The organism is Micromonospora sp. PTRAS2 (assembly GCF_054052245.1).
Genome location: NZ_JBSWBU010000013.1, coordinates 55,629 through 139,910, shown reverse-complemented (window position 1 = coordinate 139,910; position 84,282 = coordinate 55,629). Strand labels below are relative to the sequence as shown.

Annotated in this window: 52 protein-coding genes and 2 pseudogenes (1 of these 54 cut by a window edge); 21 read left to right on the top strand and 33 right to left on the bottom strand. The window is 68.0% G+C overall.

Annotated elements, in window-relative coordinates:
- Positions 1 to 150: 150 nt before the first annotated feature.
- Positions 151 to 1,281, top strand: a complete 1,131-nt coding sequence (locus tag ACVMYR_RS28505) for an FAD-dependent oxidoreductase (protein ID WP_457123251.1) — start codon at positions 151 to 153, stop codon at positions 1,279 to 1,281.
- Between the two features lie 137 nt (positions 1,282 to 1,418).
- Here ACVMYR_RS28505 and ACVMYR_RS28500 read toward each other — a convergent pair whose 3' ends face one another.
- Complete coding sequence (locus ACVMYR_RS28500) at positions 1,419 to 4,598, bottom strand: BTAD domain-containing putative transcriptional regulator (RefSeq protein ID WP_043968197.1); 3,180 nt, start codon at positions 4,596 to 4,598, stop codon at positions 1,419 to 1,421.
- Between the two features lie 121 nt (positions 4,599 to 4,719).
- Between ACVMYR_RS28500 and ACVMYR_RS28495 the strand changes: the two genes are divergently transcribed.
- Both ACVMYR_RS28495 and ACVMYR_RS28490 read left to right on the top strand, forming a co-directional pair.
- The gene (locus ACVMYR_RS28495; RefSeq protein WP_199486143.1) at positions 4,720 to 5,364 is read left to right on the top strand and encodes a DUF998 domain-containing protein; all 645 of its coding nucleotides are present in this window, start codon (positions 4,720 to 4,722) and stop codon (positions 5,362 to 5,364) included.
- Positions 5,365 to 5,479: 115 nt separating this feature from the next.
- Positions 5,480 to 5,923 carry an ester cyclase gene (locus ACVMYR_RS28490; protein ID WP_457123250.1) on the top strand — a complete coding sequence of 148 codons (444 nt, stop codon included), beginning with the start codon at positions 5,480 to 5,482 and terminating at the stop codon, positions 5,921 to 5,923.
- Between the two features lie 96 nt (positions 5,924 to 6,019).
- On the opposite strand, the gene ACVMYR_RS28485 is transcribed toward ACVMYR_RS28490, so the two are convergent.
- Both ACVMYR_RS28485 and ACVMYR_RS28480 read right to left on the bottom strand, forming a co-directional pair.
- On the bottom strand, positions 6,020 to 8,722 hold the full coding sequence (locus tag ACVMYR_RS28485; RefSeq protein WP_457123249.1) for an AAA family ATPase: 2,703 nt from the start codon (positions 8,720 to 8,722) through the stop codon (positions 6,020 to 6,022).
- Positions 8,723 to 8,879: 157 nt separating this feature from the next.
- Positions 8,880 to 9,521 (bottom strand): DJ-1/PfpI family protein, encoded by a 642-nt coding sequence (locus ACVMYR_RS28480; RefSeq protein WP_387164993.1) that lies wholly within the window; start codon positions 9,519 to 9,521, stop codon positions 8,880 to 8,882.
- 213 nt (positions 9,522 to 9,734) lie between these two features.
- On the opposite strand from ACVMYR_RS28480, the gene ACVMYR_RS28475 reads away from it, so the two are divergent.
- Both ACVMYR_RS28475 and ACVMYR_RS28470 read left to right on the top strand, forming a co-directional pair.
- The gene (locus ACVMYR_RS28475) at positions 9,735 to 10,175 is read left to right on the top strand and encodes a hypothetical protein (RefSeq protein ID WP_043968191.1); all 441 of its coding nucleotides are present in this window, start codon (positions 9,735 to 9,737) and stop codon (positions 10,173 to 10,175) included.
- A gap of 16 nt (positions 10,176 to 10,191) precedes the next feature.
- On the top strand, positions 10,192 to 11,229 hold the full coding sequence (locus ACVMYR_RS28470) for a medium chain dehydrogenase/reductase family protein (protein ID WP_457123248.1): 1,038 nt from the start codon (positions 10,192 to 10,194) through the stop codon (positions 11,227 to 11,229).
- On the opposite strand, the gene ACVMYR_RS28465 is transcribed toward ACVMYR_RS28470, so the two are convergent.
- Together ACVMYR_RS28465 and ACVMYR_RS28460 are read right to left on the bottom strand one after the other, a co-directional pair.
- Positions 11,230 to 12,732: a multicopper oxidase family protein gene (locus tag ACVMYR_RS28465; RefSeq protein ID WP_387164990.1), complete on the bottom strand. Its 1,503-nt coding sequence runs from the start codon at positions 12,730 to 12,732 to the stop codon at positions 11,230 to 11,232.
- Positions 12,733 to 12,858: 126 nt separating this feature from the next.
- Positions 12,859 to 13,326 carry a VOC family protein gene (locus tag ACVMYR_RS28460; RefSeq protein ID WP_082106658.1) on the bottom strand — a complete coding sequence of 156 codons (468 nt, stop codon included), beginning with the start codon at positions 13,324 to 13,326 and terminating at the stop codon, positions 12,859 to 12,861.
- A gap of 82 nt (positions 13,327 to 13,408) precedes the next feature.
- On the opposite strand from ACVMYR_RS28460, the gene ACVMYR_RS28455 reads away from it, so the two are divergent.
- On the top strand, positions 13,409 to 14,227 hold the full coding sequence (locus ACVMYR_RS28455; RefSeq protein ID WP_457123247.1) for a helix-turn-helix transcriptional regulator: 819 nt from the start codon (positions 13,409 to 13,411) through the stop codon (positions 14,225 to 14,227).
- A 152-nt stretch (positions 14,228 to 14,379) separates the two neighbouring features.
- Positions 14,380 to 14,608 (top strand): annotated as a pseudogene (locus tag ACVMYR_RS28450) (NF041680 family putative transposase); the annotation flags it as partial.
- A gap of 13 nt (positions 14,609 to 14,621) precedes the next feature.
- On the opposite strand, the gene ACVMYR_RS28445 reads toward ACVMYR_RS28450, so the two are convergent.
- The 3 genes and pseudogenes from ACVMYR_RS28445 to ACVMYR_RS28435 all read right to left on the bottom strand — a co-directional run bounded on the left by ACVMYR_RS28445 (position 14,622) and on the right by ACVMYR_RS28435 (position 19,626).
- A complete protein-coding gene (locus tag ACVMYR_RS28445; protein ID WP_457123246.1) occupies positions 14,622 to 18,995 on the bottom strand; it encodes a glycoside hydrolase family 9 protein in 4,374 nt (1,457 codons plus the stop codon).
- A gap of 94 nt (positions 18,996 to 19,089) precedes the next feature.
- Positions 19,090 to 19,396, bottom strand: a pseudogene (locus ACVMYR_RS28440) (IS5/IS1182 family transposase); the annotation flags it as partial.
- Between the two features lie 14 nt (positions 19,397 to 19,410).
- Positions 19,411 to 19,626, bottom strand: a complete 216-nt coding sequence (locus ACVMYR_RS28435; protein ID WP_457123245.1) for a hypothetical protein — start codon at positions 19,624 to 19,626, stop codon at positions 19,411 to 19,413.
- A gap of 159 nt (positions 19,627 to 19,785) precedes the next feature.
- Here ACVMYR_RS28435 and ACVMYR_RS28430 point away from each other — a divergent pair, with 159 nt between their 5' ends.
- Complete coding sequence (locus ACVMYR_RS28430; RefSeq protein WP_457123244.1) at positions 19,786 to 20,262, top strand: RICIN domain-containing protein; 477 nt, start codon at positions 19,786 to 19,788, stop codon at positions 20,260 to 20,262.
- A gap of 596 nt (positions 20,263 to 20,858) precedes the next feature.
- Here ACVMYR_RS28430 and ACVMYR_RS28425 read toward each other — a convergent pair.
- A complete protein-coding gene (locus ACVMYR_RS28425) occupies positions 20,859 to 21,335 on the bottom strand; it encodes a hypothetical protein (protein WP_457123243.1) in 477 nt (158 codons plus the stop codon).
- A gap of 375 nt (positions 21,336 to 21,710) precedes the next feature.
- Here ACVMYR_RS28425 and ACVMYR_RS28420 point away from each other — a divergent pair, with 375 nt between their 5' ends.
- From ACVMYR_RS28420 to ACVMYR_RS28405, 4 genes are all read left to right on the top strand, one after another.
- Complete coding sequence (locus ACVMYR_RS28420; protein ID WP_457123242.1) at positions 21,711 to 22,964, top strand: DUF6880 family protein; 1,254 nt, start codon at positions 21,711 to 21,713, stop codon at positions 22,962 to 22,964.
- A 539-nt stretch (positions 22,965 to 23,503) separates the two neighbouring features.
- The gene (locus ACVMYR_RS28415; protein WP_457123241.1) at positions 23,504 to 23,728 is read left to right on the top strand and encodes a hypothetical protein; all 225 of its coding nucleotides are present in this window, start codon (positions 23,504 to 23,506) and stop codon (positions 23,726 to 23,728) included.
- Positions 23,729 to 23,814: 86 nt separating this feature from the next.
- A complete protein-coding gene (locus ACVMYR_RS28410) occupies positions 23,815 to 25,935 on the top strand; it encodes an N-6 DNA methylase (protein ID WP_457123240.1) in 2,121 nt (706 codons plus the stop codon).
- Positions 25,932 to 26,129, top strand: a complete 198-nt coding sequence (locus tag ACVMYR_RS28405) for a hypothetical protein (protein ID WP_387109264.1) — start codon at positions 25,932 to 25,934, stop codon at positions 26,127 to 26,129. The genes ACVMYR_RS28410 and ACVMYR_RS28405 overlap by 4 nt, the downstream gene beginning before the upstream one ends.
- A gap of 952 nt (positions 26,130 to 27,081) precedes the next feature.
- Here the strand turns inward: ACVMYR_RS28405 and ACVMYR_RS28400 are convergent.
- The 4 genes from ACVMYR_RS28400 to ACVMYR_RS28385 form a co-directional block, all read right to left on the bottom strand.
- The gene (locus ACVMYR_RS28400; RefSeq protein WP_457123239.1) at positions 27,082 to 27,780 is read right to left on the bottom strand and encodes a hypothetical protein; all 699 of its coding nucleotides are present in this window, start codon (positions 27,778 to 27,780) and stop codon (positions 27,082 to 27,084) included.
- Positions 27,781 to 27,864: 84 nt separating this feature from the next.
- Entirely contained in the window at positions 27,865 to 33,957 is a 6,093-nt protein-coding gene (locus tag ACVMYR_RS28395) for an RHS repeat-associated core domain-containing protein (protein ID WP_457123238.1), read from the bottom strand.
- Between the two features lie 376 nt (positions 33,958 to 34,333).
- The gene (locus ACVMYR_RS28390) at positions 34,334 to 37,957 is read right to left on the bottom strand and encodes a LamG-like jellyroll fold domain-containing protein (protein WP_457123237.1); all 3,624 of its coding nucleotides are present in this window, start codon (positions 37,955 to 37,957) and stop codon (positions 34,334 to 34,336) included.
- Positions 37,957 to 41,094, bottom strand: coding sequence for a hypothetical protein (locus ACVMYR_RS28385; protein WP_457123257.1), 3,138 nt, complete (start codon positions 41,092 to 41,094; stop codon positions 37,957 to 37,959). Before ACVMYR_RS28385 ends, ACVMYR_RS28390 begins: the two co-directional genes overlap by 1 nt.
- 392 nt (positions 41,095 to 41,486) lie before the next feature.
- On the opposite strand from ACVMYR_RS28385, the gene ACVMYR_RS28380 reads away from it, so the two are divergent.
- A complete protein-coding gene (locus tag ACVMYR_RS28380) occupies positions 41,487 to 42,956 on the top strand; it encodes a hypothetical protein (protein WP_457123236.1) in 1,470 nt (489 codons plus the stop codon).
- Between the two features lie 833 nt (positions 42,957 to 43,789).
- On the opposite strand, the gene ACVMYR_RS28375 is transcribed toward ACVMYR_RS28380, so the two are convergent.
- Positions 43,790 to 45,076, bottom strand: a complete 1,287-nt coding sequence (locus ACVMYR_RS28375; RefSeq protein WP_457123235.1) for a hypothetical protein — start codon at positions 45,074 to 45,076, stop codon at positions 43,790 to 43,792.
- Positions 45,077 to 46,090: 1,014 nt separating this feature from the next.
- On the bottom strand, positions 46,091 to 48,625 hold the full coding sequence (locus ACVMYR_RS28370) for a hypothetical protein (protein WP_457123234.1): 2,535 nt from the start codon (positions 48,623 to 48,625) through the stop codon (positions 46,091 to 46,093).
- A 217-nt stretch (positions 48,626 to 48,842) separates the two neighbouring features.
- Here ACVMYR_RS28370 and ACVMYR_RS28365 point away from each other — a divergent pair, with 217 nt between their 5' ends.
- Together ACVMYR_RS28365 and ACVMYR_RS28360 are read left to right on the top strand one after the other, a co-directional pair.
- The gene (locus ACVMYR_RS28365) at positions 48,843 to 49,631 is read left to right on the top strand and encodes a hypothetical protein (RefSeq protein ID WP_457123233.1); all 789 of its coding nucleotides are present in this window, start codon (positions 48,843 to 48,845) and stop codon (positions 49,629 to 49,631) included.
- A complete protein-coding gene (locus ACVMYR_RS28360) occupies positions 49,613 to 50,362 on the top strand; it encodes a hypothetical protein (protein ID WP_350672792.1) in 750 nt (249 codons plus the stop codon). The genes ACVMYR_RS28365 and ACVMYR_RS28360 overlap by 19 nt, the downstream gene beginning before the upstream one ends.
- A 110-nt stretch (positions 50,363 to 50,472) precedes the next feature.
- Here ACVMYR_RS28360 and ACVMYR_RS28355 read toward each other — a convergent pair whose 3' ends face one another.
- The 14 genes from ACVMYR_RS28355 to ACVMYR_RS28290 form a co-directional block, all read right to left on the bottom strand.
- Entirely contained in the window at positions 50,473 to 51,690 is a 1,218-nt protein-coding gene (locus ACVMYR_RS28355) for an McrC family protein (RefSeq protein ID WP_457123232.1), read from the bottom strand.
- The gene (locus ACVMYR_RS28350; RefSeq protein WP_457123231.1) at positions 51,687 to 53,927 is read right to left on the bottom strand and encodes an McrB family protein; all 2,241 of its coding nucleotides are present in this window, start codon (positions 53,925 to 53,927) and stop codon (positions 51,687 to 51,689) included. Before ACVMYR_RS28350 ends, ACVMYR_RS28355 begins: the two co-directional genes overlap by 4 nt.
- A 2-nt stretch (positions 53,928 to 53,929) precedes the next feature.
- On the bottom strand, positions 53,930 to 58,054 hold the full coding sequence (locus ACVMYR_RS28345) for an Eco57I restriction-modification methylase domain-containing protein (protein ID WP_457123230.1): 4,125 nt from the start codon (positions 58,052 to 58,054) through the stop codon (positions 53,930 to 53,932).
- On the bottom strand, positions 58,051 to 60,954 hold the full coding sequence (locus ACVMYR_RS28340; RefSeq protein WP_457123229.1) for a helicase-related protein: 2,904 nt from the start codon (positions 60,952 to 60,954) through the stop codon (positions 58,051 to 58,053). The genes ACVMYR_RS28345 and ACVMYR_RS28340 overlap by 4 nt, the downstream gene beginning before the upstream one ends.
- On the bottom strand, positions 60,951 to 66,101 hold the full coding sequence (locus ACVMYR_RS28335; protein WP_457123228.1) for a DEAD/DEAH box helicase: 5,151 nt from the start codon (positions 66,099 to 66,101) through the stop codon (positions 60,951 to 60,953). Before ACVMYR_RS28335 ends, ACVMYR_RS28340 begins: the two co-directional genes overlap by 4 nt.
- Positions 66,102 to 66,611: 510 nt before the next feature.
- Entirely contained in the window at positions 66,612 to 68,399 is a 1,788-nt protein-coding gene (locus ACVMYR_RS28330; RefSeq protein ID WP_457123227.1) for a S9 family peptidase, read from the bottom strand.
- Between the two features lie 421 nt (positions 68,400 to 68,820).
- Entirely contained in the window at positions 68,821 to 69,174 is a 354-nt protein-coding gene (gene speD / locus ACVMYR_RS28325; protein WP_457123226.1) for an adenosylmethionine decarboxylase, read from the bottom strand.
- Between the two features lie 12 nt (positions 69,175 to 69,186).
- The gene (locus tag ACVMYR_RS28320) at positions 69,187 to 70,311 is read right to left on the bottom strand and encodes a hypothetical protein (RefSeq protein WP_457123225.1); all 1,125 of its coding nucleotides are present in this window, start codon (positions 70,309 to 70,311) and stop codon (positions 69,187 to 69,189) included.
- Entirely contained in the window at positions 70,308 to 70,985 is a 678-nt protein-coding gene (locus tag ACVMYR_RS28315) for a methyltransferase domain-containing protein (protein WP_457123224.1), read from the bottom strand. The genes ACVMYR_RS28320 and ACVMYR_RS28315 overlap by 4 nt, the downstream gene beginning before the upstream one ends.
- Complete coding sequence (locus ACVMYR_RS28310) at positions 70,982 to 71,728, bottom strand: class I SAM-dependent methyltransferase (protein WP_457123223.1); 747 nt, start codon at positions 71,726 to 71,728, stop codon at positions 70,982 to 70,984. Before ACVMYR_RS28310 ends, ACVMYR_RS28315 begins: the two co-directional genes overlap by 4 nt.
- On the bottom strand, positions 71,725 to 72,831 hold the full coding sequence (locus tag ACVMYR_RS28305) for an NAD(P)-dependent oxidoreductase (RefSeq protein WP_457123222.1): 1,107 nt from the start codon (positions 72,829 to 72,831) through the stop codon (positions 71,725 to 71,727). The genes ACVMYR_RS28310 and ACVMYR_RS28305 overlap by 4 nt, the downstream gene beginning before the upstream one ends.
- Before the next feature lie 138 nt (positions 72,832 to 72,969).
- Entirely contained in the window at positions 72,970 to 74,154 is a 1,185-nt protein-coding gene (locus ACVMYR_RS28300) for a M20 family metallopeptidase (RefSeq protein ID WP_457123221.1), read from the bottom strand.
- Positions 74,155 to 74,156: 2 nt separating this feature from the next.
- Positions 74,157 to 74,864: an XRE family transcriptional regulator gene (locus ACVMYR_RS28295; protein WP_457123220.1), complete on the bottom strand. Its 708-nt coding sequence runs from the start codon at positions 74,862 to 74,864 to the stop codon at positions 74,157 to 74,159.
- A 104-nt stretch (positions 74,865 to 74,968) separates the two neighbouring features.
- Entirely contained in the window at positions 74,969 to 75,493 is a 525-nt protein-coding gene (locus ACVMYR_RS28290) for a hypothetical protein (protein ID WP_457123256.1), read from the bottom strand.
- Positions 75,494 to 76,210: 717 nt separating this feature from the next.
- Between ACVMYR_RS28290 and ACVMYR_RS28285 the strand changes: the two genes are divergently transcribed.
- From ACVMYR_RS28285 to ACVMYR_RS28275, 3 genes are all read left to right on the top strand, one after another.
- Entirely contained in the window at positions 76,211 to 76,819 is a 609-nt protein-coding gene (locus ACVMYR_RS28285; RefSeq protein ID WP_457123219.1) for an HNH endonuclease, read from the top strand.
- Positions 76,819 to 77,799: a hypothetical protein gene (locus ACVMYR_RS28280; protein ID WP_457123218.1), complete on the top strand. Its 981-nt coding sequence runs from the start codon at positions 76,819 to 76,821 to the stop codon at positions 77,797 to 77,799. Before ACVMYR_RS28285 ends, ACVMYR_RS28280 begins: the two co-directional genes overlap by 1 nt.
- A 95-nt stretch (positions 77,800 to 77,894) precedes the next feature.
- On the top strand, positions 77,895 to 78,860 hold the full coding sequence (locus ACVMYR_RS28275; RefSeq protein WP_457123217.1) for a YaaC family protein: 966 nt from the start codon (positions 77,895 to 77,897) through the stop codon (positions 78,858 to 78,860).
- 23 nt (positions 78,861 to 78,883) lie between these two features.
- Here ACVMYR_RS28275 and ACVMYR_RS28270 read toward each other — a convergent pair whose 3' ends face one another.
- On the bottom strand, positions 78,884 to 79,189 hold the full coding sequence (locus ACVMYR_RS28270) for a hypothetical protein (protein ID WP_457123216.1): 306 nt from the start codon (positions 79,187 to 79,189) through the stop codon (positions 78,884 to 78,886).
- Positions 79,190 to 79,380: 191 nt separating this feature from the next.
- Between ACVMYR_RS28270 and ACVMYR_RS28265 the strand changes: the two genes are divergently transcribed.
- Both ACVMYR_RS28265 and ACVMYR_RS28260 read left to right on the top strand, forming a co-directional pair.
- A complete protein-coding gene (locus ACVMYR_RS28265) occupies positions 79,381 to 79,731 on the top strand; it encodes a hypothetical protein (RefSeq protein WP_457123215.1) in 351 nt (116 codons plus the stop codon).
- A gap of 81 nt (positions 79,732 to 79,812) precedes the next feature.
- Positions 79,813 to 80,358: a hypothetical protein gene (locus ACVMYR_RS28260; protein WP_457123214.1), complete on the top strand. Its 546-nt coding sequence runs from the start codon at positions 79,813 to 79,815 to the stop codon at positions 80,356 to 80,358.
- A 901-nt stretch (positions 80,359 to 81,259) separates the two neighbouring features.
- Here ACVMYR_RS28260 and ACVMYR_RS28255 read toward each other — a convergent pair.
- The 3 genes from ACVMYR_RS28255 to ACVMYR_RS28245 form a co-directional block, all read right to left on the bottom strand.
- A complete protein-coding gene (locus tag ACVMYR_RS28255; RefSeq protein ID WP_457123213.1) occupies positions 81,260 to 81,529 on the bottom strand; it encodes a hypothetical protein in 270 nt (89 codons plus the stop codon).
- A gap of 85 nt (positions 81,530 to 81,614) precedes the next feature.
- Positions 81,615 to 82,229 (bottom strand): hypothetical protein, encoded by a 615-nt coding sequence (locus ACVMYR_RS28250; protein WP_457123212.1) that lies wholly within the window; start codon positions 82,227 to 82,229, stop codon positions 81,615 to 81,617.
- Positions 82,230 to 82,352: 123 nt separating this feature from the next.
- On the bottom strand, positions 82,353 to 82,886 hold the full coding sequence (locus tag ACVMYR_RS28245) for an excalibur calcium-binding domain-containing protein (protein WP_457123211.1): 534 nt from the start codon (positions 82,884 to 82,886) through the stop codon (positions 82,353 to 82,355).
- A 413-nt stretch (positions 82,887 to 83,299) separates the two neighbouring features.
- Here ACVMYR_RS28245 and ACVMYR_RS28240 point away from each other — a divergent pair, with 413 nt between their 5' ends.
- A protein-coding gene (locus ACVMYR_RS28240; RefSeq protein ID WP_457123210.1) for a DEAD/DEAH box helicase family protein crosses the window boundary here: on the top strand, positions 83,300 to 84,282 show its 5' portion. 877 nt of this gene lie beyond the right edge of the window; the window shows 983 of its 1,860 coding nt (coding positions 1-983); its start codon is at positions 83,300 to 83,302; the stop codon falls past the right edge of the window.

Genomic DNA, 84,282 nt, shown 5'->3' with positions numbered 1-84,282 from the left:
CACGTCCTAGTCGTTTCGCCCGGCGGCCGAGCGGAACGGTCCGGTGACCGCAGGACGGCTGGTGGTGCGCCGTGTCCGCGCCGTGAGAGCCAGACGTCAGCGGCGGTGGCGACTGTTGGCGAGCAGCGATCCGCGCACCGGGAGGGCATCATGAACAACCCAGTCACCATCATCGGCGCCGGGCTCGGCGGTCTCGTCCTGGCCCGAGTCCTGTCCGGGCACGGCATGCCGGTGGAGGTCTACGAAGCCGAGGCCACGGCCGCGGCACGGTCGCAGGGCGGAATGCTCGACATCCATGACTACAACGGTCAACTCGCCATCGAGGCCGCCGGGCTGACCGACGAGTTCCGCCGCATCGTCCTGCCGGGCCGCCAGGCGATGCGGTTCCTCGGCACGGACGGCACGGTGCTGTTCGAGAAGGGCGACGACGGCTCCGGCGGACGCCCCGAGGTACAGCGCGGCGACCTGAGGCGAATCCTGCTCGACTCGCTCCCGACCGGCACGGTCCGCTGGGCGGCCAAGGCCAGGACCGTACGCGGTCTCGGCCACGGTCGCCACGCGGTCACCTTCGCCGACGGCTCGACCGTGGAGACGGAACTCCTGGTCGGTGCGGACGGCGCCTGGTCACGGATCCGGCCGCTGCTGTCCGACGCCGTTCCGGAGTACACCGGTGAGTCGTACGTCGAGACCTACCTGTACGACGCCACCACCCGGCACCCGAGAGTGGCGAAGATGGTCGGCGAGGGATCGATGTACGCACCGTCGGCCACCGAAGGGATCGTCGCCCACCGGGAGAGCGGCGACACCCTGCACGCCTACGTCTCCCTCACCCGCCCGCTGGACTGGTTCGACGACATCGACTTCACCGACCGCGCCACGGCCGCCGCCCGGATCGTTCAGGAGTTCCAGGGCTGGGCACCCGAACTCACCGCGCTGATCACCGACGCCGACGGCGGACCGGTCCTGCGCCCGTTGCACGCACTGCCGCTCGGCCACCGATGGGATCACGTCCCGGGCGTCACGCTGCTCGGTGACGCCGCGCACCTGGTCGCCCCCAACGGCGAGGGCGCGAACCTCGCCATGCTGGACGGCGCCGAACTCGGCAAGGCTCTCGCCGCCCGCCCCGGCGACATCGAGGCCGCCATCGCGGAGTACGAACAGGCCATGTTCCCGCGTACCGCCGAGGTCCCGCAGGACGAGGAGCTGATGGCCAGCATCTTCGGCGACACGCCACCCGCCAGCGTGCTCGCGCTTCTGGCCGAGGAAGGTGAGCGCCCGTGAGCCGGTCCTTCCGAACGTAAGGCTTACCCGTCGACAGCAGGTCCGGCCCGTCCGCGACGGCGTGACGCGCCGCGCGACCGGTCGCTGTCGGTCACGGTGCAGGTGGCAGCCGCCACCTGCACCGTGGTCTGCTGCGCTCAGCGAAGACCCGCCGCGTACGCCGCGTCGAAACGGTCCTCATCCAGCGCAGCCTTTCCCCTGCGGGTCAGCTCCCTGACCTGCGGGTCGGTGTGGTCGTGCGCGCCGCGCAGGCGGGCGGCGACACCGAGGAGCACGGCCGATTCGTGATGTCTTCCCCGCCGGTCGGCAACCGCGGCCATCTGTACCGTCACCTGGGCGAGGACCGGCAGCTCCCGGGTGGCCCGGGCCGCCTCGTGCGCTACCGCCAGCGCCTCGTCCGCGCCGGACAGGTCGCCCAGTTCCAGAAGGAGCGCCGCCCTGGTGCTACTCACCAGCGCGCGGGCGTGATCGGCCGGGTAGGCCGGGACGACGGACAGCCCCCGCTCGGCGGCGTCGATCAGATCACCCGCACGGTCCAGGTCGCCGAGCCGCACCCTCAGGGCCGCCTCGTGCACGTCGATGAGGACCAGCATCTCCGTCGAGGACGCGCGCCGCGCGCGCGCTCGTGCGGCGTCGAGCAGGTCTGCCGCCAGATCGGTGTCACCGCGGCGCAGGTGCAGGTCGATCCAGCGCAGGTCGCTGTGGAACTGGTCGCTGACGCCGAGCGCACCGAATCGGCCGGTCAACGTCCGGGCCTCGGTGAGGTCGGACAGGGCGCCGTCGACGTCGTCGTACCGCCGCAGGGCCGCACGCATCGGTAGCACGGCAGCCGTGGCCCACTGGTCACCGATGCGCCGTAAGTGGTCCAGCGCCACCTCGACGTGACGGCGCATCCGGTAGAGCGCCCCTTCCTTCTCAGCGATCTCGGCCTGGAACATGTGCGCCAGCCCGGCCGACCACCGGTCGTCGCCGTCGCTGAAACGCGTGAAGGTCGCGAGCGCGGCCGGCTCGTCCTGGAGAAACAGAAGGATCGAACCCAGCAGGCGGAAGTGGCCCGGCAGGTGCGGATGGGCGAGCAGCCGACCGGCCAGCTCCCGCACCGTCGTTCGTTCGTCGACCTCATACCGCGCGGAGACGCCGGCGGTGATGTCCGCTCGGTTGAGCAGATAGGCGGCACGGGCGCAGTCGCGTGCGACGGTCCATTCGCCATTCGCCACCGCCAGCGCCTCCCCCAGCCAATGGATGCCGTCGGCATGGCGGCCACGCATCTGCCAATACCACGTGAGGTCGAGAGCGAGAGCGATCGCACCCGTGGCGTCCCCGGCGGCGCACAGATGGTCGAGGGCGGCAAGGATGTTGTCGTACTCTGCGTCGACGATCCCGATCGCGGCCAGTTGGCCGGGTCCACGCAGCCGGGGATCCTGCTCGGCGATCAGCGCGGCGAAGTGGGCCGCGGCCAGGTCACGGGCCCGCCCGAGCGCGCCAGCCTCGGCCAGCCGCTCCCTGCCGTACTCCCTGATTGTTTCCAGCATGCGGTAGCGGCCGGTGGTCGGATCAAGCTGGAGCAACGACCGGTCGACGAGTGCGGCAAGCACATCCGGGACATCGGCGCTCCCCTCGCAGACCGCGGTGGCGGAGCTGGCCGTGGCGCCGCCGGGCAGGATGGCGACGTGTTCCGCGACGGTCCGCTCGCCGGCGTCGAGCAGTTCCCAACTCCACGCGATCACCGCGCGCAGGGTGCGGTGCCGCAGCGGTGCGGTGCGGCTGCCCCTGCCGAGCAGGTGGAACCGGTCGGCCAGCCCTTCCGCGAGGTCGAGCAGCGACAGCGTCCGAAGCCGGGCGGCGGCCAATTCCAACGCGAGAGGCATGCCGTCAAGGCCACGCACGAGGCGCACGACGTTGGGCAGCGTCGTCTCGTCGACATCGAAGCCCGGGCGTACGGCGGCAGCGCGAGCGGTGAACAGGCGTACCGACGCGGTCTGCCGCGCCTGCGCGACGCCGGCATCCGGGCCGGGCAGTTCGAGCGGAGCCAGTGGGACGAGCCCCTCGCCGTCGACCGCGAGGGGTTCACGGCTGGTGGCGAGCACCCGCAGGCCGGGACAGCGGGGCAGCAGCGAGGAGACAACGCGCGCCACGGCGTCGATCAGGTGCTCGCAGTTGTCCAGCAGGAGGAGGATCTCCCGGCCGCTGAGTTCGGTGAGGAGGACGTCGGACTCGTCGTCGCCGGTCCGCCCGAGCGGGCCGCCGGTCCGCGGACCGATCGCGGCGAGCAGAGCCGATATGATCTTGGTGGAGTCGGTGACGGATGCGAGGTCGACCAGCCGTACACCGTCGTGGTAGTCGTGACGGTGGCGTCGGCCGGCTTCCAGCGCGAGGCGGGTCTTTCCGGCGCCGCCCGGTCCGACGACGGTGACCAGCCGGCCGGCCGTGAACAGGGCGGAGATCCGGGCAAGGTCGTCATCGCGGCCGACAAAGCTGGTCAGAGGCACGGGCAGGTCAGCATTCGGCCGCCCGGCCCCGAGGCTCCCGGCCGGGAGCCCGGGCACGACCGGGTCGGCCGTCGGGGCGTCGGGCGCCGGTCCGGGCGGCTCGGGTCGCAGCAGCCGCAGATGACGCTCACGCAGGGCGGTACCGGGATCGGCGCCCAGCACGTCGGCCAACGCCTCGCGGACCCGCTCGTAGACGGCGAGAGCCTCCGCCTGTCGCCCCAGACCGGCGAGCGCGTCCATCAACAGGGCGGCCGCCCGCTCATGTCCCGGCTGCTCCCGTAACAGCACGGACAGCCGGGCAGTCGCGGCTTCGGCCCGTCCGGAGGACAGTTCAGCACCGGCGAGGTCGGCGACCACCTCGATCGAGGTCTGCACCAGGCGGGTCGCGACGGTGGGCGCGACCGCCGCGATGACTGCGGGCTCGACGCCGGGCCGGTCGCCCCACAGCGCCACCGCCTCGGCGAATGCCGCCTCTCGGCCGGTCGCGGCGAGTTCCTCGAACCGCACGGCGTCGACATCGGATGCCTCCACCGCCAGCCGGTATCCACCCGCGACCTGCCGGACCACGGCGGGATCCGGGGCGTCCGGGGAGAGCGCGCGGCGTAACCGGGAGACGAGTCGCTGGAGCGCCTGCGTGGGGTCGGACGGCAGGTCCTCCCCCCAGATCGCGTCGACCAGCACGGCCGGTGCGACCGGCCGGCCGCCAGCGAGCGCCAGCCGGACGAGCAGATTCCGCAGGCGCGTTCCGGGTACGGCCAGGGTGGTGTCACCACGGGCGACCCGGAAGGCGCCGAGCAGCGTGATCCGTAGCCGTTCACCTCCGTCCATCCCCCGATCCTCCCGCGCTCAGCTGTCCGGTCCGGCGGCGGGGCGGTGTCCGCGCGATGTGTGCCGCGTGTCAGCGCCGCGCCGCAGGCTGACGCCACTGATTCACCAACAGGAGGACGTCGTGACCGACATCAGGCAGCGCACCGCGGCCGCAGCGGCACTCATGGCCAGCGGAATCATCTACTTCACCGGCGAGTTCGTCGCCGCCGCGGCGTGGACGGATCCGCCCTACAGCTACACCCACCACTTCATCAGCAACCTCGGAGTCCACGGGCCGCTCACCGCGTTCGGTCAGTACATGTACTCCCCGCTGGCCCCGGTGATGAACACCGGACTCGGGCTGACCGGCCTGGCCGCGCTGGCCGGAGTCGCCATGCTGAAGGGCCTGCCGGGTGGGCGGCGGGCGGCGACGGTCATCTCGGCGGTCGTGCTGGCGGTCGGCATGGTCCTGGTGGGGCTGTTCCCGGGAGACGGCGGCACCGAGGGCACCGACTACCACGGGATCGGCGCGATCCTGGCCTTCGTCGCCGGCAACGTGCTCGTCATCCTGCTCGGTCGAGCGTATCGACTGCTCGGAATGTCGTCCGGGCTGGGCCGTCTGTTGACCATGTCCGGGACGTTCGGCCTGCTCTCGCTCGTGGGTTTCGGGACCATGGTGGCCTCGGGTGCGGGCGTACTCATCGGTCTCTTCGAACGCGGGATCATCTATCCGTTCCTGATCGGCTTCATCCTCGCGGGAGCGGCGCTGCGCAGACGCCGAGCGTAGCCGCCGGAACATTCCGGCATACGTAGGTTCTGCCGACGCGGACGCGCAGTCGCCAGGGCACGGTGATCCCGTGCGGACCGCGGCGCGGTTTGGCCACGAGAGACATGGAGATGCCATGAGTGACGACATCACCCGCCTGGTCGGTGCCTGGAAAGCGTTGTGGAACGGAGACTTCGGCGACGTCGATGAATTGATCGCACCCGACGTGCGGGTGCACGCGGCGCTGGCCGACGGCGGCGACGGCAGCGCGATCGACGACGCCAAGGCCATGACCGGTTGGGTGGCACAGCTTCGCGGTCCCCTACCCGACCTGGTGTTCGACATCGAGGTCGGTCCGATCGTCCAAGACGACCTGCTGGCCCTGCGCTGGCGTGCCACGGGCACCTACGGCGGAGGGCTTCCCGGCGCCGGCGCACCGGTCGGCACGCCTGTCGACTTCACCGGCGTCGACCTCCTGCGCGTCCGCGACGGTCAGATCGTCGAGTACTGGCTCAACTCCGACATGCTGCTGCTCCTCACCCAACTGTGCGTGCAGCCGACCGAGCCCTCCGCCATCTGACTTTCTTCCCACCCCCGGCTGGACCGGCCAGCGGCAATCAGCCGCCGGCCGGTCCAGCGATTACCGGGTTGAGGCCACCGAGCCGGGCCGGCACCGTCACGCGCCGAGATCGGAGCGGTGCCGGAGTTGCCGGCGGGAGTTGATGCCGAGCTTGCGGAAAATGTTGCGCAGGTGGGTGTCGACGGTGCGCGGGCTGATGAACAGCTGCGCAGCCACCTCGCTTGACGTCGCACCGGCGGCGACCAGCCGGGCGATGTGCAGTTCCTGGATCGTCAACTGGTCGAACGTGTGCGGCGACCGTTGGCGTGGCCGTTCCCCGGTGGCGCGCAGCTCGACGGCAGCCCGTCGGGCGAACGCGTCGAACCCCGCCTCGGACAGCAGGCGGTGTGCCGTGCGCAGGTGCATTCGGCAGTCCCGCCGGCGGCCCTCGCGTCGCAGCCATTCCCCGTACACGAGGTGGGCTCTGGCCCGATAGGTCGACAACGGGCTTTCCTCCAGGTGCGCGACGGCGGTCCGATACTGCTCCTCGGACCCGGTAACCAGCCCTCGGGCGTACGCCGCGATGCCCAGACCGGTGGCGGTTCCGCTGGCATCGGCGCGTTCCACGAGTGATTCCAGCGCCGAACCCGCGGTGTCGGAGTCACCGCAGCGGACCGCCGCTTCGACCAGTTCGGGCAGGGAGAAACTGGCGAGGAAGAGGGTGCCGTCCGCGACGGCCCGACGAGCGGCCACCAGTGCGGCCGGATAGTCGGCGAGGCCGTTGTGCAGCACCGCCGACGCCCAGTCGATGTTGCCGGTCAGGAGACCACTGCCGCTGGTGGTCGCCGCGACCGTGGCCCTGTCGAACAACGCGAGAGCCTCGGCGCGGCGACCACGCATGGCCGCCAGATGGATCCGGTGGTAGTGCATCGGCGGCCCGCCGATCGCGTCGGCGATCGCCTCCTCCTCGGCGATCGAGGCCATCGCCAGGCCAGGGTCGGCGGTGAGCGCGCCGTACGACCCCGCCTGCGCGAGCCCGAGACGCAGCAACAGCGGCGAACCGGACTCGCGGCCGGTCCGCACCAGCCACTCGACGATCGCCGCATACCGATCGGGATCCCAGATCTCCGCCGCGAGCATGAGGGCGAGCGCGGGGTGCTCGATCCAGCCGGGCCTGCCGGAACCGTGGCGGCCGTCGAGAACCCGCCGGATCAGCGGTATCGCGCTGCGATGGCCCGCCGAATTCAGCAGGCCCAGCGCATCCAGCACGTCCGGCGGACGCGACGCGGTCGCCGGCACCGACCGCACGGCGGCCAGCGCCAGGTCCAGCACGCCGCTGGCCCGGCCGACGAGCAGACTCGTCTCGATCGCGTCCAGGAAGCACCTGCGGGCCCGTTCCGGATCCAACCCGGCCAACCGCCTACCCGCGCGGATCATGAACTCCGGGCCGTTCTCGTCCCGATGGCTCTGGAAGGCGACCTGTCCCCGCACCAGGTCGGCGTGGGCGAGCTGGAACTCGTCGAGCCCGGTGTGCTCGACGGCCCTGACCAACATGGCGGCCCGGTCGGGACGGCCCGCGACGAGGGCGGCCTGCGCCGCCGCCAACGTTCGTTCGACCCGGCCGGCGGGGTCCAGGGAAAGCTCGGCCGCCCGTTCCAGGAAGGCCGCCGCGGCCACCACGCCCCCGCGAGACCGGGCACGGGTGGCCGATCGGACGAGTTCCGCGGCGACGTCGTCGTCGGGGCCGACGGTGGCCTGGGCGCGGTGCCAGGCCCGCCGGTCCGGGTCGGTGCCGGCGTTGGTCGCCTCGGCCAGTGCCCGGTGGGCCCGCTGTCGTTCCCGCGCCGACGCGGCCCGGTAGACCGCGGACCGGGCCAGCGGGTGGCAGAAGCGAATGTCGGCGGCGAACTCGACAAGCCCCGTCGCGGCCACGCCGGCGCTGGCGGTCGGCACGTCGATGCCCAGCAGTCGCGCGGCCGGCCACACCAGGGCGGCATCGCCCGTCGGGTCGGCGCTCGCCGCGGTCAGCAGGAGACGGGCGTCGTCCGACAGTGCCGACAGCCGGGCTTGGAAGCTGCGCTCGATCCTAGTCGACACCGGGGAGGTGTCCGGCGGCCCGAAGCCGCCCGCCTCGGGCAGTTCGAGCAACGCCAACGGGTTACCCCGGGCCTCGGCGAGCAGTCGGCTGAGCACCTGCTCGTCGAGGACGAGGTGCCGTCGGGCCGCGAGCACCGTCCGCGCCTCGGCGTCGGTCAACCCGGTGAGGTCGAGGCCGGGCAGTTCGTGCAGCTCGTCCGAGGCGGGCAGCCGCAGCGCGAACACCAAGGCGATCGGCTCGGTGGCCACCCGCCGGCCGACGAACGTCAACGCCCTCGCCGACGCCGCGTCCAACCAGTGGGCGTCGTCGACCACGCACAGCAGCGGACGTACCCGCGCCGCGGCAGCCAGCAGACCCAGCGTCGCCACACCGATGTGGAAGAGGTCGGGCGTGCCCGCCGCCAGCCCGAACGCAACCCGGAGCGCGTCGGCGTGCCGGGTGGGCAGGTCCGCGAGGTGACCCAGCACCGGCACACACAGTTGATGCAGCGCGCTGTAGGGCAGCTCCCGCTCGAACTCCGCCCCGGCCACGTGGATCACACGTACGCCGGACGCCGCGTCGCGGGCGTGTGCCAGCAGCGTGCTCTTGCCGATGCCGGCCTCGCCGCGCACCACCAGCGCACCGCCCCGCCCCGCCCGCACCTCCCCGGTCAGTTCGTGGAGGACCTTGAGCTCGACCGACCTGCCGACCAGTGAGCCCCGGGAGCCAGCCGCGGTTCGCACGCCGGCCAGGCTACCTCCTGCCCGATCCGGAGGTAGCAGCCGGGAAGTCACGCTGTTCGCCTCCTGCAGTGAGCCGGACGGTTGCCGCTTCCCGCTGATGGGGGACCGAGTCGGCGGCCGGGTGACCGACCGCTGACGATCGAGCGGACGACGCGGGTCATGAGGCCCAGACGGCGCCCCGGGGCTCGTACTCCAGGATCCGCGCCACCAGATCGGCTGCATCCGCGCCGAACTCACGGCGCACCAGGTGCAGTCCCAGATCGAGCCCGGAGGTGACGCCGCCGCAGGTGACCAGGTCACCGTCGTCGACCACGCGGGCCTCGGTGACGAGGCCGCCGAACGCCGCGAGTTTGTCCTTGACCATCTGATGGGTGATGCAGCGCCGACCACGAGTCAGTCCCGCCGCGCCGAGCAGCAACGCGCCGGTGCAGACCGAGGCGACGACCAGGCCGGGGCGCGGTGCCGCGGCGAGTGTCCCCGGTAGGTCACCCTTCGCGATCTCCAGTTCGACACCGGGCCGGGTCGGGCCGGTCAAGCCGCTGCCCGGCACGACCAGAAGATCCGCGTCCCACGGCGACCAACCCGTACCGACCTCGACCCGGGTGCCGCCACCGGCGGTGATCGTCCGCGGGGCGTCGGCGGTGACGTAGTCGATGGTCAGCGACGCACGGGCGGCACTGCGGGCGATGCTGAAGACCTCGTACGGCCCGACGAAGTCCTGCTCCTCGACGCCGTCGTACAGGAGAACCTGCACGCGCAGCGGACCGGTTGCCGCGTCGGGCCGGTGGTGAGTTGTCATGCCACGGTAGTCGTCCCCATCGAGGCTCGGGTTCCGGCTCGATCACGTGTCGTCGACATGCCGCCTCTGGCCCGGGCGAGCCACCCGACGTCACCCGAAGCATCCGCGACGACCGGAACGGTTACGCAATTCCCACCGACGCGACGCCGCTCTCCGATGACGGATGGTCTCCCTGTCCACGCGCACGAAGTGATTGAGCAGACAGGAAATCTCATGACAGTCCGCACCCATGTCGTCGCGGAAGCACCAGCCGCGGCACCGACACGCTGGCAGGATCGGACCGGCCGCATCCTGATGGCGATCACGGCCGCCGCCACGCTGGTGCCGTTCGTCGAGGGCGTCTCCCGCCTCGGTGGTCTCTCCGACGACCTGATCCTGACCGAGTACTGGCGCACCTGCGCCTACATCGTCTTCGCCGGGATGTGGGCCATGCTGGCGATCGCACCCCGCAAGCAGCGCGGCATGTGGGAACTCCTGCTGTTCCACAAGCTCGCGGTCACCGTCCAGGCCGCCTTCATCCTCGACGTCTCGCACGCGCTGCGGACCCTGTTCGCCGACGGGTTCGTCTCGGCGACCACCATCGCCGCCTACGTGCTGTGCCGTGGCTGGCACACCTGGCGCCGCGGGGCACTGGGCCCCGACGACAACCGCTGACCGGAGGAACGCCGTCATGACCAACCCCGTCACCACGAGCACGACCGAGATAGTTCTACCGGGCGTGGTCGACCCGAGCGGACTGGCGGTACGCGCCCGTGAGCTGCCCGCGCCGGTTGCGGGACAGGTCGTCCTGCGGATGGAGGCGACCGGTGTGTCGTTCGCCGAGCAGCAGATGCGCCGGGGCAAGTACTACGATCAGCCGCCGTTCCCCTTCGTACCCGGATATGACCTGGTCGGCACCGTCGCGGCCGTCGGGCCCGGCGGGGACACCGACCTGGTCGGACGCCGGTTCGCCGCCGTCACCAAGATCGGCGCGTGGGCCACCCATGTGCTGGTCGAGGCCGCCGACCTGGTTCCGGTGCCGGACGGGGTGTCCCCCGCCGCCGCCGAGACCGTGGTCGTCAACGGCATCACCGCCTGGCAGATGCTGCACCGGCTGGCCAAGGTCCGCTCCGGGGACGTCGTCGTCGTGCTCGGGGCGAACGGCGGGGTCGGCTCCACGCTCGTCCAGCTGGCCCGGCACGCCGGCGTCCGCGTGATCGGCACCGCCTCGTCGCGCCACCACGACGCGGTACGCGCGCTGGGCGCCACCCCTGTCGACTACCGCGAGCCCGGCATGTACCACCGGATCAGGGCGTTGGCCCCGGACGGTGTGGACGCGGTGTTCGACCACGTGGGCGGCCCCGGCGTGGAACGGTCCTGGCAGTTGCTGCGCAGGGGCGGCACGCTGGTGTCCTACGGCACGGCGGCGACGAAGGACGAGGAGGGCAACTCGCGGCTGCCGGTGCTGAAGCTCTTCGCGCAGCTGAAGCTCTGGCACACCCTGCCCAACCACCGAAGCGCCTACTTCTACAACTTCTGGGCGGGCCACCGTGATCGGGCGGCCTTCCGGCGCAGCCTGGCCGAGGACCTGACCCAGGTGTTCCGGCTGCTCGCCGACGGTGTGCTGGACCCGCAGATCGCCGCGGAGATCCCTCTGACCGAGGCCGCGTCGGCGCTGACGCTCGCCGAGTCCCGCACCGTCGCCGGCAAAATCATCCTGGTGCCCTGATCACGGATGCCGGTGGTGACCCGGCGGGACGCCGACCTGCTCGCCCTCGCCCAGGACGACGAACTGACCCATCATCCCGTCGTCCTCGTGGGCGAGCAGGTGGCAGTGGTACATGTACGGCGTGTTCGGATCGGTGTGGCCCCGGAAGCGCAGCGCCAGCCGGTAGCGCTTCCCCTGGACCAGCAGGACGGTGTCCTTCCAGCCGCGCAACGGTGGTTCCGGCGTACCGCCGTCGACCGTCAGCACCTGGAACTGCACGTCGTGGATGTGGAAGTTGTGCAGATACCCGTTGTCGTTTGTCACCTCCCACACCTCCACGGTGCCCTCCCGGACACCGAAGTCGATCCGGTCCATGGCCATCGAGCGACCGTTGATCCGGTTCGACGCGAGCACGAAGGAGCGTTCCTGGGCAACCGTGCGGCCCGCGAGGTCCGGTGCGGCGGCGAGCACGGCGGGCACAGCGGCGGTGGCGGACAGCGAACCCGCGGCCCGGAACTGGCAGATGTCGAAGCGGTCGTCGAAGCCGTCGAGCCGTCCCAGCACCCCGCCGTGCGCCGCCGGGTAGGAACGCAGCTCCACCCGCTCCCCCGGTTCGAAGGCCACCACGATCTCCGCGCGTTCCCCCGGCGAAAGGTAGAGCCGGTCGGTCTCCCACGGCGCGGCGAGCAGACCACCGTCCGTGGCGACGAGCGAGAAGCGCCGATCGTCGGAGAACCCGAAGTGGTACAGGCGCGCGTTGGAGCCGTTCAGCATCCGCAGCCGCACGAGCCGGGTCGTGACGTCGAAGTACGGCCCGATCGTGCCGTTGACGAGGATCTCGTCGCCGATCACCCCCAGCGAGCCAGCCAGCGGTTCCCGCTGCACGAACTGCTGGTCCCCGTCGAACGCCCGGTCCTGCACGATCATCGGGACGTCGTCGACGCCGTACTCCGACGGCAGGTTCAGCGCCTCGACCCGCTCGTCGTCGACGAGGAACAGCCCGGCCACGCCCCGGTACATGTGGTCGGCTGTCGCGCCGTGCACGTGCGGGTGGTACCAGAGCGTCGCGGCGGCCTGGTCGATCGTCCACCGCGGCGCCCAGGTGTCTCCGGCCGCGATCGTCTGGTGCGGGCCGCCGTCCATCACCGCCGGCAGGTGCATGCCGTGCCAGTGCAGCGACGTCGCCTCGTCCAAGCCGTTGTGCACCGCGAACTCGACCCGCTCGCCGCGCCGAGCCCGGATCGTCGGGCCCAGGTACGTGCCGTTCACACCCCAGGTGCGGGTGGCCTTCCCGTCCTTGAACAGGGTCTCACCCGGCTGGATGCCGAGCGTGAAGACACGGGCGCCCGAGGCGCCGCTCGTCGACCGGGCCAGGGCGGGAATCGACAACGCCGTGTCGAAGGCAAGTTTTCCCACGGTGTCCCGCTTCACGCTCAGGTAGTAGGCGCCGAAGCCACCGCCACCCAGGGCGACCGCGCCCCCGACTCCCCACCCGAATGCCTTCAACACCGTACGACGTCTCATGGCACAACCGTTTCGCAGCCGGCGATGCCATCGCGTCGGCGACAACTGCGTAGCCATGAGGGCAGCACCAGGGGCCATCCCTCCGGGTTCCAGCCGAAGATGCCGGAACCCGGAGGACGGTGGCTCCTAGGCAGGCAGTTCGAAGAGTTCCAGCTGGATACCGTCGGGATCGCGCAGGTAGAGGATCTTGGTGCCGGCCAACGCCCCCGCTTCGACACCGTCGCCGTCCTGGAGCACGACCGGATCGGCGTTGACGTGCACGCCCCGCTCCACCAGGTCCCGGTGCGCCGCATCGAGGTCGTCGACCTCGAAGCACAGGTGCATCACCCCGACGTCGCAGTTGCGTCCGGTGAAGGGCTTCGGCTGCGGGCTGTCGTACTGGATGAGTTCCAGGAGGAGGTTGTCGCCGGCCAGCGCGAACGATGCCCGCATCGACGCGTTGTCGACCTCGACGACCGCACCGATCGCCGGGTTCGTGGCGGAGATCGTCACGCCGCTCGGCGCGATGCCGAGGACGTCCTCGTACCACGTCACCGATCGGGCCAGATCGCTGACCGGCACGCCAATATGGTTCATTCTCGTCACTCTGCTCATGAACCCATCCTGGCGAGCGAGCCACGGTGGTGGAAGGCACGGATCTTCCGCGTACCGCTGATACCACCCAGTCCCCTGACCGATGGCGGATCATGTGGTCATGAATGACCTCGGCGCTGCGCTGCGGGCCTGGCGGGAGCGTACGGACCCGGATGCGGTCGGTCTCCCGAACGCATCACCTCGCCGCGTCGCCGGGCTTCGACGCGGCGAGCTGGCGACGCTGGCCGGCATCTCCCCCGAATACGTGGCACGCCTCGAACAGGGCCGGGCCGGCACGCCGTCGGCGCAGGTATGCGCCGCCCTGGCCTGCGCGTTACGACTCTCCGACGACGAGGAGGCGCACCTGATGCGCCTTGCCGGCTTCGCCACGGCGCCGGACCGGATACCCTGCCGGATCCCCGGCAGCCTGCACCGCGTCATCGACCACCTGGGCGACGTCCCGGCGGCCGTCTACGACGCCGCGTGGCGACTTCTGCACTGGAACCGGCTGTTCGCGGCCGTCTTCGGCGATCCCGCAGACGCGTCCGCCGACGACCGCAACGCGCTGATCGTCCAGTTCGAATCCCGTAATCCCCGCGTCCGCCAGACCGACACCGAGCGCGCCTACTTCGAACAGTCGCTGGTGGCCGACCTGCGCGCCACCAGCGCCCGCTACCCGAATGATCCCGACGTGGCGGCGCTGGTCACGCGCATGGCGGGCAACGACCGGTTCCGCCGCCTCTGGGCCCTCGGCGCGGTAGCCCTGCACGAGAGCGCGCACAAGACCGCCGTACATCCGGACGTGGGCCCAATCCCGCTGGACTCCAACGTCCTGACCACTCGGAACACCGACCTTCGCCTCGTCGTCCTCACACCCCGACCCGACACCACCGCCCGCGAAAAGCTGGACCGACTGGGTTGACGAGGGCCGGTTCCGCGGCAAGTCGGGCTAACTCGATCTTTAACGTCGGCGGTTCGGGTGATGGCCCCGGTCGATCGTGACGACAGCCCTTGGTTGATCATTCTTCTTGTCTAGGGAGGAGATCAACAACCAAGGGCTGTCCAGTTGTCAGTGTGCATGATCCGGTTTGGGGGCAAGGCGTTCGGGGAGCTGCGGCGGTTTCGCCAAGAGTTCCACTCCTGCCTGATCTCGCGGGCTGACGCCATGTTCGAGCTGACCGACGCGGCCCTGTGCGCCGACGGTCCCGTCCGGTCGCTGGCCGAGCTTTCACTGGTTGGTGAGCACCGCCGTGGGCACGGCTCGTCGTACGCGGCGGTGGTCGACGGCCGGATCGACGTCGAACTTGACAGTCCCGTCATCCTCGACGGCCAGCCACATCGGCCGCGAACGCGGCCACCCAGGTAAGTGCGGAGTTCCAATTGATGGTGATCTCGTTGACCGACCAGGCTTCGAGATTGTCGACGTAGCAGAGCTGTGGGGCGCACCCGTATAGCCAACTCGCCGAGAGCGGGTCTTGGAGGCTGGAGTTGGGGCCACCGGCGACCGACCCGACGGGCGGGTTCGGCAGTCGGGCGTCGAACGATTTCGCGTACCACCGGCTGTGCTGGTTCTTCGCGTCGTTGCTGCCGTAGCCGGTGATGTACGACTGCCCGAGGGCGTTGCGGCCCAGCAGGTAGTCGAGGCCCTCGAAGACGGCGTCGGCGTACCTGGCGTTGCCGGTGAGGTCGTAGGCGGTGGCGAGAACGACCTGGTTGTTCAGCATGGACGCGTTCGAGCCCCAGTCGTAGCGTCCCGTGGTGGGAGTGTAGGTCTGCCCGAAGCGCTCGGCCTTCTGGAAGGAGATCAACCGGTCCGCGGCGGCGACCACCCACCCTTTGATCTGCTCACGGTCATTCAGCTCGGTGCCGAACCGCGCCAGGTCGAGTTGGGCCAACGCGGCCACCGAACCCCAGTAGAAGCCGTTCTGGCTGAACGCCGTACCGGCGGTGTGGAACCGGCTGACCCGGACGGCGGTGAGGTAGGTGGCGTCCCTGGTGGTCAGGTACAGCTCGGCGGCGGCCCAGTAGAACTCGTCGGAGATGTCCCCGTCGTTGTAGGGACCGCCGCCACTGCGGTCCTCGTACGGTGCGAAGAGCGCCGGGTTGGCCCGGGCCGCAGCGTACGCGCGTTCGGCCGCCGCGCGCAGCCGGGCGGCGAAGCCGGCGTCGTACGGCTGGTAGATCCTCGCTGCCTGGGCGGCGACGGCGGCCAGGTTCAGGGTGGCCGCGGTCGACGGCCGGTGCAGTTCCCGGGGCTTCTTGTCCTGGTGCGGCAGCATCGGCGGCCCGGTCCAGGTCTCGTCGTGCACCTTGTGGTGGACCATGCCGGCCAGCGGGAGACCGTCGGGCACCTGCATCTTCAGCATGAAGTCGAGGTTCCAGCGGGCCTCGTCGAGGATGTCCGGAACCCCGTTGCCGCGTTCGGGCACGGCCAGGGTGCCGTCGCCGAGCGCCGCCGGCCGGTTGCGTTCCCACGTCGACAGGAGCTGGTACGTGGCGATGCCACCGTTGACGACGTACTTGCCGTGGTCACCGGCGTCGTACCAGCCGCCGGTGACGTCCAGCCGGTAGGAGCAGGTCCAGTTGTTCAGGAACGACTTCGGCTTCTGGCAGGGCACCTGGGTGTCGCCACCGTTCGGTGAGTCGGCGACGTGCCCGGCCGGGCGGGCGTACGCGGCCCCGGCGATGCCCCCGTCGATCGCGATCCCACTACGGTTGGTGTAGAAGAACCGGGTCGCGTCGGTGCGCAGCCGGTCATACAGGTCCGCCCGGATGTCGAACGCGTGACTGGGCCGGTCGACCCAGCCGTCGTACACCAACTCGAACCGGCCGGTGGTCGTGACGTGGCTGAAGTCGATGACGTGGGTGATGGCGCTGGCCGACGCGTCGAAGCCGGTCGGGGTGGTGCGGCCCGTCGCCACCGTCGCGCCGCCGCCGGCCCGGCGCAGCGTCCACGGCACCGCCTGGGACGCGCCGTACAGCAACGTCGCCCGTTTGGGCCCGTTGGGTAGGTAGCCGTGTTGGTTCACCTTGATGTCCGGCCCGGCGTCGGCCCGGTACGCGTACTCGGCGCCGGTGAGCGTCACGTCGTCCATGCAGAACTCGTACGGCGCGGTGGACTTGCCGAGGCGGAACTGGAGCTGGGCCAACCGGTACGGCTCCGGGTAGGTCGTGGTGATGCTGTACTCGTACTCCTTCCAGGCGGTGCCGGTGGTGAAGCCCTTGTTCAGGTACGTGACGTTCGTCGGGTTGTCGAAGGGCGCGAGGTAGATCAGCGGGTTCGCCGCCGTGTTGGTGCGGGCGCGGAACCGCAGCGTGTACGTGGCGCCGCCGGGCAGGTAGATGCTGTTGTGGCCCACCAGGACGTCCCACGGGTTGGTGGACGCGGGCGCGGTCACGCAGAAGGTCCCGCCCTCCAGTTTCGGCGTCATCCCCGCGTTGGTCCACCACGGCTTGTCCGTGCCGGTGAACGTGCTGTTCTGCAACAGCCGGCCGTCGAGCTGCGGTCGCGGTGGCCCACCCCCGTACGCCGGCAGCGTTCCGGCCGGCAGGTCCTGCCCGCCGCTCTGGCCGGGCTGTCCCGGGCCGGGATCAGCGCTGCCGTAGCGGGGCAGCAGCCAACCGTCGAGACCACCCGAGACGGCGTTGACCAGGACGAAGTCGCCGATCAGGTCGGCATCGAGGTCGGCGAACAGGCCGGTGGTGCCGGCGAACGGGCCATCGTCACGGATCGGGCCCAGCGACCGCCAGCCGGTCGTCGCGCTCCACGGTGCGCCGATGTTCTCCCAGGCCAGCACTTTGCCGCTGGGGTAGTCGACGCGCAGCACGTCGGCCCGGCGGTCACCGGTGACATCCGAGAACGAGGTCTGGTAGTAGCTGTCGGCGGGGGTCGCGAAGCCGCTGACCGAGTGCCAGTCTCCCGGCACCGGCATCCGGCCCGGGGACCGGTTCTCCCAGAGGCTGGCGTTGCTCAGCCGATCCGAGTTGATCAGGTCGTCGTCTCCGTCGCCGTCGATGTCGACGAAGCGCGGGTTCTCGTAGAGCAGGTTGTTGGCCACGATGGTGGGTGCTCCCCATCGAATCTGCGCGGCGTCGGACTCGTTGCGGGACACCCGTATGGCCCGGATCCCGGTAGGCGACTCGTCAGCGGCCAGCAAGCGGATGTAGTCGTCCCGGTCGTCGCCGTCGAGGTCGCCGAAGTGCACCGTAGTGGGCAGACCCCGGTCCGGCGGGCTGATGTCACCGAGGGCGGTCCAGGTGGATCGGGGGCCGTTGTTGCGCCACGCGGGTATCCGACCGTCGGGCTGAACGATGACGTGGTCGGCGTCGCCGTCGCCGTCGAGGTCGGGGAAGTGGGTCTCCGAGCCGGCCGGGGTGGCGTCCCGGAACTCCCCGATCGGGTCCCAGCGCGGGCCGATGCCGTTGCGGGGCTCCGGTCGCCACTGGTAGAAGGACTGCGCGACCATCAGCCGCGATCCGAGAGCGTCTGCGGAGGGTTGCAGGGAGCCGCTGAGCCCGGGCGTGAAGATCTGCCCGTCCTTGAACTGCCACCGCGAAACCTCCGCCTGCTCCGAGCAAAGGGTGCTGCCGGTGCTCCGGGAGTTCGTGTCCCAGGTCAGGCACCGCTCGGTCGCCGGGTCGGCCTGCGGCCAGGCAAGCTGGTACTGGCCTCCAGTCGTGCTGAAGCGCACCTGAATGGCCTCGTCGAGGCTGCCGCGCGGCGTCCTGACGTGCGGTCCGATGTCGACGCCGTCATTCGTCTTCAACGCGATCACCGCGTTCTCCATGTGACGGGCGAAGAAGCGGTACGTGTCGCCGGGGACCGGGGCGTAGCAGTCCCGGTCGGCGGTCGTCCGGGGCGCGAGGCCCCCGCCGGAGCCACAGCCGGCGTTCCCCACGTAACGGACGTACGCGTGGTCGGAGTTGCCGCCGCGAACCTCGGCGTTGATGGTGTTGTTGTTTTCGTTGCTGGCATAGGCGAAGTCCAGCTCATGGCCGCCCTGGTGGGTGGGCTGATTCGCCGCGACTATGTGGTTCTGTAGCGCGGCCGGCATCCGTGCCGGATTCTGGTTGAAGTCGGCGAGCACCATCCATCCGCCGGTGGGGCGGCGAGCCATGAACTGCCGCGCCGTCTCGATGATGTCGGCGGCGTCGTTGGCGCTGTTCTCACCGTTGGACAGCGCGTGGGCGGTGAAATACCAGTCGGTGCCGATCTGGACGCCCATCATCGGCCGCGAGTTGAACCGCCCGCCCACCGGCAGGATCACGGCGTCGCTCACCGTCTCCCGGGTGACGATAGCCAGGCCGTTGCGTTGCTGACCGGGGTCGGCCCAGTAGATCTGCACCAGGTCCGGGCGGCTTTCCGAGCCGATGTTGTACAGATGCTCGGTGATGCCGGCATCGGCGAACCGACGATCGGTCCACACCGCCCGTTCGGGCGGTGTGCTGCCCGCCTCCTGGAGTGCGGCGACCTGCACCCCTTCCTGGTTGAGCATCTGCTGCACACCGGTCAGCCACCGCGACTCCGGAGGCCCCCCGGTCCCGTCGCTCTGGCCCTGCATGTTCCAGGACGCGGTGACCCGGTCCTGCGGGGCCGCCACCGCCGGTGTCATCGGTTCGACTGCGGACAACAGCGTCGCCGCCGTCGTCGCCGCGATGATCGTGGCCAACCGTTTGCGTGCAAAGCCCACGTCAGATCCTCCAGAACTCGGACACAGAGACCATGCGGTAGCGGGGCTCGACATCGCATCGGTAGGAATTACCTAGAGGGACCGGCAGTAGGTGTCACCTGAGTCGGCGGGTGGTGGGCCGGGTGCCCCCAGCGGTAGAGGGTTCGTGCCCGGTGGATGAGTTGACGGACGGTGACGATGGCGGCGGCCAGGTACAGGTAGAAGTCGGTGACTGTGGCGTCGCGGTCGGTGCACCGGCGGATCTTGCCGAACCCGTTCATCCACGAGGTCGTCCGCTCGACCACACACCGCCTGCCGACCTGGATCGGTGCGGGCACGCCTGTGCGGGCGATCTCGGCGTCGACGCCGATCTCGTCGAGCAACTCTCGGGTGCCACGGCTGTCGCATCCGCGGTCCAGATTTGTTTCGCCCCGGGTTAGATGGACACCTCCTGCAACGCCAGGACCTGGATCGTCGGGTCATCAAGGATCCCCTGCACGATGGTCTGCCAACGGAACTCCGGCGGACCTTCGCCACCCTGGCTCTTCCCCTGCACATTCCATTGCCCGGTTGCCTGACCATCCTGCAGCACGGCGAGCGCCGGGGCAGCGGGGAAGAGCCCGACCAGAACGGACGCGGCGATCGTGAGCACGGTAAACAAGGCAATTTTCTCGCACTCTGCCGACGATAGAGGTCGTGGTGAGAGGGCCGTTCACCTGACTTTCCGTGGCACCACCTACGTAGTTGTCACCGACGCGGAGCCGAACGGCGCCAACGTACCTTCACGTCAAGCACTCGCATCGGAGGTACTGTGAAGAACCTGCTCACCCGCAGCCTGCTCCGCGTCACCATGACCATCGGCTTGGTGGCGTCCGGTCTCGTGGTCGCCGCCCAGCCGGCACTGGCCGCCGACACCACGGCCCTCAGGAACTACGCCACGAAGCGATGCCTAGACAGCTCTGGCAACTCGGTCTACACGCTTCCCTGCTATCCGAACGTCCACAATCAGCACTGGATCCTCAACGTGGTGAACGGGGGGTACACCTTCGTGAACCGGGCCTCCGGCTTGTGCCTGGACAGCAATCTCAACGGCGCCGTGTACGCCCTGCCGTGCAACGGTGGCAACTACCAGATCTGGGACATGATCGGCAGTGATCACCAGATCTCCTCATACCTATGGGGCAACCGGGCGACGGGCCTGATCCTGGACAGCAACTTCGACGGCGCGGTCTACAGCGGGCAGTCCAATTGGGGACAACACCAGTGGTGGACACGACTCGGCGCATGATGCGGGATCGCAAGCGCTTGAACTGATCGCATCACTGGATGGGCGGCTCCACAGGCTTCGCCGAAGGCCGTGAACGCCGTTGCTGTTCGATGGCAAGTGGGTGGGGTTGGCCGGTAAGGGCGGCCAGCGCGGTCGCGACGGCGGACAGGTCGGCCTTGATGTAGGTGGTGGTGGCGTGTCCCCGGCGCTCAGTGTGTCCGGCGTAGGCGCGGGCCACCCCGTAGCCGAAGTGCCGCTCGACCCAGGTGAGCGTCGTGTGACGCAGCCAGTGGACGGAGATCCCCTGGGCGGCGACCCAAGCAACTGCCGGCCGATGCGGGCCCCCCGACAACGCAATGACCCTGCCTGTCGCATGAGGGCTTCGAGGTGACTGGCGCGCACCGCGTCGATGCGTCGATCGCCGAGGGCGGCGGCCATTCGTCGCCAGGAGCTGCCGTAGGTGCGTCGGGTGCCCGGGCTCGCCGCGGCGACAACAGTGGGCAGGTACTCGGCGATTGTCGGCACGGTAGGTGGGCTGTTGCCGGCGAGGTCGGCGGCGGTGAGGCCGAGGTGATCGAGGAGCGCTCGGACGGTGGCGACCCGGTCGGGATCCGTGGTCATGAGGGTTCTCCGAGGATGCGGGCGTGCAGGGCGGCCAGGACCGCGGTGATGGTGTGTGAGGGGTGCACGACGATGCGGTTCTGGCGGGGCAGTGCGGCCAGGAACACGGGTTCGCCGGTGGCGATGCCGCACAGGTGTCGGGCGGCGGCCGGCATCGGCAGTTCCTCGCGGGTGCCCACGACATGCGCACCGTCAGCGGCCGGGGTGATCAGGATGGCGCCGGTCACGACGTCGACGTGCAGCGCGAGGCCCGGTGCCCAGCCCAAGGCCCGCAGCAGCGCGCGAGCGGTGACGCGGCCGGCGGCGTCGGGGCGAGCTACGTCGAACAGCACCCCGTCGCCACTGCGGGCGGTGGGCGCGGGCAATGTCGGCAGGGGTGCCGACTCGGGCGAGGCGACCGGCAGTGGGGTGGGAATGAGCGCTTCGACGACCTGCTCGTCGGGCCAGCGGGGACGCGGGCGGTCGGGTCTCACCGAGGCCCCTGCCAGGGCGTACGCAGCGGTGTCAGCGCAGGGGAACGACACTCCTGACGTCCAGGTGCACAAATGAAACGTGGCGCTTCGCGTCTCCACGCGAGGGGAGTTGATCTCGCGTGGATGTCCACGAATAGTGGTGTCCGAGGATTGACACGAACCGATGCCCAACTTGGATTGGGCCTGGTTGGCGTCATCCCGCTCAGCTGAGCTCAGGCTACTGGACTGGAGCGGGGCTCGAGCCGTCGGCCCGAGCCCCGCCTCGAACCCAGGAAGGTCTTCTCGACGGTGATCGGTGGCAGGTCGGTTGGCGTCGCGGCCGTGTCGGGTCGCTCAGCCCATCGGGGTGGCCTGCGTGTCTGGTGTGATGTACCGGTGGTGCAGGGCGACAGCGAGTTGACGGTGCTGGTGGATCGGTTGCGGCGGGATCGTCGCCGGGATCCGTACTCGGGCCGGGACGCCTACTCGCGTACGGTGCGGGAGGTCGCCGACCGCTGCGAGGAGTTGATCGAGGTGGGTGAGGCGTCGGTCGCGGTGCCGATGCTGCGCAAGGCGGTCGACCGGATGACGAGTGCCCTGATGTACATGGACAGCTCCTCGGGCGTGCTCGGCAACGACCTCGCGTACCTGATGGAGGTCTACGCCCGGGCGTGTCGGGCCGCGCCGCCGCGGCCGGCAGGGTTGGCGGCGTGGCTGGTGAAGCTGGTGTGTGACGGCCCGGGCTGGCCGGATGTGGTGCTGAGCGAGTGGGCTCCGGCGCTGGGGCCGAAGGGCCTCGCCGAGGTCGCGCGGTTGGTCGACGAGCGTGCCGTCGCCGGGGCCGAGCCTGATGACTGGCATCGGCAATGGGCGGTGCGGTACCTGCGGGAGCAGATCGCTGAGGTCTCCGGCGACACCGACCGCTACGTACAGGTTCTGGCGGAGCATCTGGTCAGTGCCGCCCAGTACGGGCGGATCGTCACGGTGTTGGCGCAGGCGCAGCGCCCCGCCGAGGCGATCGACTGGGCCCGACGCGGACTCGCCGCTCACCCGTCGGGTCATCAGGCGGTGGCGCTACGGGGCCTGCTCGTCGGGCTGTTGATCGAGACCGGTGAACCGGAGGCGGCGGTGGCCGAGCGCCGGACGGCGTTCGACGTCCAACCGACGATCGACAACTTCCGGTCACTGCTGGCCACGGTGGCCGAGATCGACCGGGACGGCGCGCACACCGAGGCGGCGTTGACGGTGCTACGCGAGCGTGCCACAGGGCAGGCGGGATACCTGCCCCATTTGATCGACGTGCTGATTCTCGCCGGTCGTGACGACGAGGCCTGGCACACCGGGCTCGCGCGCTGGGACGAGGTTCCTGCCCGGCAGCGCGTCGAACTGGTGGAGTTGCGGCGGCGCACCCACCCGGCCGAGGTACGCGGGCCCTACCAGGCGCTCATCGACGCCCAACTGCTGGACTCCTACGACAAACGCCGCTACGACAGGGCGATCACGCTGCTGCGCAACCTGCGCGAGGCGTACGTGTCCACCGGTGAGGTCACCCGTTTCGAGGCGTACCTGGAGGCGTTGCGCGCAGAACACCGCCGCCGGCCGACGTTCCTGGCCAAGCTCGACGCCGCCCGCTTCCAGTCCGGCCGATAAGGCGCGGCTGCTGGCCGACGGCAACGTCGGTGAGTTGGAGTCCGCCAGGGGCGGTGTCCAGGCCTTGGTGCGCGACCACGACGCCACCTTCCAGCCCTGGGTGGGCATCGTCGACGGGATCTTCACCGGAGACTGCGACTGCGGGATCACCGAAGACGACCTGTGGGCACACGCCGTCGCGACAGCGGTGACCGCGTTCCACGCGGGCGCCACCTTCTCCGGTGCCGCTCCCGTCGTGCCCGAGCGTGCCCGCTACCCTTCGGGCCGTGCGGCGGCTGTCGCCCCGCCAACTGGCGGATCTGGTGGCGGGGCACGCGGTCCGGGCCGCCTCTTCGCCACTCTGCTGCTGGGCGAGGCTGGCATGCTCGACGCCGTCGACAACTCCGGCCTCGCCGACTTCCGCACCGCGGTCGAGGACGCGTCGACCGTGGCCGCCGGCAGTAGGTGGCAGATCTCCGACGTGGAAAGCGCCGGGCACCGTCTGGCCGCCGAAGTCGAGATCCGCTGCGCCCACCCCCGCGACCCCTGCCGCGCTCGACATGGTCGAGGAGGCCATCTTCGTCTGGGACGATCTGTCCGGTCATCTCCGCGACGCCTACCACATCACCCGCACCGAAGACGCGGCATCAGTTCAACTCGACCACCGGCCAGGTCAGAAGCGAGTCGGCGTATCCGTCGGAGGCGCGCCACTGGCCAAACTGCTCTCCGCGCGGTATGCGGTCGCGAAGGTGAGCCACCCGAGGAAGAACCCGCCGCCCCCGTGATGGGCGTCATGTGTTAACAGGCGCGCATGGGTGCACCTCAGAGTGCACACTCGACACTGCCGAACCGCCCGCTTAACCTCACCGGCGTGAGTGATTCAGCCACTACGGTTTCGCAGGCAGACGTCGCCAGGCTCGCGGGCGTCACACGAGCTGCGGTTTCGCTATGGCGCAAGCGGCACGCCGACTTCCCGATGCCCGTCGGCGGGACCGGAGACCAGTTCCTTCTCGGCGATGTGATCGGCTGGCTCGACAGACGGGCCGTCCCGATCAACCACAGGGATTCTGGTGAGGCCGTCGACGCCACCTACGGCGGCCGGGTCCGTCGGCGTCCACCGCGGCTCGTTGAGCGGTCCGACGTGCACCCGCTTCTCGGGTCACTCCAGTCGCTCGGCCCCGAGATCGGCGCTCACTCATCCCGATCCGACTACCTGTACCTGTTGGTCTGTCTGGCTTTTCTACGATCGTACGACCGGGACGGCTGGACGCGGTTGATACGGAGTGTCCCGGCCCACGGCGACTCGGCGCAGGCCAGAGGACTGCTGCGGCGGGTGGTGACGACAGTGGACGACTCGCTTGGCTGTCCGCACCTGTTCAGCGCATCGGAGGCTCCGCCGGCCCGACTGCGGCCCCGCGCATTCGAGCCGGTACGCAGGGTCTTCGAGCTGGCCGCGAAACTTCGGCCGGGTGACTTCGAGCGACTCCGTAACGCCTTTCTGCGCCAGGTTCGCCCATCCGACGCGATTCATACGCCGCCGAGTATTGCCGGGACCATGGCCGCCCTGCTGATCGGCCACGCCACGCAGGGTGAGGCCACGGTGTACGACCCCTTCGTCCGGTTCGGCGAGCTGCCGGCTGAGTTCGTCTCGCGGTACGCCCATTCGGCTGGTATGCGGGTGCGCATTGCACACACCAACCCGGTTGAGCTACGGCTCGCCGGCATGTGGCTGGTGGCATCGGGTGCGCCCGCCGAGCTGGAGGTGTCATCGTCCTCACCGTCCGGTAGAGCGACCTTCCTGCTGACCAACCCACCGTTCGGTGACCGGAAGGAGTCCGCGTGGCTGCGGGACTGCACTGCGTCGCTCACCGATGATGGACGCGCCGCCGTGCTCATGCCGTACAGCGCTGGGTTCGCCGCAGACAGGCGGGCGTACGGCATCCGCCAGGAACTGGTGGAGCAGGGGGCGGTACTCGCCGTCGTCGCGCTACCGGCAAAGATGTTCCCGGGCAGCTCGATCGGTGTCTGTGTCTGGCTGCTGCGGCACCCAACCGGACAACCCGCCCCGGTGCGACTGGTGGACGCGCGTCGGCTGGGCAGGCTCTCTGACGACCAAGCCTTGGACGTACACGTCCTCGACGTGGCGGACATCGCGAAGATCGTCACGACGGCTACGAAGACCGAGCACCGGGATGAACTCGGTGTCCTGGTCACGCTCGATGAGATCCGAGCCCACGGCTACTCGCTGCACCCGCCGGAGTACCAGGACCGTGCATCCATCCGGGCCCCGGCGGACAAGGCGCTCGCCGAGTTGGACGGGCTCCTTGCCGGTCCCGCCCTGCGCCAATACGCAGCGGGCGATGACGATGGCTGGCCCAGGCGCCGGCTGGGCGACCTCTGCACCATCAGCATGGGCATACCACACCGTCCGCTGAAGGAGTTGCTGTCCCGTGCGCGTACGACAGACACGCCGGTGCCCATCGTCCACCCGCGTCACCTGCGCCACGGCTTCATCGACGCTGATGGCGCACCCGAGACGGACGCCGCCATCGCGCCGCAGCGGCACCGACTGGCCGCCGGTGACGTGCTCCTGGTCCGGACCGGGGCCATGGGTCAGACCGCCCTCGTCCGAGACCACGAGGCGGGCTGGCTGCCGCACACCAACCTTCTCCGGCTGCGCATCCTCCGGCCAGACGAACTGGACCCTTCGTACCTGCTGATGTACCTGTCCCAGATGGCCGTGCAGGCCCGCATCCGGGACCGGTCCGTCCGATCGGTCACCACCTCACTCAGCATCGCCACACTCGGCGATTTCGAAATACCGCTGCCGCCGCCAGCCGATCAGCAACGCATCCTCGTCGCACTCCAGGCGCTCGACGATGAAACCGCGCAGATCGAACGGCGTCTCGCAGCCGCCCGCGCCGCCCGGACCGTTCTCGCCCGACACCTCACTGACGGAACTGTCGTCCTCGCTGGAAAGGAAATCCGTTGAATCGCACCAGCACGACCTACCTGTGGATCCTCGTCACGGGTCTCGCGTCGCTCGTCGTGGCGCTCGTGACGGCGATGCTCAAGATGAGCATCGGGGCATCAGGAGCCGAGGCCACACTCTCGGCCGGTGCCGCCTTCGCGGCTGCCTTTGGCCTGGGTCTCGGAATTCTTGGCGCGCTGGGCCGTAAGGCCTGACCCACGGTACGGCGTCGGCCTCTCATGAAGCAGCAGAACTTGTCCGTTGTCACGCTGACGATCGAGGCCATGGCAGCTGGCTTCACCGATTCGCAGAACACTGAACCGCCCCGAGTCCGGCAGAGAGGACTCCACCAGGCTTGGGCGGGGATACCGACACGGCCGACACCGGCGCCGCGCCAGGCAAGCAAATCGCCTCGAATCCTGCTCTGCGCCAACGGTGTAGTGAGTGGCCGAGTCCAACGAACCACCACATCGTTGTCCCTCCATATCGAGGGATGCCCGTAGGCCTCGGTGTGGGAGGTCCTGATGCAGTACACGCCGGAACTCGACGGCCCTGACCTGCTCGGCTGGTGGATGCGGCAGCCGAACCGGCGAAGCCGCCCTCGGACGCGGCGCCAGGCAACACCATAGCCGCTGGTTAGCACTCCAGCCGCACCTGGTGAAGTCGGAGTCTTCGCTGGTAGTGGGCTGTTCTGGCGCGGCACTGGTGTCGTCGTCGCCATCGTGACCATCGATGGATGTGGTCGAAGGGTCGGACGGTGGTGATCAGGTGCGCCAGGAGACGGCGGACCTCGCCGAGGGTGAGGGGGATGGGGCCGTCATCGGATTCGGTGCCCCCTTTTGGCGTGGGCGGCGGTGACGGCGAGGTAGGCGTGGGCGCACAGAACGAGAGGGTCACCCTCGGCAGTCACAGAACGGGTGAATCTAACTCGCGTGCTCGCAGCAACAGTGAAGGACCCATGACGCGACTGCCGCGTCCGACTTACTCACGACCTCACACGGACCAAGGAAGCACAGCGTCAGCGGGCGACCCGCACCGATTTTCAGCCCGGAACGGGCCGCCCGCAGAGGGCGACAGGGACTTACTCTGCGAACCGTCCTCCCCGGCAACTGGATGGCGGTTGCCATGGCGCAGGGGCGCGGCCGGCGAGCCGCACCCCTGCCTCCGTCATTGAGACTCGGCTCTGGCCGCGTACCGTCGTACCCAGTCGACGAAGGACGAGAAGTCGGGATCGTCCAAGCGACTCAACACACCATCCAACTCTGCGCTGGGTCCTTCATCGGCGAGAAGGACAGCGAGCGCTGCATCCCGGGGACAGTCACCTGGCAGCGTAGCGCCCGACCGGAGCCGGTCCTTGAGAATGCCGCGGTCCAGCAGCGGAGCGAACTCCGCGATCTTCTCCTCCAACAGGGTGCGCAGCGTCGCCCCCTTCTCGATTGCCGCCTCAGGGGAATCGATCAACCACAGAGAGTGATCGCCGGAGTCGATCCCCGCGGGCACCCGGCCACTGGTCAGGATGCGGAGCATCTCCTCACGCGGCAACGCCCAGAGCGAGTTCGGCTTGACCAACCGGGTTCGGACCAAGCCCTCCGTCACTTCCGGCAGTCCGGCGTCGGTCGCCGTCGAATCGCTTCGCATGTGAAGCAACCACGGATACGGCACGACAGCCACGTTGACGAAGAAGAGATACGCGTTCCTGGTCGACGAGGAGGAACGCTGGAACTCCACAACGAGAGCATCCCCGTCGTCTTCGACCCGGCGGTAGACGTGTCCCGCTCCGCTTACCAGGCGGTGCTCTGCCATAACCGGATCGACGAACTCCTGGAAAAGCATTCGGCTCAAATTGCGCGCCAGGTGCCCGGTCATCGCCCTCCCTCACTCTCGACGCACGGCGGGAGCCGCCGCGCCGCTTCTCTTCGAGCGGCGCGGCGACCCCTCTCCCAGGGAACCTTACGACGCGGCGAAAGAGACAGCGCCACCGACGGTGACGCCCGCCGTCCAGCCTGCCGCCGCAGGCCCGGCCACCACCACGCCGTATACGGCAGCCGGAACTGCCACTGCCGCGGCGACTGGAATCAGGACATAACCGTAACTGGTGACGCATTCGGCGGTGCCGCTGCATCCCTTCAGAGGGGAGCCGTAGGGCATGTCGGGCCCCCATGGCGTGGGGTAGGGGGTGGGCGCAGGCCCGGTGGTCGGCCGTGCCCCAGTGTCCGGTGCCCCGTATGGCTGCGGCTGCGGACCTGGCAGGGGAGCTGGCACGGGATGCCGAATCGGAATGGGTTCGGTGACCGGAGGTGAAACAGGTTTGTTGTAGCCCTCCATGACGTCGTAGAGCACCGCCCCGGACCTGGTGCCGTTGTACACGCGCAGCGCCTCGTTGGGGTGTGGGCTCGGGACGACCACGCCAGCTGGGGGGATGGCAAGGGCGAAACCGGCTCGCACCTTGTACCCTGTGTACGCCTTCTCAACGTATGGGCGGTACTTGTTGATGTCCTTGACAGCATCCTCGGTTCCGAGGGTGCCCTTCTTTACCTCCCAGACATAAACGATTCCGGCTTTGTCGTCGACATAGATGATATCGATGTTGCCGTCGTTGTTTGATCCCTTCTCCTTCGATCCACCCTTGACTCTCAACTCCGTCTGCACCTTGGTCGGATCCCCGCCCATAAGGGCAACCTGGACCCGGATGACGGCTGCAGCCCAATCACGTGCAGCGTTGTGTCGTCGGGTATGGTCCTGCGAGTGACGCCGCCAGTAGTCGTCGCGCAATATTTTCTTGAGGTTCTTGGCGATCTGGCCAAGCTTCGGCCATAGGCCGGTGGGGTCGCTGAGCGTGACGGGCGAGTTGTTGGCATAGGCGAAGGGATTCCACTGTTGGGGATCCGTGAGATCCTGGATCGGGTCGACGGAGATAAAGCGTCCGATAAGCGGATCATATTCGCGCGCTCCTAGATGGGTCAGGCCGGACATAGGGTCCTGCGGCCCGCCGAGGAAGCCCCGCTGGGACGGCCATGAGGTCGGGTTGTTTCCCCTGGGCCCGCCGTACGGAGTCGACCGTCGCCACGTGATTGCGCCGGTCGCCGCCGCCACGGACGCGACCGCGGTGCCGTGGTGGTCGGTGATCTGGAAGTGGATGCCGTTGAGCCCGCGAACCGCTACCGACGCTCCGTTGAAGCTGTAGAAGCGGGTGCCCGACACCTGCCTGGTCGTGTGATCGAGCCTGAGTTCCAAACCGGGTAAATAGACGGTGGTGGCGGCCGACTCCTTCCGTACCAGCCGGTTGCCGTTGCTGTCGTAAACGAAACTGGTGGTCTGACCGGCTGCGGTGACGGAGGCGAGGTGGCCCTCCGGATCCCAGGCGAGGGTCTCGCTGGCCGTGTTCGGTTCGCACCCGTTGCTCGCCGTCGTGTCCGGCCGGCAGATGGTGTTGCCGGCCTCGTCATACCTGTAGTTGAAGTGCTTGGTCCCCGCAGGGCCGCTCTCCTGCACCCCTTTGACAGCGTGCGGCTGGAACGTGCCGGCCTCGTTGTAGCTGTAGGCGCGGGTGACGGCGCCACCACCGTTCACGTCGTGGATCGTCTCAGTCTGCCGGTTGCCGACCTCATCGAAGGTCCATGACTGGTGGTAGGGCGCCGGTCCACCGTTGTTCGGACCGGTCGAGCATGGATCGACAGCGGTCGAGTCTGTCGTCCAGGCTTCGTCGAGACGACGCAGGTGGTCGTACGAGAAGCACTGGATATCCCGGAGTCCGCCCGCCGGCGTGTCGGCGATCGAGAGGATGTTGCCGGCGGGGTCGTAGGAGTAGGTGGCATCCCGGTCTGTCGGGGTGACGTCTTGGCGCTTCACCGTGTGGTTGGCGAGCCGGCTAGTGCCACGCTCGTGGTTCCAGGTTTGCCAGGTCTTCTTGCCAGCTCCGGCGAAGAGTTCCATGGCCATGAGTTCGCCCGTGCGGGCATAGCTGGTGGACGTCACGTAACTGCTGGCGCCTGTGAGCGCGGTGGGACGAAGCAGGTCGTCGTAGGAGGTGACCACGGCCTCCGCCGGCAGCCCGCCCGCTTGGGGCAGGCCGATGCTCTGCACGGAGTCGTCGAGGTTGTAGACCGTCGTGAACTGGTAGCTTCTCGCGAGTTCGGCGCCCGCGTCGGACGGGATGCTGTACGTGGTCGTGCCGGGCCGGTACAACTGGTCCAGGTCGGTGTAGGAGATGCCGTAGGCCTTGCCGTTGACATACCGGGCGGTCCAGTGAAGTTGCCCCTTGGCCAGACCGTCGTACGACCACTCGGACAGCTTCACGTCACCGGCCGGAAGTACCTGCCACGTCTGCGTCTTGCGTCCGATCTTGTCGTAGACGTTGCGGAGAGTCACGTTGCGACCGTCCGTCGAGGTCGTCACCTGCCCCAGGTCGTCGAACGTGTACGTGGTGGTCCCGGCGTCGGGATCCTTCGCACTGATCTTGCGGCCTCGCAGGTCGTACGTGTACTCCCAGACGTTGCCTGCGACGTCCGTGATCTTCGAGAGGAGCCCCGAGGGGGTATAGCCGAAGCGGGTGACGTCCGCAGCACCCGATGGCGAGTCTCCGTGATATTGATGGAGTTCGGTGCGATTGCCGCGCGCGTCACTGACCTCGGTGACGACTTCACCGCCGGTGGGCGGATCGACGTGGACGCGGTCACCGCCGTAACGGGTGGTCGTGCGCCACTTCTCGTCGCCCGCGACGGAGGTGATCTCGGCGGTAACCCGGCCGGCGCCGTCATAGAGGTAGGAGGTCTGACCGTTGGTCGAGCCCTCCGGCACTACGATCGGCTGCTCACCCGGCTGACCCAGCACGTGGTATGCCGAGTTGACCTTCGCCGTCTGGCCTGTGCCCGTGTGGAAAGTGTCGGTGATGAGCCAGCCGTTGTCCGGCCCCTGCGTCTGCGTCTGCCGGGGCCGGGTCAGGCTGTCATACAACTCATAGCTGGGGCGATACGTCCCGTCATTCTTGATTTTCTCGGTCTTGACGACGAGCGTCATGTCGGTCCGGACGGTGTACGTGTACCGCACGTTCGGAGTCTGAGCCGTTGTCCGGTTGGGCAGCCACACCTCGGTGAGGCGTCCCAATGCGTCGTACCGGCGCTCTGTGCGCTTGTTGTTGGGGTCGACCGTTGTCGTGGGTAGGCCGAAAGCCGGGTCGATGGTCGCTGTCGTCTCGAAGGTCATCGCGTCCACCGTGGTGGTCTGAGTATTCAGGCCGGCCGTGTCGACGTACGACGTTGTGGTCGTGTGCCCCAGGGCGTTCTTGTCGGTCAGCGTCCGGCCGTACCCGTCGACGGTCGTCTCCGAGGTGGTCAGGTAGCTGACCACCCCGTTGGTGTCCACGCTCTTGGCTTGCTCGACCGTCGTCGGCACTCCCTTGTTCGGAGGCGTGCCGTAGGGCTGGGAGTCGTACGACGTCCTGGTGTCCGCCACGAGATGCTTGGTTCTGTCAGGCGTCGTGCTGCAGTCGACCGAGACCGACTCGCTCCGCAGGACGTAGGTGTACATGTGTTTCGCGGGGTTGTCGATGTACCACGTCCGGGCGCAGCGGTCATCACCTTCCATTCCCGGCGCCGTGTCACCCCGGTCGTTTACCTGGGTGAGTCGCCCCCAGGTGGAGTCGTACGTGGAGATCGTTTCCGTTTTCCTCCAACGCGCGTTGCCCTGGGGATCGGGTTCGAGCGCGATGAGGTTGCGGGCCTTGGCCGTCCGGACGAAATACGACCGACGGGTGCCCCAGTCCTCGGTCTGGGTGTGCGTGTAGTGCAGCCAGGGCTCACTAATCGTCTTGGTCACGATCTCGGCGCCGGCCCAAGTGATGGTCTCCAGTCCCTGCCCCGCCCACTCGTCTTGGTCGGGGTAGGACACGCCCGTCGAGTCGGTCAGGCTGGATTCCCTGGTGCCGCCATCGGGCAGGGGACCGCCGTCCAGACCTCGGAAGAAGAAGTGCTCGGCCTTCGTCGGCATCGACTGGCCATCCCCGGTGCTGACCGTCACTTTTCGGTAGCCACGCCAGTCCGACCAGGTGAGGTCCGCCGACTTGGTGATTCCGTCCGGTTTGGCCTTGCGCCAGCCCGCCTCACCGTCGTAGGCGTACCGGGTCACCATGTCTGGATTGCCGCCTGTGCGGTCGGTGACGATGGTCTCCGCCACCACGTACTTGTGGAACCAGTCCGTGATGTCCTTGTCCTGCTCCAGAGGACTCCACCGCACAGGGAAGCAGCGCTTCTGCGACTCGCCGGGCTTGGGCAGGCTACCGGCGAAGCAGTCGACGGGCGCATAGTTGACGTCCACCTGACCGCCGGTCTCGGTGTAGATCGTTTTGAGTCGGTACCGGTTGAGCTCCGAGATCATGTCGTCGGCGACATCGATCCGGTTGGGCATCTGAATGCCCACGAACTCGACCGGCGGCATGGCGGTCTCGATGCCGCGCAGCCCGGTCTGCTTGACCTTGCTAAGCCAGAGGGTCCGGGAGGCGTCTCCGTTGTTGGTGAAGTCGTGGGTCAGCGACCACCTCTCCACCGGCGCCCACGTTCCCCCTGATCGGATCTGGGTCGTGATGGTCGTCAGGCGTTTGCGCGTCCAGAAGCTCGGCGACGCCTGGTCGATCGTGCAGTGCGTCGAGCTCGCGCAGTTGAGGTCGTACGGCACGTCCGGCCAGGACGACGCGGTGCTCTTGGTCAGGTCCTCGGGGCGGCAGGCAAAGGTCTCGGTCGGTAGACAGCGTTCCGCGACGTCGAACACGACGCGGGCCGGCGCTTCGGTTGTATAGACGGCCCCGTCGCGCTCGCCGTAATCGACACGCTTGAGGTATCCGGCGCGGTGGTAGGCGGTGCCGTCAGTGTCTGTCTTGCCGCCTCGGGCATAGTGGTTCGTCTCCCGCTCGTAGAAGTACGACACCACGTTGCCTCGTGGATCCTTGACGTAGTCGAGGTTCCAGCGCCACGCCTGGTCACAGTACGAGTCCGCGAACCCGCTGCTCTTGTGGCAGGGCTCGGTCGCGTCGTCACCAAAGACCGGCAAGGACCAGGTCGACCTGGTCTCCTCCTGGCCGGACGCTCCAGTCCACCCCGGTAGCCGGTTCAGACCGAAGTAGTACTCCGTGCCGTCGGCCGTCGTCAGCTTCCAGTGCTCGCCGTCTGCGTCGCCGTTCGTGGCCCCGGTGAGGCGCTGGATCTTGCTGCCGTCATCCTGCGTGAGCTTCCACGTTCCGTCGTCGACCTTGACGAGTTCCCCGGACTGCTCCCCGTTCAGCACGATCGTGGCGTTGTCACGGGCCCAGCAGACGTCGCCCACGTTGCTGTGCCCGTCGTCCTTGCAGGGCTTGTACCGGCGCTCGATGTAGCCCGGCTCGTAGGAGAACCCTTCGCCGATCCAGGAGCCCTGGTTGTTGGTCGAAGTCGTCCGGCCGTCAACGCTCTGCGAGGAGTATGCAATCGCAGTCTCCGGTACCAGACCTCCCGGAACCGGCGGTAGCCGAAGCGGATAGGACCACGAGAATCCGCCTGAGCTCAGGTTGACGTCCCAGGAAGCGGAAGGAGCGAGTTTCGTGGATCCGTAGTCGCCCTGAGTCGACGAATCACCTGCGGTAAGCGCCAGCAACATGCCGGCATCTGGTGCCTCGAGTCGTGCGGTGACCGTCCCGGCGTCCGTGTCATTCACGGAAGAGATCGGTACGCGGGTCCTGCACTGAGGCAACGAGGGGCTCGTCAGCGCGCAGTCGGGAAGACGGACAAGACGCAGGCGGGCGGCCCAGTCACCACCGTACAGTCCCGCCAACCCCCCGTAGTCGATGCTTACGTCCGCCTTGCCTATACCGACCTTGAAGGGGGCCAGCCGTATCAGTGGCCCCGTGGCACCGAGCGAATTCGAGACCGTGCGGTCGTAAACCTGCACCCTGACCGGCTGTGGAGTACGGGCCAGGGTTCGGGTCGCCGCTGCTTCGACGGCTCGCAGGGCGATGGGCAGCCCACCGACCTTTGTCAATGCCTGCGTCGATGCGCCACCCTGGCCGCTGATGTACACATCCGCTGTTCCGCCCGCAGGCCAGGACGGCTCCGCTGGCGGCTTCCGGGCTGCTTCCCAGGTGGGGTCGCTGGGACGGGGCTTGACGGTCCCTGCCTTACCCGTGACCAGTTTGCCGAGGCTGGGCTGGGGTGGGGGCCCTGGCTTCGCAGACTCGGCTGCAGCCGGGGGAACATGTGTAAAGCAGGCGACAAGAACGAGAGGGAGCGCTACGGCCACTCCTCGGTTGAGCAGGCTGGAAGGAAGCCGCGATGTCCGCTGCGGCCGGTACCTGGACATGCGTTAGCACCACCGTCATCTGAGAGGCGATTGAAGGACACGCCGGCAGCATCGGCCGGCGCTGCCGTTCATTGGCACCGGCCGGCTGCCGAAGGGACTAGAGTTCTGGCTGCTCGATCGTGTTGTTCAGCATCTGGATGGTGGACTGATCAAGGACGCCCTCGTATATGCGCACCTCGTCGATTACTCCGGCGAAGTTGCCGACCCAGGCGTCGTTCTGCTTCGCACGTCCGATCTGCAGACCGCCGTCCGCCTGCCAGGTGGTGTAGTGCGGTGCCCTGCCGGTAACGGCCAACTGACCGTCGACGTAGAGCCGCACCTCGTTCAGGAAGTCGTTGTAGGTCAGGGTGAGGTTCTCGCCGTCGGATCCGCCCTGGTCGACCGTGGCGAGTCGCTGGTCGTCGAAGACCAGCGTCTGCGCGGGAGTGCCGGCCGCATCGGCCTCCGACAGGACCAGTTCCCAGCGTGGGATGGCGCCGACGAGACGGCACCGCACGATGTATGGGCTGGTGTGCGAGCCAGCCTGTGACAGCACGACCATGTCGCGATTGCAGTCCGAGGCCAACTTGACACGTGCCGTCACCGAGTAGCTGCCCGTGGTCGTCACACCAGTCGGTACATCGGCGTGGTCATCGACCCCGTCAAGCTGCATGTGGCCGGCACCGACCAGTGCGGTCTCCAACGGCGGCGGGAAGGCGTCCGGGTCGTAGGTGAACAAGGATGCGCCATTGCGCAGGGTCATGTTCCGGGTTGCTTCGCCGCTGTGCTCGGGGCTGACGGCGTCCGAAGTCTCCGGAAGCCCGTCGACGTCCGTGGCGGTGTCGAAGGCCCAGTAGGAGAGGCGGCTGGGCTTCAGTGTGGCGAGTTGGACCACCTCGGTGGGCGTGACGAGTCGGTTGAAGACGGCGAGGTCGGCCACGCTCCCCTGGAAGTAGTCGGTGTGCCCAGACTTCGCGAGCCGCCGCCCGATCTGGATAGCGCCACGAGATTCCCAGGCGGAGCGACGCGCAGAGCTGACGGGTACCCCTCCGTTGGCGTACAGGGACAGGCTCTTCCTGAAGCTGTCGTACACCGCCACCAGGTGGACCCACTCGCCGACTTCCACCGTGGGTCCGGTTACCCGCCAGGTTCCCAGTGAGGTGACGTCCATGGCGGGCACCTCGAAGACCCACGCTTTTGAGCCGGCGTCATAGCCCAGGACGAAGCCCGGCTCACCGGAGCCGTCCTGGGAGACGACAGTGGCATCACGGATGTCGCTCTCGAGTTTCGTCCACACGCTGACGGCGAAGCTGCCGCCCGTGTCCACCAGCCCGGCCGTGCTGGTCGCCAGGTAGCTTGTCGTTCCGTCGAGGTGGACGGACCGGTCGGCAGCACCGCCCGGTCCGGGCTGGGCGAAACTGACGCCGAATGCCAGTGCGTCGTTCGTTCCGCGGCCGTCAGCAGCCGCTGGGGACCCGGCTTCGTCGGCGAGATCCCAGCCTCCCACGGCCGGGGCACCGGCGGCGATCTGGAGAGTGCACGCGGTGGTGTCACTCGTCTTTCCCGCCTGGTCCACGGCACGCACCTGAATGGTGTGTACGCCTTCGGTTTCCGGGAGCCACGTGACGGATACCGGTCCCCCGAGGCTGGTGGGAGTCAGCGTGTTCGCCGCCGAGGGGCTCGTGTCGAACCCGTACTCGTACTTCGCAACGTCGGTGGCGGCGGAGTCGAAGGTGAACGTACCGTAGCGCCCGACACCGTCGTGCCAGTTCGGGTCGTCGGGGCACGTAGGGGTGAACTCCGTCGCGTCGAGCGGCAGGTACTCGGGCGAGTCGACGTCCGGGCCGGCCGGCTTCTCCCTGTCGAGGATGAACTCGCATTTGATGGCACCATCGGAACTCCATGGTCCCCAACTCGTCCCGTCGTACGCCTGTACGTCCCAGGAGGCGACGAGGTTCTGCGGCAGCGTAGGCGTACCCGTGGAGGCGTCGCCTGTGTTGTACGAGAAAACGGAGCCCGAGTTTTTCTGCCCTGAGGTCCAGGTTTTCGTCTGCAGTGTTCCGTTTTCCGTCCAGGTGAGGCGGAACTTTGCCTGCAGCGGCTCCGCGTCTCCCGTGTCCGGGTCGGTCAGCGTGGCGTAGAGCACGGGCAGGCTCGACACGTATGGCCGGGAGGTTCCGGAGACGCACGCGCCGCCCGGGTTCATGGACAGCGCCGAGACCGACGGCTTGTTGGGCGCGCGGTTGTACGTCACCGACAGAGCCGCGTTGTTACAGAACCGCTTGACGTAGTAGATGCTCGACTCGCTGTCGGCCCGGATACCGAAGGTGGTCGTCGACCAGTTGTTCACGGCGGCGTCGACCACACCCGCCTTCGCGTCGAACTCCACGTTCTGGTTGGTCGCCGTGCACGAGCTCTTCGTGCCGGTCGGGGCGATGGTGTCCAGCAACTTTGTCCAGGCAGGCTGGTTACTCCAGTTCGTTGACGAGCTGATGCCTGCGCCCATCCGGTAGAGCGAGACGTTGCGGGCGCTGCCGTCGTAGGTGTGGACCATCGTCAACTTGAGCTTGGCGCTGATGATCGAGATGCGGTTGTCCTGGTACGGCGTTGGCAGCGCGTACAGCAGCCGTTTGACCTTTGAGTTGGCACCGCAGTTGCTGGGGCACAGACCGATCCGCTCGTCCGGCTCGCCGTCGAACTTCCAGTACTCCTCCGACGGGTAGCCGGAGTCGACCATCGCCCAGCCGCTGTTGGTGGTGCCGTTGACAAAGGGATCGATGTAGACCGGGTAGTTCGTCTCACGGTCGGCTAGCATCGCCGCATTCGGAGTGAGCCGGAGCTTGCCATCGCTCAGTCGGAGGCCGATTTCCGCACGGCGTGCGGACTCGTGGGCCACCCGGGCGGGGTCGGTGCCAGCCAGGGACCGCGCGGTGTCAGAAAGTGTTCCCGAGTCCCACATCACCGGGGTCGGTGCTTCGAACACGGTTCCGCCGGTCGCCGGATCGACAGCCTTGAGCCGTCCCTCGCCGTCGTCACGTAGGGTCAGGTTGCGGGTCTCGAATCCGAAGGCGAGGTCGCGCAGCTGCGGATTCTTCGCGGCCTGCCGGTCCTTCACCACCAGTAGCTGGGAGAACCCGGTGACCGACGCGCGTACCACGAGGTCCACTCCCGGCAACACGTTGGTGTAGGTACCCGAGTTACCGCTCAGGCGCGGAGCTGGTAGCGGTTCCGGCCAGGTGAGGCTCATCCGCCGGCCGGCGCGCTCGACGGTGGCGAATGGTCCCGCTCCGCCTCCGCTGAAGCTGATTCCGATCGCGGCGGCTCGGGGGCCGACGGTGCCGTCGCTGCGGCTGATCAGCGTCGAGTCGACCGGGATCCACTTCCCCTGCTGCGCGACTCGCACCGGCTGTTGGTGGGTGACCTGGGTGAACGTCCCGTCGGGGTTGGCGAAGGTCTCCTTCGCCTCGCCTCGCATGGCGCCGACCTCAACGCGTTGGCCGGTCGCCTTGGCTGCGGCCACCGCCTCGCCCTCGGTCTGGCGGATGGTTCCCTCGCTGGCAGCGGGCTGCATCGCTGACAGTGCCGCAAGGGGCGCTTCCGGCGCGGCTGTCGTCGCGTACGTTGCCAGTAGCCCGGCCAGCGATGCCGTCATTCCGACCCGCCGCATCCAGCCTCGACTACGTGTACGGCCTTCCACCGTCTGGCCCTTTCCCGTGCTTTTCTGCGACTTCATCTGGAGCATCACCCGATCACCGCACCGAAAGCGGTCTCGTCTGCCGGCATACCGCCATGGCCTGGCTTCCAGACCGCGGTCGGCACAGCGGAACCGGCCGCGAGACTCGCCCAGGTGAATCCGTAGACGGCGGGGTCGCCGTACGGGGTGCCGACGTAAAGCTGCTGCGACGTCGCACCGAGCGATGTGCCGATCAGCTCCTGCATGGTCGGCGTGCCGGGCAGGCTCGCCGCGCCGCGCTCGATCGTCACCGGGGTGCCGATCGGGGTGGCCAGCGCCGGGAAGACGCGGACCCGACCGGAGTCGCGGGCGCCCGTGCCAGCGTCCTCGCCTGGCACTCCGATCGCGAGGAACATCGTGGCCGTGGTTCCCTCGCTGGCGGGCGTGGTGTTCACCAGGACCACCTTCTCGCCGAGGTAGTCCCCGTCCTCGGAGGCGAAGGTTATGGCCGGCATTTCGCTGAACGTGTTGGTGGACTTCACGTGGAACCGCTGCACCATCCCGGCGTCAGGGGCCGGAGTGCTGGATTCCGCAATGGTGATGTCCTCGCCCGGCACACCGACGGCCAACAACGAGTCTGCCTGGCCGGCAGGTGCGCCGACCGCACGGTACGGCACGATCGAGATCGACTTCCCGAAGGTATCGTTGGCCCCCGCGACATTGGAAACGCCCGTCGTGTCCTGGTTCAGTTCGGCTGCGAGGGTAGGCAGGTTGTTGGTCAACGTGTGGCTGAGGACGTTGACTGCGCCAGCGAATACTTCGCTGCCGATCGCCTCACCCGGCGAGCTGACCGCCCAGTGGTGCGTCGACGCGGCGACCGCGTAGCCGGTGCGGTCGTCAGTCTCTGCCGCGCCGGGAAGTCCGCCGCCGCCCTGGCTCACCGCGATGTTGAGGGTGCCACGCAGGTAATGGACGATGCCGGTGTCGATCCCCGTGCCGATGTCCTCTCCGGGCGCGCCGATAACCAGGTACGCCTGACCCGCGCCGGTCCGGCTCCCGGCAACCGAGTAACCGAACCAGTCTCCTGCCTCGGCATCGTCCGGCACGTTGGTGACGTCCTGGTGGTAGACGAGCGAGGCCGGCCCCTGCGCCAGACCTGCCGGTGAACCGAGCAGCACATGCACCGCACCGGCGTCCGCCTGCCCGGCGACGTCCTGGTACGGAATGCCGACAGCAAGGTCGGTGCAGCCGTCGTTGTTGGCGTCATAGGCGGAAATCGAGGTACCAAAGCCGTCGCCGGCGCCCGGGGCGCCTCCCACCTGGTCGATACCCTCGTGCAGGGTCTTCACCGTGCCGATGCCCCCATAGCTGAGCCGGAGAAGGCCGGCCTTCTCCTGACCGTTGACAGTGGCCTCGGGGTCGGCAATCGCAACGTCGGTGACGCCGTCACCATTGAAGTCGCTCTCGACGCCGCTGGTACAGCCCTCGACGGGAGGCACGGTGACGTACACGGTCATCTCGCAGAAAGACGTCCAGACATCGCTTCCGGTAACCCCGTCGGAGGCCTTGACCCGCCACTTGTAGCTGCCCCCCTCGACGAAGGCGCCAACCGGAACGGTGGCCGTGGCGGTGGCCCCTGAGGCGACGCCGGTAAAGGCGGTCGAGCCGACGGCAGCGGACCCGTTGAGGGCCCACCATTCGAAGGTGACCGTCATGGCGGTTCCGTCGGCATCGGACACAGTGGCTTTGAGCTGCGGGGTGAGGGTGTTGACCAGTGGTCGCCCGGAGCCCGTCGCGCAGGTGGTGGCCGGGATGGTGGTTCGGGAGGTGACGGTCGGCCAGGAGTTGTAGGTGACTGTCGCCTTCGGGTCCTCGGCGGCGTTGGCGCCCTCCCGGGACCGGAACTGTTTGAAGCCCGCGGTGACGGTCTCGTTGGTGGCCCGGACACCCATCCCGGCCCGGGTCCTGTTGGCGGTGGCGGCACGCTGGAAGAAGGTCTTGCCGTCGATGGTGGCCCAGCCATCGCTGCAGGCCGTCCCGCCGAGGGTGGCAGTCGATGTCGCGTCCGGGCCGACCTCGTCCCACGCGGGCTGGTTGGTGAACGTGGTGGTATAGGTCGACGTACCCGTGGTCCAGATCTCCCACGAGGTCGCGGTGCACGTGTGCGACCAAAAGTTGAAGAAGGACACGGTGGCGGAGTTGATCTGCTTGCCCGCCAGGACCGTCGTATCCCAGGTGAGGAATGACCGGGTGAGGGTGGCCGGTGACGTCGCCAGCAGGCCGATCTGAAGGTCCGGCTGCTGGTTCTGGTCGGTGGTCACCGTCTCCCGCACGTACGTGTCGAACGTCGTGCCGAGAGGGTTCACGGTCGGATCGATGGTGACCGGGTAGACGGTCGCCGGGTCGGTCAGCCAGGCACGGTCGGGGAGCAGTTTGACCTCGACGGCGGTCCCGCGCTTCGTCACCGCGGTGCTGACGGGCTTCCGTGCGGTGGGAGCACCGGTGATGCGGTCTTTCCTCGCGTCCCACATCAGGGGCGCGGGGATGTGTGCCGTCTGCTTACCGGTGTGGTCGGTGATCGCGATCGAGCCGTCCTTCCTGCGGCTACCCGACGTGACACCAGGGCCGGTGAACGGGAAGGTGACCGACTCAGCCTGCGCCGCAGCAGCAGGGTTCTTCACCACCAGGAACTGCTCGAAGCCGGTCCGGGTGGCTTCGATGACTAGATCCACACCCGGGCGGGCATCAACGTAGATGGCTCGGTTGCCCTTGAGGACCGGGGCGGGCAGGGGGCCCGACCAATCCATGGCAATGCGCTGGGCACCGACACCGACAGCGGCCAACTCGTGCCTGCCCTCAGCCCGAGCACCGCTGATCCGCAGGTCATTCGGGTGGGCCACCGGGGCGACCGACCCGTCCGGGGCGACCGTGAGGGTCAGGTCGACCCGAACCCACTCGCCGTCCCGGCGAAACCGCTGCACGCCGGTCGCGATCTTCGCTCGAAACTGCCCATCTGGCAGGGCAAACACTTCCGTCGTCTCCGACGTGAGGCTCCGGACCTGGACCTCCCTGCCCGTGCTACGCGCCGCTCGCAGAGACACTGCCTCGTCCGAGTTGTTCTCGACGCCACCGGTAACACCATCTGGGCCAGCGGCCACATACACCGCAGGCTCGCCCGATATTCCAAAGAGTGCGACCGCCGTCATCACGGCAACGCCTGCCGCAAGACATGAACGAGCGGTGGCAGTCTTTCGACGTGCCACGAACCCTCCCCCGTGGATCTCCAGTTGTCAGGTGCAGAGGGACTGTAGAGAGCACCGAACGCTCTGCGCAAGAGCAATTACAAGGAGTTAGAGCGAGAAGCAAGAACTGGAACCTCGAGACCCCTCTGCTGACTGAGCGGAGTACTGGCCCGCCCGACAGCACGCGGCCGAGGCCGCACCGGCACCGGCACCGGTATTCGCCACCGCCTGAGTCCCCCGCTCTGGTGGAGCGGGGTCTACCGCGCTCCCCGGGAGGCCAACCGATCCGGGGCAGTGCCGCCTGCGATGGACATGCGAGACTGCTGAGAATCGACGGCTTCGGGAAAGGGCGGCCGGTGGCTGATGACGCGCCGACGCCAGTCCACCTGCCGACGGTACTGGACGGTCTTGCCGAGAACCCCGCGCTGCCCGCCAGCATGGCCCGCCGCCTGGTGCGCTACCGGCGCGGCTTCGGTCACGTCGCCATGCGCGCCGACCTCACCCTGGACGTGATCGAGGACATTCTCGCCTCGGGTCATCACTGGCTGTTGCACTCGCTCGCGCTCAACCCTCAGTTGCCGCACACTGTCCGGATGCGATTGGCCGCGCACGTCGATCCGGCCGTCCGGGCTGCCCTGGCCGCCCACGCCTCTGACGCACCCCGCGATCTGTACGAGCAACTCATAGACGATCCGGACACACGAGTGCGCAGTAACCTTGCCGAACGCGACGACGTACCGGCCGATCTCCTGGCCCGGCTCGCCAGCGACCCTGACCCGCAGGTCCGGGCCACACTCGCACGATGGTGGACGCAAGCACCCGGGGCGGTCCGACGAGTCCTACTCACCGACCCCGTCGACGAGGTACGCGCAGCCGCATGCGCGACCTACTACGCGCGGTTACCGCATCCGGTGCCGCCCTCCGACCTCGTGACGGGACTGCTCGCCGACCCGGTCACCCGCGCCGGAGCGGTACGCCACGCGATCCTGACCCCGCAACTGGCCGCACAACTGGCCGGCGACCCCGACCACCAGGTCCGCCGCCAACTCGCCGAACACCCACAACTCCCCCCACCAGTACGCGACCTACTCACCGACGATCCCAGCGCGAACGTACGCGTCGGCATCTTCGGCCGCCGGGACACACCCGAACCAGCACGCCACCGCATCTACCAGGACATCCAGCAAGGCGAGCGCCCACTGACCGACCTGCTCAACGACGACCTCGACGACGATGCCCTGCTGCAGCAATTCGAAGACCACATGGCCGTCGCCGAGCTGCGCCATCTGCGGCTCGACTGGGTCACCGCAGACCCACTGCCACACCTCTCCTCGCCATACATCTGCTTCCGCCGCTCCGCAGCACGCAGCCGGACGCTGCCCCCCGACGCGGTCACCCGGCTACTCAACGACAACGACAGCGGCGTACGCACGACCATGGCCACCCACGCCCCGCACCTGGTCGATCCCGCTACGGCCGAGCGCATCGACCGCGAATTCCAGCCAGACAAGAAGACGAACTGGCGTCCGGCCGACAACTTCACGTTCCCGCCGCAGACCCTGCGCCGGCTGGCCACCGACCCGGACCCACGGATGCGAAGCCTGGCACCCCGAGACCTGGACCTACCCGTCGAGCTGGCCGAACGTCTGGCCACCGACCCCGACAGCATGGTTCGCCACGCCGTCGCCAGGCACCCGAACCTCCCAGTCCACATACGCCGCGCCCTGCTCGCAGATCCAAACGAGCGGGTAGCGCACGCCACCGCCACAGCACCCACCCTGCCAACGGCCGAAATGGATTGGCTCCTCACCCTCGCAGGCATCTGACCGGACGCCCCAGCGCACCGAGACGACTTGAACCTGTCGGGCTGACCGGACCGTCCCCCGCAGCGCGGTCAGCGCGTTGGCGAACTCGTGGATCTGGCCGAGGGCGGAAGCGGCCCGCGACGCGACCAGACGGACGAGCGAGCCTGCGAACGCCGAGCCGGAGCGGTCGCCGCCCAGAGCGAGGCACCCGAGGCGGAGAACTTGTCCCCGTGCTGCGGCGAGAAGCCGCCCGGGCGTGCTGGGCAGCCGCTGGTTCCCGCGCGCATGCTCTGCCGGAACTCCCCGACCTACTACCGCAGGAACGAACCTCGACCGGGAAGCGACCCGGGCCTGACGCCCGGACCGCGCCGTCGCTCACGGCCGCTGTAGTCGAGAAGCAGCGGCACGTCGTAGACGGACGGGTCCGCCCGTGGGCGCAGATAGCGGACGGTGTGCCGCCTGCGGTGTAGTACGCGGTGTCGACGTCGATCTCCGCGACCACGATGGCCTCCACCTGGTGGTAGTGCAGCGGCTCGGGTCCGTCGCGTTGCCCTGACCAGATCGCCGGGAGCGGCTGCGGCCCCGGATGCGCGCTCGGCGCGCCTCTGCGTTCCGCAGGCCGGAGCCGGGACAGCAGCGCGGCGAGTTCCTGCCGCTGCGGTGCCCTCAGCGGGTGGGTGCGCCGGGTGCACTCTTGCGCTACTTCGCCGAGCGTGCGCTACCTGGCAGCACCACAAACGGGCTTGCAGCCGGCGCAAGCCGGGATGAGTGACACACCCTCTTGAGCATCCTAGGACGTGAACTCACACTCACGCATAGGGCTGACCTGCTCGCAGCCGCACATAACTTCCTCATTAGCGCGGGATGAGCATCAACACGGCTCCGTCGTCGGAGACAGCGGTGACGTCGTCGCTGGGCTCGCGCCTCGCGGCATCACCCTCCTGGGCTCGCCGCCCGGCTACCCGCCTCTGAGCCTCGATCACCCTGTCCGCGTCGCGGTCGGCAAGCGCTTCGTCCACCTCCGCGGCCAAGCCGAACACCACCTCAAGCTCTCCGCCCGGCAGGGTAATCAGATTGCGGACGCCCACGACATCCAGCCCGCCGCGGGTCCGGCGCTCGACCCTCTGTGGTCGCGCCTGCGCATCTCGATCCAGGTTGGCCCGAAACACTGGAGGTGCCCACCTCTGGAACGCATAGTCGTTGCCGGCGAAATCGGCGAGGCTGGCCCAAGAGGCCTGCGTCCCCGCCCGCACCAGGTTCTCCGCCGACAGCGGCACTTGCTCGTCGATGTCGACGTGAACGGTCCGCTCGAACGTCTCACGCTCGACGTGCACCTCCGCAAAGTCCTCGAACGGATCCGGCAGTTCCACCGCGCTTGTTGCCGGCTCGTGGCGCCGGCGGTGTCCGGGGTACAGCTCGAGCGCCCGACAACGCACCCTGTCGTCCGCGAGGACGGTACCGACGGCGAGCCCTGGAGGTTGGCGACTCGCGACAGCCACACCGCGCAACTGCACACAAGCCGATGCCATTTGATCCAGGCCATACCTCCAAGCCTTGGTGCCTTTACATTCGACCACCGCGTAGTGGAACCCGTCTTCGCTGCCCGGGCTCTCCGCGATCAGCAGATAGTCCGGGCGTCGGCCCCCGCGCTGCACGACGGATGAGGTGACACCATCGGTCCTGATGACGCCGCTGGACAACGCAACATCGATATCGATGACACCGGTAACCGTGGCACCAGGCCAACGCGCCGCCACCCATTCCTGCGCCCGGTGCACGGCGAAGCCGATGCCCAGTTCCTCCGAGGTGACCCTTCGCTGGCTCCCGACGATCCGCCGGCCTGCGGACGACAGGCACAGCTGTCCATCCGGGTCCGCATCGAACAGACCCAGGTACCGCAGCAGTGACCAGTGTCGGTGCGCCTCGTACAGATCCGTCTGATACTGCGGCTTCGTCGCCACCGCCAGCCGGAGCAGCACATCCAACGGCCGCACCGTCGCCTCACCATCGAGCGCGGGCACGTCCCGCACGCCCAGTTCATCAGTGGTGTACGCCTGCACGTCAGCGCAGAGCTGGGCATCGCTCACGCCGAAGTACGTCCAAGGCTGGGCAACGATGTCGAGCGCTCGCCGTAGATCCACCCTTGGAATTCTGCCCACCCCCGGCAACCGCCGGTGTCCCCCGCCCTTCCCGACGGCTCCGCGCGGGCCCTACCGCCGCCTCGACATCTCGTGATTGCGAAGATGGGTGCAGCGTTGGGGTTCGAGTCGCCTCAAAGGCCGAACGCCTCGAAACTGGCCTTGACCTGGAGTGTTGGGCTTGGGCTTCTGTCGGGATTGACACGAACCGATGCCCAACTTGGATTGGGCCTGGTCGGCGTCATCCCGCTCAGCTGAGCTCAGGCTACTGGACTGGAGCGGGGCTCGAGCCGGTCGGCCCGAGCCCCGCCTCGAAACCAGGAAGGTCTTCTCGACGGCGATCGCTGGCAGGTCGGTTGACCTCGCGGCTGTGTCGGGTCGCTCAGCCCATCGGGGTCGCCTGCGTGTCTGGTGTTGTGTGCCGGTGGAGTGCAGGGCTACAGCGAGTTGACGGTGCTGGTGAGCGCGTTCCGGCACCTACCGGTACGGCCAGCCAGGCGGCGGCGGGTCGTGAGGGTCCGTACCCGAGTACATGTGCTGCTTCCCCCGATTGAAGCAGTCCAAGCACACCTTCCGGCCCGAGGCGGCACGGTACCCGCCCTTGGTACGAATGACTTCCTCTCCCAAAGACGACATGGCGGCGCATTCCCTCGTCTTGTGGGTGACACCGCTGTAGGTGTAGGTTGCGGTTCCGGTCGGCCGAGGCGCGTCGGCGGGGCCGCATACAGGGCACAACGTCATGCCGATGATCTTAAAGACCATCCACTGCGTCGTCGTGGCCGAGATGCTCGACGACGTAGCCAAACAGGCCCTCACGGACCGCGTGCGTCCCACAACTAACGGTTGAGCAGCTATTGCATCCGGTCTGGGGTCGCGTCACCGGCAGCCTCCGCAAGCGTCAGCCATTCTTCGCCGCCAACGGCGGGGTCTGCCGCACCGCCGGGTAGCTGCGGGCTGCCGACACGGCTCCGCACACCCGTGGCGATGCGCACGCCCCGTTCTCGTGCCTGTTCGGGGCTACTGCGGCCAAGGAGTGGTTGTTCCGGTCTGGGCGTCTACGGCGAAGTCGGTGACCTTCGGCGTTCCCAGGCCGGCGACCAGTCTTCCCCGAGGGACGACGCGCTTCCAAGGATGCTCGCTCAACTCCTTGGCGAGCGCGGCAACGACCCCGGGAGGCCATGCGGGCGCGGCGGTCGCGAGGAGGATCTGGTCGGCTTGCAACTGCTCGGCCATGCGGGCACGCTTGACCATGGCGGCGGAGGGATTCTTGCCGAGGTCGGCTGGTCGCTTGGCTTCGGCGGTGATGACTTGTCCGTCGGCGTGTGCGAGAAGGTCGAGTTCGGCGGTGGCTTTGCCCGCTTCATCGAGGAGTTCGAGTTCGGCGACGTCTGCGTAGTTTCGGGCCGCAGATCGCAGGTAGTGCGAAAGCATCAGTGGGACATCGCCGTTTTGCGATACGAGGCCCCGCGCAGCAGCGTGCAGGTCGTAGTACCAGGTGGGCTCGTTCCAGGGTTTGCGCCATCGGGCCTGATCGAGGTCGTTGGGCGACAGGCACCGGGGGCATCGGTTCACTTGGCTGACTTCATCGATGGCAAAGAAGGCGAGTGTGGAGCAGCGGGCGCATCCGAGTGCGAGGCCGCGCCGCAGGATTCGTCGGCGGAGAAAACCATCGATGTCGTGACGGAGCCGTTCGATGGGCAGGCTGTCCCCCGCTGCAGCGATGATCCCGTCGAATGTCAGGTAGGGCTCGAACAGTTCGTCGCCTGCGCCGGTACGCATGGCGACACCGTCGGTCTCGGCGAGTTCGAGTTGTTGCCTAGTCTTGGCCGGGCGGAATCGGCGAAGCACAGCCGCGATGGGGCCGGAAAAGTCGGTCGCCAGTGCTGCACGATCGCCCCATAGTTCGCGGACCAACTCCACCTGACGGCCCGCCGCCGAGAACGTCATCATGTTGCTGTGCTGATTCGCCATCAGGTTTGCCCAGTTCGCGAGGCCCGGCATGCGTAGCCTTGGGCGGGTGAGTCTCGCCCCGGGTGGCATCCCCGCCATGAGCAGGCCGAGCCGTTCGGACTCGAAAGTGGCCCCGTCCCGGCCGCTACGGACGCGTTCACCGAACGGCGACGACCCCGATGCCAGCAAGGATGATCCGTCGAGACCACGGCCGTGTGGTGTTTCACTCGGATCGAACTCGACGTCAACCTGCCACCGAAGCCGAGCAGCGCCATTGCGGTCGAGCCTGGTCGCGAGGTCGGCCAACATGCCGTCGGTGACAAGCGGGGGCGGGAACGGCGTGACCATCTCGACGTCGCCGTTCACGTCCGCGTTGACCGGTGCGGCGAAGTCACGCCCGAAGTCTCCGGCTATCGCGAAGTAGAGCACAGCCTTCTTCGGCCAAGACGCCGACTCGCTCTTGATCCTGTCAGCCAGTCCCTCCGGTTGCCCGTCGCGGTCGCGGTACATGGTTGGATCGCGAAACCGGTCACACAGTTCGTCCAACTCAGCGGCGGACAACGTCGATGAGGTGATCCGGATTTCTCGCCCCTGCCTCGCCTGCCAGTACACGGACGAGCGCAACAGCGTGAAGACCCTCGTCGAGGTGTTGAGGACTCCGTCGTTCCATAACCAATCCGGGGGTAGCCACAACCCCTGCCCGTACATGCGACGGTGGGCGAACGCGAGGGCGAAGTCAACCGCCGAGTCGCCGATACACACCAACGACTGCCCCGGATAGTCGAAGTCACGGGCAATCGGCACGGTCCCCGTGGTGGTGAAGTCGAAGACGGTCAGCAGCCTGGCTGGATCATGATTAAGCGCGACACCCGGATGCCACACCATCTGCTGAACCGGCTTCGCAAAGCTTGCCCTCGACAGATCCGATGGCAGGCCGTTGCCTACGAGCCACGAAGCAACTGACTTGAAATCGTCGCTCGAGAGCACTGGATCGACGCCGACCTGCGGGAGGTCCACGACACCGCACGCTGCCGCAACGGCGACACCCAACGTTCCGCCCCAGTCGGCCGGGCCCGCCAAGCAAGACTCCCGCGGGTACGGGATCCCTTCTACCGCAAGGTCGTAGGCACTTTCGGCAAACACGGATGCGCTTGTGAGATGCTCGAACTGCCCGTCTGCCGTGCAAGACGTCACGCCCTCCATCCATTCCCGGCCTCCGGCAGCACGACCTGCCCCCGGCCTACGCCGGTAAGAGGCGCACGCCTCCACGACTGCCAGCCTTGCTTTCTCGTCAGCAGGATGCTCGATCGGCTCGTCAAGTCGCTCCGCGACGAACTTCGTCCGTTCGTCCCCGTCGAGCTCTCGGGTCTCATCGAATCGGATTCGGATCGAACCAGGACGCACCGCCTCCATGGTTCCATATGTACGTTCCAGGGTGACGACATAGTCGGGGTCGTAGGTGCGGACCGCTCGCAGCATCTCCGGACCAACCTGGCCATCCTGGTGAGGAATCAGGATGAATCCCCTGCCGCCCCAAACTCGCGAGCACGCCCGCAACGCCACGCGCACCCAGTAGTGCCAGTCCGGACCGCCGTCGAACATTACTGCGACTCGTGGGGGCCGCAAGGTTGTTCGCAGGGTTGCGTAGCTCAGGCCGCCAAGCGTCATGATCGTTCTCCGAACGTCGGTACTGCCAGGAAGGGGTGGCCGCCGGAAGCTACCAGGAGTGACGATGTGTCGTTCGGTTCGCCTCTAAACAGAGGATCAGCGCCGTTGGACGGCGCCCGCCGCACGCCCGGGACGCGGTAACTCAGATGATTTGGCGGAGCACCTGCCGTGCTACGTGATCCGTTTCGCGAAGAAAAACATGTTTGCGGCGTTGTGGAACGCTCTGATGGTGACCAGTACACCGGCACGTGAGTACTCCTACCAGGAGTTCAGCGACTTCGTGCGGCGCTTTAACCAAGAAGCACTGCTGTTCGCTGTAGCCCAGCGCGCCCTGTTGCTGCCCTCGCATCTCGACGGCGGGCGCAGCGACCGGGCGTACATCGCAACACCCCCGTGGGCGCTTGCGGCTGTGGCCAAGGCGGTGATCTGTTACGGCAACGCCCACCGTCGACCGCTGCCATCTGAGCGTGATCTGCTGATGGCGTGCCACATGCACAACAACCTGGTCGCCGAGGAACTTGAGCACCCTAAGCTGAACTCGCCTTTCGCCATCCTGGCCCGCATCGCCTATGAGCAGTTCCCGTACCAGGAATCGATCCTCGCACAAGCGCTCGTACGTGCCCACACCCACCTGCGCGTCGTAACCGTACGGGAGGAGGCATGGGTCGCCGAGCTCGACGGGAACAGTCTGCCGCTTGACTGGCGGTCACACATACCAGCACACCATTCGTTCCGGGCAGCGAAATGGCCCACGGTAGCAACCGCAGCCGTCACACTCGCCGCGTCTCTCGGGCTCGGTATGACCTGCCAAGACTGGATGATCGACTACGACGGGCCCGTGTTCACCGACATCAACCCCGGCGGCCAGTGGCTGTTCCTGCCTGACGAGGTCGCCGAGCCCGCGACTCGGGCGCTCGCCGAATGGCTGATGGCACGCTGATGGATGTTGTCATAGGCAGGTTCCGCGAGGCACGGCTTTACCTCCGATATGCGATAGCCCCGTTCCGTCCCGGCGCACGGCTGCCAACATTTGAGAAGCCCGCGGAACTCAAGTGGCCGATCAAATCAGACCTTGACACCCCGCAACTGGAATTGATAATTAGCGAGGCGCGCCGGCAAGTCGATCGACAGCGCGCCAGTCTTGAAAGCCTACGAAGTAGGTCAAATGCACTGCTGGCCCTCTGCCTCGCCGAGATCGGTCTCCTCTCGGCCGGTGCCAACAAGGTCTTCAAGCACGGCTGGCTGATCGCGCCATGGGCAGTGAGCGCGTTGGCGGTGCTGCTGGCACTCGGCGGCGCGATCTCGCTCTTGTCGGCGAGGGCAGACTTCGGTGGAGTCAATCTTATAGGTCTCGCCGCTGCCGATCCTCCGCTACACAGAGTCGCCGCGAAGTCCTACGCGACGTCGACCGGTATCGGAGATGCAACAATCGCCGCGCGCATTACGGTATTTCGCGATGCCGTGCTTTTGGCGATCATTGGTGCAATTCTTTACGCCGCGGTTTGGCCAGCAGTCACTTTTCAAGATTCCGACCTTCAACAGCCTAAGCCCAACGTCAGCGAGGTCGCAAAATGCTCGATCTGTACACCTTCCTTGCCACTCCAGCCGTCGTCACCAACGACGCAGTCGACGACCGCCCAGACCCCAGCACCCGGATCACCGAGTCGGTAGAGACCGTTGATGCGGACTGCGCAGGCATCCTGACCGATTCAATCGGGGTATAGGCGCACCCATTGTCGAAATCACACCCGCAGAGGGAGTGTATGGCGCAGTGGCTCCCCTTACCAGCCTGTCGTGGAGACCCACGAAGGTGACCAGCCGGTGCTGTGCCGGACGGCGTCTTGGGCGAGGTTGTCGACGTCGGTGAGGATCTGGCGGGGTGCGGCGGTCAGGTCCAGTGGGTGGTGGACGATGTCGATGCCGGTGTGGCGGACCCGGCGGCGGGATGGTGCTGTGCCTTGGGCGTAGATGAGCCAGCCGGTGGGGAGATCGAGCGCTGTGCAGTAGGCGAGCATCTGGTAGGCATCGGCGTTGGGGTATCGAGAGCTGAGTCCTTCGAGTTTGTATTTGGCGTCGAAGACCGCGACCGGTCGCTGGTTGACGAGGTGGACGACGTCGGGCCTGATCGGGATGCTGCGGTCGATGTCGAGGTGATCCTGGTACTGGCTAGCGGTGTGACCGGGATACGGGGCGAGGGCTTCGCGTAGCGCGGTGGTGACGAAGTCTTCGAACACTTTGGCCATGTTGGCGACGAAAGCCGCGATTGTGAGGTCGCCGGGGCCGGGTTCGGCGGACTGGTATCGCAGGATGATCTGGGCGAGGCGCAGCGCGGCGGTGTAGCGCTCGTTGAGCCGGCTGGGTAGCCATGACGGCAGCGGCGTCCCGGCGGGAAGGATGTGGACGCCATGGAGACGGCCGTCGAGGTGAGTGATTCGTGCGAGCGCGCCGGAGGGCAGCCGAGGCACGGTTGCCATCCGGCGTAGGGCGGTTCGCAGGATCCGATTCTCGGCGATGTCCGTGGCGTACTCGTCGTAGCGGACCTCGATGGGCAGGAGCATGCCGGGGTGGTGGGTAAACTGGTCGGCGAACCGGATGCGGCCCCGGACCAGGGGTAGTGCCTCGTCGACTGGGACGTAGCCTTGTAGGACACCGGGAGCCAGGGCTCGTTCGGCCTGGCGGATCAGTGATTCGGCCAGGGCCGGCCACAGGTCCGGTTCTGCGGTCGCGGTGACGTCCTCAGGGCGGAATCCCGGGTCGAGGGCGTAGCCGAGCAGGAACAGCAGCCGGGTGATGCCGGTCTTGGGTCGTACCTGAACGTCGAGGCCACCGATGCGGACGGCGCCTACCTTGCCGGTGGGCAGCAGGTGCCACCAGTCGTCGCCGTCGGGGCGGACCTCGACGAGCCCGGTGCTGCTGAGCGCGGCGGCGATGCCGTCGTCGAGACGCCGCCGTATCCCCTTGCTGTCGAGTTCGTCGAGGACGATGGGCGGCTCGCTCATGGCGCGGGTTCCGGCTGGTCGGCCGATGGTGGTGGTGTGATGCGGGCCCGGATGGCGGCCAGCCCGAACCGGTTGCGGATCTGGGCTCGGTTGAGCCGGCCGTAGTAGTGCTCCTCCAGCAGCGGCATCAGGTCGTATCGCCAGACGCGTTCGAGGGCGGCGTCGGTGTCGAGGCCGGGGCGCATCAGGTAGGACGGGCCGATTTTGAAGTCGTGGTCCTGTTCGTCGTCGATGCTGTCGTTGAGGGCGGCGAGCAGCGCGGCGCGTTCGTCGTCGTGCCGGTCGTTGGCGGTCAGCCAGTTGCTGAGGACATCACGGACCGGGGGTTCGTCAGGGTGCAGCTCGATAAAGGCGAACCGGCGCCGGATCGCGGCGTCCACCAGGGAGATCGAACGGTCTGCGGTGTTCATTGTGCCGATGATGAACACGTTGGGCGGGAGGCTGAAGGCCTCGGACGGGGAGTATTGCAGCCGTACCGTGGCGTGGCGGTACTCCAGCAGGAAGTACAGCTCACCGAAGACTTTGGCCAGGTTCGCCCGGTTGATCTCGTCGACGATCAGGACGTACGACTGGTCGGGGTTGTTGCGGGCCTCGGCGGCGATCTCGCGTAGCGGTCCGGGTGTCTTGGCGAAGCTGACCGTGCCGGAGTCGGTGCCTTCGACCGGGCGGAAACCTTCGAAGAAGTCCTCGTACGCGTACGAGGGGTGGAATTGCACCAGGCGCACGGCGTCGCGGTCGGCGACGTGGGCCGCGAGTGCTCGCGCGAGGTAGGTCTTGCCGGTTCCTGGAGGGCCGTAGAGGATGATCTGGGATCGGTCCTGCCACACCTCGATCAGGTCCTGTAGCCAGGGCCGATCGATGTGCAGCCGGGCGGCGAGCGTGTCGGTCGCCGCGGTCAGTTTCGGCACGGTGAGCGGTGCCGGCTGCGGACGCTCGGCCGTAGCCGGTTCGGGCGTGGTCTCGCTGTCGGTGTCGACGCCGATCAGAGTGGTGAGGACGTCCAGAGCACCGGTCAGGTCGACCACGGTGCCTTGCTGGTCCAGCTCGGCGGGCAGCGGTGTAGGCAGTGTCTCCACACCGATCGGGTCGTGGGTCAGCCATGCCGCGGATCTGCGCAGGCGGGCGCCGCTGTCGTCCGGGCTGTACTCCGCGTCGCCGTCCAGGATCGCGCCGTACAGGTGATCATCGAGCAGGGTGACCACGATGTCATCGGCGGCCATCTGCGACAGGAACGCGTGGTACTCGGTGGCCAGGCTCATCCGCTGGGCGTAGTCCAGGTGCTGGTAGCCGGCTTCCACCGCGGCGCGGACCTCGGCGCGGGACGCGCCGGGTGTCATCTCGCCCAGGTGGGTCGCCGCCAGCGAAACGAACGACTCCGTTCGCCATCTGCCCACCAGGTCGGAGCCGCCTTGCCGAGGCCGTACCAACCAGGCCCGGCGTTCCCCAGGCGGCCGTCCGGCCTGCTTACGCCATTGCGCGGCGAACGGCGGCCGATAATAGTCGACCGGCTGCCCCGTCTCCTGCTCGATCCGGGTCGTGATGGTGAACAGGTCCCGGTTGAGGTCACCGGAGGACCGTTCACCCTGGCCGAGGAAGGTGTCTCGGATCGCCTTCTTGTCGGCGATGCTCAGGATCGGCAGGAAGTGTGTCGGAAACGCGAGATACAGCAGTTCCTCGCGTAGTGATGGCATGAAACGGTGCTGGTAGACGGCGTCTTGCCAGGTCCACGGGTCGGCAAGCGCGTCGGCCTGTTGCGGCTGGGGGGTCTGCCACCAGTTGCCGAGGAAGTTGACCGCGTCGACCAGCCACTTCCACAGCATGGTGTGTGCGCCGGTGCCGCCGTTCCAGGTGCCCTGGGCGAACGCAGCCCGCACGTGCTCGGGGATGCTGACCGGCTCACGCATCCAGCTCAACACCTCGGTGATCCGTCCGTGCAGTGTCGCGGCGGTCAGGTTGAGCAGCGGTAACCCTTGCAGAGTGAGTAGTTCCGCCGCGAGCTGGATGGCATCGTCGGGCGCGCCGTCGAGCTGACGGCGGAGCTTTACCATGAAGGGATCTTTGCTCGCGTCGGGTCGCTCGTTGTAGTGGCGGTGCAATTCGGCTGTGGTCTCGGCGGTCCAGACCCGGCGATCAGGGGTGAACAACGACCGGCCCTGGAGCAGGCCCAACTCCAGCAGTTCCCGCCCGACCTTGCGGACGAGGTCGTCCGGCCGCGCCGGGGTGATCAGCCCAGCCATGCTCATCCGAGGGTTTCCTTCCGGGCCTGGTGGCGGATGCCGGCACCGGGTGGCGGAGCAAGCGCCGTGACGTACGGGACGCCGGTCACAGTGGCCTCCTGCATGGCGTCGAAGATCTCCAGAATCATACGTTTGGTGCGGTATTCGCCGTACGCCTTCTCGTCGCGCTCGCGCACGACCTTGAAGGTGTCCATGATGTAGTCGACGTCGTCACGGCCGACGCCGTAGAGGTGGAAGTAGGCGGCGTCGAGTTCCGCCCGCAGCGTGGCCCGCCGGGAACGATCCCACACGAACGGCGGCCCATCGTCCCCTAACTCGACGGCATAACCTTCCAGGTCGTACGCGGTGTAGCTCAGCTCCAGCACCCGAGGCGTGACCCACTCGACCAATGGCTCCGTAGCGCTCCACGGCGTCGCGCTGCCGTATCGTTCGGGAGCCAGAATCGGCAACTGTTTCACTACCGTATACGTGAGGTGAGTTCCGGTCAGGCACTGCCGTGCGACATAATCCACGCAGTAGGCGCTCAGGTTGCCCTGGAGACAGGCAATGAGCAAAGGGCTCTGCGTCGAGAGCGCCAATGGGTTTGTATGCCCGACCCCGACGCGAGGGATCACGGTCGCGATGAGAGTGCGTTCGTCGATACTGCGGGCGATGTCGCGCCAGCCGAGGAGCCAGTCGTGCGGCCAGCCGGGCTTGCCTCGCTCGGGGTCGGCGGCGAGTTTCCCGTTGACCAGGGATTCGGGTACCCAGTAGCGGGGTTGGGCACCGAGAGACGGGTCGTTGTGTGCAGCGTCGCTAAGTCGCGGCAGCGTGCCCACGTTGAGCTGAGCCTGCGTGGCACCCTCGTAAGTCGAGAAGCGGTGGTCGTAGTGATGCACCATCTTAGCCTCGTAGAGCGGCAGGAGCTGCTTGCCGTCTTGCACGAAACGGTTTCCCTCAAGAGTCCAGCCAGACCCGATCGCGTTGTCAGCAGTGACGAAGTGCCGAGAGTCTGTGGCCATGTTAAACAGCCCTTGTGCGAAAGAGACCTTCCAAGGGTTGTTCATGGGGCCGTGATCCAGCCAGAAGACGGGAGCCCGGCGGAAGATGTTGATGGTAATCTCGGCGTCGCGGCGGGATACGAAGACAGGGCAGGTGCCGGTATTCGGGTTCAGAAGCATGATCTCGTCGGGTGTGATGGCGTACGAGCGTTCGGGGATCTGCGTAGCCTGCCGTGCCCGGAACGCGAGCGTCGCCTGCCCGAACGGCCTGCCGGAGAGTGCGAGCAGCGCGAACCGGTAGGAGTGGTGCACGCTAGGGAAGACTTTGTCCTCGTTCTCGAAGTCGTATAAGGCGACGAGGCTGCGCTGTTCGACGATGTCGCGGAAGTACCGCTGAGTGGTCGAGTCGGTGGCGATTCCGGTGGGCACGATGATGCCGAGCCGCCCGATCGCGCTCATTAGCGATCGATCTGCTTCGGCGAACACCGCATAGGTGTTTAGGCGTCCGGACGAGGTAAGCACGTACCGGCCGGAGTGTCTAACAAAGGCGGTTACGCCATCGATTCGGCGGCGCTCGTGTTGATACTCCGCAAAGAGAACTGGATCTTCCTCGGCAAGTGCATCGATCAGCAATTCGCGGGCTGCGTCGTTAGGCGCCTCGGCGATCGCAGGATCACGCGACGCGAAGAACTCCTGTTTGTTCACCTCGATCTTTTCCCAAGGTGGGTTACCGAGGATGCACGAGAACCCACCGTCCCAACCTTGCGCAGTAGTCTCGATGGTCGTCTCGTCGACCTGAAAGATCTCGGGGAATTCGAGGTGCCAGTGGAAGAACCGGTATTGCGTGGCGAGGTGCTGGGCGTACCCGGTGAACTGGTCGTTGGTCGCGTCGAGTGGGCTGGCGGCGATGGCGCGCATGATGGCGTTGGTGGGTGGTTCGGGCACCGGGTAGTCGGTGCCAGGGACGCGGGCGGGCATCGGCCATACGAACGCGGCACACCAGGTGTCGGCGTGGCGGTGTTTGGCCTGGTAGGCGTCTGACTGTTCGTGCTTTTCCCAGCGGGCGGCTTGGGCGCGGATTGCGTTGACGTCGTCGGGCAGGTCGAGCAGGGCGGCTCGTTGCGCGGCGAGGTCGGCGTTCGAGACGTCCGGCCCGCTGCTGAAGACGAAGGCGTCCTGGGCGTAGCCCCGTTCTGTGCCGGGTTGGATGGAGACTCTGACGGTGGCTTGTGCCTTGTTGTTCTTACGGACGGCGGCGGCGGTCGCCTTGTCGTCGCCTTCGAGCTCTTTGAAAGCGCCGTCGGGAACATCTCCGTGTAGAAGGGCCGGAGTGGCACCGAGCAAGGAGTTGCCGATGCGGATGCGGGCGTCGAGGAAGCCTAGGGGCTTGCCTGGTTCGAGGGCTTCCATCCAGAGCGAGACTTTGGCGAGTTCGGCGGCGAGGTCGTTGAGGTCCACGCCGTAGATGCAGTTGCCGGCGACTTCGCGTAGCGCGTGCTGGACCTGGGCGGGAGTGGGCTCGTCGTCGCCGGAGCGGACTTGGGCGAGCCGGCGGGCGATGCGGCGGGCTGCGGCGACAAGGAAGTGGCCGGAGCCGCAGGCGGGGTCGCAGACGGTCAGTGCGAGCAGCCGGGTTTCCGCGTCGGCAGGATTGGCCGCACCGGTAACGGCCTCGTCGAGCAGCGGGTCGAGAGCGGTGTCGAGCAGCACGGAGACGAGGCTGGGCGGGGTGTAGTAGGAGCCGGTGGTTTTGCGGTCGTTGCCGGAGATGGTGACGAGGCGGAACACGCGGTCGGTGAGGTCGAGGCGAGGGACGAGTTCGAGCAGCGATTCGTAGACACTGCCGAGTTCCTCGGCACCGAGGTTGCGGTAGTCGACGGGTTGGATCCGTTGTCCGGGCAACGCGACCCAGGCGAGTTTGCGGATGGCGCTGAGCAGGTCTTCGTTGGTGAGTTCGCAGCCGAGCAGCGGGTCGACGGGCAGGCCGTCTAGGGCGGGCAGGCGCGGGTCGGGGTCGAACAGCCCGGCCAGGGCGGGTAGGCCGAGGCCCAGATGTCCGTTGCCGCCGAGAGCCCGCAGCACGAGGCGCTGGGCGTGCCAGAGGTCGGGATGAGGGCTGCCAGCGCGGCTGCGGGACAGTCGGCGCAGGCGGGCGGTGGAGAAGTAGTGCTGGTACCGCTCGCGGGCTTGGGTGGCGGCGTCGGGGTGCAGGAGAGCGTTACGGTCTTCGGCGACGAAGCAGAACAGCAGCCGGTAAACGAGGCGCAGCAGCGCGCGGTGGTATTGGGCGGTGCTGAGATTTCCGTTGCGCAGGGCGGTGGTCAGCGGCTGGTTGGCGGGGTGGCGGATGAATCCTGTGCCGAGTGCGGCGATGGCGTCGGCAACGCCATCGCGGAGCCGGTCGAGCAGCCGAGTTCCGGCTTCGGCGGCTTCGCCGCGCCAGATTTCGAGCCAGCAGCCTGCTGGTGTAGTGGTGCCGGTGTCGTCGGGGCGCTGTTCGAGGCGAGAGACATGGCAGAGTTGCCAGAGCAGCAGGAACTCTGGGTATAGTTCGCCGTCGAAAATGGTTTCGAGGTCGAATTCGAGGTACGCGGATCCGGCGAGGGCGGTGGAGTCGCGCAGCAGTCGCAGGCGTAGCCCGTTGGACAGGATGCCCCACAGGTGGTCGTCGCTGCGGTTGAGTAGTTCTTGCAGCATGGCCTGAGGGGCGCGGGCTGCGCCGGGCAGGTCGAGGTTGCGGTGGTTGAGGTCGGCGGTGGGGCCGAGTAGGTGGATGGGCACGTGTTGCCAGGCGTGGCTGACCGGGTAGTTGCGTTCGTCGATGGTGTAGCCGCTGGGGAGAGCAGGGACCTGGCCGTAGCCGAGTTCACGGAGCAGAACGAGCAGCCAGCGTTGCTGGGCGGCAGTGGTGCCGTGCGCTCCAGGTGCCTGGTTGGTGGTGTGTTCGCGCCAGGCGGCCCACGCGCTACGCAGGTAGGACCAGGCGCGGCTGGCGGCGTCGCGGACGGTTTCTCGTCCGATGAGGTGGTATGAGGCCGGGGTGAGGCCAGCCGGATTCTTGAGTTCTCCGGCTTGGATGCGGGCAAGGAGGCCCGGTGGGACGACACCGCCAACGGCGTGGATGGCCTGGAGTCCGGGACTGCTCACGCGGTTGCTCCCGTCTTCATGGATGCCGGCCGGTAGAGGTAGACGCCGAGGATGTCGACGGGGAGTTGAGGGTCGACGGTGAGGCCCCGGATGCCGAGCGCTCCGGCGCGGTCGCCTCGGGCGGCGGTGCGGACCCGGACGTGTGCGTCTCGTAGAGAATCGGCGAGGTCGTGGGCGATCTGGTCGAGGTGGCCCGTGATGGCGGGCAGGGCGGCGAGGATCCCGGTCATGATGTTGCGGGCGATGTCGGGGCTGAGGTTGTGATCGGGCCGGGCGGCGAGCAGGGTTTCGACGGCCTCGGGAGTGAGCCACTGGGGGTTCGATGGCGTGCTGGTGAAGGCGAGTGGGCGGGCTTCCTCGGCGACCTGGGTATGTGGACCGTAGCGGCCGGGAAGCGTGAGGTTGGCGCGTACGCGGGTCAGCAACAGCACAGTCGGGATGGTGACGGCGTCGGTGACGATCACACCGCATCGCCGGGCGGGCCGCGCGTCGGCCGGCAGAGCGGGGTCGAGAGCGGCGTCGAGGACGTAGCGGGCGATGCCGGCCGAAGTGCTGTCGGTGCGAGCCAGGACGGCAGCGCCGCGCGGGGCGGGAAGATCCCGGTGGAACGGCATGGCTTTGGCGGGTTGGCCGAGGGTGTCGCGTAGACCGACGGGCAGGCCGGTGGGTTCGACGGTGAATCCGTACGGCTCGCGGGTGAGGATGCCGCCGCACTCCTGTAGGGCGGTGGCGACGAATCCGGCTACGTCGTCGGGGCTGCCGAGGGCGGCCCGCATGGCTTCGACCTCACGGCGTACTTCGTCGGGGCGGATGGTGTGGTGGGCGTAGCGGCTGCGACTGCGACGTTCTGCCTCGGCGCTGCTCTGCCAGTCGAATTCGAGTTGCCGGGTTTCGGGCAGGTCGAATTCGAGGGTCTCCTGGATGTAGGCGGTGCCGCGTTTCATGACCCCGTCCAGCAGGGCGGTGAGGACCTGGTCGCTGGTGGCCGGGACGGGGACGCTGATGCCGAGGTCGCGGCGGATCGCCTCGTGCTTGCGGATCAGGACGTCCATGACGAGCCGGTCGATGACGTTGTCGGCACCGTAGAGGGTGACCGCGCGGACGATGTCGCGAGGCTGGCCGAACCGGTCGACGCGGCCTTCCCGTTGTTCGTGGCGGGTCGGGTTCCAGGCCAGGTCGTAGTGGACCACGGCCTGGAAGTCGTGTTGCAGGTTAACGCCCTCGGAGAGACAGTCGGTAGCGACGAGGACCTTGTTGGTGGTGCCAGCCCGGTCGGCGAGGTCCCGGACTCGGGCGGCGCGGTCCTCTGGGGGCAACTCGCCCGTGACCACCTCGACGACGGCCTTCGGGAACACCTCCGTGAGGTGGTCGGCAAGGTAGTGGGCGGTCGGGATGAACCGGCAGAACACGATCGGGTGGAAACCGTCCTTCAGTAGCCGTTTCACGGTGGCGGTGACCAGCGCCAGTTTGGTGTCCAGGCTTTTGCGCCGTTCGGCGTCAGACTCCTGCGCGATGGCCAGGGCCTGGCTGCGCAGGTCGTTCAGCCGGTCCGTGGTACTGCCCGTGCGGCCGGGGCTATCGTCGACGACTGCTCCGGGTACAGCGTCGGCGACATCGAGCGCGTCGTCGTTCATCAGGTCGAGCACCAGGGCTGCTCCGGTGGCGTCAGCCGCCTGTTCCGTGCTAGCGCTGGCGGACGCGGCCCGGGTGGTGAGGGTGGCCGCAGCCGCGGCAGGTGAGGAGGCCAGCGCGCGCAGCAGCGACAGGGCGGACCACCATCGAATGCGTTGCTGCACGCGGCTGCCGCTGTGGTCGGTGATCTGCCCCTGGACATAGCCGAGGACGTTGTCGAGCAGGGTGCGGTATTGCGGCGACAGTTCGTAGGTGCGTTCGTCCGTGGCCCGGTCCGAGGGGAATTTCGTATCGGCACCGAGGTATTCGCGGATGTCAGCGCGGCGGCGCTGCACCATCCGGGACGCCAAGGCGCGCCGGCCGGTCTCGCCGGCCAGATCGATGTCGCGCAGGGCTGGGTCCAGTAGCCCGATCAGGTTGCGGAACGTTTCTTCCTTACCGCTGTGCGGGGTCGCCGTTACCAGAATCAGGTGCCGGTGAGCGTCGGCGGCGAGATCCTTCAGCAGCCGGTACCGCTGGGTGCGGCCCCGGCCTCCGGCTCCGGTCTCGTCGCTGACGCAGGCGTGTGCCTCGTCCACGATGACCAGTTCCGGTGCGGCTCGCAGGAAGTCGTCGCGGCGCATGTCCGACTTGATGTAATCGGTGGAAACGATCGTGTAGGGATATCGCTCGAAGATCGATTGCCCGTATTCCAGGCCGCGTTCCAGGCGGCGGACGGTGCCGGGCAGCACTGGCTCGGCCGCGATCCCGAACTTCGCCTGCAACTCCGACTGCCACTGCTCGGCGAGGCTGGGTGGGCACAGCACGGTCATCCGGCGGGCGCTGCCCTGCGCGACGAGTTCGGCGGCGACCAAGGCGGCCTCGACGGTTTTGCCGATGCCAACGTCGTCAGCGATCAACAGCCGGGTGGTCTCCTGCCGCAACGCAAGCAGCAACGGCACGAGCTGGTACGGGCGTGGGTCGACGGCGAGCGAGGCGATGCTGCGAAACGGGCCGCCGCTGGCCCGGAATCCGATCCGCAGCGCATCGCGAAGCAGGCGGGCACTGCGGTCGTCGCCAAGATCGGTAGCGTCCGGTGCGGAGAAGGTGGCGTGCATGACGCCCTCTTCGACGAACACTCCCGCGATGTCGGCGTCACCCCCGGCGAGCGGCCTCAGGATCAGAAAGTCGGTGTCGCTGCCAGGCAGCACCACCCACTCCCGGCCGCGGGCGCTGACCAGCGAGCCGATCGGGAAGCCGCGCTGCGCCGGCAGTGAGGTGGCGGTCATCGGGTGGCCTCGCCGAAGACGCCCGGGTTTGCGCGCACGACGCCGAGCACGTCATCGTTCGCGTCGATGTGGATCACGTTCCAGCCTCCGAAGATCAGGGGTTCGGTGTCCCGGCCGCCGTGTCCCTCGAAGTCGACGAGGACAACCGTGGGCACGGCAGCGTTCGGGTAGACCCAATCGGCCTTAATGCCTTCGATCTCCACGTCGATCTGACTGGGCATCACGTAACCGTGCTCGCGTAGCAGCCGCAACAGTCTGCCGAGCGTTCCGGACTCGTCCACACCTGCCTCGGGGCCGTCTGCGGCTCGTCCGGCGGGCGGGCGAGCGTCGACCGGGTAGGTGCTCGCCTCACCGAGGCGCTGTAGGGCCGAGACGATGAGCCGACGGTCGATTTGCTCGTGTACGAGCTGGTTGCCGTACGACAGCAGGCATCGGTAGCAACCACGTACACAGGCATCGTCTTTCTCGGCCCCGGTGGCGGGGTCGACGTGGATGATCTGCAAGGCCTCGACGGCTATGCGCCGCAGGGCGTCCGGTTCCGACTGCAACCTGCGCAGCACGCCGGCACCGCCCTCGGCCGCCTCAACCAGCAGGACCCTGCCACGGTCGTCGGCGTCCGGCAGCAGTTCGCTGGACAGCTCGGCGTCCTCCAGTTGGAACACCGCCTCGATGCCCCGCTCGACGGCGTACTGCAAGGTGACCGCTTCCTCGTCGCTGACCGACTCGGCCCACCGCAGCACCATGATGTTGCGGCGATCCTCCACGTACGGCGTGATCAGTGCTTTGCGGTTGACATCCTCGAAGCCGGCTTCCATCTCCTCGTCGGACGGGTCGGCCTCGGCGGTGCCTTCCTTCTCCGACAGCCAGCGCCCTTTGACCAGATCGAGCCAGAAACCGTGGGTGTCCTTGTTCTTGCGGGCGCGGCGGCCGAGGTTGGTCACCCGGATCTCGGCGGCGTCGCCATACGCCATCGTCGCCACCGGCATCATGTCGGCGGTGAGCACCTCGGCGACGAGTCGTCCTGGCCGCCCACCGCGCGGCACGAACCGGTAGGTGGTTCGCAACTCGAACCCGATCCGGTTGCGTTCCTCCTCGTCCGCGCTGATTCGCTCGCGCCGCCGGGTGATCACCGTCTGCATCTGCAACAGGTCCCGCCACGTGGTGTTGAGCCGCTGCCCGCAGCTCTCGCACACGTCGACACCGACCTGGCGGGGATGGTGATAGCCGCACGCGTCACACACCCGAGCCGACGTGCGGACGACTTCGCCGCTGCCTTGATCGTCGCCACCGCGTGGCAGGCTGATCCTGGTCACCTGATAGCGGGCGCCCTCGTGATAGATCAGCGCCCCCGGCCCGAACTCGGAGACTGCGAGGAACCGTGGCCGCTGCAACCAGGTGTTTCCTCTGCCCCGGTTACCGGGCACATACGCCGCAAGCGGCAGCCGCGGGAACGAGTACCCGGGCAGGAACCCCTCCGACGCGAGGTACCGGTAGGTGTAGAAGTCACTCTGCCCGGCGTCGTCGGATTGATTCAGCAGCAGCTCGATACGCTGACGTGCCTCCCGATAGCGCTGGTCGGCGTCTTCACGGACCTGCCGGGAGACCGTCGCATCGGCGGCCAACTCCGTTGCCGCCTGCCGTTCGGCATCGGCCGTGGTGTAAAGATCCCGCCACCGGCCGCACGCCGCGTCGAAGGTGTCGAACGCCGCGTCGATCACCTCACCGACCCAGTCCTGCGACCACCAGGCAGACTCCTCGAGCGCCGGATGGAGCGGACGCAGCAACTCCTGCGCGGAATGCCGGGCCGCCGTCGCGACCTCGGGCCGCTGCAGCTTCGCCGCCAGTTCTGGGCGTACCGGCTGCCGCGGCAGATCCAGCGCCAGCACCTCGGCCATCGACCGGTCCAACCGCACGCCGGTTTCGGCCATCCACACCGCATGTACATGGGAGCGGATCAGGTCTTCGTTTGCCAGATCCAGCCGCGGCGCCTGAACTTGCCCGGACACCATCAGGTGGGAGCGCTCGAAATAGTACGAGTCGTGGCTGTTGCCGCTGGCACAGTAAGTGACGACCAACGCCGGCTGCCCCGACCGCCCCGCCCGGCCGCTGCGCTGCGCATAATTGGCGGGTGTGGGCGGCACGTTGCGCATCCCGACCGCGTTCAGCGACGAGATGTCGACACCAAGCTCCATCGTCGGCGAGCAGAACAGCAGCGGCAGCGCCGTCCCTTCCCGGAACTGCTGCTCACGTTCCTCCCGAACCTCCTGACGCACCTGCGCGGTGTGCTCGGCCGCCCGCAGCCCGGCGAGCTGGGAACCCACATCGAGGTAGAGGTCGCGGAAGAACGGCACCACCCTCGGGCGCTGATCGGCCTCGAACCGGCGCCGAACAGGGTCGGGCGCACCCGCCATGCCGTCACCGGCCCGCAACAGCATCGCCGACGACTTCATCCGGTACGCCGTCTCACCCCGTTCGACGATCTTCGCTAGCACGCCGTGCTTCTCCAGCAGCTTCATGAGGGCCGTGATGACGTCATCGGCAACCGTCGGCGACAGCTGCTGCCCGAACCTGTCCTTGTGCCGCAGCCACCGGCCGAAGCTGCCCAGCCCCGACAGGAACAGCGCATGCCGGGGCCGGTACTGCCCGCCCCTGCCCGGGATGGCCAGCCCGATAATCGGATCCGGTTCGGTCTCAGGCACGGTCCACAGCCCGGTCAGGTGCTCACGGCTCAACCGGCGCAGCCGGTCCACGAACTCCGGCGTCAGTGCCTCCGCATCGACGGCCAGCACGCGCCGCATCTCGTCCAGCAGGACCCGCATGACCTCGTACCGCTGGCCCGGCTCCGCCTCGACCAGCAGCTTGTGCGTGCCGTCCCACTCGTCGTCACTCTCGGACAGCGGCACCAGCAACGGGTAATCGATCACGAGTAGCCCCGACTGCTCCAGGTTAGGCAACGTAACCCGCCAGCCCCGCTGGATGTCGCGCAGCACACGGAACTCGACCACCGCGCGCAGGGCACGTTGCGCCGTGCGCAGATCCAGCGACTTGGGTGCCAACGCGAAGTCAGCCGGCTGCAACCCCAGCCGCCGGGTCACCTCGACACCGATGTCGAGCGGGTCCAGACCGTCATCGCTGGCCGCCGCAGCCCGATACAGCGCCGCACGCAACTGCACCACCAGCGTGAAATCGTTGAAATGCCCCGCCTGCAAGCTGGCATCCTGGCGGTTGTCGACGAACGTCAGCAGCTTTCGGGCGTCCATGCCCAGCGCGGCTTCCGGCTGCCCCCGCAGCGCCCGCACGACGCTGGCGGCCACCACCGTCATCGCGCTGCTGCGGCCCTCTCGGTCCAGGGTGACGAGCTTGCCGAACTCGTTGCTGCGGACCTGCTCGTACGAAACCCCACAGCGCAGACAGAATCGGAACGCACCCGGCATCCACGCCGCGATCACCCCGCCGGCCTCGCCGGCGGCATCCGCCAGCTCAGCGGTTCCGTCGGCCGCCGCCCGATACCGGACCGGGACGTCACGCCGCCGGGCCGGCACGATTTCGTGCCCGGCACCGCCGGTCCCCAGCCACGACGCCGGCAGACGCCCTGCCGCCACCGGATCGGCCGGCCACTCCCGATCCGCTGACACGAACAGATAGCCGTCATCGCGATCGGTGATCCGCAACCCATGACGGGCCCTGAACACCGCCTTCTTCAGTTGACTCTGCCGCCGGACAATCAGGTACTCCTGGCCGCACTCACGGCAGAACGCCAGCGGATACAACCGCCGCTCCGGACTGCCGGGCAACACGACCTGGAACGTCGTCTCTATCTCCCTGGCCGCGACAGGCTCCAGGGTGGAATACACCGTGCCGCCCTTGGACAGGAACTGATGCAACCGGAAAGCGAACAACGGCCGGCCGGTGTCCTCGTCCCGCGCACGCGACCCCGCCAGCAGCGTCGCCCGGATAGCGGTGGCACATTCGGAATCCGGACGGCCGGTGATCCCGGACAACGCCGTCGCTGCATCATCCACCTTCATCGGCGTCTGCCGCACCAGACGACCGCTCTCCGGCTCAGGCCGTACCCCGAAGTTGTCCTCGATCCACGAAGCCAGCGGATCCGAGCCGAGCCGCTCATACCCGGCGCGCAACACCGGATCGTCCGACTCCGCATCGCCGCGAGCGGCGACCGCCGCCGCCAGCGCCGCCGCCGACGCGTCGCGGGTGGTGGTCGCCCGCACCAACGTCTCGGTGATCACATGATCCGGGATGACGGGTGTCCCGAAGATCCGGGACGCCACATCGGCCACCTCGACCTGCTGTCGGGCCACCGTGTCCGCGTTGGCCATCGTCGCCGACGTCCCCACACACTGCAATGACTGCCCCGCACCGCACGCATCACGTACACGGCGGACCAGCATTGCCACGTCCGCGCCCTGCCGGCCTCGATAGGTGTGTAGCTCGTCCAGCACTAGAAACCGCAGGCCGTGCGCTGCCTCGACCAGAGGGCGCCGCTCATCCGGCCGGGTAAGCACCAGTTCCAGCATCACGTAGTTCGTGAGCAGGATGTCCGGCGGGTTCCGCAGGATCGCCCTGCGCTCGTCCTCGGTCTCCTGGCCGGTGTACCTGGCGAACGTGACCGGAGGCCGGCCGTCGTACCCGAACTCCAGGAACTTGCGCATCTCCTCCCGCTGGCTGTTCGCCAGGGCGTTCATCGGATACACCACGATCGCCCGGACGCCCTGCCCGGACCCCTCCCGCAGCACCCGGTCCACGATCGGCACCATGTACGCCAGCGACTTACCCGACCCCGTGCCAGTGGTCAGCACGTATGAGGCACCGGTGCGGGCCACCCGCACGGCGTCACTCTGATGCCGATGCAGCGTAATCGGTACCGAGCCGCGATCCTCCGGCGCTTTCTTCACCCGGAAGATGCGTGAGCACTCCTGGTGCAGCAAACCCTCACGAACCAGATAGTCGACACGCCCCCCGGACGCGAAGGATGGGTTCAATGATGACCACGGCGCCGGCCACTGCGCCCCCCGAGCGCCCTCCTGCTCCACACGAGCCCTGATCCGCTCGTCGTGGACATCCACGAAACCCTCGCTGAAGGTGCGGTAATCCTCGATCAATCGACGATGAACTTCGAACGCGTCCAAAACTCGCCTTCCGACCGCACCGATGCCGACGGTCCATTGGATCAGACAACCTACAGCGCCAGCAGCAAAGGGTAGTCGGCAGGAAACCGCTACCAATCACCACAATTCTCGCAAATGGGGCGCGCTTGGCCGACGGGCGCAACCGAGATAACTCTGAAAGCGGGCAGGCGGCCGGCTCCGCACCAGCCGGTACATACCCGACAACCTGAGCCTGCGGCATGCCACACTCAGCCGGCCGCGCGCGGCGGATGCGATGACGGGCTGGCTGCGGTGCTGGTGAGTGGCCGTAGTGGGCCAGCTCCAACGCCTCTCGGTGGCGGTCGTCTCAACGCCGGCTGAACCTCAGGCGGAGCCGACAAGTCGAAGTCGTCGCACTGGAGGCTCATCGATTTGAGGATGTTCGCCCCCAGTAGGCGGTCGGCGGCGTGTGCGGCGTATAGCGCGGCGGGCCAGTAGCGCTGCGCCGCCGCATGCAGCCCAGCGTCGAACGACGCCCAGAATGGTGGGGCATCAGCTGCCGGTGGCAGCAGTGTGGCACCCCGGCTCTCCGCTGGCCTCGCCCATCCACGACCGGTAGTAGGCCAGCTCGGCCTCCAATGCTGCCCCAGCGTGTCCGGAGGTGGCCACGTAGTGGCCGACGCCGTCGAGCAACAGCAGCTCGTGTGGCAGGCCGAGGCGGGTCAACTGCGCGGCGAGGTCCCGCGCGTCGTCGACGGTGGCAACGGCGTCGACGGTGCCGTGGACGAGCAGCACCGGCCGGCGGATCGCGTCGGCGTGGACCCGGCCCGCGCCGCCCCGCAGGCGCAGGGCATGGGCGCGCTGGAATCTGGGCACGGTGGTCGCCCACCGGTCGGGATCCACGATCGCCGAAATGGCCGTGGCGGCGGCGAACGGCCCCTCCTGCGTCGCCGCGTGGAGGGCCGTGTACCCGCCGGCGCTCGCACCGCGGATGAAGACCCCACCCGGCACCGCTCGCCCCGTTACCAGCAGGTGCTCGGCCACTGCTCGGCAGTCGTCGACGTCATCGACACCCCACCGGCCGTACAACGACTCGCGGAACGCCCGCCCGTAGCCGGTGCTGCCGAGATAGTCGACATCCACGACGGCGAACCCACGGCTGGTGAAGAACTGCGCCTGCCAGTCCAGGCGCAGCAGGCAGGAGGCGGTCGGGCCGGGGTGCGCACGGACGATCACGGGCGCCCGCCACCCCGGCCCCGAGCCTGTCGGCGGATATACCAGGGCCAGCACCTCACGGTCGCCAGCGACCCGCACCCGCAGCTCCGTCGGCGTCGAGACCGCGCGTCCGCCAAGGCGGGCGTGTTCCGACCGGGCCAGCACCTCCAGGCGGGGACCGTCAGTAGTCAGGTGTACCAGCGCGACCTGCGGCGCCGCCGTCGGTGACGAGGCGATCAGCGCGACTGCCGTCCCGTGCGCCGCCACGTAGGGCTTGATCGACGTGTACGGAAGCTCGACCGACGTCGCAGTGCCGGACGGGTCGACGAGGAGGAGGCGGTGTCGCGGCCCCTGCTGCACCGCCATCACGATCCGTCCGTCGTTGAGGAAGTCGTACGACGCGTAGCCCAGTTCCCAGGGCTCCGCCACGCACTCACCCGCGACGGGGGCTACGGCTTGGATCTCCTGTCCGTTCCACCGGAAGAGGTTCCACCAGCCACTGCGGTCCGACATGAAATAGAGCGCGCCGTCAGGGCCCCACCGTGGCTCCACCGCCGACTCGTCTGCCCCGCCCGCGACCCGCACGGGATCCCTGATGCCTCCGCCAGGCTCGTAGGGCGCCACCCACAACTCGCAGGCATCCCACGGCATGTCCCGCTCGCTCCACCACGACCACGCCAGCAAGGCCGGCCCTGGTCGGGGCGCGCCGAAGAAGCCCGCCGACTCGGCGAGGACCCTCAACTGCGGCGGCCCTGTGAGCGCCACCGCGACCAGCTCGTCGCCCTGCTCGGACTCCCGCACGGCCAGCAGCTCGCCCGCACCGACGGACAGGTCTCCCATCTCTCCTGGACTGATCAGTGCCAGCTCGTCACCTCCGCGGCGATGCCGGTACAGGCCGCCCTCGCCGACACACCACAGGTCGCCGTTGACGACGGCGAAGGAGCCACCGCCGTAAGCGTGCACCGCGCTGCCGATGTGGAAGTTCGCGGGACCCGCGTCCCGCGTTCCTTCGCCGGGCTGCCACCGCGTCAGGGTTGCGGCTCCGCCGGCATCGGGGCGCGTCTCCAACCAATAGAGCGAACCGTCGAAGATTCGAAGCTGGTCATAACTAACGGATGCGCGCACCGCATCCGTCGCCGCAATAGGAGTGTTGGCTGTCCCCGCCCTCACGCGCGCTTCCCCGCGCAGCCCGGCATCGCGCAGGCAGCTCGGCAGAAGGTGAACGCACTCGGATGCCGCGTCCTATGCGCCGCCAGCCGAGGCGTGGGCGGACTGGGTCTCGGGGACTCGCGGGGGTGGGCAGCCACAACGCCGACTCTACGCCCGCCGACACTCAGGCCCTGCGGACTCTTGTCTCCGTGCTCCTGCGCCGGCTCTCCTGCTCGACGCCGGCGGCCACGGCAGGAGCTTCAGCTGGCGAGGAAGCTGAGGTTCGGAACGTGGTCGCACACATGTTGGTGCACATTGGGAGAGCGCGTCGATAGGGAGTCGGCAAGGAGCGTCCGGTGATCGCTCAGTCGGGCCCTTCTGCATGCGTTGACCGGGTCTATGCCCCAGTCGGAATGGGCAGCAGCAATCGGGGGATCCGCCCGGTCGATGCGACGGTTCCGTCGAGCAGGTCGAGGATCGGCTGGACTGCGCCGTCCGGGTCACTGTCCGCCCGGCAGGTGAAGACGTCGATGTGCGCCAGCTCGTACTCGGGCCAGGTGGTGACGACGATGTGGGATTCGGCGAGTACGAGCACGCAGGTGACGCCGTGTGGTTGGAAGGTTTCGACCAGCTCTGACCGGGGCGTGTTGCCCAGCAGCCGGCACGTCTCGCGCATGGTGGCCATGATCTGCTCTGGGCTGGCCTGGGAGATTCGGGCGCAGTGGGTCACGTCGTAGACGGCGTGGATCACGGGGTCCTCGATTCAGGCGGCGCGGGGCGCGGGGCGGGCGGCCAGGTGGTCGGTCAGTAGGGCGGCGAAGTAGTCGACGGTGTAGGAGCGGTGCAGGCGGCGCGGCTCGACCGCCCACCGGGTCACCTCGGTCCACAGCGTGTCGAGGATGTGTTCGCCGTGGTCGGCGAGCAGGACGTCGAGGTTCAGGAACAGTTCCGGCAGGTCGGCGTAGGTGCCCTTGGCGACATAGAGGCTCTTGGAGAGTTTTCCGCCGGTGCGGTCGACCACGAGGGGCGTGAACACCGAGATGGGCCAGTCCCGGGTAGGGATGCCGAGGGTGGCCAGGCCCGGTGAGAGGACCTGGCTGTGCCAGGCTCCGCCCCAGTCGGCGCCGTCGGCCGATACCGAGCAGGCGTCGTAGACGTCATTCTCCGCTGCGAGGAGGTAGCCCTTCTGGATGGAGCGGACGGGGGTGTTGGCGTCGTACCAGCCGCCGCCGTCGATCGGGACGTGCTCGGTGTACGGGCCATGGTCGGGGCAGACGCTGTCGAGTTGGACGGCGTCGGACAGTGCGGTGATGCGCAGCCGCCTGCCGGCTTTCTCCATCAGCTGGCAGGCGGGGCAGCGGGGGCGGACCTTGACGATGCCGTCGGTGGGTGCGCAGATCGGGGCGAAGTCGTCGAGGTTCTGCGCGATGCGGTGCAGGCATTCCCGGACCGGACGCAGGTTCTGGTAGACGCGGTAGGGGCGGACCTCGTAGGGGACGCCGGAGCGGTCGCGGGCCCAGTTCAACAGCCGCCGGAATCCGTCGGTGCGGGTGGCCCCGTCGAGGCGGCCGGCGTCGATGAGGTCGCCGACGGTCCGTGTGTAGTGCTCGCCGTTGCGTTGTACGTGCTCGGCGGGCGCGTTCTCCAGGGCGTCGAAGACGACGGTCGGGGGCAGCCCGAGGGCGTCGGCGGCGTGGGCGGCGAAGGCGAACACGGTCAGGATGGTGACGGTGGTGCCGAAGTGGGGTACGCCGTTGAGCTGGGCGGCGGTCGTGACGCGTAGCGCGGACCGGCCGGCGGCGGCGACGCGCAGCAGGTCGGCGTTGCGGCTGGTGAGGTGGGCGATGCCGACCGGCGCGAAGATGAGGTTGTCGCTGGCGGTGGTCACTGTTTCCTCCCGAGGTAGAGCCAGAGGCTGGGGAACTGCGGGTCGGAGCTGGCCACCCGGCGTAGCAGGTGCGGGTGGATGCCGGCGTCAGCGAACGCGTGGCGGTAGAGCCTGTCGGTCAGCGCGACCCGACCGTGTTGGCGGGACGGTTCGGGGACCCAGTTCGCGCCGGCGCACCAGCCGCCCGGGGCGAGTGGGGCGTGGGCGCGGCGCCAGGCGTCGAGGAAGTGCGGCGGGTCCGTGGTGAGGCCGAGGAGCCCGAACTGGGTGATCAGATCGGTGCTTGCCGGTGCCAGTGGGAGTGCCGGCGCGGCGAGACAGTCCGCGACGATCGTCCCGGCGAGCGCCCGGCACCGTTGCGCGAAGTCGGCTTTGGTGCGGTTGCAGAGGGCCAGTGCAGTCCCGTACGCCGGCCGTGGTTGCCGTCGCGCGGCGAACCGGGACAGGATGGCCAGCCTTTCGGGGTCGATGTCGACGGCGATGACGTGGTGCGCGGTGAGGGGGATCGACCACAGCAGCGACTCCGATCCGGATCCGAGGTCGCACCAGGTGTGCACGGCGGGAAGGGTGGCCAGCGCCTGCAGGATGTCCTCGGTGCCCATTCCGAACTGGAAGGCGTCGTTGTAGTACGTCTGCCAGTACGGATCTGCGTCGTGGACCGTCTTCCCGGTCACGCTGATGCCCTGGTGAGGAGGGCTTCGCTGAGCTGGCCGAGGCCGGGTCGCCAGGCGGCGACGGTCAGGCCCACGGTGGCGGCCGCGTCGGTGACGTCGGCCCGGTCGAGCAGCCGCATGACCACGGTGTGCCGGTAGGCCACTTCCCCGTCGCTGTCGCGGGTGAGCGCGAAGTCGATGCTGAGGTGTTTGCCGTGGCGTCTCTGCCGACGGCGTCGCACCAGCGCGCCGCCGTCCGGATCGGGGAGCCGGCGGTCGACGAACCAGGAGCCTGAGGCCTGAGGTTCGTAGAAGCCGCACCGCTCGGCGGGCTCGCCGAGGATTGCCTGGACCAGGATCCTGCCGCCGGGTACCAGCATGCCGGCGACGGCGCGGAGGATGTCGGGTAGCGGCAGGTCGTGGGCCAGCTGGTTGAGTGCTCCGTTGGGGATCACCGCCAGGTCGACCAGGGGGTGACCGGTGGAAAGATCTTCGACCCGCGTCCGGAGCAGGGTGACGTTCGGGATGCCGGCCACGTTGCGTTCGGCGGCGGCGAGCATCTGCGCGCTGGCGTCGACGAGCAGCGTCGCGCACCCGGCCGTGGCGTAGCGGCGCACGAAGTGGCCGGTGCCGCTGGGGATCTCCGCCACCGTCGTCCCGGGCCGGAGGAGTTGGTCGAGCATGCGGGGAGCGGTCAGCCCGGCTTCCGCCTCCGCCGCGTACGACCGGGCACGGGCGGCATATCCCGTTTCCGCGCTACTCATGACGCCATCCCGTGGAAGCGGGCGTGCTGGCGGATCACGGGGTGCACGAGCGCGTTGCCGGCGACGATCCGCGCGGTCTGCACGGCCGCGTCGTCCCGCCCCCGCAGTGCGGTCTCGGCGAGGCGCACCAGGTACGGGGCGGCGTTCGCGGCGTAGGCGTGGCTCGCCGTGACCGGCACCAGGGCGGGCCAGATGTCGACCTTGACGTGCAGCACGCCGCGCACGATGCGCGGCGGGTCGCCCGGTTTCTGCAGGGGCCCGGCGGTGGGGAGATAGCCGGGGCCGTATCCGCAGGTGGCGTCGACGATCACCGCGCCCGGCCGCATGTCGGCGAGGTCGGTTTCGTGGATCATGGGCGGGGTGTCGTAGGTGGAGATCAGGATGGCTCCGACGATGAGGTCCGCGTGGCGCAGGCACTCGCGCAGCACCGGGGGTTCGTTGGCGAGCACGGTGACGCCGGCGGGGGTGTCGGTCCGGTAGGCGTCGCGGGTTCGGGGACCGCTGGTGAGGACGGTGACCCGCGCGCCGAGCTGTGCTGCGGTGAGCGCTGCGGCGCGGCCGACGTTGCCGCTGCCGATGACCACGACGTCGACCGGTTCGGCGCCGGGGACACGGCCGCCGAGCAGGACGCCGCGGCCCGAGGGATGCTGCAGCGCCTGTGCGCCGGCGAGGATCGCCTGGATGCCGGCGATCTGGCCTCCGGGTCGGCCCAGGGGGAACCGGCCGTCCTCGGAGAGGAGCTCGTAGCTCCAGGCGGTCGCACCGCTGTTGACGAGCGCAGTGAGCAGCTCGGGGTCGCCTTCGGCGTGGAAGAGCGCGCCGATGTGCTGGCCGGGGGCGACGCGCCCGATGTCGGCCGGGTCGGAGGCCTTGTAGCGCAGCACGAGTGGAGACGCCCAGACGTCGGCGGGTGCGGCGAGGTTCGCGCCGGCCTGCCGGTATGCCTCGTCGTCGAGGAAGATGCCCCGGCCGATGCCCGGCTCGGCGAGCACGGTGAAGCCGTGGTCGGTGAGGGTGCGGGCGAGGGCGGGGGTCAGTATGGTGCGGCGGTCCGTGGCGCTCTCTCGGGGGAATCCGACTGCGTGTCGGGGCTGGGGGTGCACGGTTGACGACCTCCTGGCGGGGTGCCGATCTGGTAGCGGCACCATCACCCGGCGTGCGCGGGTGAGGCCAGTTCACGTTTGTCGTCGCGCTGTCGTCGCGTTGTTCACCGGCTGGTGGAGAGTTCACGTCGATGCAGGTCAGCGTGGTGCGAGCAGACGGAGCAGTGTCCGATGGTAGACAGCCTGGACGGGCGGGACGGACGCGAGCCGGATCCGTTCGTTCGTGGCGTGCAGTCCTTCGTAGTCCACGCCGAATCCCGCCGTGGCCGGGACGCCGATGCCGGCGAGGTAGTTGCCGATGTTCGACGGGCCCGCGATCTTCAGCACCGGGGCGAGCCCGTAGAGCGCGGCCGACTCGACCAGTTTGTTCACCATCGGCACCGTCGGCGGCAGCGCGTACGGAGGCCACCTCGTGGTGACCTCGACGTGCGTGGGTGAGGTGTCCGGCCACCCGTGGTCGACCGCCTTCACGCACTCCCGCAGCAGTGCCTCACCGGCGCGGTCGTCCATCGCGGGGGTGAGCCGCACGTCGACGTTGAGGGTGCACAGGTCGGGGACGACCGAGTATCCCTCACCGCCGCTGACGGCGGTCACGGTCAGTTTGGGCGACAGAGGGAACCCGGCGACGGTCCCCGGCAGCGCGACGGCCTCCAGGTGCTGGATGAGCGCTGCTGCCTTCGCGATCGCGTTGGGCGTCCGGCGGTTGGCACCGGAGTGGCTGGAGACCCCGTGCACGTGCAGGCGGGCCCGCAGGACGCCGCGTCCACCCACGACGATGTGGTCGCCTCCCGGGTAGCCGATCATGACGCCGTCGACGGGGCCCGCCTGTCGGAAGTAGGTTTTCGCCCCGCCGAACACGCCGGTGTGCTCATCGACGTCGAACAGCAGCACCACCGAGCCGTGCAGCTGGTCGGCGGCTACGCGCAGGTGCGCCCCGATGTGCGAGAAGATCGCCACGGCGGCCTTGGAGTCGGCAGCGCCCCGCCCGTGCAGCCAACCGTCCTCGATGACGGCGGAGGACGGCGGGTGCGTCCAGGCGGCCTCGTCCCCGAACGGAGCCGTGTCGAGGCACGCGTCGAGCACGTACCGCGGCCCGGGCTGCCCGCCGGCGATCTCCACCACCAGCGCGACGATGTCTCCGCCGGCACCGTGCAGCTGACGTGCCGACAACCCGCGCTGACCGAGCCAGCGCTGGAGGAAGTCCAGCACCGGGCCGTACGGGTCGATGCCACCCCGGCTGGGGATGCGGACCAGGTCCCTGGTCAGAGCGGTCACGGAGTCGTGATCATCCTGGGCAGCCAGCCACACCGGATCCTGGTTCACGGTCACTCCCGCTCTCGCAGCACTTCCAACGCGCGGACGTCGTCAACGGTCTCGATGCGCCGAGCGGCAGCGTACGCCTGCCGCCCGTGGTCGAGCAGCCGCGAGGCCGGGCCCGGGCCGAGAAGCACGGCCGAGTCGAACGCCTCATGGGAGGTGAGCGACGGTATGGGCACCACCGCGGCGCGCTCGCTGGCGATGAAGAACCGCTCGGGCGCCCACGGGTCCTCCTCGACGGCCAGGTGGAGCGTCTTCACACCCAGGCTGCGATCCTGCGGGTCACGCAGCTCCAACAGCCGGACCAGGTGCTGCTTGAGCACCCGGTAGTGCGGGGGGCCGTGAAGAACCCGGTAGAGGACGAGCGCCGGATTGGCGACGAGGGCGGCTTCGATCGCCTCCAGATAGCTACCGTTGCGGGACCGGGAGCCGGTGACGATCAGACACTCGCTGGCCTCCCCGACGACCGTGAGCATGGCCGGGTAGAGGTCACCGTACCGGGCGAGCAGACGGGGAGCGTCGTCGGAATCGGCCAGCGGCTGGTCCTGGTGGGCGAAGAGTTCGTCCACGCTCTTGCCGTAGATCGCACACAGGGTCTTGCGGTGGGCATGACTGGTCGTGTGGCGGCCCAGCTCCCACCCGCTGACCATCGTCGGGGTGACACCGGAGTGGCCACCGACGGTCCGTCGGTCTATCGCCTCCACGACGTTCTCCAACGTCCATCCCCGCCCCAGACGGGCACGGCGCAGCGGCGACGGTTCTCGGGTGGAACGACGAACGATGACCTCCACCTCCCCGGTCGTCGACGGTCAGGCAGGCGCTACCGGCCCCGGACGGTCATCTCCCGGACCGGCGACTCGGCCGTGACCTTCTCGCAGACGCTCAACAGCTCAGGATGGTTCCGCAACTTCACATATCCCTGCGGCGGGTGGAACTCCCCCAGCTCCGCCTTGAGCTCAGCACTCGACACACCCGGATACTCCGACACACGCTCGATCGGAATGGCGAAGGCCTGCTCCAGATCCCGGACGTACTCCAGCACCGACGCGCCATTGCCGACACGGGCCTGTTCCGCGATCGCCGCGATCCGCTGCGGTGTGTCGACGACGGCCGGAGCAAGATCGATGACCGGCCCGAGGCGAGCAACCGGAGCGTTCAGGTACACGTACCAGCGCACCGGCCGGCCGCTGAGGAACCGCCTCCGAAACTCATGGGTCTTCTCACCCGCCCAGATCAGGTCGTAGTACACCGCATGCAGCGACATCAACACCGGCTCACGGTTGTCAGCCAGGAAATCGTCGTCGCCGAAGAGGCTCGCCTGTTCGGATGCCGGGAAGAGATTCATCGTCACCCGATCCATACTGCGGTCCATGGCAGCCCAGGCGTGGTTCCGCCCCGGCACGGTGTGTCGCCGTCTTTCCATTCCCCAGTGCTGGCAGGGTCGCGCCCTACCCGCATCGACGTCAACCGACGCAGCCAGGCGATCGTAGCGGCCCGGCTGTCGCCCTCGCAGGCCCCGGCATCTGCCCGACCGCAAGCTTGCCTGTGCCCTGCGCCGGCAGGGACCCTACGGAGGAGCCGGTTCGCTGCGGTGCGCGGCGAGCACAGAGCCGACGACGATCGCACCGAGCCCGCGTACCGCGGCAACGCTGATCTCATCGCGGAGGAAGACCACGCGGAAAGCGACGGCGAAGGCGGGTGACAGACAGAACGCCAAGACCGCCGGGGCGGCGCCGACGCGGGCGACATCTTCACTTCCTCACTCTCTTCGTCGTCAACGAGCGCGCAGGGATCGACTCGCTCCCTGAACAGCGGCGTCTGATCGAGGAGTGGCTGGCTAGAACTGAGTGCTGACGGAGCTGGCCGGCAGTTCAAGGATGAGCAGGTCCATAGGTGTTCCGTCCGGTAGAGCCGACGCGGACACCTGCCGCCATCCCGCCCGTCGGTACATGTCCCGCGCCGCCGCCTGCGGATTGGAAGCAAGAGTCGCCCACCGCTCGGGTCGACTGCTCAAGAGCCGCCGGATCAACCCAGCACCGATACCCTCACCCCAGCGGCGCGGGTGGACGAGCCACTCCATGATGGCGAACTTGTCCGCGTTGAGCACGTCAGTGGGCGGGCATTGGTCGGCTGCATCGACTGGGTCATGGATCAGGCTCCCGCGCCCGCCGCCCTCGTCGGCATGCTGCTCGTCATCGCGCGCTGCTGCGATGACGACGGACGCGGATCCGCTCAGACCGTAGCGGTCATCGCCGAGAAGGCCGGCAAGTCCGAGGGTCAGGCCCGCCGAGACATCGCTCGGCTTCGCGAGCTGGGTTTGCTCCTTCTCGGCGATCAGTCCCTGGTGGACCATCTGCCGAACGGCCAACGCCCCACCGTCTACGACTTGCCCATCCACATCTCCGGGCCGAAGGTGTTCCTCGCGCCACGCCATCGGCCGGAACGCATCGCGCCGGAGGGCAAGCGCCGTCGGGCTATCCCCGCATCTGTGCAGGCCGCGGTGTACCAGCGAGATGGTCACCGCTGCGTCGCCTGCGGGACTCTCGACGACCTGACCCTGGATCACATCTACCCCTGGGCTCGTGGAGACCCCGACACCATCGACAACCTGCGGGTGCTGTGCCGCCCCTGCAACAGCCGGAAGGGCGCCAGAATCATGGCTGGTGTCTGATGGGCTACGAGCTACGCCGAGAGGTCCGTGCTCACCTTCCGCAAGGGCTACTGACCCCGCTGGAGCGCCTTCTCGTCCTGGAGATTGCCGACCAGTGCTGGGATGGCACCCGGGAGTGCTACCCCGGCGCAGGCCTGCTCGCCGCCTTGATCGACCGGCCAGAGCGCACCGTTGAGGAGACGCTGAAGTCGATCGCGAAGAAGTGGATCGAGTTGCGCGTCCCGCTCGGCACCGACAAGCACGGTCGCGTCTTCTACGCCCACCGCAAGGCTCGGACGACGTTCCGGGTGCCGCCGGCCGCGACCTTGCGCGCCCGCTACGAAGAGATCGCTGGACACCCGTGGGAGACCTCGCTGGTGGCGTCCCTGCCCGGCGCGTCGGGAAGAAAGCCCCCGGGAAAGACGGGGGCATCCGACGAAAAGGCCCCGGGAAAGTCGGGGGCATTCGAGGAGCAGAAGGCCCCGGAAACCTCGGGGGCTTCCGGCCCGAAAGCCCCCGAGAAAGACGGGGGCATCACCCCCGAAAGCCCCCGGGAAAGTCGGGGGCCTACCACCAACCCCCCTCCCCCAACTTCTTCCCCCACCACCACCCGGGAGGCGGAGGAGGCGGAAGCCGCACCCGAGACCGAATCCGTCGACACCGCCGCTGTGCGCCTCGTCGACACGCAACGCGGCAACCTGACGATTCCCGACGCCCGAGAGTTGACCCGCAGCGTCACCGCCGCGTTCCGCCGAGGGTGGCCGGCTGAAGCCATCGCCGACGTCCTCGACCGACCGCTCACCGGACTCGACGACCCCGGCCGTGGCCTGATCGGTCGGGTGCGGAAACTGGGAGCCCCGCCAGCCCCGCACGAGATGGTGCCGACCAGCACCCGCAAGCCAGCTCGGGCCAGCAGCACCTTCGAGCCGTACCGGAACGCCGCTGACGAGGACTACCTGAACTGGGTCAACGGCCCCCACCACGAGGAGCCCGCAGCATGAAGCAACCACGCAAGGACATCGCCGGCAGCCGGTGGCCCCCTGCTGTCGCTCCCAGCGCCTAAGGTGATGGATCCCAAGGAGGCGAGGTTACGAGAATGACCGCCGACCGCATGCTGCTCCGTCACGGGCTCCGCCGCCGGAGGACCAGCCTCAAATCCAAGACGCTGCTGTCGTCGTCATCCTCCCGTCGGGGGGCGTTCTCCGCCGCGATGCAGCAGTTCGAAGAGCTGATGACGGCCTCGGCGGCGGTTGGGCCGGCTTCCCGACCCATCACCCTGTACTACGCCATGGCCCAGGCAGGCTTGGCCGTCGCCGCCGCTCACAAGCCCGACCCGTGGTCGTTCGGCAAGCACGGCCTCAAGTTGCACAACCCGAGGTCGCCGCTCGCTGACATCGGTGTGGGGCCGGAAGGCGTGGGAGCCTTCCAGTTCGCGGCTCAAGCCACCAGTTCCCCTGAGCTCCACCGGCCGGTCCGCTTCGGGGCCCTGTGGTCGTCCCTGCCGGACCTCGGGGAGGTCTCTCCCCTGTCATTCGCGGCACCTGAGGCGTTGACGGTGCTGCCCGAGCAGTCATCGCCATCGGCCGAAGCAAGAGTCATTCTGATCTGCCCCAATCCTGGGCCCGAGAAGTTCATGTCGACCTTGACCGAAGCCCTCCCTAAGTACCCTGGTATCAGCGGCTTCAGGGTCATCCCCGGCTCGTACCGAGAGATCCGGAAGAACCGATGGTCTGTCGACCTTCAGTGGGATCGGCCGTTGAACTTCGACGAGGTGGCACCTCCCTACCGGTACAACGGCGAGCACTACCTGCGCCCATCATTGGATGACCAAGGCGGCAAGCCTCCCTCGCCATTCATGACCTGGTGGGCGATCCTCTACACGTTCTCCATGCTCAGCCGCTACTTTCCCCGCGAGTGGGCGACCGCGTTGGACATCGACAAGTCACCAGATGCCTACTTGCTGGAGTACGCGCTCGACCTGGCGCTTGATGTGGTGCCACACCTGACGATGGAAGCGCTTGACGGCGAACCGGCTCTTTTCACCAAGCCTCTTGCCTTCTAGGCGAGGGGAAACCCCGGCAGTGCCTATGCCTCATCGGTGGTGGCCATCAACCACCACCCCAATCCCGCCAACACGAACACACCCGCCGCAGCCCACGTCCCCACCCATCCGTCCACATACGCCAACCCGAAGGCGGCCGCGAACAAGCCGCCACGCCACAACACCCGCACCCACTGCGGCATGCTCGGCTCACCGCGCAGGGGCCGCCCCGACACCCACCACCACGCCCCCGCGAAGATGGCGAACATGGCCATGAGGGCGAGGGCGAACAGTCCAGCCCCGCCTTTCGCCGCGTCGGTCATGTCTCGCCGGGTCACCCAGTTGACCACTGCTGCTCCTCTGCTGTGGGACGGAACCGCCAGTGTGGGATGTGTTGGCGAGGCGGAGGGTCGGCTGTCCGGGCTGCGCTGCTGTCTCGAAGCCGACACGGCGGGCCTGTGACCGAAGTTCTGCTTGCCCCCGACGTACGCCGCCGCTGAACTCAGACCCCGACCCCTGCAACCAATAGAAAGGCCCGACCGTGACCGCCAGATATGCCCGCCGCATGCCCGCCTGCGCCCACGTCGATATCGGCAGCAACCTCCTGGCCACTCGCGACTACCTTATGGACCTGATCAGCGACCTGTCAGACGCCTACTCCCGGTCGTCCCCCGAGGTGAGGGCAGCCGAACAGACGCTACGAGCCGTTGACAGGCTGCGAACCGTGCTGGACAACTCGTCAGCCAACGAACTGCCGGACGACCGATGGGCGCCGACTATCTATCGAGGGGCGAACGACGACGAGCGGCAGGCGGATATGGAGCGGGTGATGGAAGCCCACTGGGCGGACGACCCGACCTGCCCGTGCGCCGCAGGCACCCAACGCCGGTGACCGCCGATCACGCGCCCGCAGCTGTGCTGCACCGCGCCTACCGCCGCCGGCCCCGCTGACCCCGCCACGAACGGAGGCCCCATGACCGACCAGCAGCCATTCACCGCCCAGCCCTACCCGCTGTTCTACGCCCAGCTGGACGACGACACCATCCGCTCCGGCCGCGTCCTCGGCTGGATCAACGTCCACCTGCCCGCAGAAGCGCAACCCGTCGTCCTCCTCAACAACCCCGACGGCAGCATCGACCGGGTCGTCTACGTCGAACACGACATCGTCCAATTCTCGTGGATCCGCGACACCCTCAACGAGGCGGTCGCCGCCGCCGAGAAGAAGCTCGTCGAGGGTCACCCCGCTGCGCCCGGCAAGCAACCGACGATCGATGCCGTGCGGCGAGCGTGGCCCGAGGTCGTCTCCCGGTTGCAGCGGAACAACCGGCGGGTGGCAGCCCTCGCCCAGTCCGCCCAGGTCGACGAGATGACCGTGGACGGGATCATGCTGTCCACGGCGAGCGCCGTGGTGGTGAAGATGATCAACGACCACGCCGGCCCGATCAGTGAGGCCGTATACGAGATCCTGGGCATCCGGTGTGGCGTCCACGCCCGCGTGCGGGCGAAGAGCATCGACTAACAGCCAGCGTCAGGCTGCCGTCACACCTTCGCGTCCGGGGTGGCCAACAACCACCATCCCAGTCCGGCCAACGCGAAGATGCCGCGGCCGACTGGGTCCCCACCCAGTCGCCCCAGTACGCCAACAACCATGCGCCGACGAACGCGCCCGCTCGCCATGCCACCCGGGCGGGTTGCGGCCGCTGGCGACCGGGTCAGCTCCGGCGCGAACGCGCCACTGCCGTCAGAAACTCCTAAGTGACTCTGATCGCTTGAAGCCCGTCTAGAACGGCACGCAGCTTCACCATGTCGCTCTCGCGCTGATATGACCAATCTCCTACTGAATGCAACTTGATTACCAGTCGCCCGTCGGACAGCAGGTAGATAAACTGCTCGTACTCGTCTCCATGGCTCCAATAAGGCCAAGAGCAAACAGGCCAACCACCTTTGTGATACTCCCGCTGGGCTACTTCAAGAGGTCGCCCCAAAAGTGATCGCCAAAGCGACGGCACCTCGTACCACTCTTGCAGCAGAAGATGCTCGACCCCAGGAAAGCCCCGAGCCTCCAGCGACACAAGGGCAGCCTTGGCAGCTTCGGCAATCCGAGCCCTAACGTCCGCGAGTTCCCGGCTCTCCGCCGCTGCGGATGCCTCAGATGCGGCCCGCCGCCGCCGCTCCGACTCCTTCGCTTTCCTACGGGCGATATCGTCAGCTCGGGACATGACCTTCGCTTTCTTGTCGTTTTCGCCTCTTATAACGAAGATGATCGCTCCGACCCAACGTGCAACGAGATATCACCACAACTCACATCTATCGCAGCTCTTCAACGGTTGAGGCGCTAGTACCACTTCGGTATGCGCTGCTCGCCACCAGGATGGACACGCGGCCCCAAGCACACTCCCGCGTCGCAGCAGCGATTCGCGCTAAGTAACTTTCCTACGAGCGAACTGGCTCGCCCACCTTGGAGCAAGGCCGGCAATCCGAGCATCGACGCCCGAACTGGTCAGCAGCCACTGAGGCGGGTTAGGTAGCAGTGGACCCGGAGCATCAATGATCCAACCCTCCGCACCCAGCGTGTCGTAGGTGGACAGTAGGTAGCCGGTGAACACCTGCTGATTGCTCGCCGTCTGGAACACGTACACCGGATCGGCCGAGGCGATCGTGAAAAGCTGTCCGTACTCCCACTTCTCCATGGCGGGCAGTGTCACCGAACGGCAGGCCGTACGCCCTCGCTGTGTCGGGTGACCGACATGGCGAACGCCCAACGGCTCACCACGATCAACGGCGTTGTTGTCCGGTGATCACTCCCTGTCGATTCACCGACAGCACCGAACCCCGCGCGGCCTCGTCCTCGTCCTCCCCCTGCTCCTGGCTGCGTTTCACGAGACGCTCCAACTCCCACAGTGCCCGCACCCGGGCGGGCATCTGCCACCAGCGGCCGTCAAGAACCATGCCCATCTGCTTGGAAAGGTCGTAGATCATCTGAGCTTTGTCATGTCGGGTACGGGCCGACAGCATGATCCCGTGCACGGTCGTGATGTACGACATGACCATCGGGATCGACCGTCCCAGGAACGTTCCTACGTGCTCGTCCGCGCCATCCACCAACCTTTGCGCTTGCTCGCGCATCCGCTCGTACTGGCGGCGGCGCTCGGCGCGCACCGCTTCCCGGACATCCCCACGCATCTCCTTGGGAAGGTCCACACTGAGGAAGGCAGCCGGTATGGCGATGCTCGTGATGGCCGCCGACAGCGCACGCCGGGACTTGCCGGCTGCGAGGATGCGTTCCTTGCGAGCTTCGAGGCGTGGCTTCGCCGCGTACTCGACGGCAAGGGTGACGAACACGGCTGTGGCTGCGGCGGTGGCGACCGTGTCCCAGTTGATCGTTGGCATGCGGGGCAGTGTGCCGGGGGCGGCATAGTGTGAGAGCGTGTCGTAACTGTCGGCTGGGCGACTGGGCTCGTGCGAGAGCCCCACGCTTGACGCAACCAGCCGGGAGCTCCCGCACGTCTAGGTCTACTCGCAACCCACGCCGTCGCCGTCTCGGTCGAGCTTCCGGGAGTACCCAGGGTCACCGCGCCGGATCGGGTCCGCACCAGCCGCTCTCACCGCCGCGCAGTTCGCGTAGTACACGTCGCCGTTGGTGTCGTCGTAGCCGCCCCGATCCCCGTTACCGCCGTCCGGCTCGCACGCCTCACCGTCCCCGTCGCGGTCCAGCTCGGGCCGGTAGCCGGGCTCCCCTTCGAACAAGGGCGCATCGTCCGCGTCCCTGACCGCGTCGCAGTTCTTGTAGTAGGGGGCGGCCTTCGGCTTGCTGGTGGTCATCTTCGGGGTGGGACTGCTGGTGGGCGGGTCGGACGGTTCGATCCGGTCGGGGGTGGGGGTTGGGCTGGCGGTCGTGGGCGCTACGTCCGCGATCCGCTTCGCCGTCGTGGGCGGGGCCGGTTCGTCGTCGGAGAACGCTCCGATGACGCCGCCGCAGCAGAGGACGGCAACGATGGCGATGGCTGCGCCGAGGATCGGGCTGGGGTTCTTCTTCGGCCGGGTCACTCGGTGGAGTGTGGTGTGTGTGGGTGGGTTGCCGCAGGGGCCGTTCGGCTTGCCGCGGTGTCAGGTAGCCGACTAGCAGGCCGTAGGCGACAGACCCGGCGGTGCGACGACTACTGGCGGGTGAAGGGCCGTCGGGATCACCCCTCCACCCGCCCAGGAGACTTCGTGCCCGTCGACGACATACCCGACACGGTGTTGACTCTCTGTTGAGCATTGTCGGCTTCACGACAGAAGTCTCTGGATTCACGCTACGCCCGATGATCTGCGTTTCACCAGCTCAATCCTGTCAATCGAGGCCTTCCGACCCACACTCGAAGGTCGACCAATCCGGCCAGGGACTCCGACAACGAACACGAAGAGTGCTCTACAGTGCTCGACGGAACATCACGGCGAAGCACTCGAAGGAGCTGCCCGTGACCTCTCCCCTCGACCCTCGACGCAAGTTCAGCGCCACGGAACGGGCAGCCCTGTTCCTGGCCGCCGACGGCAAGTGCACCTACTGCGGCGGCGCTCTCGAACCCGGCTGGCACGCCGATCACCGGCAGCCCCATTCGCACGGCGGTGCGACAGACATGATCAACGGGCAGGCGCTCTGCCCCACCTGCAACCTTCAGAAAGGGGCCACCCCCATGTCCAACCTCCGCCTGTGGCAGGAGCGAGCCACCAACACGTTCTACGCGGCCAACAAGAAGGACTTCCTCGTCTGCGCCACCCCCGGCGCAGGGAAGACACACTTCGCCCTGATGCTCGCCAAGCGGCTACTCGACGAGGGCACCATCCGCCGGGTGGCGGTCGTCGTACCCACCGACGCGCTGCGTCAGCAGTGGGCAGATGCGGCAGGCCGAGCAGGGATCTCGTTGATGCCCGTCAACGACACGGCGGACTACGCCAAGCCGGGCTACCAGGGGTGCGTCGTGACCTACGCCCAGATCGCCCGAGGCGTGGGCAGCGACATGCTGCGGCACGCCACCCGGGTCCCCACCCTCGCCATCATGGACGAGGTGCACCATGCCGGCGACAACCGATCGTGGGGTGACGGGCTGAAGAACGCCGTCGAGCACGCCGTCCACCGCCTGGCTCTCACTGGAACTCCCTGGCGCGCGGACAACAACTCCCCGATCCCGTTCGTCACCTACAACGAGAACGGCACGGTGCAGGTCGACTACGCCTACGAGTACGGGGAGGCCGTCGCAGACGGCGTGTGCCGCCGCATCGAGTTCCACGCCTACGACGGCGAGGCCCGCTGGATCGACTGCGGCAAGGTCGAGACGGCAGCCCTAGGCGCCGACCTTCTTGAGGAGGATGTCTCTGCCGCCCTTGACGTGGTGTACCACCCCGAGAAGGAGTGGATGCCGGTTCTCCTGCGCAAGGCCGCGGAGGCACTCGACGAGGTGCG

Coding starts and splice junctions, on each gene's coding strand:
- ACVMYR_RS28505 (WP_457123251.1), top strand. CDS start 151: ATGAACAACCCAGTCACCATCATCGGCGCCGGGCTCGGCGGTCTCGTC.
- ACVMYR_RS28500 (WP_043968197.1), bottom strand. CDS start 4,598: ATGGACGGAGGTGAACGGCTACGGATCACGCTGCTCGGCGCCTTCCGG.
- ACVMYR_RS28490 (WP_457123250.1), top strand. CDS start 5,480: ATGAGTGACGACATCACCCGCCTGGTCGGTGCCTGGAAAGCGTTGTGG.
- ACVMYR_RS28480 (WP_387164993.1), bottom strand. CDS start 9,521: ATGACAACTCACCACCGGCCCGACGCGGCAACCGGTCCGCTGCGCGTG.
- ACVMYR_RS28475 (WP_043968191.1), top strand. CDS start 9,735: ATGACAGTCCGCACCCATGTCGTCGCGGAAGCACCAGCCGCGGCACCG.
- ACVMYR_RS28470 (WP_457123248.1), top strand. CDS start 10,192: ATGACCAACCCCGTCACCACGAGCACGACCGAGATAGTTCTACCGGGC.
- ACVMYR_RS28465 (WP_387164990.1), bottom strand. CDS start 12,732: ATGAGACGTCGTACGGTGTTGAAGGCATTCGGGTGGGGAGTCGGGGGC.
- ACVMYR_RS28460 (WP_082106658.1), bottom strand. CDS start 13,326: ATGAGCAGAGTGACGAGAATGAACCATATTGGCGTGCCGGTCAGCGAT.
- ACVMYR_RS28455 (WP_457123247.1), top strand. CDS start 13,409: ATGGCGGATCATGTGGTCATGAATGACCTCGGCGCTGCGCTGCGGGCC.
- ACVMYR_RS28415 (WP_457123241.1), top strand. CDS start 23,504: ATGGTCGAGGAGGCCATCTTCGTCTGGGACGATCTGTCCGGTCATCTC.
- ACVMYR_RS28400 (WP_457123239.1), bottom strand. CDS start 27,780: ATGACCGGGCACCTGGCGCGCAATTTGAGCCGAATGCTTTTCCAGGAG.
- ACVMYR_RS28390 (WP_457123237.1), bottom strand. CDS start 37,957: ATGCTCCAGATGAAGTCGCAGAAAAGCACGGGAAAGGGCCAGACGGTG.
- ACVMYR_RS28385 (WP_457123257.1), bottom strand. CDS start 41,094: ATGACGGCGGTCGCACTCTTTGGAATATCGGGCGAGCCTGCGGTGTAT.
- ACVMYR_RS28370 (WP_457123234.1), bottom strand. CDS start 48,625: ATGTTCGACGGCGGTCCGGACTGGCACTACTGGGTGCGCGTGGCGTTG.
- ACVMYR_RS28360 (WP_350672792.1), top strand. CDS start 49,613: ATGGCTGATGGCACGCTGATGGATGTTGTCATAGGCAGGTTCCGCGAG.
- ACVMYR_RS28355 (WP_457123232.1), bottom strand. CDS start 51,690: ATGAGCGAGCCGCCCATCGTCCTCGACGAACTCGACAGCAAGGGGATA.
- ACVMYR_RS28350 (WP_457123231.1), bottom strand. CDS start 53,927: ATGGCTGGGCTGATCACCCCGGCGCGGCCGGACGACCTCGTCCGCAAG.
- ACVMYR_RS28340 (WP_457123229.1), bottom strand. CDS start 60,954: ATGACCGCCACCTCACTGCCGGCGCAGCGCGGCTTCCCGATCGGCTCG.
- ACVMYR_RS28310 (WP_457123223.1), bottom strand. CDS start 71,728: ATGAGTAGCGCGGAAACGGGATATGCCGCCCGTGCCCGGTCGTACGCG.
- ACVMYR_RS28290 (WP_457123256.1), bottom strand. CDS start 75,493: ATGAATCTCTTCCCGGCATCCGAACAGGCGAGCCTCTTCGGCGACGAC.
- ACVMYR_RS28280 (WP_457123218.1), top strand. CDS start 76,819: ATGGGCTACGAGCTACGCCGAGAGGTCCGTGCTCACCTTCCGCAAGGG.
- ACVMYR_RS28275 (WP_457123217.1), top strand. CDS start 77,895: ATGACCGCCGACCGCATGCTGCTCCGTCACGGGCTCCGCCGCCGGAGG.
- ACVMYR_RS28260 (WP_457123214.1), top strand. CDS start 79,813: ATGACCGACCAGCAGCCATTCACCGCCCAGCCCTACCCGCTGTTCTAC.
- ACVMYR_RS28255 (WP_457123213.1), bottom strand. CDS start 81,529: ATGGAGAAGTGGGAGTACGGACAGCTTTTCACGATCGCCTCGGCCGAT.
- ACVMYR_RS28250 (WP_457123212.1), bottom strand. CDS start 82,229: ATGCCAACGATCAACTGGGACACGGTCGCCACCGCCGCAGCCACAGCC.